This window comes from Pueribacillus theae, assembly GCF_003097615.1.
GTDB lineage: Bacteria > Bacillota > Bacilli > Bacillales > UBA6769 > Pueribacillus > Pueribacillus theae.
This window is the reverse complement of record NZ_QCZG01000004.1, coordinates 1-115,343: the sequence shown is the minus strand read 5'-3', so window position 1 is coordinate 115,343 and position 115,343 is coordinate 1. Positions and strand designations below refer to the sequence as shown.

Annotated in this window: 113 protein-coding genes, 2 pseudogenes and 2 other annotated features (1 of these 117 running past the window's edge); of the genes and pseudogenes, 97 read left to right on the top strand and 18 right to left on the bottom strand. The window is 40.8% G+C overall.

Going from position 1 to position 115,343, the window contains the following annotated elements; translation table 11 throughout:
* The 62 genes from gltX to rpsI form a co-directional block, all read left to right on the top strand.
* Window positions 1-1,344, top strand: partial view of a glutamate--tRNA ligase gene (gene gltX, locus DCC39_RS03660; RefSeq protein ID WP_116553529.1) — the 3' portion only. 120 nt of this gene lie to the left of the window's left edge; 1,344 of the gene's 1,464 nt are visible here — the last part of the coding sequence; the start codon falls outside the window, past its left edge; it ends in the stop codon at window positions 1,342-1,344.
* Window positions 1,345-1,406: 62 nt separating this feature from the next.
* Window positions 1,407-1,714: a binding site (T-box leader), on the top strand.
* 72 nt (window positions 1,715-1,786) lie between these two features.
* A complete protein-coding gene (gene cysE / locus DCC39_RS03655; protein WP_116553528.1) occupies window positions 1,787-2,470 on the top strand; it encodes a serine O-acetyltransferase in 684 nt (227 codons plus the stop codon).
* The gene (gene cysS / locus DCC39_RS03650) at window positions 2,412-3,815 is read left to right on the top strand and encodes a cysteine--tRNA ligase (protein WP_116553527.1); all 1,404 of its coding nucleotides are present in this window, start codon (window positions 2,412-2,414) and stop codon (window positions 3,813-3,815) included. The genes cysE and cysS overlap by 59 nt, the downstream gene beginning before the upstream one ends.
* A 2-nt stretch (window positions 3,816-3,817) precedes the next feature.
* Entirely contained in the window at window positions 3,818-4,237 is a 420-nt protein-coding gene (locus DCC39_RS03645) for a Mini-ribonuclease 3 (protein ID WP_116553526.1), read from the top strand.
* A complete protein-coding gene (gene rlmB / locus DCC39_RS03640; protein ID WP_116553525.1) occupies window positions 4,227-4,973 on the top strand; it encodes a 23S rRNA (guanosine(2251)-2'-O)-methyltransferase RlmB in 747 nt (248 codons plus the stop codon). The genes DCC39_RS03645 and rlmB overlap by 11 nt, the downstream gene beginning before the upstream one ends.
* Before the next feature lie 4 nt (window positions 4,974-4,977).
* On the top strand, window positions 4,978-5,487 hold the full coding sequence (locus DCC39_RS03635) for an NYN domain-containing protein (RefSeq protein WP_116553524.1): 510 nt from the start codon (window positions 4,978-4,980) through the stop codon (window positions 5,485-5,487).
* A 110-nt stretch (window positions 5,488-5,597) separates the two neighbouring features.
* The gene (gene sigH, locus DCC39_RS03630) at window positions 5,598-6,239 is read left to right on the top strand and encodes an RNA polymerase sporulation sigma factor SigH (RefSeq protein WP_116553547.1); all 642 of its coding nucleotides are present in this window, start codon (window positions 5,598-5,600) and stop codon (window positions 6,237-6,239) included.
* A 217-nt stretch (window positions 6,240-6,456) separates the two neighbouring features.
* Window positions 6,457-6,606: a 50S ribosomal protein L33 gene (gene rpmG / locus DCC39_RS03625; RefSeq protein ID WP_116553523.1), complete on the top strand. Its 150-nt coding sequence runs from the start codon at window positions 6,457-6,459 to the stop codon at window positions 6,604-6,606.
* A gap of 73 nt (window positions 6,607-6,679) precedes the next feature.
* Window positions 6,680-6,865 carry a preprotein translocase subunit SecE gene (gene secE / locus DCC39_RS03620; RefSeq protein ID WP_116553522.1) on the top strand — a complete coding sequence of 62 codons (186 nt, stop codon included), beginning with the start codon at window positions 6,680-6,682 and terminating at the stop codon, window positions 6,863-6,865.
* Between the two features lie 79 nt (window positions 6,866-6,944).
* Window positions 6,945-7,478, top strand: coding sequence for a transcription termination/antitermination protein NusG (gene nusG / locus DCC39_RS03615; RefSeq protein WP_116553521.1), 534 nt, complete (start codon window positions 6,945-6,947; stop codon window positions 7,476-7,478).
* 175 nt (window positions 7,479-7,653) lie between these two features.
* Window positions 7,654-8,079: a 50S ribosomal protein L11 gene (rplK, locus tag DCC39_RS03610; RefSeq protein WP_165820767.1), complete on the top strand. Its 426-nt coding sequence runs from the start codon at window positions 7,654-7,656 to the stop codon at window positions 8,077-8,079.
* Window positions 8,080-8,229: 150 nt separating this feature from the next.
* Window positions 8,230-8,922, top strand: coding sequence for a 50S ribosomal protein L1 (gene rplA, locus DCC39_RS03605; RefSeq protein WP_116553520.1), 693 nt, complete (start codon window positions 8,230-8,232; stop codon window positions 8,920-8,922).
* Between the two features lie 91 nt (window positions 8,923-9,013).
* Window positions 9,014-9,154 (top strand) — a sequence feature (ribosomal protein L10 leader region).
* A 212-nt stretch (window positions 9,155-9,366) separates the two neighbouring features.
* A complete protein-coding gene (gene rplJ / locus DCC39_RS03600) occupies window positions 9,367-9,870 on the top strand; it encodes a 50S ribosomal protein L10 (protein ID WP_116553519.1) in 504 nt (167 codons plus the stop codon).
* A gap of 51 nt (window positions 9,871-9,921) precedes the next feature.
* Complete coding sequence (gene rplL, locus DCC39_RS03595) at window positions 9,922-10,287, top strand: 50S ribosomal protein L7/L12 (protein WP_116553518.1); 366 nt, start codon at window positions 9,922-9,924, stop codon at window positions 10,285-10,287.
* Window positions 10,288-10,533: 246 nt separating this feature from the next.
* Window positions 10,534-11,148, top strand: coding sequence for a class I SAM-dependent methyltransferase (locus DCC39_RS03590; protein WP_116553545.1), 615 nt, complete (start codon window positions 10,534-10,536; stop codon window positions 11,146-11,148).
* Between the two features lie 426 nt (window positions 11,149-11,574).
* Window positions 11,575-15,117: a DNA-directed RNA polymerase subunit beta gene (gene rpoB, locus DCC39_RS03585; protein WP_116553517.1), complete on the top strand. Its 3,543-nt coding sequence runs from the start codon at window positions 11,575-11,577 to the stop codon at window positions 15,115-15,117.
* Window positions 15,118-15,403: 286 nt separating this feature from the next.
* Window positions 15,404-19,027, top strand: coding sequence for a DNA-directed RNA polymerase subunit beta' (gene rpoC, locus DCC39_RS03580; RefSeq protein WP_116553516.1), 3,624 nt, complete (start codon window positions 15,404-15,406; stop codon window positions 19,025-19,027).
* Window positions 19,028-19,106: 79 nt separating this feature from the next.
* Window positions 19,107-19,355, top strand: a complete 249-nt coding sequence (locus DCC39_RS03575) for a 50S ribosomal protein L7ae-like protein (protein ID WP_116553515.1) — start codon at window positions 19,107-19,109, stop codon at window positions 19,353-19,355.
* 131 nt (window positions 19,356-19,486) lie between these two features.
* Window positions 19,487-19,906 (top strand): 30S ribosomal protein S12, encoded by a 420-nt coding sequence (gene rpsL, locus DCC39_RS03570; RefSeq protein WP_116553514.1) that lies wholly within the window; start codon window positions 19,487-19,489, stop codon window positions 19,904-19,906.
* 108 nt (window positions 19,907-20,014) lie between these two features.
* The gene (gene rpsG / locus DCC39_RS03565; RefSeq protein WP_116553513.1) at window positions 20,015-20,485 is read left to right on the top strand and encodes a 30S ribosomal protein S7; all 471 of its coding nucleotides are present in this window, start codon (window positions 20,015-20,017) and stop codon (window positions 20,483-20,485) included.
* A 99-nt stretch (window positions 20,486-20,584) separates the two neighbouring features.
* Window positions 20,585-22,663: an elongation factor G gene (gene fusA / locus DCC39_RS03560; protein WP_116553512.1), complete on the top strand. Its 2,079-nt coding sequence runs from the start codon at window positions 20,585-20,587 to the stop codon at window positions 22,661-22,663.
* A 119-nt stretch (window positions 22,664-22,782) separates the two neighbouring features.
* Entirely contained in the window at window positions 22,783-23,973 is a 1,191-nt protein-coding gene (tuf, locus tag DCC39_RS03555; RefSeq protein ID WP_116553511.1) for an elongation factor Tu, read from the top strand.
* Between the two features lie 408 nt (window positions 23,974-24,381).
* Window positions 24,382-24,690, top strand: a complete 309-nt coding sequence (rpsJ, locus tag DCC39_RS03545; protein ID WP_116553510.1) for a 30S ribosomal protein S10 — start codon at window positions 24,382-24,384, stop codon at window positions 24,688-24,690.
* A 28-nt stretch (window positions 24,691-24,718) separates the two neighbouring features.
* Window positions 24,719-25,357, top strand: coding sequence for a 50S ribosomal protein L3 (rplC, locus tag DCC39_RS03540; protein ID WP_116553509.1), 639 nt, complete (start codon window positions 24,719-24,721; stop codon window positions 25,355-25,357).
* A 17-nt stretch (window positions 25,358-25,374) separates the two neighbouring features.
* The gene (gene rplD / locus DCC39_RS03535) at window positions 25,375-25,998 is read left to right on the top strand and encodes a 50S ribosomal protein L4 (RefSeq protein ID WP_116553508.1); all 624 of its coding nucleotides are present in this window, start codon (window positions 25,375-25,377) and stop codon (window positions 25,996-25,998) included.
* On the top strand, window positions 25,998-26,285 hold the full coding sequence (gene rplW, locus DCC39_RS03530) for a 50S ribosomal protein L23 (protein WP_116553507.1): 288 nt from the start codon (window positions 25,998-26,000) through the stop codon (window positions 26,283-26,285). Before rplD ends, rplW begins: the two co-directional genes overlap by 1 nt.
* 26 nt (window positions 26,286-26,311) lie before the next feature.
* Window positions 26,312-27,142: a 50S ribosomal protein L2 gene (gene rplB / locus DCC39_RS03525; protein WP_116553506.1), complete on the top strand. Its 831-nt coding sequence runs from the start codon at window positions 26,312-26,314 to the stop codon at window positions 27,140-27,142.
* A gap of 57 nt (window positions 27,143-27,199) precedes the next feature.
* A complete protein-coding gene (gene rpsS, locus DCC39_RS03520) occupies window positions 27,200-27,478 on the top strand; it encodes a 30S ribosomal protein S19 (RefSeq protein WP_116553505.1) in 279 nt (92 codons plus the stop codon).
* A 20-nt stretch (window positions 27,479-27,498) separates the two neighbouring features.
* The gene (rplV, locus tag DCC39_RS03515) at window positions 27,499-27,840 is read left to right on the top strand and encodes a 50S ribosomal protein L22 (protein WP_116553504.1); all 342 of its coding nucleotides are present in this window, start codon (window positions 27,499-27,501) and stop codon (window positions 27,838-27,840) included.
* Window positions 27,841-27,843: 3 nt separating this feature from the next.
* Window positions 27,844-28,503: a 30S ribosomal protein S3 gene (gene rpsC, locus DCC39_RS03510; protein ID WP_116553503.1), complete on the top strand. Its 660-nt coding sequence runs from the start codon at window positions 27,844-27,846 to the stop codon at window positions 28,501-28,503.
* 2 nt (window positions 28,504-28,505) lie between these two features.
* The gene (gene rplP / locus DCC39_RS03505; protein ID WP_116553502.1) at window positions 28,506-28,940 is read left to right on the top strand and encodes a 50S ribosomal protein L16; all 435 of its coding nucleotides are present in this window, start codon (window positions 28,506-28,508) and stop codon (window positions 28,938-28,940) included.
* On the top strand, window positions 28,930-29,133 hold the full coding sequence (gene rpmC / locus DCC39_RS03500) for a 50S ribosomal protein L29 (protein ID WP_116553501.1): 204 nt from the start codon (window positions 28,930-28,932) through the stop codon (window positions 29,131-29,133). The genes rplP and rpmC overlap by 11 nt, the downstream gene beginning before the upstream one ends.
* Window positions 29,134-29,154: 21 nt before the next feature.
* Complete coding sequence (gene rpsQ, locus DCC39_RS03495) at window positions 29,155-29,418, top strand: 30S ribosomal protein S17 (RefSeq protein ID WP_116553500.1); 264 nt, start codon at window positions 29,155-29,157, stop codon at window positions 29,416-29,418.
* A 32-nt stretch (window positions 29,419-29,450) separates the two neighbouring features.
* The gene (gene rplN, locus DCC39_RS03490) at window positions 29,451-29,819 is read left to right on the top strand and encodes a 50S ribosomal protein L14 (RefSeq protein WP_116553499.1); all 369 of its coding nucleotides are present in this window, start codon (window positions 29,451-29,453) and stop codon (window positions 29,817-29,819) included.
* A 50-nt stretch (window positions 29,820-29,869) separates the two neighbouring features.
* Window positions 29,870-30,244 carry a 50S ribosomal protein L24 gene (gene rplX, locus DCC39_RS03485; RefSeq protein WP_116553498.1) on the top strand — a complete coding sequence of 125 codons (375 nt, stop codon included), beginning with the start codon at window positions 29,870-29,872 and terminating at the stop codon, window positions 30,242-30,244.
* A 27-nt stretch (window positions 30,245-30,271) separates the two neighbouring features.
* Window positions 30,272-30,811: a 50S ribosomal protein L5 gene (gene rplE, locus DCC39_RS03480; RefSeq protein WP_116553497.1), complete on the top strand. Its 540-nt coding sequence runs from the start codon at window positions 30,272-30,274 to the stop codon at window positions 30,809-30,811.
* A 23-nt stretch (window positions 30,812-30,834) separates the two neighbouring features.
* Window positions 30,835-31,020, top strand: coding sequence for a type Z 30S ribosomal protein S14 (locus tag DCC39_RS03475; RefSeq protein WP_116553496.1), 186 nt, complete (start codon window positions 30,835-30,837; stop codon window positions 31,018-31,020).
* 30 nt (window positions 31,021-31,050) lie between these two features.
* Window positions 31,051-31,449, top strand: coding sequence for a 30S ribosomal protein S8 (gene rpsH, locus DCC39_RS03470; RefSeq protein ID WP_116553495.1), 399 nt, complete (start codon window positions 31,051-31,053; stop codon window positions 31,447-31,449).
* A 28-nt stretch (window positions 31,450-31,477) separates the two neighbouring features.
* The gene (rplF, locus tag DCC39_RS03465; protein ID WP_116553494.1) at window positions 31,478-32,014 is read left to right on the top strand and encodes a 50S ribosomal protein L6; all 537 of its coding nucleotides are present in this window, start codon (window positions 31,478-31,480) and stop codon (window positions 32,012-32,014) included.
* A 28-nt stretch (window positions 32,015-32,042) separates the two neighbouring features.
* Window positions 32,043-32,405, top strand: coding sequence for a 50S ribosomal protein L18 (rplR, locus tag DCC39_RS03460; protein WP_116553493.1), 363 nt, complete (start codon window positions 32,043-32,045; stop codon window positions 32,403-32,405).
* A 20-nt stretch (window positions 32,406-32,425) separates the two neighbouring features.
* Window positions 32,426-32,926 (top strand): 30S ribosomal protein S5, encoded by a 501-nt coding sequence (gene rpsE, locus DCC39_RS03455; RefSeq protein ID WP_116553492.1) that lies wholly within the window; start codon window positions 32,426-32,428, stop codon window positions 32,924-32,926.
* Between the two features lie 13 nt (window positions 32,927-32,939).
* Window positions 32,940-33,128: a 50S ribosomal protein L30 gene (gene rpmD, locus DCC39_RS03450; RefSeq protein WP_116553491.1), complete on the top strand. Its 189-nt coding sequence runs from the start codon at window positions 32,940-32,942 to the stop codon at window positions 33,126-33,128.
* Window positions 33,129-33,167: 39 nt separating this feature from the next.
* Window positions 33,168-33,608 (top strand): 50S ribosomal protein L15, encoded by a 441-nt coding sequence (rplO, locus tag DCC39_RS03445; RefSeq protein WP_116553490.1) that lies wholly within the window; start codon window positions 33,168-33,170, stop codon window positions 33,606-33,608.
* Window positions 33,608-34,894, top strand: a complete 1,287-nt coding sequence (secY, locus tag DCC39_RS03440) for a preprotein translocase subunit SecY (protein ID WP_116553489.1) — start codon at window positions 33,608-33,610, stop codon at window positions 34,892-34,894. Before rplO ends, secY begins: the two co-directional genes overlap by 1 nt.
* 27 nt (window positions 34,895-34,921) lie before the next feature.
* Window positions 34,922-35,575, top strand: coding sequence for an adenylate kinase (locus DCC39_RS03435; protein WP_116553488.1), 654 nt, complete (start codon window positions 34,922-34,924; stop codon window positions 35,573-35,575).
* The gene (map, locus tag DCC39_RS03430; RefSeq protein WP_116553487.1) at window positions 35,572-36,318 is read left to right on the top strand and encodes a type I methionyl aminopeptidase; all 747 of its coding nucleotides are present in this window, start codon (window positions 35,572-35,574) and stop codon (window positions 36,316-36,318) included. The genes DCC39_RS03435 and map overlap by 4 nt, the downstream gene beginning before the upstream one ends.
* A gap of 15 nt (window positions 36,319-36,333) precedes the next feature.
* Entirely contained in the window at window positions 36,334-36,654 is a 321-nt protein-coding gene (locus DCC39_RS03425) for a KOW domain-containing RNA-binding protein (RefSeq protein WP_116553486.1), read from the top strand.
* The gene (gene infA / locus DCC39_RS03420) at window positions 36,647-36,865 is read left to right on the top strand and encodes a translation initiation factor IF-1 (protein ID WP_116553485.1); all 219 of its coding nucleotides are present in this window, start codon (window positions 36,647-36,649) and stop codon (window positions 36,863-36,865) included. Before DCC39_RS03425 ends, infA begins: the two co-directional genes overlap by 8 nt.
* 61 nt (window positions 36,866-36,926) lie before the next feature.
* Window positions 36,927-37,040, top strand: a complete 114-nt coding sequence (gene rpmJ / locus DCC39_RS03415) for a 50S ribosomal protein L36 (RefSeq protein WP_116553484.1) — start codon at window positions 36,927-36,929, stop codon at window positions 37,038-37,040.
* Between the two features lie 19 nt (window positions 37,041-37,059).
* Window positions 37,060-37,425: a 30S ribosomal protein S13 gene (gene rpsM, locus DCC39_RS03410; protein ID WP_116553483.1), complete on the top strand. Its 366-nt coding sequence runs from the start codon at window positions 37,060-37,062 to the stop codon at window positions 37,423-37,425.
* Between the two features lie 16 nt (window positions 37,426-37,441).
* Window positions 37,442-37,837, top strand: coding sequence for a 30S ribosomal protein S11 (rpsK, locus tag DCC39_RS03405; protein WP_116553482.1), 396 nt, complete (start codon window positions 37,442-37,444; stop codon window positions 37,835-37,837).
* A gap of 337 nt (window positions 37,838-38,174) precedes the next feature.
* Window positions 38,175-39,119 (top strand): DNA-directed RNA polymerase subunit alpha, encoded by a 945-nt coding sequence (locus tag DCC39_RS03400; RefSeq protein WP_116553481.1) that lies wholly within the window; start codon window positions 38,175-38,177, stop codon window positions 39,117-39,119.
* Between the two features lie 111 nt (window positions 39,120-39,230).
* Window positions 39,231-39,596, top strand: a complete 366-nt coding sequence (gene rplQ, locus DCC39_RS03395; RefSeq protein WP_116553480.1) for a 50S ribosomal protein L17 — start codon at window positions 39,231-39,233, stop codon at window positions 39,594-39,596.
* Between the two features lie 137 nt (window positions 39,597-39,733).
* Window positions 39,734-40,576 carry an energy-coupling factor ABC transporter ATP-binding protein gene (locus DCC39_RS03390; RefSeq protein WP_116553479.1) on the top strand — a complete coding sequence of 281 codons (843 nt, stop codon included), beginning with the start codon at window positions 39,734-39,736 and terminating at the stop codon, window positions 40,574-40,576.
* Window positions 40,552-41,421: an energy-coupling factor ABC transporter ATP-binding protein gene (locus DCC39_RS03385; RefSeq protein WP_116553478.1), complete on the top strand. Its 870-nt coding sequence runs from the start codon at window positions 40,552-40,554 to the stop codon at window positions 41,419-41,421. The genes DCC39_RS03390 and DCC39_RS03385 overlap by 25 nt, the downstream gene beginning before the upstream one ends.
* Window positions 41,418-42,221 (top strand): energy-coupling factor transporter transmembrane component T family protein, encoded by an 804-nt coding sequence (locus DCC39_RS03380; protein ID WP_116553477.1) that lies wholly within the window; start codon window positions 41,418-41,420, stop codon window positions 42,219-42,221. The genes DCC39_RS03385 and DCC39_RS03380 overlap by 4 nt, the downstream gene beginning before the upstream one ends.
* Window positions 42,222-42,443: 222 nt before the next feature.
* Window positions 42,444-43,580, top strand: a complete 1,137-nt coding sequence (locus tag DCC39_RS03375) for a DUF418 domain-containing protein (RefSeq protein ID WP_116553476.1) — start codon at window positions 42,444-42,446, stop codon at window positions 43,578-43,580.
* Between the two features lie 40 nt (window positions 43,581-43,620).
* A complete protein-coding gene (locus DCC39_RS03370; protein ID WP_338066531.1) occupies window positions 43,621-44,745 on the top strand; it encodes a sensor histidine kinase in 1,125 nt (374 codons plus the stop codon).
* On the top strand, window positions 44,742-45,347 hold the full coding sequence (locus DCC39_RS03365) for a response regulator transcription factor (protein ID WP_116553475.1): 606 nt from the start codon (window positions 44,742-44,744) through the stop codon (window positions 45,345-45,347). The genes DCC39_RS03370 and DCC39_RS03365 overlap by 4 nt, the downstream gene beginning before the upstream one ends.
* A 35-nt stretch (window positions 45,348-45,382) precedes the next feature.
* Complete coding sequence (gene truA, locus DCC39_RS03360) at window positions 45,383-46,120, top strand: tRNA pseudouridine(38-40) synthase TruA (RefSeq protein ID WP_116553474.1); 738 nt, start codon at window positions 45,383-45,385, stop codon at window positions 46,118-46,120.
* Window positions 46,121-46,281: 161 nt separating this feature from the next.
* Complete coding sequence (gene rplM, locus DCC39_RS03355; protein WP_116553473.1) at window positions 46,282-46,719, top strand: 50S ribosomal protein L13; 438 nt, start codon at window positions 46,282-46,284, stop codon at window positions 46,717-46,719.
* Between the two features lie 19 nt (window positions 46,720-46,738).
* Entirely contained in the window at window positions 46,739-47,131 is a 393-nt protein-coding gene (gene rpsI / locus DCC39_RS03350) for a 30S ribosomal protein S9 (protein WP_116553472.1), read from the top strand.
* 101 nt (window positions 47,132-47,232) lie between these two features.
* Here rpsI and DCC39_RS03345 read toward each other — a convergent pair.
* Window positions 47,233-47,361 (bottom strand): annotated as a pseudogene (locus DCC39_RS03345) (tyrosine-type recombinase/integrase); the annotation flags it as partial.
* 538 nt (window positions 47,362-47,899) lie between these two features.
* On the opposite strand from DCC39_RS03345, the gene DCC39_RS03340 reads away from it, so the two are divergent.
* Both DCC39_RS03340 and ilvD read left to right on the top strand, forming a co-directional pair.
* Window positions 47,900-49,405: an S-layer homology domain-containing protein gene (locus tag DCC39_RS03340; RefSeq protein WP_116553471.1), complete on the top strand. Its 1,506-nt coding sequence runs from the start codon at window positions 47,900-47,902 to the stop codon at window positions 49,403-49,405.
* 593 nt (window positions 49,406-49,998) lie between these two features.
* Window positions 49,999-51,669 (top strand): dihydroxy-acid dehydratase, encoded by a 1,671-nt coding sequence (ilvD, locus tag DCC39_RS03330; protein WP_116553469.1) that lies wholly within the window; start codon window positions 49,999-50,001, stop codon window positions 51,667-51,669.
* A 252-nt stretch (window positions 51,670-51,921) separates the two neighbouring features.
* On the opposite strand, the gene DCC39_RS03325 is transcribed toward ilvD, so the two are convergent.
* The gene (locus tag DCC39_RS03325) at window positions 51,922-53,013 is read right to left on the bottom strand and encodes a hypothetical protein (RefSeq protein WP_116553468.1); all 1,092 of its coding nucleotides are present in this window, start codon (window positions 53,011-53,013) and stop codon (window positions 51,922-51,924) included.
* 764 nt (window positions 53,014-53,777) lie between these two features.
* Between DCC39_RS03325 and speD the strand changes: the two genes are divergently transcribed.
* The 6 genes from speD (at window position 53,778) to nspC (ending at window position 60,368) form a co-directional block, all read left to right on the top strand.
* On the top strand, window positions 53,778-54,539 hold the full coding sequence (speD, locus tag DCC39_RS03320; protein ID WP_116553467.1) for an adenosylmethionine decarboxylase: 762 nt from the start codon (window positions 53,778-53,780) through the stop codon (window positions 54,537-54,539).
* Window positions 54,539-56,020, top strand: coding sequence for an aminotransferase class I/II-fold pyridoxal phosphate-dependent enzyme (locus DCC39_RS03315; protein WP_116553466.1), 1,482 nt, complete (start codon window positions 54,539-54,541; stop codon window positions 56,018-56,020). Before speD ends, DCC39_RS03315 begins: the two co-directional genes overlap by 1 nt.
* Before the next feature lie 247 nt (window positions 56,021-56,267).
* Window positions 56,268-57,119, top strand: a complete 852-nt coding sequence (speE, locus tag DCC39_RS03310) for a polyamine aminopropyltransferase (protein ID WP_116553465.1) — start codon at window positions 56,268-56,270, stop codon at window positions 57,117-57,119.
* Complete coding sequence (speB, locus tag DCC39_RS03305) at window positions 57,109-57,960, top strand: agmatinase (protein WP_116553464.1); 852 nt, start codon at window positions 57,109-57,111, stop codon at window positions 57,958-57,960. The genes speE and speB overlap by 11 nt, the downstream gene beginning before the upstream one ends.
* Window positions 57,961-58,039: 79 nt before the next feature.
* A complete protein-coding gene (locus DCC39_RS03300; protein ID WP_116553463.1) occupies window positions 58,040-59,239 on the top strand; it encodes a saccharopine dehydrogenase family protein in 1,200 nt (399 codons plus the stop codon).
* A 1-nt stretch (window position 59,240) separates the two neighbouring features.
* Window positions 59,241-60,368 (top strand): carboxynorspermidine decarboxylase, encoded by a 1,128-nt coding sequence (gene nspC, locus DCC39_RS03295; protein WP_116553542.1) that lies wholly within the window; start codon window positions 59,241-59,243, stop codon window positions 60,366-60,368.
* Window positions 60,369-60,581: 213 nt separating this feature from the next.
* On the opposite strand, the gene DCC39_RS03290 is transcribed toward nspC, so the two are convergent.
* The gene (locus tag DCC39_RS03290; RefSeq protein ID WP_116553462.1) at window positions 60,582-61,718 is read right to left on the bottom strand and encodes a hypothetical protein; all 1,137 of its coding nucleotides are present in this window, start codon (window positions 61,716-61,718) and stop codon (window positions 60,582-60,584) included.
* A gap of 412 nt (window positions 61,719-62,130) precedes the next feature.
* Here DCC39_RS03290 and DCC39_RS03285 point away from each other — a divergent pair.
* Together DCC39_RS03285 and DCC39_RS03280 are read left to right on the top strand one after the other, a co-directional pair.
* Window positions 62,131-62,388, top strand: a pseudogene (locus DCC39_RS03285) (sortase); the annotation flags it as partial.
* Between the two features lie 194 nt (window positions 62,389-62,582).
* On the top strand, window positions 62,583-63,953 hold the full coding sequence (locus DCC39_RS03280) for an OmpA family protein (protein WP_116553460.1): 1,371 nt from the start codon (window positions 62,583-62,585) through the stop codon (window positions 63,951-63,953).
* Between the two features lie 175 nt (window positions 63,954-64,128).
* On the opposite strand, the gene DCC39_RS03275 is transcribed toward DCC39_RS03280, so the two are convergent.
* Together DCC39_RS03275 and DCC39_RS03270 are read right to left on the bottom strand one after the other, a co-directional pair.
* Window positions 64,129-65,601 carry a protein adenylyltransferase SelO gene (locus tag DCC39_RS03275; RefSeq protein WP_116553459.1) on the bottom strand — a complete coding sequence of 491 codons (1,473 nt, stop codon included), beginning with the start codon at window positions 65,599-65,601 and terminating at the stop codon, window positions 64,129-64,131.
* 309 nt (window positions 65,602-65,910) lie between these two features.
* The gene (locus DCC39_RS03270; protein WP_240613519.1) at window positions 65,911-66,879 is read right to left on the bottom strand and encodes an iron-hydroxamate ABC transporter substrate-binding protein; all 969 of its coding nucleotides are present in this window, start codon (window positions 66,877-66,879) and stop codon (window positions 65,911-65,913) included.
* A gap of 310 nt (window positions 66,880-67,189) precedes the next feature.
* Here DCC39_RS03270 and DCC39_RS03265 point away from each other — a divergent pair, with 310 nt between their 5' ends.
* The 10 genes from DCC39_RS03265 (at window position 67,190) to qoxD (ending at window position 78,340) form a co-directional block, all read left to right on the top strand.
* The gene (locus DCC39_RS03265) at window positions 67,190-68,905 is read left to right on the top strand and encodes an ABC transporter ATP-binding protein (protein WP_116553457.1); all 1,716 of its coding nucleotides are present in this window, start codon (window positions 67,190-67,192) and stop codon (window positions 68,903-68,905) included.
* A 137-nt stretch (window positions 68,906-69,042) separates the two neighbouring features.
* Window positions 69,043-69,897, top strand: a complete 855-nt coding sequence (locus DCC39_RS03260; RefSeq protein ID WP_116553456.1) for an AraC family transcriptional regulator — start codon at window positions 69,043-69,045, stop codon at window positions 69,895-69,897.
* 103 nt (window positions 69,898-70,000) lie between these two features.
* Window positions 70,001-71,005 (top strand): ABC transporter substrate-binding protein, encoded by a 1,005-nt coding sequence (locus tag DCC39_RS03255; protein ID WP_240613518.1) that lies wholly within the window; start codon window positions 70,001-70,003, stop codon window positions 71,003-71,005.
* A 157-nt stretch (window positions 71,006-71,162) separates the two neighbouring features.
* A complete protein-coding gene (locus DCC39_RS03250; protein ID WP_116553454.1) occupies window positions 71,163-71,975 on the top strand; it encodes an ABC transporter ATP-binding protein in 813 nt (270 codons plus the stop codon).
* Between the two features lie 51 nt (window positions 71,976-72,026).
* Window positions 72,027-73,043, top strand: a complete 1,017-nt coding sequence (locus DCC39_RS03245) for a FecCD family ABC transporter permease (RefSeq protein ID WP_240613520.1) — start codon at window positions 72,027-72,029, stop codon at window positions 73,041-73,043.
* Window positions 73,040-74,077, top strand: a complete 1,038-nt coding sequence (locus DCC39_RS03240; RefSeq protein WP_407071830.1) for a FecCD family ABC transporter permease — start codon at window positions 73,040-73,042, stop codon at window positions 74,075-74,077. The genes DCC39_RS03245 and DCC39_RS03240 overlap by 4 nt, the downstream gene beginning before the upstream one ends.
* A 485-nt stretch (window positions 74,078-74,562) precedes the next feature.
* Window positions 74,563-75,468 (top strand): cytochrome aa3 quinol oxidase subunit II, encoded by a 906-nt coding sequence (gene qoxA / locus DCC39_RS03235; RefSeq protein WP_116553452.1) that lies wholly within the window; start codon window positions 74,563-74,565, stop codon window positions 75,466-75,468.
* A 45-nt stretch (window positions 75,469-75,513) separates the two neighbouring features.
* A complete protein-coding gene (gene qoxB / locus DCC39_RS03230; protein ID WP_116553451.1) occupies window positions 75,514-77,460 on the top strand; it encodes a cytochrome aa3 quinol oxidase subunit I in 1,947 nt (648 codons plus the stop codon).
* A complete protein-coding gene (gene qoxC, locus DCC39_RS03225) occupies window positions 77,460-78,062 on the top strand; it encodes a cytochrome aa3 quinol oxidase subunit III (protein ID WP_116553450.1) in 603 nt (200 codons plus the stop codon). Before qoxB ends, qoxC begins: the two co-directional genes overlap by 1 nt.
* On the top strand, window positions 78,059-78,340 hold the full coding sequence (qoxD, locus tag DCC39_RS03220; RefSeq protein ID WP_116553449.1) for a cytochrome aa3 quinol oxidase subunit IV: 282 nt from the start codon (window positions 78,059-78,061) through the stop codon (window positions 78,338-78,340). The genes qoxC and qoxD overlap by 4 nt, the downstream gene beginning before the upstream one ends.
* Here the strand turns inward: qoxD and DCC39_RS03215 are convergent.
* Both DCC39_RS03215 and DCC39_RS03210 read right to left on the bottom strand, forming a co-directional pair.
* A complete protein-coding gene (locus DCC39_RS03215) occupies window positions 78,297-78,602 on the bottom strand; it encodes a hypothetical protein (protein ID WP_116553448.1) in 306 nt (101 codons plus the stop codon). The genes qoxD and DCC39_RS03215 overlap by 44 nt on opposite strands.
* Before the next feature lie 187 nt (window positions 78,603-78,789).
* A complete protein-coding gene (locus tag DCC39_RS03210) occupies window positions 78,790-79,809 on the bottom strand; it encodes an AI-2E family transporter (RefSeq protein WP_116553447.1) in 1,020 nt (339 codons plus the stop codon).
* 205 nt (window positions 79,810-80,014) lie between these two features.
* Between DCC39_RS03210 and DCC39_RS03205 the strand changes: the two genes are divergently transcribed.
* From DCC39_RS03205 to DCC39_RS03195, 3 genes are all read left to right on the top strand, one after another.
* The gene (locus DCC39_RS03205) at window positions 80,015-80,632 is read left to right on the top strand and encodes a DUF47 domain-containing protein (protein WP_116553446.1); all 618 of its coding nucleotides are present in this window, start codon (window positions 80,015-80,017) and stop codon (window positions 80,630-80,632) included.
* Between the two features lie 15 nt (window positions 80,633-80,647).
* Entirely contained in the window at window positions 80,648-81,646 is a 999-nt protein-coding gene (locus DCC39_RS03200) for an inorganic phosphate transporter (RefSeq protein WP_116553445.1), read from the top strand.
* A 126-nt stretch (window positions 81,647-81,772) separates the two neighbouring features.
* Entirely contained in the window at window positions 81,773-82,300 is a 528-nt protein-coding gene (locus DCC39_RS03195) for a YceI family protein (RefSeq protein WP_116553444.1), read from the top strand.
* A 117-nt stretch (window positions 82,301-82,417) separates the two neighbouring features.
* On the opposite strand, the gene DCC39_RS03190 is transcribed toward DCC39_RS03195, so the two are convergent.
* From DCC39_RS03190 to DCC39_RS19570, 4 genes are all read right to left on the bottom strand, one after another.
* Window positions 82,418-83,257: a glycerophosphodiester phosphodiesterase gene (locus DCC39_RS03190; RefSeq protein WP_116553443.1), complete on the bottom strand. Its 840-nt coding sequence runs from the start codon at window positions 83,255-83,257 to the stop codon at window positions 82,418-82,420.
* A gap of 24 nt (window positions 83,258-83,281) precedes the next feature.
* Window positions 83,282-84,082 (bottom strand): teichoic acids export ABC transporter ATP-binding subunit TagH, encoded by an 801-nt coding sequence (tagH, locus tag DCC39_RS03185; RefSeq protein WP_116553442.1) that lies wholly within the window; start codon window positions 84,080-84,082, stop codon window positions 83,282-83,284.
* Window positions 84,083-84,093: 11 nt separating this feature from the next.
* The gene (locus tag DCC39_RS03180; RefSeq protein ID WP_116553441.1) at window positions 84,094-84,912 is read right to left on the bottom strand and encodes an ABC transporter permease; all 819 of its coding nucleotides are present in this window, start codon (window positions 84,910-84,912) and stop codon (window positions 84,094-84,096) included.
* A 142-nt stretch (window positions 84,913-85,054) separates the two neighbouring features.
* Window positions 85,055-87,130 carry a CDP-glycerol glycerophosphotransferase family protein gene (locus tag DCC39_RS19570; protein ID WP_116553440.1) on the bottom strand — a complete coding sequence of 692 codons (2,076 nt, stop codon included), beginning with the start codon at window positions 87,128-87,130 and terminating at the stop codon, window positions 85,055-85,057.
* 205 nt (window positions 87,131-87,335) lie between these two features.
* On the opposite strand from DCC39_RS19570, the gene DCC39_RS03170 reads away from it, so the two are divergent.
* Window positions 87,336-88,877 carry a glycosyltransferase family 2 protein gene (locus DCC39_RS03170; RefSeq protein ID WP_116553439.1) on the top strand — a complete coding sequence of 514 codons (1,542 nt, stop codon included), beginning with the start codon at window positions 87,336-87,338 and terminating at the stop codon, window positions 88,875-88,877.
* 43 nt (window positions 88,878-88,920) lie between these two features.
* On the opposite strand, the gene DCC39_RS03165 is transcribed toward DCC39_RS03170, so the two are convergent.
* Window positions 88,921-90,882 (bottom strand): CDP-glycerol glycerophosphotransferase family protein, encoded by a 1,962-nt coding sequence (locus DCC39_RS03165; RefSeq protein WP_240613517.1) that lies wholly within the window; start codon window positions 90,880-90,882, stop codon window positions 88,921-88,923.
* 412 nt (window positions 90,883-91,294) lie between these two features.
* Here DCC39_RS03165 and DCC39_RS03160 point away from each other — a divergent pair, with 412 nt between their 5' ends.
* Complete coding sequence (locus tag DCC39_RS03160; protein ID WP_116553437.1) at window positions 91,295-92,836, top strand: glycosyltransferase family 2 protein; 1,542 nt, start codon at window positions 91,295-91,297, stop codon at window positions 92,834-92,836.
* A gap of 88 nt (window positions 92,837-92,924) precedes the next feature.
* Here the strand turns inward: DCC39_RS03160 and DCC39_RS03155 are convergent, their stop codons facing one another.
* Window positions 92,925-95,000: an N-acetylmuramoyl-L-alanine amidase family protein gene (locus DCC39_RS03155; protein WP_116553436.1), complete on the bottom strand. Its 2,076-nt coding sequence runs from the start codon at window positions 94,998-95,000 to the stop codon at window positions 92,925-92,927.
* A 341-nt stretch (window positions 95,001-95,341) separates the two neighbouring features.
* Between DCC39_RS03155 and DCC39_RS03150 the strand changes: the two genes are divergently transcribed.
* Window positions 95,342-96,880, top strand: coding sequence for a glycosyltransferase family 2 protein (locus DCC39_RS03150; protein WP_240613516.1), 1,539 nt, complete (start codon window positions 95,342-95,344; stop codon window positions 96,878-96,880).
* Window positions 96,881-96,928: 48 nt separating this feature from the next.
* Here the strand turns inward: DCC39_RS03150 and DCC39_RS03145 are convergent, their stop codons facing one another.
* Together DCC39_RS03145 and DCC39_RS03140 are read right to left on the bottom strand one after the other, a co-directional pair.
* Entirely contained in the window at window positions 96,929-100,237 is a 3,309-nt protein-coding gene (locus tag DCC39_RS03145) for a CDP-glycerol glycerophosphotransferase family protein (RefSeq protein ID WP_165820766.1), read from the bottom strand.
* A gap of 250 nt (window positions 100,238-100,487) precedes the next feature.
* Window positions 100,488-103,202, bottom strand: coding sequence for a CDP-glycerol glycerophosphotransferase family protein (locus tag DCC39_RS03140; protein ID WP_116553433.1), 2,715 nt, complete (start codon window positions 103,200-103,202; stop codon window positions 100,488-100,490).
* Between the two features lie 395 nt (window positions 103,203-103,597).
* Between DCC39_RS03140 and DCC39_RS03135 the strand changes: the two genes are divergently transcribed.
* The 4 genes from DCC39_RS03135 to DCC39_RS03120 all read left to right on the top strand — a co-directional run bounded on the left by DCC39_RS03135 (window position 103,598) and on the right by DCC39_RS03120 (window position 109,165).
* The gene (locus DCC39_RS03135) at window positions 103,598-106,018 is read left to right on the top strand and encodes an SH3 domain-containing protein (RefSeq protein WP_165820765.1); all 2,421 of its coding nucleotides are present in this window, start codon (window positions 103,598-103,600) and stop codon (window positions 106,016-106,018) included.
* 392 nt (window positions 106,019-106,410) lie between these two features.
* On the top strand, window positions 106,411-106,809 hold the full coding sequence (gene tagD / locus DCC39_RS03130) for a glycerol-3-phosphate cytidylyltransferase (RefSeq protein ID WP_116553431.1): 399 nt from the start codon (window positions 106,411-106,413) through the stop codon (window positions 106,807-106,809).
* Window positions 106,802-107,977, top strand: a complete 1,176-nt coding sequence (locus DCC39_RS03125; protein ID WP_116553430.1) for a CDP-glycerol glycerophosphotransferase family protein — start codon at window positions 106,802-106,804, stop codon at window positions 107,975-107,977. The genes tagD and DCC39_RS03125 overlap by 8 nt, the downstream gene beginning before the upstream one ends.
* A gap of 162 nt (window positions 107,978-108,139) precedes the next feature.
* Window positions 108,140-109,165 carry an LCP family protein gene (locus DCC39_RS03120; protein ID WP_116553429.1) on the top strand — a complete coding sequence of 342 codons (1,026 nt, stop codon included), beginning with the start codon at window positions 108,140-108,142 and terminating at the stop codon, window positions 109,163-109,165.
* A 30-nt stretch (window positions 109,166-109,195) separates the two neighbouring features.
* Here the strand turns inward: DCC39_RS03120 and DCC39_RS03115 are convergent, their stop codons facing one another.
* Entirely contained in the window at window positions 109,196-109,933 is a 738-nt protein-coding gene (locus tag DCC39_RS03115) for a WecB/TagA/CpsF family glycosyltransferase (RefSeq protein ID WP_116553428.1), read from the bottom strand.
* A gap of 178 nt (window positions 109,934-110,111) precedes the next feature.
* On the opposite strand from DCC39_RS03115, the gene DCC39_RS03110 reads away from it, so the two are divergent.
* The 3 genes from DCC39_RS03110 to DCC39_RS03100 all read left to right on the top strand — a co-directional run bounded on the left by DCC39_RS03110 (window position 110,112) and on the right by DCC39_RS03100 (window position 112,463).
* Window positions 110,112-110,546, top strand: coding sequence for a DUF2521 family protein (locus DCC39_RS03110; RefSeq protein ID WP_116553427.1), 435 nt, complete (start codon window positions 110,112-110,114; stop codon window positions 110,544-110,546).
* A gap of 78 nt (window positions 110,547-110,624) precedes the next feature.
* Window positions 110,625-111,335 carry an N-acetylmuramoyl-L-alanine amidase CwlD gene (gene cwlD / locus DCC39_RS03105; protein ID WP_116553426.1) on the top strand — a complete coding sequence of 237 codons (711 nt, stop codon included), beginning with the start codon at window positions 110,625-110,627 and terminating at the stop codon, window positions 111,333-111,335.
* A gap of 78 nt (window positions 111,336-111,413) precedes the next feature.
* Window positions 111,414-112,463, top strand: coding sequence for an Mrp/NBP35 family ATP-binding protein (locus DCC39_RS03100; RefSeq protein WP_116553425.1), 1,050 nt, complete (start codon window positions 111,414-111,416; stop codon window positions 112,461-112,463).
* 40 nt (window positions 112,464-112,503) lie between these two features.
* Here the strand turns inward: DCC39_RS03100 and gerD are convergent, their stop codons facing one another.
* Entirely contained in the window at window positions 112,504-113,091 is a 588-nt protein-coding gene (gerD, locus tag DCC39_RS03095) for a spore germination lipoprotein GerD (protein ID WP_116553424.1), read from the bottom strand.
* A 156-nt stretch (window positions 113,092-113,247) separates the two neighbouring features.
* Here gerD and DCC39_RS03090 point away from each other — a divergent pair, with 156 nt between their 5' ends.
* Window positions 113,248-113,847 (top strand): KinB-signaling pathway activation protein, encoded by a 600-nt coding sequence (locus DCC39_RS03090; protein WP_116553423.1) that lies wholly within the window; start codon window positions 113,248-113,250, stop codon window positions 113,845-113,847.
* Between the two features lie 134 nt (window positions 113,848-113,981).
* On the opposite strand, the gene pdaB is transcribed toward DCC39_RS03090, so the two are convergent.
* The gene (pdaB, locus tag DCC39_RS03085) at window positions 113,982-114,743 is read right to left on the bottom strand and encodes a polysaccharide deacetylase family sporulation protein PdaB (RefSeq protein WP_116553422.1); all 762 of its coding nucleotides are present in this window, start codon (window positions 114,741-114,743) and stop codon (window positions 113,982-113,984) included.
* A gap of 165 nt (window positions 114,744-114,908) precedes the next feature.
* On the opposite strand from pdaB, the gene DCC39_RS03080 reads away from it, so the two are divergent.
* Window positions 114,909-115,133 (top strand): hypothetical protein, encoded by a 225-nt coding sequence (locus DCC39_RS03080; RefSeq protein ID WP_116553421.1) that lies wholly within the window; start codon window positions 114,909-114,911, stop codon window positions 115,131-115,133.
* Window positions 115,134-115,343: the final 210 nt, after the last annotated feature.

Below are 115,343 nucleotides of genomic sequence, written 5' to 3'. Positions count from 1 at the left end.
ATCAGGGTGGAAGATACGGATGTCAAACGCAACGTGGAAGGCGGCGAACGCAATCAGCTCCGCTACTTAACATGGCTTGGCATAGACTGGGATGAAAGCATTGATAAAGGCGGGGATTACGGACCGTACAGGCAGACTGAACGGCTTCATCTGTATGAAGAGCATGCCAATGATTTGCTTGAGCGGGGGCTTGCGTTTAAATGCTATTGCACGGAAGAAGAATTAGAAGCAGAACGCGAAGCCCAGCGGGCAAGGCATGAGATGCCCCGTTACTCTGGAAAATGCAGGAATTTGACAGATGAGGAGCGAGCCCAATTTGAAGCGGAAGGGCGTAAACCAAGTATCCGTTTCAAAGTGCCGGAAAACCGAGTATACGCATTTGACGATCTAGTTAAGGGTGAAGTGACATTTGACTCAAACGGGATTGGCGACTTCGTGATTGTGAAAAAGGACGGCATTGCAACCTATAACTTTGCGGTAGCCATCGACGATCACTTTATGAAAATTTCCCACGTTCTTCGTGGAGACGATCATATTTCCAATACGCCTAAACAAATGATGATTTATGAAGCCTTTGGTTGGGAACCGCCTGTGTTTGGCCACATGACGCTTATCGTCAACGAAGAGCGCAAAAAACTGAGCAAGCGTGATGAATCGATTATTCAATTCATTGAGCAATACAAAGAACTCGGCTATTTGCCGGAGGCGTTATTTAATTTTATTTCATTGCTTGGCTGGTCGCCTGTCGGGGAGGAAGAGATTTTTTCGAAAGAACAATTTATTGAAATGTTTGATGTGAAACGTTTATCGAAATCACCGGCAGTTTTTGATACACAAAAGCTTGCTTGGATGAATAACCAATATATAAAAAACAGCGACTTGGATCGAATCATTGAGTTAACATTGCCTTTTCTCATTCAAGCGGGCCGCCTGCCAGAAAATTTATCAGCTAAGGAGCGGGAATGGGCTGAAAAATTAATTGCCATTTACCAAGATCAGTTAACGTATGGCGCAGAAATCGTCGAGTTGACAGACTTGTTTTTCCGTAAGACGATTTCGTATAATGAAGAGGCAAAGAATGTATTAAACGAAGAGCAAGTACCGGAAGTACTTCAGGCTCTTCTTGAAGAGATTGAGCCGTTGGAAGGTTTCAGCCCTGAAGAAGTGAAAGCTGCCATAAAAAGAGTTCAGAAAGCAACAGGGCAAAAAGGCAAGCGCCTTTTTATGCCGATCCGTGTAGCGACAACAGGGCAGACGCATGGCCCTGAGCTTCCAGCTGCCATTTCACTTTTGGGAAAAGAAGTAGTAGAAGCGCGTCTTAAAAAAGCTGTTCAAAAAGGGTGAAAAACCGCATCGGTTAACAGAATCAACAGAAGATGTATACTATAATAGCTAAAACTGAAATTTTACTTACAATGACAAGGACGAGTAGGAATTGATTGTTTCATATGTCAGAGAATACCACCTTAGGCTGAAAGTGGTTTATGAAACACAATTTTGAAATGCACCTTCGAGTTCTTTTGTTGAAATGAAACGAGTAAACAAAAGCGGACGTCTCCCGTTACCAGGCATAGAGCGCATTGTCTTTTAAGTATGTGTTCAAAAAGGAGGGCTTGCCTCCTGTAAGCCTCCGGACTTTTTGAACAACCCTTTAATTAAAACTTTTTAAGCAATGCATAAGCAGAGTGGAACCACGTCAATCGGCGTCTCTGTGTCTTCGGGCACAGGGGCGCTTTTTGTTTGAACTCGGATCAAGGAATGAAAATAAGATGGGAGGGAGTCTACGATGTTTAAAAGGCTTCGTGAGGATATAGAAGCCGTATTTGAAAATGACCCTGCGGCTAGAAGCGTTTTAGAAGTCATCTTAACTTATTCAGGGCTGCATGCCATTTGGTCACATCATATCGCTCACTGGTTTTGGAGAAAGCGTTTATTTTTCCTTGCTCGTCTCACATCACAAGTTAGCCGGTTTTTTACTGGGATTGAAATCCATCCCGGCGCTAAAATTGGACGCCGTTTGTTCATTGACCACGGAATGGGAATTGTGATTGGCGAGACTTGCGACATTGGAGACGACGTCATTATTTTTCAAGGGGTCACTTTAGGCGGAACAGGCAAAGAAAAAGGGAAACGGCATCCCACGGTTAAAAATAACGTGATGATTTCGACAGGTGCAAAAGTCATTGGTTCGATTACGTTAGGAGAAAATTCAAAAATCGGCGCGGGTTCGGTTGTTTTAAAAGATGTCCCCCCAAATTCGACTGTCGTCGGCATACCGGGAAAGGTTGTCATTCAGGATGGAGTAAGGGTCCAACACCCTGACAACGTTGCAGATAAAATAAGTGAGATGGAAAAAAGAATTGCGATGCTTGAAGAACAGTTAAAACTGATGGATAAAAGGAGCGGGGAAAGTGTCGATAAAGCTATACAATACGTTAACCCGAAAGAAAGAAACATTCATTCCAATTGAGGATAAGAAAGTAAAAATGTATGTGTGCGGGCCAACGGTCTACAATTACATCCATATCGGAAATGCAAGGCCTCCTATCGTTTTCGATACGGTTCGTCGCTATTTTCAATATAGGGGCTATGATGTGTATTACGTATCAAATTTCACAGACGTTGACGATAAAATTATTAAAGCAGCGAAAGAAATTGGCGAAGAAGTTCCCAAATTAGCGGAGCGTTTTATCAAAGCATACCACGAAGATACAGAGGCTCTCGGCGTGCGAAAAGCGGATGTCCATCCACGTGTGATGGAGAACATGGATGAAATTATCGATTTTGTAGAAGCGTTAATTGAAAAGGGCTACGCCTATGAGGCAGACGGCGATGTTTATTTTAAAACGCGTGAATTTGAGGGCTACGGTAAATTATCCCATCAATCGATTGATGATCTTCGTCTTGGCGCCCGAATTGAAGTAGGGGAAAAAAAGCAAGACCCTCTTGATTTTACAATTTGGAAAGCGGCAAAGGAAGGGGAAATTGCGTGGGATAGCCCATGGGGGAAAGGTCGGCCAGGCTGGCATATTGAATGCTCGGCGATGGCAAAGAAATATTTAGGCGAAACGATTGATATCCATGCTGGGGGCCGAGATTTGGCTTTTCCGCATCATGAAAATGAAATCGCCCAAACGGAAGCATTAACAGGAAAGCCATTTGCCAACTATTGGATGCATAACGGCTATATTAAAATCAATGATGAGAAAATGTCTAAATCGTTAGGAAATGTTGTGTTAGTCCACGAATTAATTCAAAATCAAGATCCGAACGTTGTCAGGTTTTTCATGTTGTCTGTCCATTACCGCAATCCTATAAATTTTAATGATGAACTTCTTGAAAGTGCACGAAGTGGACTCGAAAGACTGAAAGAAACCGTAAGGAATTTAGAATACCGTATGGCGCATTCTGCCAATCTTGATAAAAACATTGAATCTTCTTTGGATGCAATTCAACGGTTAAAAAAACAGTTCATTGAAGAAATGGACGATGATTTTAATACTGCAAATGCCATCGCTGTTCTTTTTGAACTCGCAAAGGAAGCGAACCGTTATTTAGCGAATAAAAATTCTTCAAAAGCAGTGCTTTCAGCTTATTTGACCCTCTTTGAAGAGATTTCAACTGTACTTGGCATCCCGTTAAAGCAAGAAGAGGCTTTGCTTGATGAAGAAATTGAAAAGCTTATTGAAGAAAGGAACCAAGCAAGAAAAGAACGCCAATTTGCTAGAGCCGATGAAATCCGCGATCAACTCCTTGCACAACATATTATTTTAGAAGATACTCCCCAAGGCGTTCGCTGGAAAAGGAAAGAGTAGATATGGCCCAAAGCAATGTTGATGCCAAACAATTAAATGCCCTTGCACTTGCGTACATGGGTGATGCTGTCTTGGAAGTATTTGTGCGCGAACATTTGCTTAAAAGCGGGCAAGTTCGCCCGCAGCGATTGCACCGCCTTGCGACAAACTATGTATCGGCAAAGGCACAAGCAAAAGTTCTTCACAAATTAAGAGAAGCCAATTTTTTTACTGAAGAGGAAGAGGCTGTATTAAGAAGGGGAAGAAATGCAAAGTCACCAACGATTCCTAAAAATACTGACGTCCAAACGTACCGTTACAGTACAGCCCTTGAGGCATTAATTGGCTATCATTACTTACAGAAAAATGATGAACGAATCGATAGCATCATCTCGGCTATGATTTCGTTCATTGAAGAAAGAAGTGTTCAAAATGGAAAGTGAACTCATCATGGGAAGAAATCCAGTCCTTGAGGCTCTCCGTTCAAATCGGGAAATTAATAAATTATGGGTGAACGAAGGTTCACGCGGTGGGCAAATGAACGAACTCATCGAACTTGCGAAAAAAAACGGTGTGCTCATCCAATTTGTCCCGAAGCAAAAGCTTGATCGATTAGTCAATCAAGGGAATCATCAAGGTGTCGTCGCTTCGATTGCAGCCTACAACTATGCCGGAATGGACGAGCTTTTCCAAAGAGCGGAGGCGTTGAATGAAGCTCCTTTTTTCCTTTTGCTTGATGAAATCGAAGACCCCCATAACTTAGGTTCCATTTTGCGGACGGCAGAATGTGTAGGGGTTCATGGCATCATCATTCCAAAACGCCGATCAGTCGGATTGACAGCAGCGGTCGCAAAAGCATCGACAGGAGCGATTGAACATGTTCCCGTCGTCCGCGTCGGAAACTTGGCACAAACGATGGATGAATTAAAAGAAAGAGGGCTATGGTTTGTAGGAGCGGACGCCAAAGGAAAGCAAGACTTCCGTGAAGCGGATTACGATATGCCGGTTGGGCTTGTCATTGGCAGTGAAGGAAAAGGCATCGGTCGGTTAATTAAGCAAAAATGTGATTTCCTCGTGCGCCTTCCAATGAAAGGGAAAGTGACGTCGCTTAATGCATCGGTTGCGGCAGGCGTTTTAATGTATGAAGTTTTGCGGAAGCGAAGCCCAATCGGGGGTTAGTGCAATGGATATTCTGATTGTGGACGGCTATAACATCATTGGAGCCTGGCCGGAATTAAAAGAGATGAAAGATACCGATCTCGAAGGTGCGCGTGATTTGTTGATCGATAAAATGGCCGAGTATCAGGCATACACAGGTTATCAAGTGATCATTGTATTTGATGCGTACCTCGTTCCAGGCATCCAAAAAGTGTTCAACCGCCATGATGTGACTGTCATTTTTACGAGTGAAGGCGAGACGGCGGATGAAAAAATTGAGCAATTAACCGTCGAGTTAAAGGGGGTACTTACACAAATCCATGTGGCGACATCGGATTACGCGGAACAAAAAGCGATCTTTGGCCAGGGGGCATTGCGAAAGTCAGCTCGTGAACTTTTAAATGAAGTGAAAAGAATTGAAAAAGGGATTGAAGAAAAAATTGAGGAAATCGACCGTTCAGTACGCAAATCAAAGATTTGGCTTTCCCCGGAAGTACAGGCAGCTTTTGAAAAATGGCGAAGGGGAAAGTCTTGAATGGTTGACGCATTATTGATCTATGTTTATAATGGGGTTATATGCCATTTTTTTAAAATAGGTAATTTTTTGACTCTTTCACAACATGGTCGGGGGGATGCAGGTTGAACATGCCAGGCCTTGCAGAACACATCGAATTCGAAACGATTCAAGATGAAGAACTTGTTCGTATTATCCATGAAGGGAATACGATAGCGCTTGAATATTTAATTAACAAATACAAGAACTTTGTAAGGGCAAAAGCACGTTCTTATTTTTTAATCGGCGCCGACCGGGAAGATATTATCCAAGAGGGCATGATTGGCCTATATAAAGCAATCCGTGATTTTAAAGAAGACAAGCTGTCTTCTTTTAAGGCATTTGCGGAATTATGCATTACAAGGCAAATGATTACAGCAATCAAAACAGCCACGAGGCAGAAGCATATCCCGCTTAATTCTTACGTTTCATTAGACAAGCCTATATTTGATGAAGAATCTGACAGAACGCTTATGGATGTTTTAACAGGCACACGGAAGACAGATCCTGAAATGCTGCTCATTAATCGGGAAGAATTTAACGATATTGAACATAAAATGTTGGAAGTATTAAGCGATCTTGAGCGCCAGGTGCTCATGCATTATTTAGACGGCCGATCTTACCAAGAAATCTCAGAAGATCTTAATCGCCACGTGAAATCGATTGATAACGCTCTTCAGCGTGTGAAAAGGAAGCTGGAACGGTATTTGGAACTAAAAGAAATAACCTTATAAGTGCGTTCAAAAAGGAGGGCATATCGGATTTTGAACAACCTTATATCGGACGAGCAAAAACAGGGATTCCCTGTTTTTTGCATTAGTAGACGTCGTAAACTGGCAGATGAAGGGGCGTCATTATTTTTCCAAACGATTCAGCTCTCGTTGACATGCTGATTTTAGCTGTGATAAAGTTGATTCAGTATGAGATGCAGTAGAATAAGAGGGTGTGGGAATGCAAAGCAAATTGATTTTAGCCTGTTCGGTTTGTGGAAGCAGAAATTATTCGACGCATAAAAATAAGCAAAACCACATGGCAAGAATGCAAATAAAAAAGTTTTGTAAGCGATGCAATGCCCATACTATTCACCATGAAACGAAGTAATCTGAAGTGAGAGCTTCCGTTAAAGCGGAATGGATCCAATTCCGTTTATGCCGGGAAGGGGAATAGCAAATTCATGTTTAAGAAGGCAGGCAAGTTTCTTAAAAACGTTGTCAACGAAATGAAACAAGTTCGCTGGCCAACAAAAAAGGAATTAGTGAAATATACAATTACCGTTATCGCAACAGTTGCTTTTGTCACTGTTTTCTTTGTCATTGTTGACTTTGGCATTTCTTCATTGATTCAGTTCATTTTGGAATAAACATGACGGCTCTTGGCAATACAGGGTAACGTGGTAAGTAAATGCATTGGGGAGGGAAGGACGAGAAGTCCTATTTGTTATGGAAAAAAGATGGTATGTTGTTCATACGTATTCCGGGTATGAAAACAAGGTAAAAACCAATCTTGAAAAACGGGTTGAATCAATGGGGATGACTGATAAAATTTTTCGAGTATTGGTTCCTGTGGAAGAAGAAACCGAAATTAAAAATGGTAAAAAGAAAACAACAATGCGAAAAGTATTTCCTGGTTATGTTCTAACAGAAATGATCATGACTGATGATTCGTGGTATGTCGTCCGAAATACTCCAGGCGTAACCGGTTTTGTTGGTTCGAGCGGCGCCGGTTCCAAGCCAACTCCCCTGCTGCCTGAAGAAGTTGAATCAATCTTAAGAAGCATGGGCTATGAAACTCCGAAGCCTGAGGTAGATTTCGAATTGAACGAAAGCGTCAAAGTGAAAGAAGGCCCGTTCGCCAATTTTGTCGGCAAGATTGATGAGATCGATATAGACAAACAAAAAGTGAAAGTCCATGTAAACATGTTTGGACGTGAAACGCCTGTTGAACTCGATTTCACACAAATTGAAAGAATTTAAGAGGCTCTGTTGACTTTCTAAACATCTCTTATTGCTTTTATGATGATTAAGTGGTAGACTTTTAATGTTTAAAAAGTCAATTAGAGACTTTAGCATTATACAACATATGTTGTGTGTCATGGGTGGGAGGGTTCAAACCCAAATACCACATCACGGACTTAAGGAGGTGTGTCACGTGGCTAAAAAAGTGATCAAAGTTGTAAAACTTCAAATACCTGCTGGCAAAGCAAATCCAGCACCACCGGTTGGACCAGCTCTTGGACAAGCGGGAGTAAATATTATGGGATTTTGTAAAGAATTCAATGCTCGTACACAAGACCAAGCAGGTTTAATTATTCCTGTTGAAATTTCGGTTTTTGAAGATCGTTCATTCACATTTATTACAAAAACACCGCCTGCGGCTGTCCTTTTGAAAAAAGAAGCCGGCATCGATTCAGGATCAGGTGAGCCAAACAAGAAAAAAGTTGCAACAGTGAAACGCGCAAAAGTTCGCGAAATTGCTGAACTAAAAATGCCTGACTTGAATGCGGCAAGCGTTGAAGCGGCTATGCAAATGATTGAAGGAACAGCGCGCAGCATGGGAATTACGATCGAAGACTAAAAGCTAGTTGCGGACCCATCGTCCGTAGCCTTTTCGTTTTTATAGTTGTAGTTTTCGAGCAAGCTCGAAAAAAATCCGGACACGATTACGCCGAGGCGTAATTGATACATGTGGGAGGATATTCCGTTAAACCACTTAGGAGGAAAGAACATGAAGAAAAAAGGTAAGAAATATCAAGATTCAGCCAAATTAGTTGACCGCTCAAAACAATATGGCTTAAATGAAGCGATTGAACTTGTGAAACAAACTGCAAAAGCTAACTTCGATGAAACGGTTGAAATGGCGGTTCGCCTTGGCGTTGATCCCCGCAAGAACGACCAACAAGTACGCGGCGCGGTTGTATTGCCGAACGGTACAGGAAAAACACAACGCGTTCTCGTATTTGCAAAAGGTGAAAAAGTAAAAGAAGCTGAAGCTGCAGGCGCGGATTTCGTTGGCGATCAAGAGTACATTAATAAAATCAACCAAGGCTGGTTTGACTTTGATGTCATCGTTGCTACACCGGATATGATGGCAGAGGTCGGAAAGCTCGGCCGTGTGTTGGGGCCAAAAGGCTTAATGCCAAATCCAAAAACAGGCACGGTTACATTTGAAGTGGAAAAAGCGGTAAAAGAAATTAAAGCGGGCAAAGTTGAATACCGAGTGGACAAAGCCGGTAACGTCCATGCGCCAATCGGTAAAGTTTCATTTGAGAGCGAAAAGTTGGCTGAAAACTTTGAAGCTGTTGTAGATGCGCTTGTGAAAGCAAAACCATCAGCCGCAAAAGGGACTTATATGAAGAATATTTCCATCTCTTCCACAATGGGTCCTGGAGTAAGGGTTAACCCAACAGCATTCGCTTAATGGGCCGTTTGCAAAAAAAGCCCGGAGATTATTAGAAACTTTCATTTGACATTGTATATCGCCGCCTATTATACTAGAGCATGTTAATTAAAAATAAATCTGATTCATACCGTAGACAGCAGGGGTGCGCCATGCACTTAATCTTCCTGCCGAGGTTGTTTAAGGACGAAACAGGAGTTTCTGTCAATTTACACCTTCATGTCGATCGGCATGAAGGTGTTTTTAAATAGTGTGTGTTCAAAAAAGGAGGACAACGAGAGGCAAGAAGGTCGAGGAAGAGCAAGCTGACGAAGAGATTCGCAGCCTATTAAGGAAGTTCGACTAAAAGCATCACGTCCTGTGATAACGTCGAACTGACTTACCTCCTGTAAGCCTCCGGATTTTTTGAACATCCTCTATTAGCACAGGTATGGATGAATGTTGACTTACTGGGAGGTGTCACGAATGAGCAGCCAGATTGAGAGCAAGAAGAAAGTTGTAAGTGAAATTGCTGACAAGCTGAAAGCGAGCAAAGCTACAATCTTAGTTGATTACCGAGGCCTTAACGTCGCTGAAGTAACGGAATTGCGCAAACAGCTTCGTGAAGCTGGAATTGACTTCAAAGTGTACAAAAACTCAATGACTCGCCGTGCGACTGCAGAGGCGGAGCTTACGGCATTAGATGACCAGCTTGTCGGTCCTACTGCGATTGCATTCAGCAATGAAGACGTTGTTGGTCCTGCGAAAATCCTTAGCAATTTTGCAAAAGACCACGAAGCATTAGAAATCAAAACAGGTGTGATTGAAGGCCAAGTTGTTACTGTCAATGAAATTAAAGAAATTGCTGATTTGCCATCCCGCGAAGGGCTTCTTTCGATGTTGCTTAGCGTATTGCAAGCACCAATGCGCAACTTTGCATTGGCGGCGAAAGCAGTTGCCGATCAAAAAGAAGAAGGCGAAGGCGCGTAAAACAAGCGTTTATGTTTCTTAAAAAACAAATAACAAGGAGGATCTTACAAAATGAGTAAAGAGCAAATTATTGATGCGATAAAAGAAATGACAGTTTTAGAATTAAATGATCTAGTAAAAGCCATTGAAGAAGAATTTGGCGTTACTGCTGCTGCACCAGTTGCAGTTGCGGGCGGTGCTGCTGCAGGCGGTGCTGCTGAAGAAAAATCTGAATTTGATGTTGTTCTTGAAAGTGCTGGAAGCAGCAAAATTAAAGTGATTAAAGTCGTTCGTGAAATCACTGGTCTTGGGCTGAAAGAAGCGAAAGAACTTGTTGACAATGCTCCAAAACCAATTAAAGAAGGCGTCGCAAAAGAAGAAGCTGAAGAACTTAAAGCAAAACTCGAAGAAGTTGGCGCTGGCGTAGAATTAAAATAATTAAAATGGTGTCTCAAAAAGGAGGACAAAAAGGGCGGAGAAGTTCAAGGAAGCGCAGCTTTGAGTACCAGAGCGTATGAGGACAATACGTGAGGAACGGAAAAGCAAGCTGACGCAGAAATTCGACAGCCATTTTTCCTGGACTTTTTGAACAACCTCTTAAGCAAAGCAGGGTGTACCTTGATTGGGTATACCCTGCTGTTTTATACTTGCGTAAAGGAAACGAGTGAAAAGAGCGTGATTCTTTTGGCGGAACACTACTATTCGGAAAAGCCATCTTCAAAAAGCAACCCAACAACGCTGGAAACAACGTTAAGAGGGAATCGAATGATCTTCACAACAGACGATGGTGTTTTCTCTAAGAGTGAAATTGATTTTGGAACGAAGCTATTAATTGAATCATTTATTTTTCCTGAGGAAGAAGGAACCATTTTAGATGTAGGTTGCGGGTACGGTCCAATCGGCCTTTCTCTCGCTAAAGACAACGAAAGACGCAATGTAATGTTGGTTGACATCAATGAGCGTGCCTTATCATTAGCAGAGAAGAACAGATATGCCAACAAGATTGAGAACGCAACCATTTTAAAAAGCAATTTATTCCAACAAGTCCCGACAGACCAATATGCCGCTATTCTTTCAAATCCTCCGATCCGAGCCGGGAAAAAAGTTGTATATCAATTATTCCGCGATGCATTCGATTTTTTGAAAGAAAACGGAGAATTATGGATTGTTATTCAAAAAAAGCAAGGGGCGCCTTCAGCGAAAAAAGAATTAGAATCTCTCTTTGGTTTTGTAGAGATTGTTGACAAGGCGAAAGGTTATATGATTTTTCGTTCAAAAAAAGTTGACCCGTCTGTTTGATTGTGGTAAAGTTATATAATGCTAACACTAAAGATTGTGCATTCTATGGACAAATAAGAAGGATTTATTACCGTTCCTTAGGCAAATCGCCTCTAACCATATTTTTAAACGATTATGCCGAAGGTTCTTTTTGTTATGTACAAGTGAAGATGGAATGAAAAATGTTGGTTTATAAGCTTTTGGACTAACAATCTTTATCGAGTAATACTCTCCAATCGTATAATTTGAGAGTGAAACGGCAAGACTAACATAATCAAGTCAAGAGAAAGGGAGAATATTGTGTGAATATGCTCTTTTTTCTTTTTTTAAATAAATCTATGATCTAAAGAAAACGCTGAGGTTAGAGGTTGGATTTGATTCAATTGGCGAACTGCCAATGTAAACTTTCTTTTTTTTAAAAAACGCATGTTCTAAGGAGTGAATCAGTTGACAGGTCAACTCGTTCAGTTCGGACGCCACCGACAAAGAAGAACTTACGCTAGAATCAATGAAGTGTTAGAACTTCCGAATCTCATTGAGATTCAAACGGCTTCCTATCAATGGTTTCTTGATGAGGGTTTGCGCGAGATGTTTCAAGATATCTCTCCAATAGAAGATTTCACCGGAAATCTCGTGTTGGAGTTTGTCGACTACAGTCTTGGTGAACCGAAATACCCAGTTGAAGAATCGAAAGAGCGTGATGTTACGTATTCTGCGCCGTTGCGCGTGAAAGTCCGGCTTATTAATAAAGAAACCGGAGAAGTAAAAGAACAGGAAGTATTTATGGGAGATTTCCCATTAATGACTGAAAACGGGACTTTCATTATTAATGGTGCTGAACGTGTCATCGTTTCTCAGCTTGTCCGTTCACCAAGTGTCTATTATAGTGAAAAAATAGATAAAAACGGGAAAAAAGGCTTTTCTGCTACCGTCATTCCAAACCGCGGGGCATGGCTTGAATTTGAAACAGATGCGAAGGATATTGTTTATGTAAGAATCGATCGCACGAGAAAGATTCCAATCACTGTTTTGCTTAGAGCATTGGGGTTTGGCTCTGATCAAGAAATCATCGATCTTCTTGGAGAAGATGAGTTTTTAAGAAATACGCTAGAAAAAGACACAACAGACAATCCAGAGAAAGCGTTGCTTGAGATTTACGAGCGATTGCGCCCTGGAGAGCCTCCAACGGTCGATAATGCGAAAAGTCTAATTGAATCACGCTTTTTTGATCCGAAGCGTTACGACTTGGCTAACGTTGGCCGCTACAAGATTAATAAAAAACTCCACATCAAAAATCGGCTGTTTAACCAACGCTTAGCAGAACAGCTAATAGACTCTGAAACAGGAGAAGTGCTTGCTGACGTTGGAGATGTGCTAGATCGAAGATTACTTGACAAAATTTTACCTGTGCTGGAAAAGAATGTAGGCTTCCGGACAATGCGTCCTTACGGCGGCGTTGTGGATAATGAAGATGTAAATATACAATCAATCCGCATTTTTTCACCTGATGATGCGGATGGCGAGCGTGTCATTCGAGTCATCGGAAATGGCGGTATTGAGGAAACGGTAAAAAACATTACAGCGGAAGACATTATTGCATCCATTAATTACTTCTTTAATTTGCTTCACGGCGTTGGAAATACAGATGATATCGATCATTTAGGCAACCGCCGCCTCCGCTCTGTTGGGGAATTATTGCAAAACCAATTTAGAATTGGTTTATCGCGGATGGAGCGTGTCGTCCGTGAACGGATGTCTATCCAAGATACAAATGTCATCACTCCTCAGGCGTTAATTAATATTCGTCCGGTGATTGCATCCATTAAAGAATTTTTTGGAAGCTCCCAGCTTTCGCAGTTTATGGATCAGACGAATCCGCTAGCTGAGCTGACGCATAAACGCCGTTTGTCGGCGCTTGGGCCTGGCGGTCTTACACGCGAGCGTGCAGGAATGGAAGTTCGTGACGTTCATTACTCTCACTACGGCCGCATGTGCCCGATTGAAACACCGGAAGGCCCGAATATCGGCTTGATTAATTCGCTTTCAACTTATGCGAAAGTAAATAAATACGGATTCATTGAAACGCCGTACCGGCGCGTCGATCCGGAAACGGGCAAAGTCACACAGCAAATTGACTATTTGACGGCTGATGAAGAAGACAATTACGTCGTTGCGCAAGCAAACGAACCTTTGAATGATGACGGCACGTTCAAAGACGAAAGTGTTTACGCGCGTTTTCGGGGAGACAATGCGGGCTTCAGGCGCGATCAAATCGACTATATGGACGTATCGCCAAAACAAGTTGTTTCCGCCGCGACCGCATGTATTCCATTCTTAGAGAATGACGACTCTAACCGCGCCCTAATGGGTGCGAACATGCAACGCCAAGCGGTTCCTTTGCTTGTGCCTGAGTCCCCGATTGTCGGAACAGGAATGGAGCATGTTTCAGCAAAAGACTCGGGTGCTGCGGTCATCTGCAAGCATGCTGGAGTAGTTGAACGTGTTGAAGCCTCCGAAATTTGGGTAAGGCGAACCAATGTTGTTGACGGAAAAGAAGTGCATGGTGAGCTTGATAAATACCATTTGCTGAAATTTGTCCGTTCGAATCAGGGAACATGCTACAACCAACGCCCGATTGTATCGAAAGGCGACCGTGTGGAAAAAGGTGAAATTCTTGCTGATGGCCCTTCAATGGAAAAAGGGGAGTTGGCACTCGGAAGAAATGTTCTTGTTGGCTTTATGACATGGGAAGGCTTTAACTATGAGGATGCCGTCATCATGAGTGAAAGGCTTGTGAAAGACGATGTATATACATCGATTCATATTGAAGAATATGAATCGGAAGCTCGCGACACAAAGCTCGGCCCGGAAGAAATTACAAGAGACATCCCGAACGTCGGTGAAGACGCGCTCAGAAACCTGGATGAAAAAGGGATCATCCGCGTCGGAGCGGAAGTACGAGACGGAGATATTCTTGTAGGAAAAGTAACGCCAAAAGGAGTAACGGAATTAACGGCGGAAGAACGCCTTTTGCACGCCATTTTCGGCGAGAAGGCAAGAGAAGTTCGCGATACTTCGCTTCGCGTTCCACATGGCGGAGACGGAATTGTCCTTGATGTAAAAGTGTTTAACCGAGAAGACGGAGATGAACTCCCTCCTGGCGTCAACCAGCTTGTCCGTGTTTATATCGTTCAAAAGAGGAAAATCCATGAAGGCGACAAAATGGCCGGACGCCACGGAAACAAAGGGGTAATCTCGAAAATTTTGCCTGAAGAAGATATGCCTTACTTGCCTGACGGAACACCGATTGACGTTATGCTCAATCCACTCGGTGTACCATCCCGTATGAACATCGGGCAAGTGCTTGAGCTTCATCTGGGAATGGCGGCTAGGCAGTTGAACATGCATGTTGCCACGCCTGTCTTTGACGGTGCGAATGAAATGGACGTATGGGAAACGCTTGAAGAAGCGGGACTGCCGAGGGATGGAAAAACCATTCTGTACGATGGCCGAACAGGAGAGCCGTTTGATAATCGTATCTCGGTTGGCGTCATGTACATGATCAAGCTTGCCCATATGGTTGATGATAAACTTCATGCGCGTTCTACAGGCCCTTATTCACTTGTGACACAACAGCCTCTTGGAGGAAAAGCACAATTCGGAGGGCAGCGCTTTGGTGAGATGGAAGTATGGGCGCTTGAAGCTTACGGTGCTGCTTATACCCTTCAAGAGATCCTTACTGTTAAATCTGATGACGTCGTTGGGCGTGTGAAGACATATGAGGCAATTGTCAAAGGTGAGAATGTACCTGAACCGGGCGTTCCGGAATCGTTCAAGGTTTTGATCAAGGAACTTCAGAGCCTCAGTATGGATGTAAAAATTCTATCCGGCGATGATGAAGAGATCGAAATGAAAGAACTTGACGATGAAGATGATCCTTCGAGTGAAAAGTTAAACTTGGAAATGGAACCGGTGGAAACCACCGAGTAAATAGAAGGGCCTCTAAATAGGCAAGTTCTGAGTTGCTTTCATTTTAAGCGTTTGTTCAAAAGGAGGACAACGAGAGGGTATTTCAACGAAATAACGTTGAAATGTCGCCATCCCGGCTCCGTCGAGCAAGCTGACGAAGATTCCCGCCTCTTAAGGAAGTCCGAAGTCCGACTAAAGGCATCACATCCTGTGATAACGTCGTTCTGACTTACTTCCTGTAAGTCTTCGGACTTTTTGAACAGCCTCGATTAAGTATAGTAACCGTAACAGAAAGGGAGGTAGCCCCTTGATAGATGTCAATAATTTTGAGGTTATGAAAATAGGCCTTGCTTCACCGAATAAAATCCGTTCCTGGTCTCGCGGAGAAGTGAAAAAACCGGAGACGATTAATTACCGTACGTTAAAGCCGGAAAAAGACGGCCTGTTTTGCGAAAGAATTTTTGGGCCGACAAAAGATTGGGAATGCCATTGCGGAAAATATAAGCGCGTCAGATACAAAGGCGTTGTCTGTGACCGATGCGGGGTTGAAGTGACACGCGCAAAAGTAAGAAGGGAAAGAATGGGGCACATTGAACTGGCTGCCCCAGTATCCCATATTTGGTACTTTAAAGGCATCCCTAGCAGAATGGGTTTGCTGCTTGATATGTCGCCTAGGGCGCTTGAGGAGATTATTTATTTTGCATCCTATGTCGTGACAGATGCCGGCGATACACCGCTTGAAAGAAAACAATTGCTTTCAGAAAAAGAATACAGAGTGTACCGTGAGAAATACGGACAGGCGTTTACAGCCCAAATGGGTGCAGAAGCAATTAAAAAACTTCTTACTGATGTTGACCTCGTGAAAGAGGTTGATGAGCTGAAAGAAGAGCTAAAAACAGCCCAAGGCCAAAGGCGTACACGTGCCATTAAGCGTCTTGAAGTTTTGGAGGCTTTTCGGAATTCCGGAAATATGCCTGAATGGATGGTTCTTGACGTCCTTCCGGTTATCCCTCCAGAGCTGCGCCCGATGGTTCAGCTTGATGGCGGCCGTTTTGCGACATCAGACTTAAATGATTTATACCGGAGGGTCATTAACCGCAACAATCGTTTAAAACGCCTCCTTGATTTAGGCGCGCCAAACATTATCGTCCAAAACGAAAAAAGAATGCTTCAAGAAGCGGTAGATGCATTAATCGACAACGGCCGCCGCGGCCGCCCTGTAACAGGCCCGGGAAACCGCCCGTTAAAATCCCTTTCACATATGTTGAAAGGAAAGCAAGGCAGATTTAGACAAAACTTGTTAGGGAAACGCGTCGACTATTCAGGACGTTCTGTAATTGTTGTCGGACCGAACTTGAAAATGTATCAATGCGGCTTGCCAAAAGAGATGGCGCTCGAACTATTTAAACCTTTCGTCATGAAAGAGCTCGTTTCTAAAGGCCATGCGCACAACATAAAAAGCGCGAAACGCAAAATTGAAAAATTACACTCAGAGGTTTGGGACGTTCTGGAAGAAGTCATTAAAGAACACCCGGTCCTGTTGAACCGCGCCCCGACGCTTCATCGATTAGGGATTCAAGCGTTTGAGCCAATGCTTGTGGAAGGACGCGCGATTCGGCTTCACCCGCTCGTTTGTACGGCTTACAATGCTGACTTTGACGGCGACCAAATGGCTGTCCACGTTCCGCTTTCTGCCGAGGCACAAGCTGAAGCCAGGCTATTGATGCTTGCAGCTCAAAATATTTTAAATCCGAAGGACGGAAAACCTGTCGTAACACCGTCACAGGACATGGTGCTCGGAAACTATTATTTGACAATCGAGAAAAAAGGTGCGATTGGAGAAGGCTTTGTTTTTAAAGATACAGATGAAGCGCTTATTGCCTACCAAAACGGACATGTTCATTTACACACAAGAGTTGCCGTTCGTGCCAGCTCGCTTGGAAAGTCTTCTTTTACAGAAGAACAAAAGAAAAAACTTTTACTCACAACTGTTGGGAAACTTATTTTTAACGAAATCATGCCTGAATCGTTCCCTTATATTAACGAGCCGACAATGGAAAATCTTCAAAATGCAACACCAGAACGTTATTTTGTTGACCCAGGAGTTAATATTAAGGAAGAACTTGAGCAACGGGAAGAAATCGCTCCATTTAAAAAAGGCATTCTTGGAAATATTATTGCCGAAGTCTTTAAACGGTTTAAAATTACAGAAACGTCCAAAATGCTTGACCGTATGAAAGACCTTGGGTTTAAATATTCGACACGGGCAGGGATTACTGTAGGTGTGGCAGACGTTGTCGTCCTCCCTGAAAAACAAGAAATTTTAGATGAAGCGGAAAATAAAGTAGAAAAAGTATTAAAACAGTTCCGCCGCGGGTTAATTACTGAAGAGGAACGCTATGAACGCGTCATTTCCATTTGGAGCAACGCGAAAGATACAATTCAAGATCGCCTAATGGAATCATTGGGTAAGTCTAATCCAATTTACATGATGAGTGATTCTGGTGCGAGGGGTAACGCCTCAAACTTTACTCAGCTTGCGGGTATGCGTGGATTAATGGCTAACCCGTCGGGACGGATTATTGAACTTCCAATCAAGTCCAGCTTCCGGGAAGGCCTGACCGTATTGGAGTATTTTATTTCGACGCATGGAGCCAGGAAAGGTCTTGCGGACACTGCGCTTAAAACGGCTGACTCAGGCTATTTAACGAGACGCCTTGTAGACGTGGCGCAAGATGTCATCGTTCGGGAAACGGATTGCGGAACAGATCGCGGCCTGCCGATTACCGCAATAAAAGAAGGCAATGAAGTGATTGAGAACTTATACGATCGCCTTGTTGGACGTACAGCGTTTCGAACAGTGAAACACCCAGAGACCGGAGAAGTATTTGTTAAGAAAGACGAATTGATCACAGAAGATATTGCGACTGCAATCGTAAATGCCGGCATCGAAAAAGTTTACATCCGTTCAGTATTTACTTGTGAATCGAGACACGGTGTATGTAAGAAATGCTACGGCCGGAACTTGGCAACAGGATCGGATGTTGAAGTCGGAGAAGCTGTCGGAATCATAGCGGCGCAATCAATCGGAGAGCCTGGAACCCAGTTAACAATGAGGACATTCCATACAGGCGGCGTGGCCGGAGATGATATTACGCAAGGTTTGCCAAGGATCCAAGAGCTCTTTGAAGCGAGAAATCCGAAAGGCCAAGCGGTCATTAGTGAAATTGATGGGAAAGTTATCGATTTCAATGAAGTGAAAGATAAGCGTGAGATTGTCGTTCAAGGCGAAATTGAAACGCGCAATTACGCAATTCCTTATGGTGCGCGTCTAAAAGTCACCGTGGGGGATGAAGTTACTGCAGGGCAAGAACTAACTGAAGGTTCTGTTGACCCGAAAGAACTGATTCGCGTAACAGGCGTTGAAGGTGTTCAATCGTATTTGCTCCGTGAAGTTCAAAAAGTTTACCGCATGCAAGGTGTAGAAATCGGAGACAAACACGTAGAAGTGATGGTCCGCCAAATGATGCGCAAAGTCCACATCATCGATGCAGGAGATACAGATGTGTTGCCGGGCGCATTGCTAGACGTCCATTCATTTAAAGATGTGAACAGAGATGTCCTTTTAGCCGGCGGCCGCCCGGCAACAGCAAGGCCTGTTTTGCTCGGAATAACAAAAGCTTCGCTTGAAACGGAATCGTTCTTGTCTGCGGCGTCATTCCAAGAAACGACTAGAGTATTGACTGACGCAGCGATTAAAGGCAAACGCGATGAACTGCTCGGATTGAAAGAAAACGTCATTATAGGAAAACTTGTCCCAGCGGGAACAGGAATGACAAGATATCGGAGCATCAAAGTAAAGAGCGAGGCAGAAAATAATCAGCTTTCTGATGTTCAAGAACAGGAAGAAGCCTTAATAAATCAAGAGTAACTTGCATATTGACAAACGAACTTGCAAGGTGATATTATTACGAAGTGTGTTCAAAACCTGTGCTTTGGAGGATGAAACAGTGTCTTATGAAAAAGTAACACAGGCAAAAAGCATCATTGTTGGTACAAAGCAAGCTATGAAAGCTCTTCAAGACAATGAAGTGAGCGAATTGATTATAGCGGATGATGCAGAGGTTCGAGTGGTTGGGAAACTGAAATCACTTGCGGCCGAGATGCAAGTCCCAATTACAATTGTCGATTCGATGAAAAAGCTTGGAAAGGCATGCAAAATCGAAGTTGGAGCTGCTGCTGTTGCGATAAAGAAATAACCGTTTGCACATCGGCCTAAGGCCGATGCTGCAATCTTTATTTTTCGCCAACAATGAACCACCTGGATGTGTGGGTTTGAGATCACGTGCGAATGAAAGTTTATAACAACATAAAGAAAGGAGGAAAAAAGATGCCTACAATTAACCAATTAATCCGTAAAGGCCGCACTTCAAAATCCAAGAAGTCTGACTCTCCGGCACTAAACAAAAACTATAATAGTTTTAAGAAAACGATGACTGAAGTGAATTCTCCGCAAAAGCGCGGCGTTTGTACTCGTGTAGGTACAATGACACCGAAGAAGCCGAACTCTGCCCTTCGGAAATATGCTCGTGTCCGCCTTACGAATGGAATTGAAGTGACTGCTTATATTCCAGGAATCGGTCACAACTTGCAAGAGCACAGCGTTGTTTTGATTCGCGGCGGCCGTGTGAAAGACTTGCCGGGTGTACGTTACCATATCGTCCGTGGTGCCCTTGATACAGCGGGTGTAAACAACCGTATGCAAGGACGCTCCAAATACGGTACGAAAAAGCCAAAAGAATCGAAGTAATCGTTTATATAAATAAAAGTTTAAAAAAGGAGAACTGATTCACATCCTGTGAACCTCCGGACTTTTTAAACACACCTAAAAATATGTTGCATGAAAGGAGGAACATATATGCCTCGTAAAGGTCCCGTTGAACGCCGTGACGTATTGCCAGACCCAATATACAATTCAAAGCTCGTAACTCGTTTAATCAATCGCATTATGATTGACGGGAAGCGTGGAATTGCACAAAAGATTCTCTATAATTCTTTTGAAATTGTTAAAGAGCGTTCGAACCAAGACCCGATGGAAGTGTTTGAACAAGCAATCAAGAACATCATGCCAGTTCTTGAAGTGAAAGCCCGCCGTGTAGGTGGTGCGAACTATCAAGTGCCAGTTGAAGTTCGTCCTGAACGTAGAACTGCACTAGGCCTTCGTTGGCTTGTAAACTACGCTCGTCTCCGTAATGAAAAAACAATGGAAGAAAGACTTGCGAACGAAATCATGGATGCAGCGAACAACACAGGTGCTGCAGTGAAAAAGCGTGAAGACACTCATAAAATGGCAGAAGCAAACAAAGCATTTGCTCACTACCGCTGGTAATTAGTGCATGTTCAAATAGAAAGGGAGTTTTCGGCTATTTGAACAGCCTCAATATACTAAACAACTTACTTATCTCACATGAGAAAGGAGAAAAAAAGTATGTCTAGAGAATTCTCCTTAAATAATACACGAAATATCGGAATCATGGCTCACATTGATGCCGGTAAAACAACGACAACAGAACGTATTCTGTTCTACACTGGCCGTATTCACAAAATTGGTGAAACCCATGAGGGTGCCGCCCAAATGGACTGGATGGAGCAGGAGCAGGAACGCGGTATTACCATCACTTCTGCAGCGACAACCGCCCAATGGAAAGGCCACCGCATCAACATTATTGATACGCCTGGACACGTAGACTTTACGGTGGAAGTTGAACGTTCTCTTCGTGTATTGGATGGAGCAGTAGCCGTACTTGATGCCCAATCAGGTGTTGAGCCTCAAACAGAAACAGTTTGGCGGCAAGCGACTACTTATGGTGTACCGAGAATTGTTTTTGTTAACAAAATGGATAAAATCGGTGCAGATTTCTTAAATGCTGTACAAACGCTTCATGATCGTCTTGAAGCAAATGCCCATCCGATTCAGCTTCCAATCGGAGCTGAAGATCAATTTGAAGGCATGATTGATCTTATTGAGATGAAAGCTTACTTTTATGAAGATGATCTTGGAACCCGTACAGATGCACGCGAAATTCCTGATGATATGAAGGAATTAGCTGAAGAACACCGCGGAAAGCTCATTGAAGCGGTAGCTGAATTAGACGAAGATTTAATGATGAAATATCTTGAAGGCGAAGAAATTACGAATGAAGAACTTAAAGCAGCGATTCGCCAAGCGACCCTGAATGTTGAATTTTATCCAGTATTATGCGGCTCAGCGTTTAAAAATAAAGGGATTCAGCTTGTACTCGATGCTGTTCTCGACTATTTGCCAGCTCCAACGGACATTCCAGCTATCAAAGGAACTGTGCCTAATACTGAGGAAGAAGTAGAGAGAGAGTCAAGTGATGACGCACCTTTCTCCGCTTTAGCGTTTAAAGTAATGACCGATCCATTCGTTGGTAAGCTAACATTCTTCCGTGTCTATTCCGGAACGGTAAATTCAGGATCGTATGTCTTGAACTCAACAAAAGGAAAACGTGAACGAATAGGCCGCATTTTACAAATGCACGCAAATTCCCGCGAGGAAATTTCTACCGTTTACGCAGGGGATATTGCTGCTGGGGTTGGCTTAAAAGATACGGGAACCGGTGACACGCTTTGTGATGACAAACACCCTGTCATCCTTGAATCAATGGAATTCCCTGAGCCAGTTATCTCTGTCGCAATCGAACCAAAAACGAAAAACGACCAAGATAAAATGGGGATTGCTCTTGCAAAACTTGCTGAAGAAGATCCAACGTTCAAAACGGAAACAAATGAGGAAACGGGACAAACGGTTATCTCTGGAATGGGTGAGCTTCATCTCGATGTTATCGTTGACCGATTAAAACGCGAGTTTAAAGTTGAAGCAAACGTCGGAGCTCCTCAAGTTGCCTATCGTGAAACCATTCGTAAAGCCGGGCAATGTGAAGGTAAATTCATTCGCCAATCTGGCGGGCGTGGCCAATACGGACACGTATGGATTGAATTTGAACCGCTTGAAGAAGGCGCAGGGTTTGAATTTGAGAACGCCATTGTCGGTGGGGTTGTTCCCCGGGAATATGTGCCGGCTGTTGAAGCGGGCCTCAAAGATGCGCTTGAGAATGGCCTATTGGCAGGCTACCCAGTGATTGACATTAAGGCGAAGCTTTATGATGGCTCTTACCACGACGTTGACTCAAGTGAAATGGCGTTTAAGATTGCCGCCTCAATGGCGCTCCGGAAAGCAAAAGAAATTTGTAATCCAGTCCTTCTTGAGCCAATCGTAAAAGTTGAAGTCGTTGTGCCTGAAGAGTACATGGGTGACATTATGGGCGACATCACAAGCCGGAGAGGACGAGTCGAAGGCATGACTGCCCGGGGGAACGCACAGGTGATCAATGCATTCGTGCCGCTCTCGGAAATGTTTGGCTATGCAACATCGCTTCGTTCTAATACACAAGGCCGTGGAGTATACTCTATGCACTTTGACCATTATGAAGAAGTTCCGAAATCGATTGCTGAAGACATTATTAAAAAAGCGACAGGTGAATGATCAACTTGTCACTATTGTTTAAAGTTTCCATTTGCTATAATCGAGGATAGACGCCTGTCGTCTATTCGATTAACTTACTTAAAAAATTATTTTTCTTAATTAAGGAGGAAAAAATAGAAATGGCTAAAGAAAAATTTGACCGTTCTAAACCACACGTAAACATTGGTACGATTGGACACGTTGACCATGGTAAAACAACGTTGACTGCTGCGATCACAACTGTTCTTCACAGCAAATACGGCAGTGGTACAGCAATGGCTTACGATCAAATCGACGGTGCACCTGAAGAACGTGAGCGCGGAATTACAATCGCGACTTCCCACGTTGAATACGAAACTGAAAACCGCCACTATGCTCACGTGGACTGCCCAGGACACGCTGACTATGTAAAAAACATGATCACAGGTGCAGCGCAAATGGATGGAGCCATCCTTGTTGTATCTGCAGCTGACGGCCCAATGCCTCAAACTCGTGAACACATTCTGCTTTCTCGTAATGTAGGTGTTCCTTATATTGTCGTTTTCTTGAACAAATGTGATATGGTAGACGACGAAGAGCTGCTAGAACTCGTTGAAATGGAAGTTCGTGATCTTTTAAGCGAATACGAATTCCCTGGTGATGACGTACCAGTCATTAAAGGTTCCGCTTTAAAAGCGCTTGAAGGCGAAGGTGACTGGCCTGAAAGAATCTTTGAATTAATGGATGCAGTTGACGAGTATATTCCAACTCCTGAGCGTGACGTAGATAAACCGTTCATGATGCCTGTTGAGGACGTGTTCTCAATTACTGGACGTGGTACAGTTGCGACTGGCCGTGTGGAACGCGGACAAGTAAAAGTTGGAGATGAAGTTGAAATTCTTGGTTTGGTTGAAGAACCTAAGAAAACAACAGTTACAGGTGTTGAGATGTTCCGTAAACTTCTCGACTACGCTGAAGCTGGGGACAACATTGGTGCTCTTCTTCGTGGTGTTTCCCGTGAAGAAGTTCAACGTGGCCAAGTGTTAATTAAGCCTGGTACAGTGAAGGCTCATACTAAATTTAAAGCTGAAGTTTACGTTCTTTCGAAAGAAGAAGGCGGAAGACATACACCTTTCTTTTCAAACTACCGCCCCCAATTTTACTTCCGTACGACTGACGTAACTGGAACAATTTCACTTCCAGAAGGCGTTGAAATGGTAATGCCTGGCGATAACGTTGAAATGACTGTAGAATTAATTGCTCCAATCGCAATTGAAGACGGAACAAGATTCTCTGTCCGTGAAGGTGGACGTACTGTCGGTTCTGGAGTAGTAACAGAAGTTATCGAATAAGAAGTTAAATCTATGAGCTCTCTTTATATGGGGGGCTCAGTTTTTTTTTTTTTGCGCATTTCTCACAAACACTTAAAAAATCTTGCAATCAACTGTTGGAGTCTCTATAATAGGTAAAGTGTGGCCAAAAACAAGAAAAACGTTGGCGCCACTTGCATTCGCCGCATTATTTCTATATAATGTTGAATGTTAGTCATTGATTGCAGCGATGAAGTGAAAGGTTGCTGACACACCCGGCCCCTTTGCCATGGCCCGTGTGCAGGAAATTTTCGCGGAGAACTGTCTATTATGCGCTGATGGAAAAGCCGCAAAAGCTAGTGAACGTTAAGCTGTACTCATCAATAACTAACTTCTGTAAGGCTTTTTGAACAAGCGCTAAAAAAAATGGGCGATGAAGGAGGGAAAATAATGGCAAAGCAAAAAATTCGCATTCGGTTAAAAGCGTACGACCACAGAATTTTGGATCAATCAGCTGAAAAAATTGTTGAAACTGCGAAACGTTCAGGTGCGAAGGTTTCGGGTCCAATCCCGTTGCCAACTGAAAAATCGGTTTATACAATTTTGCGCGCAGTACACAAATACAAAGATTCACGTGAACAATTTGAAATGCGTACTCATAAACGTTTGATTGACATTATCGAACCAACACCACAAACGGTTGATTCGCTTATGCGTTTAGACTTGCCTTCTGGCGTTGATATCGAGATCAAATTGTAAGGACGGAACATTAGGAGGTGGAAAAACAATGAGTAAAGGAATCTTAGGAAGAAAAATTGGCATGACGCAAGTTTTTAAGGAAAACGGCGACGTTGTTCCTGTAACAGTGATTGAAGCATTGCCAAACGTTGTCCTTCAAAAGAAGACAGCCGAAACGGACGGCTATGAAGCAATTCAAATCGGTGTCGAAGACAAAAAAGAACAACGTGCGTCAAAACCAGAAAAAGGCCATGCTGCTAAAGCAAATACAGCACCTAAGCGCTTCGTAAAAGAAATTCGTGGGGTAGACACTTCCGAATATGAAGTTGGCCAAGAAGTGAAAGTAGATATTTTTAGCGAAGGTGAACAAGTAGACGTAACTGGAACTTCCAAAGGGAAAGGTTTCCAAGGTGTGATTAAACGGCACAACCAATCACGCGGACCAATGAGCCATGGTTCACGCTATCATAGAGGCCCGGGCTCAATGGGAGCAGTTGATCCGGCCCGTGTTTTTAAAGGAAAAGCACTGCCAGGACGAATGGGCGGTGAAAGGACGACGTTGCAAAACTTAGAAATCGTCAAAGTGGATGCTGAACGCAACTTACTTTTAATCAAAGGCAACGTGCCAGGCCCTAAAAAAAGCTATGTGACAATTCAAGCTGCACTTAAAGCAGCAAAAGCCAAGTAAGAAAGGAGGATTATCCGATGCCTAAAGTAGAACTTTTAAATCAAGAGGGCTCAAAAGTAGGTGATCTCGAGCTTTCTGATCACATTTTTGGAATTGAGCCAAACAATCATGTTCTTTTTGATGTCATCGTTATGCAGCAGGCAGCACAACGACAAGGTACGCATGCAACGAAGAACCGCTCTGCTGTTCGAGGAGGAGGCCGCAAGCCTTGGCGGCAAAAAGGAACTGGCCGTGCACGCCAAGGTTCCATTCGCTCGCCGCAATGGGTAGGTGGAGGCGTTGTATTTGGTCCAACACCGAGAAGCTACAGCTACAAAATTCCTAAAAAGGTTCGTAGATTAGCGTTGAAATCAGCTTTCTCAACAAAAGTGAAAGAAGAAAACTTTATCGTTGTTGATCAGCTTTCTATGGAAGCGCCAAAAACAAAAGATTTGGCAGCGATTCTATCGAACTTAAAAGCTAACGAAAAGGCGTTAATCGTGACAAATGATCACAACGAAACCGTTGAATTATCTGCACGCAATATTCCTGGAGTGAGTGTAACAACAGCAGCGGATGTAAGAGTGCTTGACATCGTCAACCATGACAAACTCATTATGACGAAGGACGCAGCTGAAAAGGTAGAGGAGGTGCTAGCGTAATGGACGCACGTGATGTTATTAAGCGCCCCGTTATTACAGAACGTTCCACTGAAACCTTGGGCGACAAAAAATATACATTTGAAGTTGACCCGCGCGCAAACAAAACGGAAATCAAAAGCGCCATTGAAACGATTTTTGGTGTGAAAGTTCAAAAGGTAAACACAATGAATTACAAAGGGAAATTTAGACGCTTTGGACGCCACTCGGGATATAAGCCAAACCGCAAAAAAGCGATTGTACAATTGACACCTGAAAGCAAAGAGCTAGACTTCTTTGAAGGTGTTTAATAGAACGACGTGAAGGAGGGAAAAAAATGGCGATCAAAAAATATAAACCAACAACAAATGCACGCCGCGGAATGACTGGTTCAGACTTCAGTGAAATTACAACAGACAAACCTGAAAAGTCACTTCTAGCACCATTAAATAGAAAATCTGGCCGAAACAATCAAGGCCGTATTACAGTGCGCCATCAAGGTGGCGGCCATAAGAAGAAATACCGCATTATCGATTTCAAACGAAACAAAGATGGAATACCAGGGCGCGTTGCTACGATCGAATATGATCCAAACCGCACTGCAAACATCGCACTTATTCATTATGCTGATGGAGAAAAACGTTACATCCTTGCTCCAAAAGGATTGCAGGTTGGAATGGAGATTATGTCAGGCCCTGAAGCAGACATCAAACTTGGCAACGCATTGCCACTCCAAAATATTCCTGTCGGCCAAACCATCCACAACATTGAGTTAAAACCTGGCCGAGGCGGCCAATTAGTCCGTTCTGCAGGTGCAGAGGCCCAGCTTCTCGGAAAAGAAGGAAAATACGTGCTTGTAAGACTTTCTTCCGGTGAAACGAGAATGGTATTAGCCACTTGCCGCGCAACAATTGGCCAAGTTGGCAACGTTGAACATGAGCTTATTAATGTCGGGAAAGCAGGACGTTCCCGCTGGCTTGGAAAACGCCCGACAGTTCGTGGTTCTGTTATGAACCCTGTTGATCACCCGCATGGTGGCGGTGAAGGAAGAGCGCCAATCGGACGCAAATCTCCTGTTAGCCCATGGGGTAAACCAACACTTGGCTACAAAACACGTAAGAAAAACAAACCATCTGATCAATACATTGTGCGCCGCCGTAAAAAATAAAAGGGTTGACCTACGGTTCAAAGGGACCGTAGCGCAATCGCGAAGGGAGGAACAAATGTGGGTCGCAGTTTGAAAAAAGGACCATTCGTAGACGATCATTTAATGAAAAAAGTTGAAGCTCTTAATGAAAAGAACGAGAAAAAAGTGATCAAAACTTGGTCACGCCGTTCAACGATTTTTCCTGAATTCATCGGACATACACTCGCTGTATATGACGGGAGAAAACATGTACCTATTTACATTTCCGAGGACATGGTTGGCCACAAATTAGGCGAATTTGCACCAACTCGTACGTACAGAGGCCATGCTGCCGATGACAAAAAAACAAGACGTTAAGTTGAGAGGAGGTTTCATCAATGCAAGCGAAAGCGACTGCAAAACAAGTACGCATTGCTCCTCGCAAAGCCCGCCTCGTAATCGATTTAATTCGCGGGAAAGAGGTCGGTGAAGCAATTGCGATTTTACGACACACACCGAAAGCGGCTTCTCCAATCGTAGAGAAACTATTGAATTCAGCGATTGCAAATGCTGAGCATAACTATGAAATGGAAGCAAACAACCTTTATATAAGCGAAGCTTACGTTGACGAAGGCGTTACGCTAAAACGTTTCCGTCCAAGGGCACAAGGCCGCGCAAGCCGTATCAATAAAAGAACGAGCCACATTACGGTCGTAGTTTCAGAAAAGAAGGAGGGATAATGCGTGGGTCAAAAAGTTAACCCAGTAGGGCTCAGAATTGGTGTCATCCGTGACTGGGATTCAAAATGGTATGCGGATAAAGATTATGCAAAGCTTCTTCATGAAGACATCAAAATTCGTGAATACATTGAAAAGCGCTTAAAAGATGCAGCAGTTGCGGGCATCGAAATTGAACGGGCTGCAAACCGTGTAAATATTACGATTAAAACGGCAAAGCCTGGCATGGTCATCGGTAAAGGTGGTTCTGAAGTCGAATCACTTCGAAAAGCTTTAAACGAACTGACAGGCAAAAAGGTTCACGTGAACATTTTTGAAGTCAAAACGCCTGATATCAATGCGAAACTAGTCGCTGAAAATATCGCGACTCAATTGGAAAACCGTGTTGCATTTCGCCGTGCAATGAAACAAGCAATCCAACGTGCAGTACGTGCGGGAGCAAAAGGAATCAAAACAGAAGTTTCCGGCCGTTTAAACGGAGCAGATATCGCTCGCTCGGAATCGTATAGCGAAGGAACAGTGCCACTTCACACATTGCGTGCAGATATTGACTATGGCACGGCTGAAGCGGATACGACTTACGGTAAACTAGGAGTGAAAATCTGGATTTATCGTGGCGAAGTCCTTCCGACAAAGGATGCGAAACAAGAGGAAGGAGGAAAATAATTATGTTAATGCCAAAACGTGTAAAACACCGTAAAGAGCATCGCGGAAAAATGAAAGGCAATGCAAAAGGTGGGACAGAAATAAGTTTTGGAGAATACGGATTGCAGGCAACAGAATCAGCCTGGATTACAAACCGCCAAATTGAAGCAGCAAGGATTGCCATGACACGTTACATGAAACGTGGCGGTAAAGTATGGATCAAAATTTTCCCATCAAAACCATACACAGCGAAGCCTTTAGAAGTTCGGATGGGTTCAGGTAAAGGTGCGCCGGAAGGCTGGGTAGCGGTTGTAAAGCCAGGGAAAATCATGTTTGAAATTGCAGGTGTTTCCGAAGAAGTCGCTCGTGAAGCATTGCGTCTAGCCTCTCATAAACTTCCGATCAAAACGAAATTTGTAAAACGAGAAGAAATGGGTGGTGACTCAAATGAAAACTAAAGAAATTCGTGAATTGACGACTGCTGAAATTGAACAGCAAATTAAAACGTTGAAAGAAGAATTGTTTAACTTGCGTTTTCAACTAGCAACTGGTCAATTAGAGAATCCAGCCCGCATTCGTGACGTTCGCAAATCCATTGCGCGGACAAAAACCGTTTTACGTGAAAGAGAACTTGGCATCAATAACGGATAATCGTGAGAGGAGGTCAAAACAATGAGTGAACGCAATAACCGAAAAACCTACACTGGGCGCGTAACATCTGACAAAATGGATAAAACGATCACTGTTATCGTTGAAACGTACAAGAAAGATAAGCTTTACGGGAAACGCGTCAAGTATTCAAAAAAATATAAAGTCCATGACGAAAACAATAGTGCAAAAATCGGTGACGTAGTAAGAATCGCAGAAACTCGTCCCCTTTCGAAAGACAAACGTTTTCGTCTCGTAGAAATTGTTGAAGAATCAATCATCGTATAACAAGAAGCAAAGTCCGGAAGGAGGTTTATCAAGTGATTCAACAAGAAACTCGTCTAAAAGTCGCAGATAACTCCGGTGCACGTGAAGTGTTATGTATAAAAGTGCTCGGCGGTTCTGGGCGTAAAACTGCCAATATTGGAGATGTTATTGTCTGTACGGTAAAACAAGCAACACCCGGAGGCGTTGTCAAAAAAGGCGATGTTGTTCGGGCAGTCGTCGTTCGTTCAAAAAGCGGTGTGCGCAGAAACGATGGTTCATACATCCGCTTTGATGAAAATGCTGCAGTCATTATTCGTGATGACAAAAGCCCTCGCGGAACGCGTATCTTTGGTCCGGTTGCCCGTGAACTTCGCGACCATCAATATATGAAAATTATTTCATTGGCTCCAGAAGTACTTTAATCAATCGAACGAGGATGTAATGTTGCAATCTAAGGAGGTGCACGATCGCTATGCACGTAAAAAAAGGAGATAAAGTTCAAGTCATCTCAGGCAAAGATAAAGGAAAGCAAGGGGTTATCCTTGCGGCTTATCCTAAAAAGGAACGTGTCATCGTAGAAGGCGTTAATGTTGTGAAAAAACATTCCAAACCTTCACAAATGAACCCGCAAGGCGGCATTGTTGAAATGGAAGCGCCGATTCACGTTTCAAACGTCATGCCGCTCGATCCGAAATCAAATGAACCGACACGCGTAGGATACAAAAAAGTAGCAGGCTACAAAAAAGTCAACGGTGAGAAAGTACAGGTTGTAAAAAATGTACGCATCGCAAAAAAATCTGGCGAATTTCTTGATACGTTTGAGAATTTCACTATTGAAGATAAATAACTTACAGCCGGAGGGAGGTTACACGGCATGAATCGCTTTAAAGAAAAATACAAAGAAGAAATCACACCATCTTTAATGAGCAAGTTCAATTATTCTTCCATCATGGAAGTGCCTAAAATTGAAAAAATCGTCATTAACATGGGCGTAGGAGATGCGGTCCAAAACCCGAAAGTTCTAGACAGCGCAGTTGAAGAATTAGCAGCAATTGCAGGACAAAAACCGTTAATTACGAAAGCTAAAAAATCAATTGCCGGCTTCAAGCTACGTGAAGGAATGCCAATCGGAGTGAAAGTAACACTGCGCGGAGAACGCATGTATGACTTTTTAGACAAATTAATTACGGTATCACTTCCACGTGTGCGCGATTTCCGCGGCGTTTCCAAAAAAGCATTCGACGGAAGAGGCAACTATACACTTGGCATTAAAGAACAATTGATTTTTCCGGAAATTGATTATGATAAAGTGAACAAAGTTCGTGGCATGGACATTGTGATTGTAACAACTGCAAAAACGGACGAAGAAGCTCGGGAATTACTTTTACAATTTGGTATGCCGTTTCAAAAATAACGAATAGTTAAGGAGGTTACAGCGTGGCAAAAAAATCAATGATCGCTAAACAAAGGCGCCCACAAAAATATCAAGTGCGCGAATACACCCGCTGTGAACGCTGCGGACGTCCTCATTCAGTCATTCGCAAGTTCAAACTGTGCCGTATTTGTTTCCGTGAACTCGCATATAAAGGTCAAATTCCTGGCGTAAAAAAAGCCAGTTGGTAATCCCGTTTCGGGGAAGGAGGTAAATAGGAAATGGTCATGACAGATCCAGTTGCAGATATGCTTACCAGAATTCGCAACGCGAATACTGTACGTCTTGATAAATTAGAAGTTCCAGCTTCAAAAATGAAAAAAGAAATTGCTGAAATTTTGAAGCGAGAAGGGTTTATTCGTGACGTTGAATATATCGAAGATAATAAGCAAGGTATCATTCGGATCTTTTTGAAATACGGAAAAGATAACGAACGCGTCATCACTGGGCTAAAACGCATCAGCAAGCCAGGTTTGCGTGTTTATGCAAAAGCGAACGAAGTGCCTCGTGTACTTGGCGGATTAGGAATTGCAATTGTTTCAACTTCAAAAGGCGTTTTAACAGATAGAGAAGCACGCGGCCAGCAAATCGGCGGCGAAGTATTAGCATACGTTTGGTAAAAAAGAGTCAACGAATGGAGGTGTACGTATGTCTCGTATAGGATTAAAGCCGATTGAAATCCCAAACGGAGTAACAGTTACAAAAAACGGCAGCACCGTCACAGTGAAAGGCCCGAAAGGGGAATTAACACGGACATTCAATGCCGATATGATTATCGATATCCAAGAGAAAGAAATCACTGTCTCTCGTCCAAGCGATCAAAAAGATCACCGTTCACTGCATGGTACGACGCGCAGCTTGATTAATAATATGGTTCAAGGTGTAACGAACGGATTTGAACGCAACCTTGAATTAGTCGGTGTCGGATACAGAGCGAGCAAGCAGGGCCAGAAGCTTGTTTTAAACGTTGGTTATTCACACCCGGTTGAATTTGTTCCTGAAAAAGACATCGAAATCGATGTGCCTTCGAACACAAAAGTTATCGTAAAAGGCATCGACAAAGAGCGTGTCGGTGAATTGGCAGCAAATATTCGCGCAGTTAGGCCGCCTGAACCATACAAAGGCAAAGGCATTCGCTATGAAGGCGAGTATGTACGCCGTAAGGAAGGCAAAACTGGTAAGTAATCTTTGAAACAGAAAGGAGTGGCTCTCAGTGATTACAAAGATCGATCGAAATAAAAACAGAAAAAAACGCCATCTTCGTGTTCGTCGGAATCTTAAAGGGACTGCAGAATGCCCTCGCCTCAATGTGTTTCGTTCAACGAAACATATGTATGCTCAATTAATTGATGACGAAAAAGGCGTAACACTCGCTTCAGCTTCCACGCTCGATAAAGAAATCGACGTCCAAAATGGCGGAAATATTGAAGCGGCACAAAAAGTAGGCGAACTCATCGCAAAGCGCGCAACAGAAAAAGGTTTCACAAACGTCGTATTTGATCGCGGCGGCAACATCTATCATGGACGTGTAAAAGCTTTGGCAGATGCAGCTAGAGAAGCCGGCTTGCAATTTTAATCGAAAAAGGAGGGAATAGAATGGCTGCTATTGATGCTAGCAAACTCGAACTCGAAGAACGTGTAGTAACGGTAAACCGTGTAGCAAAAGTAGTGAAAGGTGGACGCCGTTTTCGTTTTGCTGCGATTGTTGTCGTGGGAGATAAAAATGGCCATGTCGGTTTTGGAACTGGAAAAGCACAAGAAGTTCCAGAAGCGATCCGTAAAGCGGTCGAGGATGCGAAGAAAAACTTAATTTCCGTGCCACGTGTAAACACAACGATTCCTCATGAAGTGATCGGCCGTTTCGGCGCAGGCAAAGTTCTCTTAAAGCCAGCTTCAGAAGGTACTGGAGTTATCGCTGGAGGCCCTGTTCGTGCCGTGCTTGAACTTGGCGGGATCGGAGACATTCTTTCAAAATCACACGGCTCAAGCAACCCGATCAACATGGTGCGTGCAACGATTGAAGGAATCAAAAACTTAAAGCGCGCAGAAGATGTTGCTAAATTGCGCGGCAAGTCTGTAGAAGAATTGTTAGGATAAGGAGGGAAATCCGATGGCTAAGCAATTAGAAATCACCCTCACTCGTAGTCCGATTGGACGCCCTAAGGATCAACGCGTGACGGTTACAACTCTTGGGCTTAAGAAACTCAATCATACCGTCGTTCACAATGACAACCCAGCGATTCGCGGCATGGTTGCAAAAGTCTCTCATCTTGTGACAGTAAAAGAAATCGAAGCGTAAATTGACAGATTCAGCAGATAGGAATAAGGAGGTGCCAAGATGAAACTTCATGAATTAAAGCCATCAGAAGGTTCACGTCACTCAAGAAAGCGTGTTGGACGCGGAATCGGATCAGGAAACGGAAAAACAGCCGGCAAAGGCCATAAAGGACAAAATGCCCGTTCTGGCGGAGGTGTGCGCCCTGGTTTTGAAGGTGGGCAAATGCCGCTATTCCAGCGTCTGCCTAAGCGTGGTTTTACAAACATTAACCGTAAAGAATATGCAGTCGTTAATCTCGAGAAACTAAACCGTTTTGATGAGGGAACGGAAGTTACGCCAGAATTGCTGCTTGAAACTCGCGTCATCAGCAAGCTGAAAGACGGTGTCAAAATTTTAGGTAATGGAGCTCTCGAGAAAAAGCTTACGGTAAAAGCCCATAAGTTTTCTTCATCTGCTAAAGAAGCAATCGAAACAGCAGGCGGAAACGTCGAGGTGATTTAATGTTCGGGACAATTTCCAACATGTTCCGGGTCAGTGATTTAAGGAATAAAATCCTATTTACGCTCCTTATGCTTATTGTATTTCGAATTGGAGCCTTCATTCCTGTCCCAGGAGTGAATAAAGATGTGCTCCAATTTGGCGGAGATGCCGGCTTGTTCGGTGTTCTCAACACATTTGGCGGAGGCGCATTACAGAGGTTTTCTATCTTTGCAATGGGAGTTATGCCCTATATCACTGCCTCTATTATTGTTCAGTTGTTACAAATGGATGTTGTTCCGAAATTTGCAGAATGGGCGAAACAAGGTGAAGTTGGCAGGCGTAAGCTTGCTCAATTTACCCGGTACGGAACGATTGTTCTAGGATTCATTCAGGCGTTGGCATTGTCGTTCGGGTTTAACAACTTGTTCCCCGGGTTAGTGCCAAACCCAAGCGTGTCCACTTACTTGTTAATCGCACTAGTTCTTACCGCTGGAACAGCATTTTTAATGTGGCTGGGTGAACAAATTACGGCAAAGGGAATTGGGAACGGAATTTCGATCATTATCTTTGCTGGGATTGTTGCTGCAATACCGACAAGCATCCAACAAATTTATTTGCAGCAATTTCAAAACCCAGATCAATTATTTTTAAGCATCGTGAAGGCCATTGGCTTGATCATCGCTATTTTGCTTATCGTTGTTGCGATTATTTTTGTTCAACAAGGATTGCGCAAAATCCCAATCCAATATGCAAAACGGGCAGTAGGACGCCAAACTGTTGGCGGGCAATCGACACATCTGCCAATCAAAGTGAACGCAGCGGGTGTTATCCCTGTTATTTTTGCAGTTGCCATATTCTATACACCGCGTACGGTTGCCGGGTTTTTCGGCGACAGCAAGATTGCGAATTGGCTTGTGCAGACAGTTGATTATACACACCCAATTGGCGGGACGATTTATGCACTGTTGATCATTGGTTTTACTTATTTCTATACGTTTGTTCAAGTGAATCCGGAGCAAATGGCGGATAATCTTAAAAAGCAAGGCGGCTATATTCCAGGGATACGCCCCGGAAAAAACACACAAACATACATTACGCGTATTTTGTACCGTCTTACGTTTGTTGGATCTCTTTTTCTTGCGATTGTCGCGATCATCCCCGTATTTTTTACGACGTTGGCAAATCTTCCTCCGAGCGTACAAATTGGAGGAACGAGCATACTTATCGTCGTTGGTGTTGCTCTCGATACAATGAAGCAAATAGAAAGCCAACTCATTAAACGCCATTATAAAGGATTCATAAAATAAAAGAATGCTTTATTATGGAGGGATAAGATGGATCTCGTATTAATGGGTCTGCCTGGTGCAGGCAAGGGTACTCAAGCAGAAATGATTGTAGAGAAGTATGGCATCCCTCACATTTCAACCGGAGATATGTTCCGTGCAGCAATGAAAGAAGGGACCCCACTTGGAAAGCAAGCGAAAGCTTATATGGATGCAGGCGACTTAGTCCCAGACGAAGTAACAAACGGGATTGTTCGCGAACGTTTATCAAAACAAGATTGCGAGAACGGGTTCCTGCTTGACGGATTTCCAAGAACGGTACCGCAAGCTGAGGCGCTTGATGCGATGTTGGAAGAGATGAACCGTGGGATTGACTATGTGCTTCACATTGACGTTGACCGTGAAAAACTAATGGAGCGCCTAACTGGCAGAAGAATATGCCGCAACTGCGGCGCGACATACCATATGATCTTTAACCCGCCGGCCCGTCCGGGAGTCTGCGACAAATGCAGCGGCGAACTTTACCAACGTGAAGATGATAACGAAGCAACAGTGGGCAATCGCTTGGAAGTAAACATCGCACAACAAGAGCCGCTGCTTACCTATTATAAGAATAAAGATATTTTGAAAACAATTGACGGCAACAGAAAAATCGAAGAAGTCTTTCGAAATGTTGATGAACTTATCGGGAGCCTTTCTGAATGATCATTTCCAAAACACCGCGTGAAATTGCGATTATGCGTGAAGCTGGAAAAATTGTTGCACTGACGCACCAAGAATTACAGAAGCATATTCATGCTGGCGTCACGACGAAACAGCTTGACGAAGTGGCAGATAAATTCATACGGTCTTTAGGTGCAATCCCTTCTTTTAAAGGCTATAATGGATTTACTGGAAGCATTTGTACGTCAGTAAATGAAGAGTTAGTGCACGGCATCCCAGGAAAACGCGTTTTGCTTGAAGGGGATATCATTAGCATCGACATTGGTGCTTACTATAACGGATACCATGGTGATTCTGCTTGGACCTATCCGGTAGGAGAAATCAGTGCTGATAGTATGCGTTTATTGGAAGTGACGGAAGAATCTCTCTATCGGGGTTTAAAAGAAGCAAAGCCTGGCGAACGTCTTTCAAATATCTCTCATGCAATTCAAACGTATGCTGAAGCTGAGGGATTTTCAATTGTTCGTGAGTACGTTGGCCACGGAATAGGGCAAGATTTGCATGAAGATCCGCAAATTCCCCACTATGGCCCGCCGGGAAAGGGACCGCGATTAAAGCCGGGAATGGTCCTTGCCATCGAGCCAATGGTTAATGCTGGTTCGCGTAATGTGAAGACCCTTGCGGACAATTGGACAGTCGTAACAACAGATGGTAAAAGATGCGCCCATTTTGAGCACACAGTGGCTATTACAGATGATGGGCATGAGATTTTAACAAAAGCCTAAGTGAAGGTGATGTTTGTGAGCGAATCGGAATCGATTCCCCAGATAGGGCAAGTTGTCCGGGTGTTGCGTGGGAGAGAAGCCGATAGTTACTGTGTTGTTATCGAACAATTGAATGAACGCTATGTTCGAATTGCGGACGGAGAAAAACGAAAGTACGATCGAGCCAAAAAGAAAAACATTAACCATCTCGAGCTCGTTGATTACGTATCTCCGGAAGTCAGAGAAAGCATTGAAACAACGGGTCGCGTTACAAATGGGAAGCTGCGCTTCGCACTTTCTAAATTTCTAAATGACCAAGTCCTTGATCTGAAGAAGGGAGAGCAAATCGATGGCTAAAGAAGATGTTATCGAAATGGAAGGCACCGTAATTGAGCCTTTGCCAAACGCCATGTTTCGAGTCGAGCTTGAAAATGGCCATAAAATCTTAGCCCACGTATCTGGCAAAATTCGCATGCACTACATTCGAATTCTGCCTGGGGATAAAGTGACCGTTGAATTATCTCCATACGATTTAACGCGTGGCCGGATTACGTATCGTTTTAAATAAACATATTTAATTTAAAATGTTCCATTTAAATTAACTCCGAATCTACAAGGAGGGTTAAACAATGAAAGTTAGACCATCGGTGAAACCGATCTGTGAAAAATGTAAAATCATCCGCCGTAAAGGCCACGTGATGGTGATTTGTGAAAATCCAAAGCATAAGCAAAGACAAGGATAACCAATAAGGAGGTGCAAATATGGCACGTATTGCTGGTGTTGACATCCCTCGTGAGAAGCGAGTCGTTATATCGTTAACATATATTTACGGAATTGGTGTTCAAAGAGCAAAAGAAATTCTTGCAAAAGCGAACGTTTCTGAAGATACAAGAGTTCGCGATCTTACTGACGATGAACTGAACCGCATCCGTGATGTCGTTGACACATACAAAATTGAAGGTGACCTTCGCCGTGAAGTTTCACTAAACATCAAACGTCTTATTGAAATCGGTTCATACCGTGGAATCCGCCACCGACGCGGTTTGCCTGTTCGTGGCCAAAATACGAAAAACAACTCCCGTACTAGAAAAGGGCCTCGCCGTACGGTAGCAAATAAGAAAAAGTAAAGGAGGTAATGATTAAATGGCAGCTCAACGCAAAACGAATACTCGTAAACGCCGTGTGAAAAAGAATATCGAAAGTGGAGTCGCACACATTAAATCGACATTCAACAACACAATTGTCACAATTACTGATACGCACGGAAACGCCGTTTCATGGGCAAGTGCAGGAAACCTTGGCTTCAAAGGTTCTCGTAAATCTACCCCATTTGCAGCTCAAATGGCAGCAGAAACCGCAGGGAAAACTGCAATGGAAAACGGCATGAAAACAATCGAAGTTTCTGTAAAAGGGCCTGGCTCAGGCCGTGAAGCAGCAATTCGTGCTTTGCAAGCAGTAGGCCTTGAAGTAACAGCGATTCGCGATGTGACTCCTGTGCCCCACAATGGATGCCGCCCGCCAAAACGTCGTCGCGTATAAGCGGTGTTCAAAAAGGTGGGCAAAAAGAACTCGATTTCAACTACAACTAGGCCACGTCCTGTAGCCAGTGTTGAAATGTCGCCATCGGGAAGCAAAGGCTGAACTTATACTGGACGTATTGAGGCTAAACTACGTCCTGTGAGCCTCCTGACTTTTTGAACTACCTTTAAAGCACACGCTTTAATTAGGTATGGATTGTATAGTTTTTTGAAGTATGTCTATACTGAATATGTATAAAATCCTTAAAATAGGGCATTTGCTCGGGAACCGCCTAAAGGAGGAATTTCGGTCATTAAGCAAAGAACCGAAGTCGACGTTTTGAAGGAGGGTTTATTGGATGATAGAGATTGAAAAGCCGAAAATTGAAACGGTTGAAATGAATGAAGAAGAAGGATATGGGAAATTCGTTGTCGAGCCGCTCGAACGAGGGTATGGAACAACGTTGGGGAATTCTTTACGCAGAATCTTACTATCTTCCCTCCCAGGCGCCGCAGTTACGACAGTCCAGATTGATCGTGTGCTTCATGAATTCTCGACAATTCAAGGCGTTGTAGAAGACGTAACAACGATCATTCTGAACTTAAAAAAGCTTGCTTTGAAAATTTACTCCGAAGATGAAAAGTCAATGGAGATCGATGTTCAAGGTGAAGGCGTCGTAACGGCAGCAGATATTCTTCATGATAGCGATGTCGAAATTCTGAATCCTGACCTTCCGATTGCAACACTTGGTGAAGATGGAGCACTTCGAATGAAACTTACCGCCAAACGTGGAAGAGGCTATGTACCTGCTGAAGGGAACAAGTCTGAAGAATTGGCGATTGGCGTCATTCCGATTGACTCCATTTATACACCGGTTTCACGTGTAAACTATCAAGTTGAAAATACAAGAGTCGGACAAGTAACCAACTACGATAAGCTAACCCTCGAAGTTTGGACGAACAAAAGCATCGGGCCTGAAGAAGCTGTCTCGCTTGGGGCAAAAATTTTAACCGAGCATTTAAATATTTTTGTTGGCTTGACCGACCAGGCGCAGCAAGCTGAAATCATGGTTGAGAAGGAAGAGGATCAAAAAGAAAAAGTGCTTGAAATGACAATTGAAGAGCTCGATCTTTCCGTAAGATCCTACAATTGTCTAAAACGGGCTGGAATCAATACCGTCCAAGAACTTACTCAAAAAACGGAAGAAGACATGATGAAAGTCCGAAATCTTGGACGCAAATCACTCGAAGAGGTTCAAGAGAAACTTTCAGAGCTTGGATTAGCCTTACGTTCGGAAGAGTGATCCGAATGATAGATAACGTTCTAACAAGAGGGCAAAAAAACCAGCGGGACGCCTCCGGTTTTTTTGAACATCCTCATCTGTGAAAAACAGCGTAAAGGAGGGACATCTAAGATGGCTTATAAAAAACTTGGTCGCAACTCAGCTCAACGTAAAGCGATGTTTCGTGATCTAGTCACAGACTTAATCATAAACGAGCGAATCGAAACGACAGAAGCAAAAGCGAAAGAACTTCGCCCATTCGTCGAAAAAATGATCACACTTGGCAAGCGCGGCGATTTGCATGCCAGACGCCAAGCTGCAGCTTTCGTTCGCAAAGAAGCCGCAGATACGGAAGAAACAGAGCAAGATGCACTGCAAAAATTATTTAATGATATTGCTGGACGCTATGAGGAACGTCAAGGCGGCTATACGAGAATTCGTAAAATCGGTCCTCGCCGCGGTGACAACGCTCCAATGGTCATCATTGAATTCGTTTAACTTCTTAAAATTGAACAATAGAAAAAGGTGGGACAGGATCACATTACGGCTAAACAGTATTGATTCTGTGCCCTTTTTTTTAGACTTGACGTAAGACAAGCTTGTGCTGCATCTTGCAAAAAGCGGGGAGGAAGAATGTGAAGGAACTTATTAACGTGAAAGATGTTTTTTTTCGCTATAATGAAGAAAGCAGCGATGCTGTAAAAGGTGTCAGCTTTTCCGTTCACGAAGGGGAGTGGCTTGCGATCGTTGGACATAACGGTTCAGGAAAATCAACGCTCGCGAAACTTTTAAACGCTCTTTTGCTTCCGTATAAAGGCGAGATAATAATTGATGGCTATAGCAGCCTTGATGAAGACAACAAATGGGAGATCCGCAGGCGCGTCGGTGTTGTGTTCCAAAATCCGGATAACCAATTTGTTGGAACATCCGTTCTTGATGATGTGGCGTTTGGCCTTGAGAATAACGGGTTCCCAAGGGATGAGATGCTTGTACGCATACAAGACAGCATAGAAAAAGTGAACATGTCATCATTCCTTGAACATGAACCCTATCGGCTGTCAGGCGGCCAGAAACAAAGAGTTGCGATCGCGGGTGTCATTGCGTTACGGCCGCGAATTATTATTCTTGATGAAGCAACGTCCATGCTTGACCCAAGAGGGCGAAAAGAAGTCATTGAAGTTGTAAAAGAATTAAATAAGACGGAGAAGATTACCGTTATTTCCATTACACATGACCTTGAAGAGGCAATCTTGGCAGACCGGATGATCGCCATGAATCAGGGAGAAGCCGTCTTAGAAGGCAAACCCGTGGACATTTTTGAGAAATACGGAGAACAGTTAAAGTCATACAGCCTTGACCTCCCCTTTTCGATCCAATTAAAGAAAAAACTTGCCGAAAAAGGATTTAATCTAAGCGGCAACTACCTTACTCACGAAGAATTGGTGGATGAATTATGGAGATTAAAGTTACAGACCTAGAACACCGTTATATGCCAGGCTCCCCTTTTGAAAGATTAGCGCTCACTGATGTCAATCTAACAATTCCAAGCGGAAAATTTATCGCCGTCATTGGCCATACTGGTTCGGGTAAATCGACATTGATCCAGCATTTAAACGGACTGTTAAAGCCGACGAAAGGCGAAATTACAATTGGTGACCGGACAATCCGCGCAAATGAAAAAGTGAAACATTTAAAGCCGCTGCGCAAAAAGGTCGGCATCGTCTTCCAATACCCAGAGCATCAGCTTTTTGAAGAAACCGTTGAAAAGGACATTTGCTTTGGGCCGATGAATTTCGGAATGAGCGAAGAAGCAGCAAAGCAAAAAGCAAAAGAACTGCTGCCGCTCGTCGGATTAAATGAATCTGCGCTTCATAAGTCGCCTTTCGACTTAAGCGGCGGGCAAATGCGCCGGGCAGCGATTGCAGGGGTTCTTGCGATGGAACCGGAAGTTTTAATTTTGGACGAGCCAACGGCAGGACTTGACCCAAGGGGACGGACGGAAATAATGAAAATGTTTTACAACTTGCATAAAGAAAAACAGCTAACAACCATTTTAGTGACACACAGCATGGAGGATGCCGCAATCTATTCCGACGAAATTATCGTCATGGATGGCGGAAAAGTGTTCATGAAGGGAACGCCGGAAGAAATTTTCTCCAAACCAGACGAAATCCGCAGCGTAGGGCTTGACGTACCTGAAACCATCGAATTTTTGATAAAACTTGAAGAGAAATTTAACGTCAAACTTTCACGCAATGCGTATACGATTGATGCGCTTGCTAATGAAATTGCCGCATTGCTTTCAAAGGAGGTTATCAAATAATGCCTCCCATTATTATCGGCCAATATGTGCCAGTAAATTCAATCATTCATCGCTTAGATCCCCGTGCCAAGTTAATTTCTGTTTTTTTATTCGTCCTTATTATCTTTCTAGCAAATAACTTTATCAGCTACGCTGTCGTTAGCATTTTTATCGCGTTGGCCGTCATCTTAAGCCGTGTGCCTCTTTCATTTATTTTCCGGGGGCTCAAGCCGATTTTCTTCATCGTCATTCTTACTTTTCTTCTGCATCTTTTTTTAACAAAAGAGGGAGAAATCGTTTATCAAATCGGGGTCTTTTCCATCTATAAGGAAGGGATCGTACAGGGCGTCTATATTTCGCTTCGCCTGCTTTTTCTCGTTGTTTTTACATCGCTTTTAACCTTGACAACAACGCCGATTGAAATTACTGATGGACTGGAATCATTGTTGCATCCGTTCAAACGCTTTAAGCTTCCGGTCCATGAATTCGCACTCATGATGTCGATTTCATTGCGTTTCATTCCAACCCTTCTGGAAGAAACAGAAAAAATTATGAAAGCCCAGTCGGCAAGGGGCGTTGAATTTACGAGCGGGCCGATGAAACAGCGGTTGAAAGCAATTGTTCCGTTGCTTATTCCTCTTTTCGTAAGTTCCTTTAAACGTGCAGAAGACTTGGCGATAGCCATGGAAGCGCGAGGATATAAAGGGGGAGAAGGGAGAACGAAGCTTAGGCTGTTAACGTGGGGATTGCGCGATAACATGCTGCTTCTCATGATGGCGCTTCTAACCGCCGTGCTTATATGGCTACGCTTTTTCTACTAATGAGCTTACTTACCACAGTCTTTGATTTGTGGTATTTTTTTGTTTAAAAAAGGCAAATTTCCTCTTTCGTTCATTTAAACAAATACGGCCTCGGGAAGGTAGACACAATAGCGTTTTTTTGATGACACGTGTCATAAAACATTCCTGATAAGTGTGAATACCGCTGCTTTCCTTTCGCATCTAAAATAAAAGTATCTTATGAAGAAAGGGAATGACAGGCATATGTCAGGAAAAAGAATTCGCTTACTTGATATATTAAGAGGGTTTGCTGTCCTTGGTACACTCGGAACAAACATTTGGATTTTTGCTCACTTAGGGGATGTGTCATATATTTTTACATTTGATCATTATGCTTGGTGGGCATCCTTTCAAGATTTTGTAAGAATTTTTGTGTTATTTTTAGTGAATGGAAAAATGCTCGGTTTGTTGACGATTATGTTTGGAGTAGGGCTTGAGCTAAAATATCAGCAGTCATTAAGGAATGGCACAGCTTGGCCTGGCGTGTATATTTGGACTTCATTTATCTTATTGATGGAGGGCTTCATCCATTTTACACTAGTCATGGAATACGATATTTTAATGAGTTATGGCGTTACGGCAATGATTGTCGCATGGATTGTAAAAGGCGGGGATCGGGCAATTTCGAGGGCGATGAAGATCATTGGCGGTTTTCACGGAGCAATCATGCTATTTCTATTAATTGTCGGAGTCTATTTAGGGTTTTCATCTGCGAATCTATCATTAGGCGGTATGAGCGACATCGTTTCGTTATATAAAGATGGAAGCTGGTTTGAGCAGATACAATATCGTTTCGTGAATTTTGTTTTGCTTAGAATCGAGGTCATATTTGTGATCCCGATGAATATTTTTCTTTTCTTATTAGGTGTACGGCTGATGAGATCAGGTTTCTTTGCGCCAGATGAACATGGGAAGAAGAAACGGCAGAAATTATTTAAACTCGGTTTGTATGTAGGAGTGCCATTGAATTTACTAACTTTTGTTCCCGGCGGAGTTTTCGATTTGCCTATTCGTTATTTATTCGCTCCTATTTTATCTTTAGGATATTTGGCATTCATTTCGAAAATCGTTGAAAAAACGCCACAGTTTTGGTTGTGGAATAAACTCGAAAAGGTTGGGAGAATGTCATTGAGCTGTTATGTGATGCAAAATCTCATTTCTACCGTCCTCTTTTATGGATGGGGATTTGGATTAGGAAACAAAGTTGACTCAGTGACCATTGTCCTTATATGGCTCCTTATCACGTCCTTTCAAATTGGCTTTGCTTCCTTTTGGTTACAAAAATTTAAACTGGGCCCCATGGAGACAGTGCGGAAACATACATCAAGTTTTATGAACTGAAAAGCCATAAAATCCCCGGAAGAGAGGAGAGGTGTTGCGCATGATTTTTAAAAAGATATACCCTCTTGATCAAGTCGAAAAATATCTTCTTATTGACGTAATCGCGATTGTTTTCTTAATCTATAACGTTATGAAAACAGAAAGCAGCCTCGGTCTTTCGGGAAAGCTTTTACTAGTCGTATTGTTAATAATGTCTCACTACGTTTGTTTATGGTATAAAGATTGGCGTCTGCTTGTTGCCTGTTTATCTGGGTTTGGCACTCTTGTGATTTTAGGAGTTTTCCTTCAACAGTGGCTGTTTTTATACGGGTTTATTTTTGCTGATCTTTTAGGAAGGGCGAATCGAAAGGTTTATATCGGTGTTGGGATGTTTGGGATTGTCATGATGTATAGTTTATTTAGTTGGCTTACTAATGGACATCCCCTCCTTTTCGCAAAAACGGCGTTACTTCCTTTCATGATTGTCCAACTATTTATTCCAATTGTCGTGTATACAAAGGAAAAGGCAAAAGCTCTCCAAGGAAAGCTAGATACAGCAAATGCTCGGCTAGCACGTTATATACAAGAAGAGGAAAGGCACCGTATTGCCAGAGATCTTCATGATATACTTGGGCAAACATTAACAATGATTAAGCTAAAAAGCGAACTGACGATAAAATTAGTGGAGAAGGATTCAAAACAAGCGAAGCAAGAGCTGAAAGATATTCTAAACACTTCTCGTTTCGCGCTAAAACAAGTAAGAGAACTAGTGGCAGATATGAAATTCGTTTCGCTGGAGAAGGAAATCGAGGAATCAAAAAAGATTTTACAAACAGCTGGAATCGAATTAACGATGGTCGAGAAAGGTAAGCTTCCTTTATTATCAAGTGTTACGGAAACGATGCTGGCGCTTTCTTTGCGAGAAACGATTACAAATATTATAAAACATAGCCAAGCAAAGCATTGTACCATCACGAAATATTACCAAGATAACGTGTATTGCCTTCAAATAATTGATGATGGAAACGGTGATCTAAAAGCAGGAAAAGGAAATGGCATCCGGTCGATACAAGAACGGATGGAAAAGCTGCAAGGTACTGCTGAAATGAATGCTTCTTTGCATAAAGGTGTTTCGGTCACATTAAAGGTTCCAGTTCGTACAAATGAAGGAGAGAATGCCATATGATAAGAGTTATCATTGCAGAAGATCAGAAAATGCTTCGTGGTGCACTCACTTCTTTATTAAAATTGGAAGATGATATTGAAGTCGTAGCGGAAGTGTCAGATGGGCAAGCAGCATGGGAGGCGATTCAGAAATATAAACCAGACGTCTGTTTGCTCGATATTGAGATCCCATCTTTAACTGGGCTTGAATTAGCGGATAAGCTTAGAGATACTGGAAACACAGCGAAAATTATCATCGTAACAACATTCGCCCGTCCAGGCTATTTACAGAAGGCGATGGATGCGAAAGTAGAAGGCTATTTGTTAAAAGATGAACCGATTGATGATTTAATCGAAGCCATTCGGAAAGTAATGAATGGAGAGCGTGTCATCAGTACAGACTTAGCCGCGACTCTTTTTTTAAAACAAGAAAACCCTTTAACCGATCGTGAAATTGAAGTATTAAGAATGGCCAAGGAAGGAATGGCGACCCGTGACATCGGGAAAGCATTATTCCTAACAAATGGAACCGTTAGAAACTATTTATCCTCCGCCATTCAAAAGCTTGAAGTCGAATCAAGGCAGCAAGCCATTGAAAAAGCGCGTGAAAAAGGGTGGATTTAATCGTTGTCATGAATAACAGGTAGGGAGTGATGACAATGCCAAGAATCAAAGCGGTGCTTGCTTACGACGGAACAGCCTTTGCCGGCTATCAAGTTCAGCCAAATGCCCGGACCGTCCAAGGGGAAATCGAAGCCGCATTGAAGAAAATGCACAAAGAAACAGCGATCCGAATTTATGCTTCGGGCAGGACAGATGCAGGCGTACATGCCGCTGGACAAGTGATCCATTTTGATACAACACTCAACATCAAAGAACAAAATTGGCTGAAAGCTTTTCAAGCATTGCTTCCAGACGACATTGTCGTACATCACATTGAATACGTTCAGGACGATTTTCACGCACGCTTTCACGCAAAGAAAAAAGAATACCGTTACCGCTTGTTCACAAAGCCGTTCCCAGATGTCTTCCGCCGCAACTATACACTTCATGTGCCATACACTCTCGACATCAATGCAATGAAAGAAGCAATGGCATTCATTGTTGGAACGCACGACTTTACTTCTTTTTGCGCGTCAAAAACAAATGTAGAAGAAAAAACAAGGACGATTTTCGAAGCAGACATTTTAGAAGAGGATGGCGAACTCATTTTTCGCTTCGTTGGTAACGGCTTTCTATACAATATGGTGAGGATTCTTGTTGGCACATTGCTGGAAATCGGAAAGAAGGAACGCAGCCCTCTGGACATGGCAGAAATCCTTGAAGCAAAATCTCGGGAAAAAGCAGGAGCTACAGCACCAGCACACGGGTTAGTCCTCTGGTCTGTACATTACTAAAAAGTATAGACACCCGCTTGACAATGTATTTTTTGTGTTATAATATATTCTTTGGTATTTCTATCTCCACTAGCCCCGGAAATAGAGAAAACTAACGTCTTTGAATGTAAAATAATTGATAAATGGATTCGAAATAGAAGAATTGATGAGGAGGTTGCCCCATGAGTACAACTTATATGGCAAAAGCCAGTGAAGTTGAACGTAAATGGTTTGTCGTAGACGCCGCTGGACAAACACTTGGCCGTTTGGCAAGTGAGGTTGCTACGATCTTGCGTGGTAAACATAAACCAACATTTACACCACATGTCGATACAGGCGACAATGTGATTATTATCAATGCTGAAAAAATTGAACTGACAGGAAAAAAATTAACAGATAAAATTTATTATCACCACACAGGACACCCCGGAGGCATTAAACAAAGAACAGCTCTTGAAATGCGTACGAAGCGTCCTGAAAAAATGCTTGAACTTGCAATAAAAGGAATGCTTCCAAAAAACAAACTTGGACGTCAAATGTTTAAGAAGCTTCACGTATACAGCGGAAACGAACACCCACATCAAGCACAACAACCTGAAGTATACGAATTACGCGGATAAAGAAAAGGAGGAAATCATTTTGGCTCAAGTACAATATTACGGCACAGGACGCCGTAAGAAGTCTGTTGCACGAGTACGCCTCGTTCCAGGCAACGGACGCATCGTCGTAAACGGAAATGAATTAGACGAATATTTCGGTCTTGAAACGTTAAAGCTTATCGTTAAGCAGCCGCTTGTTGCGACTGAAACAGAAGGAACGTATGACGTTCTTGTAAGCGTCAATGGAGGCGGCTATACAGGACAGGCTGGCGCAATCCGCCACGGAATCGCACGCGCGCTACTCCAAGCCGATCCAGAATATCGTGCAACATTGAAATCAGCGGGTTACCTAACTCGTGACGCCCGCATGAAAGAACGTAAGAAATACGGCCTTAAAGGCGCTCGTCGTGCACCGCAGTTCTCAAAACGTTAATATCTTTGTCCTATCAACGTTTACAGCCTCTTTCCGAAAGAATCGGGAAGGGGTTTTTAAATGCCGAGAATTGGACTGACTACTCCTTGACTCCCCCTTTGTTAAAAGTCGAGAAAATGTCTGCTGCATTTTCTTAAGACATCCGAAACGTGCGTATAGATATTCATCGTCGTTTGGATATTTTTATGTCCTAATCGTGCCTGGACAGCTTTTATAGATACTCCAGCTTCACTATAGATGAAGTTAATTTTTATGTTGAATTAGATGATAAGGTTTATCTTCAAAAATAAAGAAGAATTAGTTTGCGAATACTCTGTTTATCTTCAGGAAAGAGTAGATTTGCAAGTGAATTCATAAGAAAACGCTTTTTAACAAAAGTATTTTAGTAATTGATTATTTGAAGAGACTTCATGAAGAAATAGAATATGTAAATAATTCAATATACATTCCCATCAATCAAGACTTTAATTTTAATATTTATAAAGCTTTAAAAAATGATATAGGGGTTAGCTCGGTTCATTTAGTCAGCTAGTAAAAATGGCTATTGCCCGAGAAGCCCCACTTCAAAAATCCGTTAGGATTTAAGTGGCGTGTAGTCACATATGTGTTGCACTATTGCATGTTGTAGTTGAATTTTAAAATGTTGATAGGTAAAGTAAAGTTAATAGATAAGAAGAAAGGAGTGGGTCATTCGAATCAAAGTGAGCGGCTGTTTATTAGGACTAATCTGAATTTCTAAAAAAATTATATTATTGGGGGTTTTTAACAATGAAATTCAAAAAAACAATTCTATCTTTGATGGCGGCAGGAATGATGATTTCACCAACATTGGCAGGTGCGAAAGAAAACGGGAAAAACATTAGTTTCTCTGACTTGCCTAAAACGGAAAGTCACTATAAGGAAGTAATGTACTTTGCGAATAAAGGCACAATCACAGGATATGGAAATGGTATTTTCAAACCTTATCAAGATATTTCCAGACAACATGTGGCAGTAATTCTTGCTAGGGAACTGAATTTACCTGTTCCTAAGGATATTAAAAAGGTTTTATCAATTTATAGCGATGTTAGTACGAAACATGACTATGCCAAAGAAATTGCAGCTGTAACTCAAGCTGGGATTTACAAAGGGAACAATGGTAAGTTCAACCCTAATACAAATATTACTCGTGAACAATTAGCAACGGTTTTCAATCGTGGTTTCGATTTGGCCCAACGTGATGCCAAAAAAGTGAAAATTAATCTAAAAAACGTAGATCCTTCACATAAGGATAGTGTACAAGTCTTTGCTAACCTTGGTTTAACTGTCAAATTGAATGATTTTGAACCAAGAAACAACCTTAAACGAGCGCAATTCGCTTCATTTTTATATAGAACGTTAGAAGTTTTAGGTGAATTTGATAATGAGGGAAATACCGGAGGCACTGGTAACGATGGAGGTGGAGATAAAGGCACTGACGATAAAGGTACAGACGATAAAGATAAAGGCACGGACATTGATCGAGTTTATTTCCCATCAATGTATTTAGACTTATCGTTAGTTGAAGGAGATACACAAAAAGTTGATTTATTAGCAGATCTAAAAAACAATGGCGGAACGCACATTATAAATGACAAAGCCACATTTAATATGTCGAACAGTTCAGTCGCCGCATATAAAGATGGAGTTATCACTGCAAAGAAAGCAGGGGAAACAACACTTACCGCAACTTATCAAGGGCAAAAGGCAGAAATCAGAATTAGAGTGTTAGATAAACAGGGCATGAAACTTAATTGGTATGGGTTTAAACAACATATGTATGTAGGTGATTCACAAAGCTTTACTCTTTCAATACGAGATTTAAATGACAATAAGGTTAGGCCAATAGAAGATGGTGAGTTAAATTCAGTAACATTTGAAATTGCAGACCCTTCTATTATTTCAATCGCTAACGGAAAAATTACAGCTCTTAAAGAAGGACAAACAAAGGTTACTGTGAAGTATCAGGGGGTTGAAACATCAGAAGTTATTCAAGTTAGGAATGACTTGGAGGAATTGAAGGGATTTCGAATAGAGGCAGCATTGAATTATGAACTCTTCAAAAATAGCCCGACTAAACATTTGGTATTAGATGCTTGGATAGACGCTGGTATAGGCATGACTGAGAATGAAATTGAGCAAGCGTTAGAAGAAGCCTACAATTCAGATAAACCTGTTGTACGGGAAAATGCGGCTTTTTACTATGAAAAAGAGAAAGGTATTATGCAGGTTCGTTATTTAAGACAAGAAAAATAAAATATAAACAATGATAAACAAAAAGGAGTTGTGAAAGTTCAACTCCTTATTTTTATTGCAAAAGCAGCTGGAAAGAGGTGAAGTTAAGAGATAAGAAGAAAGGAGTGGTTCATTAGAATCAATTTAAAGAGTGGCTGTTTATTGGGACAAATCGATAATGATGCAATGTATGGGCCGAAAAATATCATAAATGATATTGCTTTTGACTGTTTCATAATAATCTTGGTAATTTGCTATCTGTATGTTAATCTATTAATACAGATGGTTTTTGGATTTAACAAGATTCATAGCGCTGTTGCTGGCAGTTGTTTTGGTAAATTTTTCATAATGTATTAAATAAAAGCGTAATCATGCTATCATAAAAGATGTGGATCGTATGTTTGAGAAATAATGAACGCCCAAACATTTGGAAGAAAATCCATCGTACAGTTGAGCCTTGTATGTTACACTAACAAGTTTTGCACCAACTAATAATTTGTTTTATCACTCATGAAAAGGACTGAAGTGACTTTCCGTCCTCAGTCCTTTTCTAAAACAGGGATTGCCTCTTTTAAATAAATAAAATAACTTAAAAATAAAAGGTGTGTGTTCAGATGAGAAGTGACATGATTAAAGTCGGAGTTGATCGTGCTCCTCACCGTAGTCTTTTATATGCAACGGGGAAAGTAAAAACAAAAGACTTAGGAAAACCATTTATCGGTGTATGTAACTCTTATATCGATATTATTCCTGGACACGTTCACTTACGTGAGTTTGCGGACGTTGTAAAAGAAGCAATTATTGAAGCTGGTGGTATTCCATTTGAATTCAATACAATTGGTGTTGATGATGGAATTGCAATGGGGCACATTGGTATGCGCTACTCATTGCCAAGCCGTGAACTTATTGCTGACTCTGCTGAGACAGTTATTAATGCCCATTGGTTTGATGGGGTATTTTATATACCAAACTGTGACAAAATCACACCAGGTATGTTAATGGCTGCCGTTCGTACAAACGTTCCTTCAATCTTTGTTTCAGGTGGGCCAATGGAAGCTGGCAAAAGTTCAACTGGTAAACAACTTTCATTAACCTCTGTATTTGAAGGTGTAGGAGCACATAAATCAGGTCAAATGTCTGCAGAAGAATTATTAGATATTGAAAATAACGCATGTCCAACTTGCGGATCTTGTTCAGGTATGTTCACTGCAAACTCCATGAACTGTTTAATGGAAATGTTAGGTTTAGCACTTCCAGGCAACGGGACAATTGTTGCAACAAGTGAACAACGCCATGAACTCATTCGCGAAGCTGCCAAACATTTAGTTCGTATGATTAAAGAAGATATTAAACCACGCGACATTGTTACAAAAGAAGCAATCGACGATGCATTTGCACTTGATATGGCGATGGGTGGTTCAACAAATACTGTTTTACACACTTTAGCGATTGCAAATGAAGCGGGAATCGAGTATAACCTAGAAGATATTAATAAAGTTGCTGCAAGAGTCCCATACATTGCGAAAATTATGCCAGCATCTGATATTTCAATGGATGATGTAAATCGTGCAGGTGGAGTAAGTGCTATTATTAATGAACTTACTAAAATCCCTGGAGCTATTCATCCAGACCGAATGACAGTGGCCGGAAAAACAATGGGTGAACTTGTTAGAGACCACGAAATTACAAATGATCAAGTCATCCGTACAAAAGACAATCCGTACAGCCCTGTTGGTGGATTATCTATATTATATGGAAACCTTGCTCCAGAAGGTTCGGTTATTAAAGTGGGTGCTGTTGACCCATCGATTAAAACATTTGCTGGTGAAGCGATTGTCTTTGATTCACAAGACGAAGCGCAAGCAGCGATTGATAACGGTACAGTAAAAGAAGGGCATGTCGTTGTGATTCGCTATGAAGGGCCAAAAGGTGGGCCAGGCATGCCAGAGATGCTCGCTCCAACTTCTGCCATTATGGGGCGTGGTTTAGGAACGAAAGTAGCGTTGATCACTGATGGACGGTTTAGTGGAGCATCACGAGGTATTTCCATTGGACATATTTCACCGGAAGCTGCTGAAGGTGGGCCGATTGCATTAATCGAAAATGGAGATATAATTGAAATTGATTTACCAAACCGAACAATTAATGTAAAAGTATCGGACGAAATTTTAGAAGAACGCCGTAAATCTTTAAAACCATTTGAACCCAAAATCAAAACGGGATGGTTGGCAAGATATTCAAAACTTGTGACAAACGCTTCAAAAGGCGGTATTATGAGCATATAATTATTAATCATCCCGGGTTCTGATGAAGAAGCTGAAAAAGGAAAGCAGAATCCTAATAAAAACATTGATATATCAACATTTACAGGCTATTTCATTTATGATGAAATAGCCTGTTTTTGCATATGGAATAGGTAGTGAATGTGACATTTGGCTGCCTTTTGTTTAATGAACATATTCAAAAGGCCATGAGTGAATAGTCCGATCAGCTTGGTTCGTTGCAAAACAGCTGATAGCTTTTTCAAAAATACAGTTTCATTCATACCTGTCGATCTCGGACTCATCAATATCACTTGGAATCTCAACAAAGTACGGGACCATACGCCTGTATTCAATCGCTTGTTCCAAATATTCACGTTTATCGATTTCAAATTCTTGCTTTTCCTCTTCTAAATGCTCTGGCAACAACACTCGTTCAGGTTCTTGCCCAGTTGTTTGACAGTACCATTGCCCGTTCTCTTTGTACAAAATCATTTCTTTTGGTGGACTCCAATCCAAGCGATTAAAATAACGGACACCGTTCTCTACATATAAAAACTCTACATCTTCAAACGTCTTTGATCCCTTTTCCCGATAACTGCTTATTCCCTCTGCAATGTAATAGTCCAACTCTCCATACTCCAAATAACGTCCACTTGACAGCATTTCTTCTGATGCTTTTCTTTTCTTCGCCTCTTCGCGTGCTTTCTCTTCTGCCATCATTCGCGCCCGCTCTTCTTGGGTAACACCTAAGTCTATACCTCCGGCCATGGTCACGCGTGTCCAAAATCCAGAGAAAAAAAGGGCGATACCCGGCCATATGAGGGCTACCGCTACCTCTTTACCGAACAAAAATACATAAATACCCATGCCTTTTGTGGAAGCAAAAACCCCTAACAAATGAAATATAAAAAAAGCGCCAAGGATGATGGTTACGATACGGGCTACCATTTTTCGTGTACGAACTGGGATCCACTTGATCCATGCAAATAAAATGAACAACAATTGAATCCATAGAAGATTAATATAGAGCTTTTGGTAAAAAGGTTGATCCACCAGCGCCTGTATCCCATATAAATTGATCGCCACCATTGACCATAAACAAACCGTGAAAGCAAGCAGGTTTGTCTCGAGTCGCTGATAACTTGGGAAGCGGTAAACAATATATGCAGCACCTGCGCTCATCACAAAATAACTTAAACAGAGTAAAACCGCAAACAAACGCCATTTATCATCAATATACACAAAAAAGATATTCGGAATGCTATAAAGATAAACAAACACCCCACCCAAGAGATAATTGATTAAAATTGATCGGTAACTTTCCTTCTCCTCACTTTTATCAGAAAAAGAATCGATGTTTCTCACAGCCGCACCTCAATTCCACGATTTTATTACAAAATAAGAAACCTAGCAGTAAATATAGGGAAGGGGAGCTATCACCTACAATAACGAAACAGGCTAGTAAATTCTTTGCCCCTTCTTTCCCTACCTAATTATAAGGAACTTTTTTCGTTTTAGGACACTAAAATGACAATCAAGGGAAAGATTTCCTCAATAAAGATCTGCAATAACAATTGACAAATGAAATTTAAGCCCATGCAACGTCATTTCATAAAATTAGTGTCATACAATTATTAAAAAAATTTTTATTTCCTATTGAAAAATTCTCTTTTAGCTGATAAAATAACCGAGTTATTATTTTAAGGAAAGCAAATATTCATGAATAAGAGTCTTTCCGAGCAAATAACTTTGACCACTTTCCAAGGGAGAGTCAAGGCCATACGGACAGCCGGGTCAACTGCCGATTGGCAACTTTGTTGCCTTATTGATTGAGTTAAAAGCTCAACTTTTATAAGTTGGTTACTTTATAACCAAAGCGTGCAAACGCTCATCAACTTGTGAAACGGTCAATAAGAGTGGTAAAAGTAAATTATTTGCTATATAGACTCTAAGAAACCTATTCGGGTATATTTGAATATTAAAAAGCTTTCTGCCATAATACCCTTTGGAACTTTATGGCAATGATCTGATTGAATATGCTTTTTTATATTACAAATATATCGATAAGCAAGGGATGCGCGATCAAGCGGCATGCACTTGCTTTTTTATTTTTTGAGGGGGTATGTGATGTGGAGAATAAACTTAAACTTTACGGCTTCAACAATTTAACAAAATCTTTAAGTTTCAATATTTACGATGTCTGTTATGCCAAAACCCCCCGTGAGCAACAGGATTACATCGAATACGTTGATGAACAATACAATTCAGAGCGATTGACTAGTATATTGACTCGGGTTACAGAGATGATCGGTGCACAAGTGTTGAATATCTCCAAGCAGGATTACGATCCACAAGGTGCGAGCGTGACGTGCTTAATTGCCGAAGGCCAATCGCCATCTGCCGACCGTGATACGATTGTGGCACATTTGGACAAAAGCCATGTGACCGTTCATACTTATCCTGAATATCATCCCGACAACAGCCTTGCAACATTTCGGGTAGACATTGATGTTGCAACATGCGGAGAGATTACACCTCTTTATACGCTCGATTATCTTATCCGAAGCTTTGACTCGGATATTATTACAATGGATTATCGAGTACGCGGCTTCACCCGTAATGTCGAAGGAAAAAAACTGTATATGGATCATAAAATGATATCAATTCAGGATTATATTGAACCAAAGATATTGCAACGCTACGATGCGGTCGATCTAAATGTATACCAGGCAAATCTGTTTCATACAAAAATGCTTATTAAGGAAATCGATTTGCAAAATTATTTGTTCAACACTGATGTGTATGAGATATCCCCGGAAAAGAGGCTTGAGATCATGACAAGTCTCCGGCGTGAAATGGTCGAGATATTCAGTGGGGTGGAGGTCTACTGATGAATAAAAAAGAGAAAACGCACTCGCTTTCTCAGGAACGGGCGCCAATCTACGAAGCGTTGGAACAATTCAAGAAAAAACGGATCGTTCCTTTCGATGTGCCAGGCCATAAACGGGGAAGAGGCAATCCAGAACTGACGGCTTTTTTGGGAGAGCAATGTGTCAGCTTAGATGTCAACTCGATGAAGCCGCTGGATAATTTATGCCATCCAACATCTGTCATTAAGGAAGCAGAAAGCTTAGCGGCACAGGCTTTTGGTGCGGCACAAGCTTTCTTTATGGTGAACGGTACAACATCGGCTGTGCAAGGTATGGTACTGACTGCTTGTAAGAAAGGAGACAAAATCATCCTTCCCCGTAATGTTCACCGCAGTGTCATCAATGCGCTTGTACTATGCGGAGCGGAGCCAGTTTATGTGAATCCCGAGATTGACAAAAGACTTGGGATTTCACTCGGGATGTCCATTAAACAAGTCGAAAAAGCCATACTGGAAAACCCGGACGCAAAAGCGATATTAGTGAATAATCCAACGTATTATGGCATTTGTTCGGATTTGCGCAGCATCGTTAAATTGGCGCACAAACATCATATGCTCGTATTGGTTGATGAAGCGCACGGCACACATTTGTCTTTTGAGAAAAGCCTCCCTGTTTCAGCTATGGAAGCAGGCGCAGATATGTCTTCTGTAAGCATGCATAAGTCAGGAGGCAGTTTGACGCAGAGCTCATTTCTTTTAATGGGGCCTTCGGTAAATGCAGGTTATGCAAGGCAAATTATTAATTTGAGCCAAACGACAAGCGGGTCTTATCTTCTGCTTTCCAGCCTTGATCTTTCCCGCCGAAACCTTGCTTTACATGGTGAGCAAATTTTCAGGAAGGTCATCGAATTAGCAGAATACGTGCGCAGTGAAATCAATAAAATTGGTGATTATTATGCTTTTTCAAAAGAACTGGTCAACGGCGACAGTATTTTTGATTTTGATGTAACGAAACTGTCGGTCCATACGCTTGATATCGGTCTCGCCGGGATTGAGGTATATGACCTGTTGCGTGATGAATATGATATCCAAATCGAATTCGGGGATATCGGCAACATTCTTGCTTATGTTTCCGTCGGAGACCGAAAACGGGATGTGGAGCGGTTAATCAGTGCGCTTGCTGAAATCCGCCGCCGCTATCGAAGGGATAAATCTGGCCTTATCACACAAGAATATATCGATCCGGAGGTGCTCACGACGCCGCAATATGCGTTTTATGCAGAAAAGGAATCATTGCCATTACGAGAGGCCGCTGGACGGGTGTGCAGCGAGTTTGTAATGTGCTACCCGCCTGGGATTCCCATTCTTGCGCCGGGAGAACGCATCACGGAGGAAATCATCGATTATATCGAATATGCAAAAGAAAAAGGCTGCTCCATGACAGGGCCTGAAGACCATAACATCGAACGGCTGAATGTTATAATCAATTACGCCTTGGAGTAATTGCGTCCAGATTTTTTTCGAGCTTAGGGCTACAGGATGTAGGTCAGTTCGACGTTGCAACATGACGTTGCGTTTTTAGTCGAACTTCAATTGCTTCAATTAAAAAATCTGTGACATCCGCCGGAGGCTTTAATTTTATTCAGCCAGGATTTGAACCCCGCTGAATTGTAAAAATATTTATCGTCCATCCCGCCACTTATCGAAGCGGAGGACTTCAGCTGAATAAAATTAAAAGGAGAATGTAAACATGGAATTGTGGTTTAGTGAACGCCATACACCTCATGTAAAGCTTTCAATCAGAGTGGAAAAGCAACTATACAGCGCCCAAAGTGAATACCAACGCATCGATGTATTTGAATCGAAAGAATTTGGGCGCTTCCTGACGCTTGACGGCTACCTGATGCTTACCGAAAAGGATGAATTCATCTACCACGAAATGATTACCCATGTCCCGATGGCTGTGCACCCGAATCCGCAAAATATTCTCGTTATCGGTGCAGGAGACGGAGGCGCCGTCCGTGAACTGGTACGTTACCAGCAAGTAGAGCATATTGACTTGGTGGAAATTGATGGGCTGGTGATTGATGTGTGCAAAACATATTTGCCGCAGATCGCTTCAGGCTTTGATGAGCCCCGGGTGCACATCCATTTAGAGGACGGCGTCAAATTCGTTCGCTCTTGTGAAAATAAGTATGATCTTATCATTGTTGATTCAACCGATCCGTTCGGCCCGGGAGAAGGCTTATTTACAAAGGAATTTTACGGGAGCTGCTATAAAGCGCTTCGTGAAGACGGCATTATGGTGAACCAGCATGAAAGTCCTTTTTATGTTGGGGATGCAACGGCGATGCAGCGGGCGCACAAACGAATTGTAGACTCTTTTCCAATCAGCTATGTTTACCAAGCGCATATTCCAACCTATCCGTCAGGACATTGGCTGTTTGGATTTGCATCGAAAGCGTATCATCCAATCTCCGATTTAAACATGGAAGCATGGAATGAGCTCGGAATCAAAACGCGTTATTATAACACGAAGCTGCATGCAGGCGCTTTTTCCTTGCCTACTTATGTAGAGGAGTTGCTGAAAGATGCTGAATAAAAACATCCAAACATTCATTGGCTGTGAAGCGGAATATGAGGAAGCAAAGATTGTCTTGTTTGGAGCTCCTTTTGATGGGACGACCTCTTTTCGTCCAGGTACACGCTTTGGTCCTTCGGCGATTCGTTCGGAATCATTTGGGCTCGAAACGTACAGCCCTTACCAAAATAAAGATTTGATGGATCTTTCGGTTTTTGACAGTGGCGATCTTGAGCTGTGCTTTGGTAACGCGGTGCGGGTACTGAATGAAATTCAAAAGCGGACAAACAAGATTTTAGAAGATGGAAAGCTGCCTTTTATGATCGGTGGTGAGCATCTCGTTACGCTTGGAGCGGTCCGGGCTGTCGCCGAAAAGCATCCGGATTTGCACATCATCCAATTCGATGCTCATACCGATTTGCGTGAAGATTATCTCGGTGAAACACTGTCCCATGCATCTGTGATCCGCCGTTGCCATGACATTCTTGGGGACGGGCGCATCTTTCAGTTTGGCATCCGTTCAGGCGATCGCTCTGAATTCGAATGGAGTGCAGAAGGCCATGTCTTCACGAATAAATTCAATTTTGAAGGACTGCAAAACATCGTAAACGAAATTGGGGACAAACCGGTATATCTTACTGTGGACCTTGATGTACTTGATCCATCAGTATTTCCTGGAACAGGTACACCTGAAGCAGGCGGCGTCACATTTATACAGCTGCTTGATGCAATTTTAACAGTATGCAATGGCTTAAATATCGCAGGGTGTGACATCAATGAACTTTCACCTGCATATGATCCTAGCGGCATTTCGACTGCGACTGCCTGTAAGGTAATTAGAGAATTACTTTTAGCTTTATAGTTTATAAATTGAACAGAGTGGGGACTTCTGCTGAATGAAGTTACAATCTTTTGTTCCCTATGGGAGAGGAGAGAGGAAAATGGGAAAAGCACTTATTATTGGTTGTGGTGGTGTGGCTTCAGTAGCCATTCATAAATGTGTACAAAACAGTGAGGTATTTGAAGAAATCTGTATCGCAAGCCGGACAAAATCAAAATGCGATGACTTGAAAGCAAAACTTGACGGTGGAAAAACAATAATCACAACAGCGCAAGTGGATGCAAATCATGTAGACGAACTGATTGCTCTAATTAATGAAGTACAGCCTGACATCGTCATGAACCTTGCGTTGCCCTATCAGGATCTTCCAATTATGGATGCTTGTCTTGCGACAAAGACAAACTATTTGGACACAGCGAACTACGAGCCAGAGGATACGGCAAAATTTGAATACAAATGGCAATGGGCTTACCGCGAACGTTTTGAAGAAGCAGGCATTACAGCGCTTCTGGGGAGCGGTTTCGATCCTGGCGTTACAGGTGTATTTTCCGCTTATGCGCTGAAGCACCATTTTGATGAAATCGAATATATCGATATCCTTGATTGCAACGCAGGGGATCACGGCTATCCTTTCGCAACGAATTTTAACCCTGAAATTAATATCCGCGAGGTTTCAGCAAACGGCAGGTACTGGAAGGAAGGGGAATGGATCGAAACAAAACCGATGGAAATTAAACGCGTCTACCATTTCCCTGAAATCGGTGAAAGAGATATGTATTTGCTCTACCATGAAGAACTTGAATCACTAGCTGTAAATATTCCCGGCTTAAAGCAAATTCGCTTTTTCATGACATTTGGAGAAAGCTATTTAACCCACCTAAAATGTCTCGAAAACGTTGGCATGACATCCATTGAACCGATTATGTTTGAAGGAAAAGAAATTATCCCCCTTCAATTTCTAAAAGCGGTCTTGCCTGATCCTGCTTCTCTTGGGCCGCGTACAAAAGGGAAAACGAATATCGGGTGCATCTTTCGCGGCAAAAAAGACGGAAAAGAAAAAACGTATTATCTGTACAACGTGTGCGACCATGAAGAGTGCTACAAAGAAGTAGGCTCACAGGCCGTTTCCTATACGACAGGTGTTCCTGCGATGATTGGTGCCGTGATGTTGATGACAGGAAAATGGAATAAGCCCGGCGTTTATAATATTGAGGAGTTTGACCCAGATCCGTTCATGGAAGCATTGAACAAATGGGGGCTTCCTTGGAAAGAAAGCTTTCATCCGGAGCTTGTTGACTGATATGCGGTTTGAAGAGTTGCCAACACCTTGCTATGTCATCGATGAAGCTCTTCTTGAGAGGAACCTTAAAATCCTGAACGGTGTCATGGAACGTACAGGCTGCAGAATTCTTCTCGCACAAAAGGCCTTTTCCATGTATGCGATGTACCCCATGATCGGAAAGTATTTGAGCGGGACAGCAGCCAGCGGGTTATATGAAGCTAAGCTAGGCTATGAGGAGATGGGGAAAGAAAACCATGTCTATTCTCCTGCTTACCGTAAGGATGAAATCGACGAAATACTCTCGATTTGTGATCATATCATTTTCAACTCCTTTTCACAGCTTGAGAGATTCAAAGATAACATACGGAAAGCAGGTAAAAACATAGGGCTTCGCATCAATCCAGAATGTTCCACGCAAGAAGGGAACGGCATGTATGACCCGTGTGTTGCCGGCTCAAGGTTCGGCGTCACGTTAAAAAACTTTCGCCCCGACTTGCTTGAAGGTGTCTCAGGCCTGCATTTTCATACACTATGCGAGCAGAATGCCGACGCATTGGAAAAAACGCTTGATGCCGTGGAAGAAAAGTTTGGACAGTGGCTCCCGCAGTTTGAATGGATCAACTTCGGCGGAGGACATCATATTACGAAAGAAGGATATGATCTCGGATTGCTGGAAAAATGCATCAAGCGTATGCAGCAAAAATACGGTTTGCTGGTTTATCTTGAGCCGGGGGAAGCTGTCGCTTTAAATGCGGGCTTTCTCGTTACAACGGTGCTTGAAACGATGGAAAATGAAATAGACATTGCGATTTTGGATACGTCTGCTACATGCCATATGCCTGATGTGTTGGAGGTGCCTTATCGGCCGCCGCTCTTTGGTTCAGGTGAAGCAGGTGAAAAAACACATACGTATCGGCTAGGTGGCCCGACATGCCTCACGGGCGATATTATCGGCGATTATTCATTTGATCAGCCATTGGAGAGCGGCGACCGATTAGTCTTCGGTGATATGGCCATCTACTCAATGGTGAAAAACAACACCTTTAACGGCATGGCATTGCCATCGATTGCGATTAGAGATAAGCATGGCGAATGCCGTATTTTGCATAAATTCGGCTATCAGGATTTTAAGGATCGATTGTCATAGGGCAGTAAGAGAACGCGTACAATTGAATGCGGAACGAATGCAGAAAGCCCATCATCACGGTACTGCACCCCCAAAATTAGAGTAAAAAATCTAACTTTTAGGGGTTACTACCTTAGAGGGCTTTCTTTTTTATTAACAATAATAACTTCATTCCTTCATACATCACACAATTCTTCTGCGGTTTTTGGGACTTTCGGGACAGCTTCTATTCATCTAGTTTTTATCTTCTAGTTTTTCTATTAATTTATTTAACTCTTTTTCATTTTCCGTAAATGCCGGCTTTTCATTTATTGCATCAAAAACAGTTTTCGTTGCAAACGCTCGATCGTCGCTCATTGCTGAATCGATGATTGTGTAGATATCTTCAGTAGCAATCGTTTTATCGTTGGATGCGGTTACTACAAGTTCATAATAATACTCGCCATCTGACCAATAGAAATAACGATCGTCCTCCCCGTTGTCTGAATACTCAATGACGCTATATCCACCAGGTGTTTTTTCCTCACCTACCTCTTCATACAGGTCATCATTCACCCATAAACTTTCCTTATCTTGGATTGAGTATGAAATCTGATCTCTGTCGCCAGTTAGATAGGTAATGCCAATATGGGAACCTATACTTCCCTCCTCAACTCCTATGCCGGCAGCATAGATATCTGAACGCTTTTTATTTATTTTTGGAAATTTAAGTTTGTCTATATCCAGTGAAAACATATGATAAAAAGGATCGTAAGCACCTTCTTCTTCTGTTTTCATTGATTTGCCCATAAGCTTCATCATCTCATTTGTATATCCTTGATTCGAATCTTCGGCAGTAACGATATAACTTGCACCGTTTTTATCTTCACCGGTAATGTAGTAAGTATCTCCGCCGCTTGTAGACTCATTAGCGCCATACAATGCATCCAAAGAGTTGTGATCAAGTTTTTCTCCGTTAGAGGTATCGATATGCCCATTATCGGATGTTAGATTAGTAGTTCCACCTTCAAAGAAAATGGAAGAAATGAGATGAGGGTACATGTAGCTTGCTGCATATGAGAATTCATCGTCCAAAGGATAATAACCCACATTTACTCGACTACTTCGATAATCATCTGTAATGAAGCTTAATTTTAACACGTCTCTTTGCCGATTCATTGCTTCTTCCAGCATTGCTCGTTCATCTAATGGATTATTTTCATCGACAAGCGGTGCAGAGTTATCTTTTTCTTTAGTTTCTTTTCCTTCTTTTTCGCTGTTTTCTGCTTGTGCTGATGATTCTTTGGATGTAGTTGATTCCTTCGACTCATTACTACATCCAATAACTAGCAATGCAGGGATAAGCAAGATTACTAACCATAACTTTTTCATATGTTGTATCGCTCCAATTTGAGTTTTTCTTGCCATGAAATAGCTGTAGACTTGAATAAGTTGTTATTATATATGCAATAAATGATTCGTACAAGGGGATTAAGGACTTGTTATTGGTTCTGTAATTTGTACAAAATTAGAAAACATCATTTCAAAAAATGAATAGTTAGACTTACACATTTTTAATTTTCATCTCTTTTTTTAAAAAAATGGGGATATAGTATGAAAAAAATATTCAAATAACACTTATTTTTGTAACAAATGTCTTAAATTCAGCTGATGGAAAATCAAGATTAGGATTTTGGGGATAGAGGAGCTGTGGCAAACTTCTTTTTGCACGTTTGACCTAAGATTAAACATAGTATTTACTAAATAATGGTGCTTCACACTACAGTTTTAGCTGGTTTTTTAAGGTGTCGGCATGTATGTGAGCCAATTGGCGGACACTCCGAATCCTGAAGGTGGCCATACGGTTTTAAGTGGCCATCGCGATACTGTTTTCAGAAAGCTTGGAGAACTAGAAAATGGTGATGCTTTCACAGTTCAGTATGACGATAAAGAGTACCGTTATTCAATCAAAAAAATAGGGATTGCCGATCCTGAAGATCGGACAGTAACCGTAGAGAAAGATAAGCCGACGTTGACATTAACAACATGCTATCCGTTTTAATATGCCGGTCCCGTATCGGAAAGATATGGAGTCCAAGCTGAGTATGAATCGTCTTATTAAAAATTGAACGTGATAATGAAGTGCAGTTCGTATTCCTCAATTCAGAAAAAAACTACACTATTTTCCGATTGCCCAAAAATTTTTTACCAAAAAAAGAACCCCTACTATGTTTTTTGCCCTAAGGAGGATGAAAAATGCGGAATGATTTGGGAGTTACTTTTATTTTCCTGATAGGCTGTGCACTTGTACTGACGGGATGCTTGGCTGTCAAGGATGAACCCGGTTCAGAAGATGCCGCTGCCTCGGGTCAGGAATTAGAAAATGAGTTATCTGAAGAAGCGAGTGGTAAAGACAGCGGCAGCTCAGGATCTGATCTGGGCAACTTAGAAGTGTGGATTGGGGGCGAGGTAACGGTTACAGAAGATAAGATTACCATTAAAGGCGAAAGCAATCTATTGCCCGGTACGTCCATAGATTCAAGCGGTGTTAACGATGTCGGATTTGCCTCGACTAATTTTATAGACAGCACGACCGTTAAAGATGATGGCTCGTTTTATTTTGAATTCCCGGGGCGTGAGTCTAGCATTGCGGTTGATCTGAAACTGTCCAACAGAAACGAAGAAACTAAAGAGCATTACGGGGAAAATCTAGAGAAAGTGACTGGTCCCCAAGTGTACAGGACGAAAGAACATGGGAAGTATGAGGTGAAAGCGGATTTTATCATTGACACTGACAAAGAAATGCCTTACACATTTTCCATTGAAACACCGGAGTGGGGCGAGGTGCCTGACGATTATGGCGATCCTCACGTATGGATGGAAGCGGATGTAACGAGCGATCACAATTATTTGTATTTTCACGGGAAAAGCAATCTCCTTGAAGGGTCACAAATCGGTGGAAACTTAAGGCAAGCGTCGGGTGGTATTGTGCCATTCTCTTATGATTTCACTCAAGTTAATCCAGATGGTTCTTTTGAACTGCGTGTTCGTTACACTAATTTGAGGGATGGCATGTATATGCCGATTACATATGAGCCTGACAGTAACTCTTGGGAAGATGTAGTCGCTGCATACGGGGAAGAGGGAGAGAAATTAGAGGGTGACCTTGTGCATAAGAACGATGATGGAAAGCAATATGCGGAACTTCAAGTGATGTTGGATGCACCGGATTTGAATCCTCCAGAAGAAGTGGGCATGACTGTGGAAGAAGAAGAAATCAAGATGCAAGTGCCGGATGATTTGCTGTTCGATTTTGATGAGAGTGCTTTGAAAAAAGAAGCGAAAGACACTCTAGATGATATTCTAAAAGATCTAGCGGATTTAGAGAAGGGTACGGTCATCCACATTAATGGGCACACGGACAATGTTGGTGATCCTGAATATAATAAGAAACTGTCTGAAAAGCGTGCCAGGGCAGTATGGGATTATATGAAAAAGGATGGCGAGATAGACGGATTGGATGTTCATATTCAAGGGTATGGCGACACGAAACCGATAGCATCGAATGAAAAAGAGGAAGGCAGGAGTAAAAATCGGCGCGTGGAAATTGTGATCAACCCGCAGTAAAATGTTTATAAGTCAATACCACCCAACATGGAAGTGAACCTAAAAAGCTAGACAAATAATTTAGGCAACTATTGAGGATTGAACTCTGTATTGGACAGGGTTCAATCCTTGAAATTACTTGGATTAACGGAACTAAATAAGGGCAGACAAAGCAAAACCTGCCGATTCCCATTACTCATGTGCCGCAATAAGTGCGGTACGGATAGGAGGAAGGTTTAGGCGGTGCAGCATATTCCTCTTGCTCAAGCGAGTATGCGTAAGGGTTCGCGAGAGCTTTAAGAAGCCGTTCCATCACACCGTAATCGTCCTGTTCCACTGCAGCTTCCAACGCTTCCTCTACCCGGTGGTTCCGAGGGATGACAGCCGGGTTGCTTTTTTTCATTAATTCTTGGGCATCGGCCTTTGTTTTCTGCTGCCTGTCAAGTCTTTCCTGCCATTTCTTATACCAGCCTTGAAATGCTGCGCTTGAGAATAGGGAAGCATTTGCATCAAGTTTTTCAAGCGCCAGCGCCCGGAATGTATTTGTAAAATCAGCTTTATGCTTCTCCATTAAACCGAGCAGCTCTTTAATGAATGCTTCATCCTGTTCCTCTTCGCCAAACAGCCCCAGCTTTTTCTTGAAGCCTGCTTGCATATGGTTGTCGAATTTGTCTGCATAATCGGAAAGGGCCTCCTGCGCCAGCTTGATTGCCTCGTCTTGCTCGTCATGCAATAAAGGCAATAACGTTTCCGCAAACCGTGCGAGGTTCCACTGGCCAATTCCGGGCTGATTGCCATAAGCATAGCGGCCTTGGACATCAATGGAGCTGAATACCGTTGCCGGGTCGTACGTGTCCATAAAGGCGCATGGCCCGTAATCGATCGTTTCACCACTAATCGCCATGTTATCTGTATTCATCACGCCGTGAATAAAACCGACCAATTGCCATTTGGAAATTAACTCAGCTTGGCGTTCAATGACACGATAAAGCAGCAAAAGGTATTTGTCTTCTGCTGTTTCAATGTCTGGAAAATGGCGATTGATCGCATAATCAGCTAATTTTTGAAGTTCATCTTCTTTGCCCCATTGAGCTGCGTATTCAAAAGTCCCGACGCGCAGATGGCTTGCTGCTACGCGAGTTAAAATAGCACCAGGCAGTTTCGTTTCTCGGATGATCTCTTCCCCTGTCGTTACGACTGCCAGGCTTCGGGTCGTAGGAATTCCAAGCGCATGCATAGCCTCGCTAATAATATACTCCCTTAGCATCGGGCCCAGTGCTGCCCGTCCATCGCCTCCCCGCGAAAACGGCGTTTTTCCGGCTCCCTTTAGCTGAATATCAAATCGTTCGCCAGAAGGAGTAATCTGTTCGCCTAATAATATCGCCCGTCCGTCTCCTAACATTGTGAAATTTCCAAATTGATGCCCCGCATAAGCTTGTGCAAGAGGGGAAGAACCGTCCGGAATCTCGTTCCCGGCAAACACCGCTGCACCATCTGCCCTTTCAAGCGCTTGAACGTTTAATCCCAATGATTTTGCCAAAGGTTTATTTAGGACTTTTAACTTTGGCGAAGTCACTGGGTTCGGCCTTTGGCTGACAAAAAAAGTTTTAGGTAGCCTGATATAACTGTTATCAAAATTCCAGCCTGCTTCCGACATGTTCTTATTCATAGCATCTCCTTCTTCCTTTTTTAATTATTCTCTTTGCTTTTATGTTAACCCGCCGTTAGTGTCTTCCTTAAGGGGCTTTTTTATTACTTTCATTATAGGGTATGTTTGGGCAAGGAGCATCTGAATCGGGAATATGGTTTTGGACGCGAGAAAAGCAACGAACCATCCCGGCCCTCTGAGAAATTTATTTGAACATTTCGGTGATTAGAATGAAATGGATGGTTTTTAACTGTTACATAGAATGGGAGAAGTACTTTCATACACAGAGGGCTAAGGAGCATTTCGAAAGCTATATTTTCTGCAAGTTTATTACTTTGTTATACACTTTACTACCTCATTTATAATTTGACTATTGGCGATGGCGCCTGTGTATAGCCAGCTAGTATTTTGATCGAATTCAAAAACATTTCCGTTTTTTACTGCAGGTATGTTTGCCCAAAGGGGATCCTTTAGCATTTCTGAACCATTCCCTTTATCGCTATTAATAAGAAATAGATAATCAGCATCAAGTTCTGCCAGCTTTTCCAGAGAAACGGATGACCAATCACTTGTTGCCGATTCCGAAACCTCTTTTACTAGGTTAGGGGCTTGTAGTCCGAGATCGCCATATAGTACAGAGCCACTAGATGCTGTTTCGCTTACCATAAAGATAGAACCATTCGTGATCCAAATTGCTGCGGCGGATTGTTTACCTACTGTACTTTTAATTTTCTCTTTCGCTTCTTTTACTTGTTGATCGTACTCTTTCAAGACTTCGTTTGCTTTATCCGTTTGGCCAAATATTTCTCCTATTTTTAGGAGTTTGTCTCGCCAGTTCTTTTCTTCATTGCCTAAAACATATGTCGGTGCAATTTTGTTGTATTGCTCGTATTTGCCCCCTTCAACAGTTTCGGGTGAACCGATAAGAATAAGGTCGGGGTTAAAGCTAGTGACTGCTTCGAATGGAAGATCGAATGGGATCGTCGGGATGTCCTTCAATGAATCTTGTAAGTATGTTTGGATGGATGCCCCATCGTTTACTGACCATTGTGCAACAGGTGTGATTCCTAATGCGACAAGATGATCTTCTAAATAGGGTGCGATGACGCGCTCAGGCTTTTCGGGAATGGTTACTTCATTCCCCAGTGAATCAATTAATACACGTTCTTCAGCGATTTCTTTTGGTTCAGACTTATTAACATTTGAGGTGCTTTGTTGTTCATTTCCACATGCAACCAAAAATATAGAAATAAATAGCATACTATAAAAAATAAAATTATTTTTTATACATGTTATCAATGGATCTTCCTCCCGCAATGTGATTTTGCTGTTGTGTGATAGCAACATGATTTATTTCATTATGCTAGTTTATTATACTGAAAATGAAATTCATTATCAATTACAGATTTGAAAATAGCAAGATTTTTTATTTCCCATTGATAAAGGAAGCGTTGTGTACTAAAATGATAATGATTATCATTATCTTTTGCTATAAAATAAGATAGTATAAATTGGCAATTCGCTAATTTAAACCAATCTCACCTCCAAGAAAGAGGCGTCAGCGTTTTTCTTATAAAATATGTAGTGTTTAACAGGAGTGCGATGTTCTTTGATAAAGCAATTTTTATCTTATTACCGTCCTTATAAAGCTCTCTTTTTCTTAGATTTTTCTTGTGCCATCATCGCTGCCCTCTTGGAGCTTGTTTTTCCGTTGGCAGTGAATCGAGTAGTGGATGACTTGCTGCCGTCCGGCAATTGGACATATATTTTATGGGCTTGTCTCGGGCTGTTTGCAATTTACATTATCAGTTCGATTCTTCACTATGTTGTGACCTACTGGGGGCATAAGTTGGGGATAAATATTGAAACAGATATGCGCAGAAAGCTTTTTGTCCATATTCAAAAGCAACCCTTTCGTTTTTTTGATAATAACAAAACAGGTCATTTAGTATCTCGTATGACGAATGATTTAATGGATATTGGAGAAGTTGCACACCATGGTCCGGAGGATTTGTTCATCGCACTTATGACATTAACGGGTGCATTTGGTTTAATGCTCACGATTAACGTTAAATTAGCCATCCTCACGTTTATTATTGTGCCATTTATTATCTTTCTCGCTCTCTATTTCAGCCGGAAAATGTCTCGGGCATTTGACCGGATGTTTGCTGAAATTGCGGACTTCAATGCGCGTGTCGAAAATAACGTCAGCGGTATGCGCGTTGTTCAAGCTTTTGCAAATGAAAAGCATGAAATTGATCAATTTATCGAAAATAACGCACGTTTTCGTCGTGCAAAGTTAAAGGCATATCGTTTCATGGCTTGGAATTTATCGATTAGCCATATTCTTATGAAAGCCGTATCCATTTTCGTTTTATTATGTGGAACGTGGTTTGTTATTCAAAACCATATGACATATGGAGAGTTTATCGCTTTTGTTCTTCTTTCGAATGTTTTTCTCGGTCCGATTCAGAAGATCAATGCAGTGATCGAAATGTATCCGAAAGGAATTGCTGGCTTTAGGCGTTATTTAGATTTGCTTGAAACCGAGCCGGAAATCGCAGATGCTCCAGATGCGGCAGAGATGCAGCATTTGGAGGGAAATATCGAATACCGCAATGTATCTTTCGGTTATGAGGGGAAGGAGAAGGTGTTGGAGAAGATTAATTTATCGATTCGTGCCGGTGAAACAGTGGCTCTCGTTGGCCCTTCAGGTGCGGGAAAAACGACAATTTGCAGCTTATTGCCTCGATTTTATGAGATCGATAAAGGAGAGATCATGATCGATGGAATCGACATAAGGAGCATGACATTGGAATCTCTTCGTTCACATATTGGGCTTGTCCAGCAGGATGTTTTCCTATTTGATGGGACGGTTCGTGAAAATATTGCCTATGGCAAGTTGGATGCGACAGAAGCAGAAATTTGGGAAGCGGCAAGAAAAGCACAGCTTGAAGACATTATCCTCTCCTTGCCAGAGGGCCTCGATACAATGATTGGAGAAAGAGGAGTCAAGTTATCAGGAGGACAAAAGCAGCGTCTATCGATTGCGCGTATGTTTCTGAAAAACCCATCCATTCTCATTTTGGATGAAGCGACATCCGCACTTGATACGGAAACAGAGGCTGCGATTCAACAATCCTTATCAGATTTATCACAGGGACGTACAACACTTGTGATTGCCCATCGTCTAGCGACGATTAAACATGCCGATCGTATTCTCGTTGTCACAGAAGAAGGAATTGTAGAACAAGGAAATCATAAAGAATTACTGATGATGAGAGGTGCTTATAGCAGACTTCACGAGGCGCAATTCGGTTTCTGACAACGTTGAGCCAAAATTGCAATGGAAATCTTAGGCTAAATGCAGCAAAAAGTTCCGGGCAAAGGATATTAAGGAGAAAGAGGGGTAGATGGTCTATCAGTTATTGAATACCTCATATCGTGAAGGGGTCCGATCGAATGAAGAGAAGAAATGACGAGGTTTCTTCCTGCGAAGCATTGGCGTCCGCGTTTGCAAGAGTGCCGTTACATATTTATGGTGCTTATCGTACAAAGTTGGAAGCCAATCATTTATATTGTGGTCACGTCGATCAACCGACGACCAAATGTGGCATTGTGTGTGGCTTAAAAGGGCAAGCCGAATTTATATTTGATGCAAGGGAGCGGTATCAGCTAGAACCTGGCAAGATACTTCTAGGCGGATTGCATAAGCAGTTAGAAGTTTGTACAGGAGGCAATGGTTTTGAATATTATCTTGTTCACTATTTGCCCGTCTCCTCTGAATTGGAGGAGGTGCGGCGTTTGACAAAGGTGTCGATTCTCCATATTGCCCTTGATCCAGAATTGCTGCAGTTGCACGAGGATTTACTTCGGGCGTCTTCTTCACCAGGAAGCTTGGAATTGCTGAAGAAGAAGATGTTGTTCTACCGGCTGCTGAACAAGCTTATTCAGTCCGCACGCCATCAGCAAAACAAGGAGACTGATACTCTCATTGATGAGACAATTCAGTACATTCAGACACACTATGCGGAGCCGTTAACATTGAATATGCTGGCAGAGCGTTACCAGGTGAAAGCGAAATACTTCTCCTATCTGTTTCATAAATATGTAGGAATCGGTCCGATTGATTTTTTGATCCAGTACCGAATGAATAAGGCGTACGAACTGCTAATCACAGGACAATTCCCGGTGTCCTCCGTTGCCAAAAGCGTCGGTTATTCAGATGCCTATTACTTCAGCCGATTGTTTAAAAAGCATAAAGGTTTGCCGCCGAGCAAGGTTGGCTTGTATCGAAAGCGAAATAATCCATCTTAAGTTCGGGAATATCTCTATTTTCATCAAATTGATAGGATGATAAAGTTTTATATGATAATGAGAATCGTTATCATATAAAAGGGTTTGAGAAAGGATGTATAACATGAGTAAACGCATAAAGTCCATGGTTTTACTAACCATGTGCTTATGTTTCGCTCTGCTGGTTAGCGCGTGTGCTAATGCAGAAAATAAAGGTTCGACTGGGGGACAAAAGGAAGCAAACGAAAGTAATAAAAATGCTCAGAACGGACAATTTCCACGGACAATCAATGCGGCTAATGGGGAAATTACAATCGAGGAGGAGCCAAAGAAAATTGCGGTCGTTCATTGGGGGTATACCGATTCTCTCCTGTTATTTGATCTAAAATCCGTCGCAGTGGCTCTCCCGTTTACCGAGAAGCAATCTGTGTTAGGTACAGAAAGCTATAAACCATACGTAGACAAGCTAGATGAATTGGTGGTCGTAGGAGAGAATTCAACAGTAAATTTAGAGGCGCTTCTTGCCTATGAGCCTGATTTAATCATTGCTGGCAATAGCATCAATGAGGACATCGAAGAGGATCTGTCGCGAATCGCTACGACAATTGTCATTGATGAGGAAGAAACGAACGTTTGGGAAGATTGGCAGCCGCTCGTGATCAAATTTGGCGAGATTCTGGGGCAAGAGGACGTAGCGGAGAGCTATATTTCCGAATACCGCAGCCGCGTGAAGGATGCCAAGGAGAAACTGGCTCACTTGGAAGGTACGGTAGCATTCGTGCAAGTGAGGGAAAAGGAGGTATGGTTGCAAGGCACGGACTATTTGAAACAATACTATGATGGTCTTGGGCTCAAGGCACCGGATGCGGCCACGATGAAAGAGGGAGAGCAGATTAGTTTAGAGGGTTTAACTACACTGGATCCTGATCATCTGTTTTTGGGCTATTTCAATTATAGTGATAAGTCCATCCCTGCCTTAACAGACGAATGGGAGGACAGCGAGGTTTGGCGCAGGTTGAAAGCCGTTCAGAATGATCACGTTTATCCGATTAACGGGGAGCTTGCTCTCGGCTATGGGCCGATTGGCAATTCGTACGGCATACAGGCAATTCTTGAAGCTTTGGAATAAAACTCCTGCAGCAGTGAAATTATAGAGCGCCAATCACTTTGAAGCTCATATGCTTCATCTCTTTCTTGTTAAAAACGCAATCCTACTTTATACTATCTATATATGATAATGATTATCATTATCACGATAAATGGTGAAGAAAGGGTGATTTGCATTTATGTCAATTCTCACTGTCGACCGGGTAGCCGTTGGGTACTCCAACACCATCATCATAAATGAGTTAAGTGTAACCATTCCCGACAAGAAAATAACAACGATTATCGGTCCGAACGGGTGTGGGAAGTCAACATTGCTTAAAGCGCTTGCCCGGATCTTGAAGACACAAAAAGGGGCTGTATTTTTAGATGGACGTGCAATCCATCAACTGCCGACAAAAGAAATTGCTAAGAAGATGGCCATTTTGCCGCAAAGCTCTGAAGCGCCTCCAGGGCTTACGGTTTTTGAATTGGTTTCATACGGAAGATATCCTCATCAACGAGGCTTTGGCACGTTGAAACAAGAAGATTTAAAGCATATCCATTGGGCAATCGAAGTGACAGGGTTAAGTGAATTAAGGGATCGTCCTGTAGAAGCATTATCCGGTGGGCAAAGGCAGCGCGTATGGATTGCAATGGCACTTGCGCAAGATACTGAAATTCTTGTGTTAGACGAACCGACAACATATTTGGATTTGGCACATCAGCTGGACATTCTCATCATGCTCAAAAGGTTAAATGAGGAAGAAGGAAAAACGATTGTCATGGTTCTTCACGATTTAAATCATGCCTCGCGCTTTTCGCAGTATATGATTGCAATGAAAGACGGTAAGATTATGACAGAAGGATCGCCTGAAGAAGTCATGACGCACGATCATTTAGAAACGGTTTTTGACATTCAAGCGATTTTAACGGCGTGTCCATTTAGCCAGAATCCTATTTGTCTATCTTATCAATTGAATAAAGAAGCGGAATACTTATTGCAAACCAACTGAACATTCGTAAGGAGAAAGTGGATGCCAGCTTCAGTAAAAGAGTCAGTAGCTATGAAGAAAGTGTATAAGGGATCACGCCCAATCATGGCAACCTTTGTATTAATTGGCGGGATGATTGGGCTTTTATTTGCAATCGGTCTATCGGTATCGTTTGGCGCGGCAGATATTGACTTTGCAACGGTTTGGTCTGCTGTTTTTCAATACAGCCCTGAATTGACCTCTCACCAAATTATTCAAGAAATAAGATTGCCAAGGGTTCTAGGCGCGGCTTTGGTTGGTGCTTGCTTTGCTGTTTCGGGAACGATTATGCAAGGGATGACGCGGAATCCATTGGCTGATTCAGGTCTGTTGGGATTGAATGCAGGGGCAGCTTTCATGCTTGCTGTTTGCTTTGCGTTTTTTCCAAATTTACCGTATATGTACATTATTCACTTTGCATTTTTGGGTGCGGCATTGGGCGCGGGTCTTGTGTATGGGGTAGGTTCATTGGCCAAGGGCGGGCTAACTCCGATGCGGCTTGTATTGGCGGGAGCGGCAGTCAGTGCGTTGCTTACTGCCCTGAGTGAAGGGATTGCGATTTATTATCGCATTGGCCAAGATTTAGCGTTTTGGTATGCAGGCGGTGTTTCAGGGACGAAATGGGAACATCTTCAAATTATGACACCGTGGATCGTGGCTGCAATTATCGGTGCGATCATGCTTTCTAAGTCGATTACATTACTTAGCCTTGGAGATGAAGTGGCGATTGGTCTTGGGCAACGCACAGGAACGATAAAATTTTTCGGAGCCATTGTTGTATTAGTGTTAGCCGGAGCGGCAGTTTCGGTAGTGGGGGCCGTCGGATTTGTCGGACTGATCGTTCCCCATCTTACCCGCTTTCTTGTCGGAAATGATTATCGCTGGATTGTTCCGTGTTCTGCCATCTTAGGCAGTTTATTAGTTGTGCTTGCAGATTTTGCCGCGAGAATGGTGAACCCGCCTTATGAAACACCGATTGGCGCCTTAATTGCGTTAATTGGTGTACCATTCTTCCTTTACTTGGCACGTAAAGGAGGAAAGGAAATATGATTGAAAAAAAATATGTTTCTGCATACCAACAGAAGAGACACCGTAAAAATACGCTTCTTATTTCCACGCTTATTCTCCTTATTCTAGCGATGATGATAATAAGCATGAACACCGGCTTTATACGACTGACTCCTTGGGAAACGATTCGAACATTGTTTGGAATGGGAACAGAAAAGCAAAATTTAATTTTGTTTGAATTCCGACTGCCGAGAATTGTGATCGCCGTTTTAGTGGGCATGGCATTGGCCGTATCAGGAGGTATCTTACAAGGTGTTTCACGGAATGCGCTGGCTGATCCTGGAATTTTAGGTATTAATGCGGGCGCTGGTTTAGCTGTAATGTTGTTTATTTCCTTCTTTCCGTCCACAAAGGCAACTCCGGTCTTTTTTTTGCCGCTTTTAGCGTTTATAGGAGCCGGACTAACCGCAGCTCTCATCTATATCCTGTCATATAAACGTGGAGAAGGCATTTCGCCTATACGCCTATTGTTAACAGGTGTTGCGGTAGCAGCCGGTATTAGTGCGGCGATGATCGTTTTGACATTGAGATTATCGCCTGAAGACTACCAATTCGTTGCTGTTTGGCTGGCGGGCAGCATTTGGGGATCGAACTGGAAATTTGTCATCGCATTATTGCCATGGGTTCTTCTTCTATTACCATTCGCCTATGTGAAGGCACGTGTTTTAAATACACTTCATTTAGGAGAGATACCAGCTACGGGCCTTGGACTAGCTATCCAGAGGGAACGATTGATTTTACTCGCGGTTGCGGTTGGCTTGGCGGGCGCAAGTGTGTCCGTTAGCGGCGGAATTGGCTTTGTCGGTTTAATCGCCCCACATTTAGCTCGTCAATTAGTTGGTGCGAAACATCAGTACCTTATCCCAACCGCCGCTTTGATCGGCGCTCTTCTGATAATTACTGCCGACACGATCGGCAGATGGATAATCGAACCGTCTGAAATCCCGGCGGGGATTGTTGTTGCTGTCATTGGAGCACCGTATTTTTTATATTTGCTTGCAAAATCCAAAGCATAGAACAAGAGGGTAATGTTGTATCAAAAAGGCGTTGTTTGGTTGCTTCAAAATAGACGATACAATTACGTGTAAAGAGACACTCATTTTGTTTTTGTTATATGAAGGGTGTAGCTGGCAAGGTTCGTATCCGTGGTTTGACGCCCCTTCGAAAATGAAGGGAAGGAGGCTCTCATGATTCACTTTTGCAGAAAGAAGGCTTTTATTCCCCAGCCAATACAAAAAGCTTTCGCATAAAGCGAAAAAAGGATATCGCACTTTTCTTTTTTTAAAGAAAAGTGCGATATCCTTTTTTACTTTTTGAACAATTTGTTACTACTAATGATTGTTACTAATATCTTCAAAGTTTGAAGAAGATTTTGTGACATAACTCCTATCTTATTGTTTTTAATCTATTAGGATAATAAAATAATTTGTAAATTGAACACAGATTCCAATGGTTGCATGTTTCTGCCAGTTTTTTAGATCAAAGGAAAGGGGTTCCCTCAATGAAAATAAAGTGGGCTTTTTTATGTTTGGCTCTCACTATTCTTCCAGTGTTAACGGGCTGTGAGTCATTAATGGTCTTGGATCCTAAAGGGCCTCAAGCTGAAACGCAAGCGAATGTCATTTGGATATCGATTGCCACGATGGCGATCATAGTGGTAGCTGTTTTTGTCCTTTTGGTTATTATGCTAGTAAAATATCGCGCTTCAAAACAGGCGGATGATTATGAACCGCCGCATATCGAAGGAAATCCGATTGTCGAGGCAATTTTTATCGGGATTCCAGTTATCATCATTGTGTTCCTTTCGGTTGTTACGGTAAAAACGACGTACCAAGTGGAAGCGACGCCAGAGCATCTTTCGAAAGAAGAACCTCTCGTTGTGTATGCTTCGTCTTCCAACTGGAAATGGCATTTTAGCTATCCGGAGGAAGGAATTGAAACGGTGAACTATTTATATATCCCGACAGATCGGCCGCTGGAATTTAAGCTGTACTCCTATGGGCCGATAACAAGCTTCTGGATTCCGCAGCTTGGCGGTCAAAAGTACGCGATGGCCGACATGGTCACAACGCTGCACTTAGCTGCTGATGACCCTGGTGAATACATGGGAAGAAACGCGAACTTCAGCGGAAAAGGCTTTGCTGAAAATACGTTCCAAGTGAAAGCAATGCCGGAAAGTGAGTTTGATGAATGGGTTGACGATGTGAAAAAGACGGCTGAACCATTGACGGAAGAGAAATTTGATGAGCTGCTGGAGCCTGGCCATCTTGGGCAACTAACGTTTTCTGGCACGCATCTTGAATTTCGCCCAGCGCCGGAAGGCGAATATAGCAGCCACCAGCATGGAGCGGATCGCGCTCATGAAACATCACATGGCGATCATACTGAACACAGTCATCATAAGTAATTTCGTTTGAATGCATGATATTTTTCCTGGAAGGAGTATAAAAGGATGAGTTATTTTGATAGATTTGCCATTCCGCATCCCAGCCCTGCCATTTATGCATCAATGGTAGCCATCGGCCTTACGGTGCTCGCGATTATCGTCGGCTTAACTTATTTTAAAAAATGGGGTTATTTATGGCGTGAATGGTTGACAACTGTCGATCATAAGCGAATTGGGATTATGTATTTGATTTCTGCACTATTAATGCTGTTCCGGGGCGGTGTTGATGCCCTTATGATGCGGGCACAAACAGCAGTACCCGAGAATGCTCTCTTAGATGCACAGCATTACAATGAAGTGTTTACAACCCACGGGGTCGTTATGATTATCTTTATGGCCATGCCATTTATTTATGCTTTGATGAACTTCGTTGTTCCGTTGCAAATCGGCGCCCGTGACGTTGCGTTTCCGCGTTTGAATGCGTTAAGTTTCTGGTTGTTCTTCATGGGTGCGATGCTGTTCAATATATCTTTCGTTATCGGCGGATCGCCTGATTCTGGCTGGACTTCTTACTTCCCGCTCGCCGGGAATGATTTTAGCCAATCGGTCGGAACGAATTATTATATGCTTTCGATTCAAATTGCCGGAATCGGTACATTAATATCAGGGATTAACTTTATTACGACAATCTTAAAAATGAGAGCGCCAGGCATGACGTTGATGAAGATGCCAATGTTCACTTGGACGGCTTTCATTACAAACGTTATTGTTGTTTTCGCGTTTCCTGTTTTGACAGTCGCGCTTCTTTTAGGAACAATGGACCGGCTGTTTGGGGCAAACTTCTTTACTTCGACAAATGGCGGCATGGATATGCTTTGGGCAAACCTTTTCTGGGTTTGGGGCCATCCGGAAGTGTACATTCTCATTTTGCCGGCGTTTGGAATTTACAGTGAGGTTATTTCGACATTTGCAAGAAGGAACCTCTACGGCTATAAATCTATGGTTGCATCCATCGTGATTATCTCGTTCTTCTCATTTTTAGTTTGGACACACCATTTCTTTACAATGGGGCAAGGTCCTTTGACAAACAGTATTTTCTCAATTACAACGATGGCGATTGCGATTCCGACCGGAATTAAAATCTTTAACTGGATTTTCACGATGTGGAAAGGGAAAATTGAATTTACGGTTCCGATGCTTTATGCGGTAGGTTTTATTCCAATCTTTACGGTTGGTGGGGTTACCGGGGTTATGCTTGGTATGGCAAGTGCCGACTATCAATACCATAACACAATGTTCCTAGTCGCCCACTTCCACTATACAATTATCCCTGGTGTTGTCTTTGCAATGATTGCAGGCCTTACGTATTGGTGGCCAAAAATGTTCGGCTTTATGCTCAATGAACGAATTGGGAAATGGGCGTTCTGGTTTATCGCAATCAGCTTTAACGTGACGTTTTTCCCGATGTTCTTTGCTGGGTTGGATGGACAGGCGCGCCGGATGTACACGTATTCTGAAGCATCTGGATTCGGCCCGCTTAACTTGATTTCTTTCATCGGAGCGCTTGGGCTCGCTGCTGGGTTTGCCTTGCTTGTATATAACATTTATTACAGTACGCGTTATGCATCAAGAAATATCAGCTCTGATCCATGGAATGCCCGTACGCTCGAATGGGCAACGCACAGCCCTGTGCCGGCCTATAATTTTGCGACGGTTCCTGAAGTTCATTCCATTGAAGCGTTTTGGGACCAGAAAAAGAAAGGGCAGGAGCTGTTCAAAGGCAAGATCGAAAAAATCCATATGCCAAATCATACTGGCGCCCCGTTTATCATGAGTTGTATTTTCTTTGTATGGGGATTCTCATTCGTCTTCAGTATGTGGATTCCAGCCATCATTACAACGATTGGGATCTTCGCTTGTATGGCCTACCGTTCATTTGAGAAAGATGATGGATATTATATTTCTGTAGAGGAAGTCGAGAACACAGAAAAGAAATTGCGAGGTGCAAGCTAATGAAAATCGATCATTCGCTGCCACTTGAATACAGTACCGATCAAAACCAGCTCAATATATTAGGTTTCTGGATTTTTCTCGGAGCGGAAATTATGCTCTTTGCAACGCTTTTCGCAACATATTTTACGCTTGAGCATCGGACAGGGAGCGGTCCTGCCGGTGCGGAGATTTTTGAAATTACGCCCGTGCTTATTGAAACATTTGTCCTTTTAACGAGCAGCTTTACGATTGGGCTCGGCGTCCATGCGATGCGGATTGGCCGGAAGAAAGCAATGATGGCTTTCTTCGCGGTCACACTGCTTCTCGGCCTTACATTCTTAGGGGTTGAAATCTATGAGTTCGTCCATTATGTCCATATTGGTGCGGGACTGCAAACGAGCGCATTCACTGCTTCCTTATTAACAACATTGGGAACACACGGCGCCCATGTTACACTTGGCCTATTCTGGGGATTGTTTATCATCCTGCAAGTGAAAAAACGTGGACTCACGCCGGGAACAGCCAATAAAGCGTTTATCTTTTCCCTTTATTGGCACTTCTTGGATGTCGTCTGGATCTTTATCTTCAGCTTCATCTATTTGAAAGGAATGATGATTGCATGAGTGAATTGTTTCCACGAAAACAGGTCATCGGCTTTGTCTTTTCATTAGTTCTCACAGCCGTTGCACTTGCCGTCTATTTCTTTGATTTGTCGTTCACAGCTGGGATGACTATCCTTTTAACGACAGCATTCGTGCAAGCCGCAGTCCAGCTCGTTGTCTTTATGCACGCCGGTGAAACGAAAGATAAAGGTTCAATTTATACGAACATCTATTACGCTGCTGCCATCGCTTTAGTTACGATTTTCGGCACGCTATTAATTTTAGTTTGGGATATGTGAGGGGAGTGTCTTGTGACGCTCCTTTATTTGTGGAAAATTTGATCCCTTTATCTGTGTTTTTGTCCATCTCTTCCGTTGCTGCAAAAAAGACGCCGATTAGAAAAATAAAGACGGCTCCCATCATGGTTCCTATTCCGACACCTATTATTGCACTGTAATCGCTTACAACAAAGAGCCCGTATAGAAAAATGGCAATTCCGATTGAAAGGATCGTATAGCCTGCAAATTTAGCAGCAAGCAACACTTTCTCTGTCGATTCCATTTCGTTCCCCCCCTTCATAATTCCTTCCTAAATCACAGATCATATTCTCTCTCTATTATTCAACTTGTTCACAAAATTGTCAAATGTAATTTTCTGAACCTTTTACTGCTTTCCTGCAGAATAAAATAAGCCCTCTCTTAGAGAAAGGGCTTATTTTCGCAGTCCCAAGCTGGCTATTTCACTCGTTCTATCTGATGGCAGATGCCGCCTCTGGTTCGGTTACACCCAATACATCGAGCAGGAAAACAAACACTGGAATTCCAACGATCAATCCCCAGACGCCAAAGAAATTTTGAGAAAGGATCAATACGATGAACGTATAAAAGACAGGCAAATCGGTTTTGGAAGACATAAGCTTTGGGTTCAAAATATAAGCTTCGATTGCATGGATAATCATAACCGCAATAATTAAGTAAATGACTTTCAAAAATCCTCCAATTGTAAAAGCGATAAGCGTTAAAGGAATAAGGGAAATGATAACGCCTGCGACAGGGATAAGCCCTAAAAAGAAAATCATAATGGACAATCCGAAGATTTGCGGAAATCCAAGAATCACTAGTACAATCACCGATAAACACGTATTAATGATTGCAATCATAAATTGAGCTTCAATAACTTTCCCAAATGTACGCGAGAATTTTTTGCCAAAGAATTCGATTTCATGATAGAATGGGGCAATTTTGCTATGTTTAAATTTTTCCGTGAATTCGAGCAAGCGCGGTTTTTCAAGAAGGAAAAATAGGCTTAATAATAAAGCTATCAACACTTGGACACTTGTTTTACTAATATCTGTAAAAGATTTCATAAGAAATGACAAACCATTTTCGATATAGGATGTAATGTGATTGTCAGCGATAAAAGATTCAATAAATTGAACAATAGGGTTGTCATGCGACTGTGCAGAGAAGTTTGTAATTTGCCTGATCAGTTGGCTGATTTCCATTGTAATCAGCGGTAAATATTTCACAATTCCAACTGTTAACAGGCTAATAATTGATGTATATAGCAATAATACAAGTAGGGTACGATTTAAACTTATATGTCTAATTGTAAACTCAACAAGCCGGTTCATTAAAAATGAAAAAATGAAGGTCAGCAGAATGAGATTCATCATACTTCTCACACTGAAAAGAATCAAGACGATTAATCCAAAAATCAATGCCCGTTTTACACTTTTTTTTCGAAAAAAATTTACTATGGCTTCCAAAGTCAAGGGCTCCTTATATGAAGAGGTCTATATATAGTATCCCCTTGATAAAAGAAAATTTCAAGCGCGGTATGTGACGAAATTTACGATAATATGAACTGAATTGTAAAGATTATGTAAATGTTCGCATCAACCAGTATACTATTTCGACAAATTACGATATTATAGTAGGGCTTGAATTAAATGTATGAGGTGGGAATAGATAATGTTTTTCCAAAAAGAAGATCAGTTTTCCATTCATTTAAGCAATATCTGTTCAAATTTAATGGAAGGCACTAACTTTTTTACGGATTACAAATTAAAAAATCTTGATGATTTAAAGATTTTTTCCAAAAAAATGAAGGAATATGAAACAAAAGGAGATACATTAGTTCATACAGTGATTCAGGATTTAAACAATGCTTTCATCACGCCAATTGAACGCGAGGACATTTTATCTTTGGCTATGAATATGGATGACGTGTTGGACGGGTTAGAACATACTGCTGCGTTATTTGACATGTATTCCGTCACAACCGTTGACGACTATATGATTCAGTTTGTTGATGCCATCCGCCAATGCGTCATTGAAATTGAGAAAGCCATTGCATTGCTATCGAAAAAGAAATTAATTCAAATTAGAGAACATGCCATAAAAATTAAAGACCATGAATCAAAATGTGATGATGTGCTTAGGGTATCCATTAAGCACTTGTTCCAGGTTGAAAAAGATCCGATCCGCATTATTCAATATAAAGAAATTTACGAAGAACTAGAGGAAGTGGCCGATTGCTGTCAGAATGTGGCAAACACATTTGAAGCGATTATCATGAAAAACGCTTAAGGAGCATATTGAATAATGGATTCATTACTACTCATAACCGTGTTAATCGTCGTTTTTGCTATCGCTTTTGACTTTATTAATGGATTTCACGATACAGCGAATGCCATTGCAACATCAGTCTCAACGAAGGCACTAAAACCAAGACATGCTATTATACTTGCTTCGGTCATGAATTTTGTCGGGGCAATGACGTTTACAGGGGTTGCGAAAACGATAACGAAAGACATCGTTGACCCGTTCACGCTTGAAAATGGGACAACCGTTATTCTTGCTGCATTAATTGCGGCCATTTCATGGAACTTAATTACATGGTATTACGGAATTCCGAGCAGTTCTTCGCATGCGCTTATCGGATCGATTGCAGGTGCTGCTATTGCCGCTGCAGGATTCCATGCCCTGCACTACGGTGGGTTTATAAAAATTATTGAAGCGCTGATCCTTTCGCCACTTCTCGCCTTTGTCATCGGATATATTGTGTACAGCATTTTCAAAATTATATTCAAAAATAACAATTTGCCGAAGACAAACAGAAGGTTTAGAACTATACAAATTATGACAGCTGCTTTGCAAGCTTATTCCCATGGCACGAACGATGCTCAAAAAACAATGGGGATTATAACGATGGCCTTAATTGTAAACAATTATCAAACGTCCAGCGATGTCCAAACTTGGGTACAATTTATTTGTGCTCTGGCGATGGCTCTGGGTACCGCGATGGGCGGGTGGAAAATCATTAAAACAGTCGGCGGAAAAATCATGAAAATTCGCCCTATAAATGGGGTTGCTGCCGATTTGACTGGTGCTGCGGTCATTTTTGGTGCGACTTTTATCCATTTGCCTGTAAGTACGACTCACGTCATTTCCTCCTCTATCCTTGGGGTAGGAGCGTCACACCGGCTAAGAGGCGTCAAATGGGGCACAGCTAGAACAATGCTCATTACATGGGTCATTACATTGCCGATTTCCGCTACGCTTGCTGCCATTTGCTATTTTATTCTTAATGTTTTTCTTTAATTAAAAAATAACTCTTCCTTGTTATGAAGGAAGATATTTTTAAGTTATATATCTTGACATCAAGACATTTGTTACCTATAGTAAGTTTATTACTTAAATTATTAATATAAAGGAGAGGTTCAACAAATGGCAATTTGGAATATTGATGCCGCCCATACAAATGTCGGATTTTCTGTAAAGCATATGATGGTTTCTAAAGTCCGGGGAAATTTCACGAATTTTGAAGGGACAATCGAAGGAGATCCTGAAGATTTAACTTCGGCAAAGGTTCAATTTAAAATTAAAGTGGAATCCATCAACACTTCAAATGAAGATCGCGATAATCACCTTCGTTCAGCCGACTTTTTTGATGCAGAAACGTATCCCGATATCACTTTCACTTCTACAATTATTGAAAAAAAGGATGATAATGAATATGATGTGACCGGTGACTTGACGATAAAAGGAGTCACAAAGCCTGTCACGCTTGAGGCGGAATTCGAGGGAAAAGGAGTCAATCCTTGGGGGCAGGAAGTTGCCGGTTTCACGGTTGAAGGGAAGTTGAGCCGTAAAGAATTTGGCCTAACATGGAACCAAGCACTGGAAACAGGCGGTGTCCTTGTCGGAGATGAAATTAAACTTATCATTGAACTTGAGGCAAATCCTGCACAATAACAGCAAATAAGGTCGAAGCGGCTAACGATAAAGCGGGAGACTTCCATCAGTGGGGTTTTACGGACGGTTGCTGGCATGATAAAGCCCTTTTCCGAATGCGGAAAAGGGCTGCTTTCGTTAACTCCTCCCAAGATTAACGATATCTGTAAAAACACCATTCACGCCCCACTCTTTAAGTCGGTCAAAGTCATCGCGATCATTGACTGTATACGTATGGATGAACAGGTTTTTAGCTTTTATTTTTTTAATTAAATGTTTGTTTAACTCGTTATAGTTTATGCCGATTCCAACTGAATAGCTTTTCATCTCTTCCAATTTTTCATCGGAAAGTGTCGAAACTTCGTCAGGATGAACGAGCTGCACTAATGGCAAGTTTGGATGCGTTTCATGGATTTTTAACAAGCTCTGTTTGCTGAAGGATTGAATCACGACATTTCCTCTTGATCCGATGAGGTTATATTTATTAAGTAAATGCAATAACTTGTCTTCCATGCCGCTGTTATCTTGCGCTTTCGTCTCGATATAATAATTGACGCGATTTCCAAACCGCTGGAAGATTTCCTCTAACGTGGGCACTTTCGCTCCAACATAACTGTCGCTCGCTTCTTTTGGGTATTTCTTGTTAAACCAGCTCCCGGCATCAAGCTCTTTCAGTTCATCCAGTGTGTAGGAACTGACAAGCCCTTTCCCATTTGTCGTTCGATCCACTTTATCGTCATGCATTGCAACGAGAACGCCATCACGCGTCATTTGCAGGTCAATCTCGATGAAATCGGCGGCTAATGTTTCCGCTAATTGATAAGCTTCCATCGTATGCTCAGGTGCATGGAAGCTGGCACCCCGGTGGGCGATCAAAATGAAGTGATCGAGACTAAAAGAAGGGTTGGCTTGTCCAGGAATGAGCAGCCCGAAAGAACCCATTACAGTAAATAAAAGTAAGATTCGTTTTTTTAACACAATCACTCACCATGCGAAAATTTGTCATACATTTAGCAGTTTCATTTGCTGTTTTAGCGCATTTTCCTTATATTGCTCTTTTTCTTCTTTTGACATTTTTTTGAACATTTTCAGAAACTCTTCATATTTCGGAATTACTTCTTCAACGGTTCCAAAGTCTTTCACCATGCCGTATTCCAGCCATAAAATTTTTTCGCAGAACTGTTTCATCTGCCCGATGGAGTGGCTGACGAAAATCATCGTTTTCTTTTTTTGTTTAAATTCTCTCATTTTATCTAGGCTTTTCTCCCCGAACGCTTTGTCTCCAACCGATAACGCCTCATCAATAATAAGAATATCCGGATCAATGTTGACAGAAATGGCAAAGCCCAGTCGTGATCTCATCCCGCTGGAATACGATTTTACCGGTTGATCTATAAACTTCCCTAATTCCGAGAATTCAATGATCTCCGGTTCTAATTTTTTGATTTCTTCTTTGCTGAAGCCAAGCATGAGGCATTTTAACTCGATATTGTCCCTGCCGGTTAAATCACTTTTCAAACCAGAAGCAACGGCAATCAAAGCGGCTTCTCCATTCACTTCAATCGATCCTGACGTCTCCGGCACAATTCCCGCAATAATATTTGCCAAGGTCGATTTTCCGGAACCGTTAATACCGATAAAACCAAGCGAGTCGCCTTTTTCAACCTCAAAGCTCACGTCAGCTAACGCATAAAAGTCTTCTCCATAGCTTTTCGGCAAAATCAAATCCAAAATCCGCTCTTTATTTCCATTGTAGAGCTTATATTTTTTTGTCACATGTTTAGCGATAATCGCTTTTTCCATAGTATCACCATTTATAAATAATCAATGAAATGTCTTCTGAACTTCACATGAAGCATTGAACCAAATAAAAATAATACAATCACAACTGCCCAAAAATACAAGGAATACTTCCAATGCTCAATAAAATACCATCCTGTGCCGAACAGCGCTGTCCGGTATCCTTCAATTAAATAGTACAACGGGTTGAGCTTCAAAATGGTTGCAATCGGTTCATCCAAAATGGTCATTTGCCAAAGGACAGGCGATAAATAGAGCAGCATCCTGAGTGTCGCATTTAAAAACATGTGAACGTCCCGAATAATCGTTGAGAGCGTCGATGTAATTAGTGAAACCGCAAGCACTAAACAAAACGTTCCAAATATAAAATAAAGAATTTGCACAAAATAGATGCTGACATAATATCCGCCAAATTGGAAGATAAGAAACGTGATCCCAAGCATAATCAGGTGAATATAAAATTGGGAAAAAATGACGATATTTGGAATCACACTCATCGGAAAATTCATTTTTGACAACATCCGAAGCCTCGTGTAGATCGATTTCGACCCTTGGATTGTCGCTTGGTAGAAGAACGTCCACAAAATAAAGCCGCCCAAAAGCCAAAATATAAAGGGAACGCTGTATCCCGGCACCACTTCAATATCCGCCCGCTGGCGAATGCTTCCAAAAACAAACCAATAAATAAGAATTTGGATGACGGGGTTAATGACCTCCCACGCCATCCCTAAGTAATTGCTTTTATTTTTACTCTTCAATTCATAGACAGAAAGCCTACGGATTAAATAGAAGTTCTCGAATTGCTCTTTAATAACTGTAATCGCAGATTTCATAAGTATGTCCTTTCAGAACGATCTTAAAACTAATTTTCCTTATGATTGTACGCCATTAAAATTATACAAGTAGCCCGAATAAAAGACAAATATAAAAAAGACTCAAACCCAGGTTAGGTGTAAGTCTTTTACAATATCGTGACTATTTAAATACCTCGTCCACAACCCGCTCACTTGCCTTTCCATCCTCTAAATAGCAAAATTTTTGATAAAACTCCTCAATCTTTTCAGAAGGGGTAAAACCATTTTCATCAATATTTTTAATTTCTGCAAGAAGCTCATCTGTTGTTTTTACTAACGGACCGGGTGCGTTATTTTCAAAGTCGAAATAAAAGCCCCGAAGGTTATCACGGTAGTCTTCAATATCATAGACAAAGAAAAACATCGGCCGCTTCAAATTCGCATAGTCGAAAAAGACAGAGGAGTAGTCGGTAATGAGCAGATCCGAGATAAGATAAAGCTCCCGGATGTCTTCATGCTTTGACAAATCATAGACAAAATCTTCATAGCCGGAAAGATTTAAATTTTCTGCGACAAGGTAGTGAAGCCTTAAAAGGATAACATATTCGTCGCCTAATTCTTTCTTCATTTTGTCAAAATCCAGTTGCAGATCGAATTTATATTTCCCTTTTTCATAAAACTGATTGTCCCGCCACGTTGGGGCGTATAAAATCATTTTTTTATCTAACGGAAGGTGGCATTTTTCTTTGATTTCCTGTATCGTTTCAGGATTGTTTTGATTGATAAGAAAGTCATTTCTCGGATATCCTGCTTCGATCACCGTTTTTTCAAAGCCGAACGCGCGTCTGAAGATCTCAGTCGAATACGCATTAGGGGAAATGAGGTAGTCCCATTTGCTTGATTCTTTCAGGAAGTTTTCTTTGTATTTATCCGTGTTCGTGCCGGGCATGTGGACTTCTTCAATATCAACGCCGAGTTTCTTAAGCGGTGTGCCGTGCCAAGTCTGTAAATAGACGGTTCCATTTGGCTTTGGCAGCCATAAAGGGAGCCGGGCATTCGTTACCCAAACGCGTGCTCTTGCCATGAGCAGCAGCCATTTTAAAGAAAAGCGGCGGACAGGTGTGACATCGAAGTTTGCGAAGAACTTCATCTGGCTTCGATCGACACTCCAATACATTTCGTAATTTAAATTGCTTTTCTTCATTTGTTCGTAGATGGCTCTTGGGCTGCAGCTGAACTGTTTTCCGTGAAAGCTTTCGAACATGACGACATTTTTTTTAGGCAGCTTTCCCAAGATGATAAAAGTATTTCGATAGATTTCTTGGACAAGGTTGCTTCGCCGAAATTGGATCCATTTTGATCTCGCCCCGTTTATTACTTCTTTTTTAAAAAGATAGTTGGAAACTTGAAACGACAAATAGCTGGACTTTTTTGTCGGAAATGCATGAAGCAGGGCTTTTCCGGCTTTGCTGCGCATCACTTTCTTTTTATGTTTACGCTTCTCTTGTATCCACCTCATACGAGGGCTTTGTATTGTCTTTATGACACCATTGTTTTCGTAAGTCATTTCAAAATAGAATTTATAGGAAGTTTTTAACGTATAATCTATATCTTTCCCGATTTTAAAAACTCCTTCAAATTCTGTATGTTTCATCCTCTCGTTATGTCTTTCTATTTGGGTGAGCGGGATTTTCACGATCTCATCGTTCCGTGAATTTGTCACGATAAGATTCGATGAAAGTAACTTGATCGCTTTGTTGCCAAGCATCGGAGGATAATAAAAATAGCCCTCAAAAGCAAAACCGTCCTCAACCATGGCAATCCGCTTAAAATTGGCAAATAACCGATAATCACATACGACAAATGACAAGTTGGATTTGATCGTTGTGTAAGGGTAAAACAGCTTTTTTTCTTCAGGGAGCAGTACCGTTAATAAGGAATAATCATCGTGCCGGCTTTTCACTCTTGTTTTCCGCTCGTTGTCTACCAGGTACAAATCCCAAATCTCCTCCCCAAACTCTGAATCAAGACAGGAAGGGGGAGGGACGAGCAATTCACAAATCAAAAAATCTCTTTTTTTCATTTTGATGGAGGACTGTAATTTGACTTCTTGTTTTCCTTTTCGTTGTTTCAAAAGAAAGTAGAAGTCCTCGGCATGAGTTAGTAGAGATTTTTTTAAAGGTAAGTCAATATGAAAAATTTTATCATTTCTTTCTAGCTTTGTCATTTCAATGTTTTTTCGCTTCTTTATCGACATTGGACAAAATTGCCCCTCTCTGTAACCGTTACTAGAAATTTATTTCCAAAACAGCAAGTAAATATAAATCATTCTTATTGAATTCGTTTAATAAATTAAAATATGGAAAAAATGTATAAAGCGAGACTTCCATTAGTGGGGGTCTTCCGGACGTTGTACCCGGATAAAAAATAGAAATACAATAAAGTTAAATGGAGGATGACATATGAGCTTTTTCATCCGGCTTTTTTCGCCAACTGCCAAAAAAATTAATGTTCTCTTTGATTCGGCTGAATACAACGAGGAAGGTTACTACATTTACTCTCCAAGCAAAAAAGAGAATTATAAAGTGACCGTCATTATGCCTGTGTACAATGCTGAAAAAACACTCAGAAAAGCCATTGAATCTGTCATTAACCAGTCGATTGGCTTTGAAAATGTGGAATTTATCATCATTGATGACAAATCGAGCGACGGTTCCCGATCGATCATTTTGGAATATGCGAAGACTTATCCAAACATTGTTCCCATTTTCTTCAAGAAAAATAACGGTTCGCCAGCCATTCCCAGAAACATAGGAATGAAGCTGGCGAAGGGAGAATATATCAAATTTATCGATTCCGATGATTGGCTCGCCCCAAACGGCATAGAAACGCTTTACAATCTCTTAGTTAAAACAGGCGATCATTACGCAATCGGAAGGACAATTAAAGCGGAGGACGGCAAATATGCCATTACGGGGGAATACAATAGCTGCGAGAACCGTGATTCCATCCATCCTTGTTCGATTCCCCATGTTTTTCAGCATTTGGGGCCGACGGCAAGAATGATGAGGACGCAATTTCTGAGAGAATACAACTGCAAATTTCCCAACATGAAATATGCGGAGGATAAACAGTTTTTCATTGATGTTTTGACAAACTGCCCAACCATCTCGACTTCAAAAGAAGTTATTTACTATGTGAACCGGAATCAGGAAAATAAAAGCTTGGTTTCAAGAACGTCCATTTTCGAAAAAACGGACACAAACATCGCTGTGATTAAACATGTCATAAAGAAGAACCTGCCGGAAAATGTAGAGCGAATGGTTTTAAATCGATTATATGAATTTGACTGCATCACGAGATTGTTTAACAGACACCATTTTCTACGATCAATTCGAAAGGATAGGTATTTTAAGAAGTTTGCAGAGGTATTAGATACGACGAAGGGCTTAAGGTACGACTTTACAGAAAACTTTTTCGAGCCGTGGCACAAAGTGCTCGTGCAGCTGTTTAAAGAGGAGCGGTTTGAGGACATTGTGACTCTCATTCAATGGAGCTTGAAAGAGAAGATAAAGGAAACGGTAGTAAAAGACGGACTGCCTTATTACAAGCTTCCATTTGAAGAACCTTACCAACTGGCAAGGATGGATTTGCTTGCAGTTTATCATTCCTCAATCAAAGAAAGCGATCAAATGAAACTTTACATTACGATTTATGGCGACCTTGGGCATACAATAGACTCGCTTGTCATTCGTGAACGCCATAACCAATTGAACGAAATCGAATTTCCAATTAAGCACGTAAGCGAACATTTATATGAAGTGGCATTGCCTTATGGCCAGTTGACGAATTTAACATCTTCAAGTTACCAAGTCTACGTAAAGTACGATCAATACAGAAAGCTATTAATCAAAATGAACACGAGGAATATTATTTCGCATGGTAAAAGGGAACTCGATTTTTATACCACAATAGGGGATAATTATGGGTTGAATATAAAATAAGGGTGTCTCAAACGTTCTTTTGGGACACCCTTCATCGGTTATATCAATGATTTGGTTGTTGAAAAACTTCTTTCACGACACGCTCACTTGCCCGTCCATCTTCCAAATAGCAAAACTTTTTATAAAATGCTTCGATTGTCTCTGATGGAGTAAATCCATTTCTATCGATGTTTTTGATCTCATTGATAAGCTCTTCTGTCGTTTTCACTAATGGGCCGGGCGCTTGTTTTTCGAAATCAAAATAAAATCCTCGCAAGTTATCTCGATAATCTTCTATATCATAAACGAAGAAAAACATCGGGCGCTTTAAATTGGCGTAATCAAAAAAGACAGATGAGTAATCGGTAATTAACATATCAGCAATAAGATACAACTCCCGAATATCCTCATGGTGTGAAAGATCAAAGACAAAGTTTTCATATCCTGTCAAGTCAAGGTTTTCCGCAACAAGATAATGAAGCCTTAGGACAATGATATATTCTTCACCTAGTTCTTCTTTTAATTTTTCCAAATCAAGCTGTAAATCAAATTTATATTTTCCCTTCTTATAAAACTGATTATCTCGCCAAGTTGGCGCATATAAGATTACTTTTTTATCTGTCGGAAGATGACAAGCTTCCTTTAATTGTACGATTGTTTTTTTATCGTTATGATTAATTAAAAAGTCATTCCTAGGATAACCTGATTCAATCATTGTTTTCTCAAAACAAAATGCCCGTCTAAAAATTTCCGAAGAGTAGGCATTCGGAGACACCAAATAATCCCATTTACTTGCTTCTTTTAAAAAGTTGTTTTTATACCTTTCTGTATTTGTGCCAGGCATATGAACTTCATCCATGTCAGCTGCCAATCGTTTGAGAGGCGTGCCGTGCCATGTTTGAAGATAGATCGTGTCCTTCGGTTTTGGAAGCCATAAAGGAAGCCTGCTATTCGAAACCAAATATTTCGCTCTGCTCATTAAAATTAGCCATTTAAGTGAAAAGCGACGGGCATATTTCACATCAATGTTTTTAAAATAGTTTACATGTCTCCGATCTGCACTCCAATACATCTCATAATCTAGTTGATGCTCCTTCAAATATTCATAGATTGCCCTTGGACTGTCACTAAATTGCTTTCCAAGAAAACTTTCAAATACGATCAAATTGTTCTTTGCCGGAAGCTTTCCGAAAACTTGAAACAAATGTTTGTAAACGTTCCGGGCTAATTTCCCCCTTCTAAATTTTACCCAGCTTGTTTTTAAGTTCTCGACAAATTCTTTTTTAAATTCATAATCGGACACTTGTAATGATAGGAATTTGGACTTTTTTGTAGGTTTCACTTTGACTTTTATTTTTCCGCTTTTTGTACGTATAATTCTTCTTTTGGATTCAGATTTATCTTGGATCCAACGCATTCTGCTGCTGCGGATAGTCTTGGTAACTCCATTTTCCTCATATGTTAATTCCAAATAGAATTTATAATATTTTTTTTGTTCATATGTTCCATTTATATCTATTTTAAGTACACCTTTAAAACCAGATTGCTTTAACAATTCGTTTCCTTTATATTTTTGATAAAGATCGAGTCTTTCCACTTTTTCAACCGGCAGTTCTATTAGACTATCATCTAAATTGTTCGTTATGACAACTTTCGTATTTAAAATTTGATAGCCGTCTTCATGAAACATTGGAGGGTAATTAAAATGACCTGTAAAAGTCACCTCTTCACCGCTAATATTGACTTCTTCAAAATTAGCGAATAAGCTGTAGTCATTACAGTTAAATGACAATTTTTCGTTTTTTGTCGAGAAAGGATAAAACATTTTTCTTTCGTTAGGAAGGACAATGGATAAAAAACGCAGATAGAGATTGCTGGTTTTTATCCTTGCCCTTTTGGTTACGTCATTTCCGTTTCGTATTACATACGCATCCCAAATTTTTTTCCTTCCAGAAATAAGCTCTTTATGCTCAGAAAGGGGAAGGGTTATAAGAAAAATAAAAAACTCACCTTTATTCTCTTTCATTGAGGATGATAACCTTATTTCATTCTCAGAATCTCGATGTTTTAGGGTAAAATAATATTCATCAAATTCCTCTAAATAGGTTTTTTTTATGGATAATTCGATATAATAGATATCATCTCGTAATAATAGATCAGTTACTTCATTATTCCTTAAATGGTCCGTATTCATGGTTGAGTATGGAACTCCTCTCATAAAGAAAACTAAAGCCAACATTAATATAATAAAGAGGCTCCCCTAGTAATGTATGCAGGACATAGTTTACGATGTTTAAAAGTTAGCACAATAGGGGATCATTTACAATTGAATTAAATAGTAGATGAACTATCTCAATATTAATAGTACTATTTACAAATAGGTAGATTTCCTAATTTAAGAACTATTGTTACATAGAATATTTAAAAGGTGGTCAAATATGGGCTCAATAATGAACCGCATTTATTCAGCTTTTTTAAGTGATAAAAAGTTTTTGGAAAAGATTTCATATAATAATGAAGGTTACTATGTGCATTCTCCAAGAATAGATAAACAATATCAAGTTACAGTTATAATGCCTGTTTATAATGCTGAAAAGACATTAAAAAAGACGATTGATTCCGTCATCAATCAAACCATTGGTTTTAAAAATATAGAATTGCTCATTGTAGACGATAAATCTAACGATAGTTCCCGTGCTATTATATTAGAATACGCTAAAAAACATTCCAATATCGTGCCCGTTTTTTTAAAAGAAAATACTGGCTCGCCTGCAAAGCCAAGAAACCTAGGAATGGATTTAGCTACAGGAAAGTACTTAATGTTTATCGATGCGGATGACTGGTTAGATAACAACGGGATTAAAATACTTCATGACACCCTTGAAAGAACAGGGGATAACTATGCAATTGGAAGGACAATACAAGTAACGGATAAAAAAATGGAGATTACCGGGGAATACAATAGCTGTGAAACTCGAGATTCAATCGTCCCTTATACTATTCCTCATCTCTTTCAACATTTAGGGCCTACAGCGAGAATGATGAGAACAACATTTCTCAAAGAGCATCATTTCAGATTTCCGAATATGAAGTTCGCTGAGGATAAGCAATTTTTTATTGATGTATTAACCAATTGCCCGACCATATCCACAACAAAAGAAGTAGTTTATTATGTAAACCGTTATAAAGAGAATAAAAGCTTAGTTTCTACTACAACAATATTCGAAAAAACGGACACAAATATTGCTGTAATTAAATATGTGATTCAGAAGAAGCTCCCTGAAAAAATAGAAAGAATGATCCTAAACAGATTATACGAATTCGATTGCATTACGAGGTTATTTAATCGAGAACATTTTTTAAAGTCTAAACAAAAGGAGAAATACTATGAAAAGTTTAGGGAAGTATTAAGCACGACAAAAGAATTGCGGTATGACTTCACCGAAAACTTTTTTGAGCCATGGCACAAGGTGTTAGTGAATTTATTTAGGGAAGAAAGATACGATGATATTGTTACGTTAATACAATGGAGTTTAAGAGATACAACGAAAGAAACGGTTATTAAAGACGGCTTGCCATATTACCGGCTTCCTTTTGATGGCAAATATCAATTTACGAGAATAACCAATTTGGCATACCATGAAGGTTTATTTAGGGAAGAGAATGAATTATTGTTACATTTCAAAGTATACGGTGACCATCTAAGCGAATTACATTCTTTTGTGATACGCCAAAGGCATAATGAATTAAATCAAATCGAGTTGCCGATTCAACATGTGAAAGATAATTTATATGAGGTGAGACTTCCTTATCATCAATTGTCTGAGCTTTCTTCAAATAGTTACGCCATGTTTATAAAGTACTGCAACTATAGAAAATTATATATAAAAATGAATACAAGAATGATCTTAAACGATGGAAGAAAGAAAATGGATTTTTATACTACAATTGGCGACAATTTTGGCTTAAGTATCAAATGATTGTTTAAAAATGAATATTTACGAGTAGCGTGCGAGGTTGAAAATAAAAAGAGGATCCCAATTGATGAAAGGGATCCTCTTTTAGATGTTATTTGAAGTAATCAATGATACCGAGTAGAATGCCTTCGGCAATTCGCTGGCGGAAGCTGGACTTTTTAAGGTTTGCAGCATCGGCTGGATGGTCGAGAAAACCAGTTTCTATTAAAGCGCTCGGAATTTTCGTTTCACGAATGACGTGGAAATTTCCTTCAGCGACTCTTCGGTAGTAGCTGTTTGTTTTTTCAACGACACGATTTTGCAAGTTGTGTGCAAGCCTTATGCTGTTTTGCTTTTCGTAGGTTCCGTACCAAAATGTTTCAACGCCTTTTGCAGATCCATTGAAGCTATTCCCATGAATACTAACAAAAATATCTGCCCCGGAGCTGTTGGCAATTCGTGACCGATCTCTCAATTCGATAAAAACATCGCTTGATCGAGTCATAATCACTTTGAAGCCTCTTTGTTCCAACAGGCTTTTCGTCCGGAGGGCTATGTCTAAATTAAGTTCCTTTTCGACCAATCCGTTTCCCTGTGTGCCGGGGTCATGTCCCCCATGGCCGGGATCCAATACAACTATCTTTACGGGCGCTGCCCCAACGTCGTTTACGGGCGCTGTTCCAACGTCATTTTTATGGATATACCCGATTTTTGGTTTTCCGTCAATATAAACCGTCGCTTCGTACCAATTGTCCGTATATGTACGGTATTTCAATATACTTCCTTGGCTGTAGCTTTTTAATATTTCTGATGAGGTTGAAAGGGAAGAGTATACCCTCGTTGGACTTTTTAATCCAATGCCTTTCTCACTTTGTTGAGAACTAACGATGTCATTTTTATGAATAAAGCCCGAATGAGCCTGTCCATTTAAGTAAATGGTGGCTGAATACCAAGTATTGTTATACGGCCGAAAAATAAGTGTTTGCCCTTCTTGGTATGTTTTTAAAGCCTGTGAGCGGCTTGTATCAGCGTAGACTACCGTAGGATTTCTTTTTGCAATCCCTTTAAGCTGAGGCAACTGGCTGCCGACGTCTGAAGTATGAATATAGCCGGTTTTTGCTACTCCATTTACATAGACAGTCGCTTTATGCCAATTCGCTGTCAATGACTCATATTTCAGCAAATGCCCTATGTCATAGCTTTTATGGACAGCAGAGTTTCGATCCGGCCCTGAATAGACATGTACAGGCTGTTTAAGTGCGTATCCTTGCAGTCCTTCTTGCTGTACGAGCAGTTCAACATCAGTTTTAAGGATATAACCGGAATGCGGTTTGCCGTTTAAGTAGACGGTTGCCGAATACCAAGTTGCATTATGGGGTGAGAACTTCAGAATATGCCCTTGCGCATAGGACTTTAATGGTTTGGAACTTGCTGATGCGCTCTCATAAACATGGGCTTTGTCTGATAAGGCGATGCCGGTTAATGTTGGGGCGGCTGCTTTAGAAAAAGAGGCAAGAGGCACTTTTTGTGTTGAAGATGAACGCCCGTTTTCTTGTTTTTGTTCTGTAATCTCTTCAACTGCTTTTTTCTCTTTCTTCAGTTCCTTTTCTTTCTTATTTGTTTCAGCATCTTCTTCAACAGTCGTTTTTCCTTGTTCAGCCTGCTTTTCCTGCTGAACTTCAGGCTCCCTATTATACTCCGGTTCTTTCTGCTCTGTGATTGCTTCTTCTGTTTCGTTTCCAACCTTTAGCGATTGTTCCTGATTTTTGGCTTCTTCTGTTTCACCCTTGATTTCTGCACTGTTTTTATCTTTAAATGCGTTCTCCCGATTCAAACGAAAATCATCTGCTTCGGACAGTGGAACGACAAATTTAGAAGGCACATAGCCTGTAACAGCAGATTCTTCGGCTTCTCCTCGCTGTATATACTCAACTAATGAAAAAGTTTCCTCCGCTTCCAGTAAGACAACTGTTGTATTATCTTCAATATGGGAGATGATAGTTTCTCCCGATTTTTCTTTATAAAGCGGGATTTTCTCATTGGGATTTCCTGCAAACAACACGACTTTTTCTTCGTTGTCGCCGTTTGAATCTTCTTTTGAAGATTCAGCCGACACTACATGAGGATAAACCATAATGATCATTGATAAAAACAGAAAGTAAGAAAGCAGTTTGATAGATTTTTCCATTGCTAGTTTTTAAAGGTACTAAAGATCAAGCCACTTTTCGTTTCGACAGATGTAGTACCTTCGACATCCCTCCTCCATAATATCATAACATATTTAACCAAAAAAAGGTGAATATGGGTACTTTTGTCATATTTTATTGAGTGGGTCATGTTTATTCGAGATGGCTAGAAAGAGGGCATCACTGATTCAATCGGATGGCCGAATGCTTGTTTTTTCCATTTTTGTATTTGGTAAAATAAATTTCAATAGTTATGGTTAATAGAATTGGGAAATGTTATTCTCTAAGAGAAGAATATATAAAAACAGATTGGCCTCTTTGGCTTCTGAAGGGTATGAAAAAGGTGGATAAAATTTTAAGCAGTCTTAATTTAGTATTTGCAAAGAATTTAAATAAGAAGATACGCTACAATAAAAAGGGTTATTACATACACCCCAATAGAAAAAAAAGAGAAATATTCAAAGTTACTGTTATTTTACCGACTTATAATGCTGAAAAAACCTTGGAAAAAACTTTGAACTCAATTGTTTTCCAGTCATTAGGTTTTGAACATATTGAAGTTTTACTTATTGATGATGGTTCTAGTGATCGTACACGTCATATTATTTTGGATTACGCAAAAAAATATATTAATATGATTCCTGTTTTTTTAAAGGAAAACAGCGGGACCCCTGCAAAGCCGAGAAATCTCGGCATTGAACTGGCTAGGGGGAAATACATAATCTTCATTGATGCCGATGATTGGTTTGATCAAAACGGAATTAAAGTATTATATGATTTATTAGAGAAAACAAAAGATAATTATGCAGTGGGCAAAACAATAATAATAAAAGATGAAAATATAACAATCGCTGGAGAATATGCGAGTTGGAAAAAACGGGAATCAATTAATCCTTTTTCTATACCCCGTTTATTTTACCATCTCGGCCCAACTGCTCGAATGATGAATGCAGAATTCCTAAAAAATAAAAATATTAAATTTCCAGAAATGAAATTTGCAGAAGATAAGCAGTTTTTTATTGATGTTTTAATAAATTGTGATTCTATATCAACAAGTGATGAAGTGATTTACTATGTAAATAGAAATAGTGAAAATGAAAGCCTTGTGTCAAAAACATCCCCTTTGGAAAAATTTGATGCAAATCTAAAAGTTGTCAACTATATAAAACAAAAAAAGCTTCCTGTACATATTGAGAAAATGGTTTTAAATCGATTTTACGAAATAGATGGAATTACACGTTTATTTGATAGACCGCATTTTTTGAAATCTAATGAGAAAGAAAAATACTATGAAAGATTCTCCCAATTGATACGGACGACTGAGGATTTGCGTTATGATTTTACTGAAAATTTCTTTCATGATTGGCATAGGGTTTTGGTTGCTTTTTTTAAAAATAATAGGTTTGAAGATATAGTTAAAATTATAGACTGGAGCAAGAACGAACACTTCAAAGATTATTGCATCATTGATGAAAAGCCCTTTTTTACACTTCCTTTTGCCTCTCCTCATCACATAGCTAAAATAAATGTTTTAGTTATTCATAAGGAGACAATAAAAAAGGACGAAGAAGTATTTATAAGATTTAATATTTATAGGAATCAAGAAATCGACAATATTAGTTTTGCTATTCGTCAACGAAATAATCATTTAAAAGAAATTGAATTTCCAATCCAACAGTTGAATAATAATTTATATGAAGCAGTTATACAATTAAATAAGTTAGAAAGCTTGGAAGATGTACCTCATGCCGTATTTGTTAAATATAATGGCTATGAGAGAGCGACGGTAAAAATGAACTCCCGAAAAATTATTCATAAAAATAGTAAAAAGTTTGATTTTTATGTAACGGTTTCTGACAACCTTGGTTTAAGTGTAAAATAAAACAATAGGCTGCTCAAAAAAATGAGCAGCCTTTGCCTATTCAAATTCTTATCTGAACAACCTATCAACAACCCTTTTACTCGCCAACCCATCATCTAAAGGACAGTATTTCTTTTGAAAATCCATATATTTTTGTTTGTAACGGGTTTGGGCCTCTTCTATAGCAAGCACGTTCTCAATAATTTGATCTGTATCATACACTAGAGGGCCAGGAGCTTCCTCCTCAAAATTCATATAAAAACCTCTTAAATTGTCACGGTAGTATTCTAAGTCATACGTAAAAAACAAAATGGGCTTGCCGGTATTTGCAAAATCAAACATAACGGAAGAGTAATCTGTGATTAGAATGTCCGCAATTAACAACAGTTCCTGCATATCAGGGTAATTCGAAACGTTATAAACAAAATCAAGCAAAGAATCCTCTATTGTGATTTTGTTGCTAACTACTACGTGCATTCTTAATAATAAAATATAGTCGTCTCCCATTTGCTCTTTCATTTTAAACAAATCCATCTTAAGATCGAACAAAAATTTATTTTTCTTTAATGTCTGATCATCTCTAAATGTAGGGGCATAGAGGATGATTTTTTTATTTTCATTAAGATTTAGTCTTCTCTTTATTTGTTCCTTCAGCTGCTCTTTTTCTTTTTTGTAAAATATATCATTTCTAGGATACCCAACCTCTAGAATTTCCTTGTTGTATCGAAAAGCGCTTTTAAAGGTTTTTGTTGCGTAAGGACTCTGAGATATAAGGTAGTCCCAGTTTTTAACTGCGTTTCCAACCCTTTCCACATAATCATCACTTCTTCCATGAACCTCTTTAATATCATAAAGCATTTTCTTTAAAGGGGTGCCATGCCAAGTTTGAAGATAGGTTGTTTGATTACGCTTTTTAATATAGGCGGGGAAGTTTTGGTTATTGATCCAATACCCTGCTTTCAACAAATAATAAAAGTAAGCGGGACTTAACCTTTGAACCCTTTTTGTAGTTGGATCTTTAAACCGGTATTGTTTATTGTAAATCCAGACCTTCTTATAGCTTAAGTTTTGCCGGAGAATTTCTTCATAGATATTTCTTGGGCTATCGCCATATTGTTTTCCTAAATTACTCTCAAAAAGGATAAGGTTTTTATCAACAGGGATGATTTTAGCCCCAACCCGATAAAACAATTTCATGCTCGGGAAGTAATACTTACTTTTTCTGAACCGATTGTATAATCCTTTTTTCAGTATGTCTATTTTTGGATCATCCACGATTTTTTTATTTACTTTGTTTTCGCTAATAACCTTATATATCCTTTCGCAAGCTGATTGGTCACGATATGTTATAAATTTATTCGCGCGGTTTTTATATTCAGCTTTCATTACAAAATTTTCGTTTGCATAATCGTTAACGAAAGAAATAATTTCCTCTTGCTCAAAGCAAATTTCCCCGGGTAAATCTTCATCCAAATTCAAATGGGAAGGTTTTTTCCCAATAAATCTCTGCCGATCAAATTGATAGTAAAGAACAGGTTTATATAAGAAACTGAAGTCAAAGCCAACACTTGAATAGTCTGTAATCATTAAAGCACTTTCTTTTATCAAATGTTGAACATTAACTTCTCCTTGATTAATCACTTTAACAGAAGGGTTTTCAAAATATTTGCTGAATCTTTGCATGTTTGGATGGAGGCAAAATACTATATCAAATGAATAATCCTTAGCCAATTGATGGAGCTCTTTACTATTAATTATTTGCTCGTAACGTTCGTAATACTCACTTTCAAAAAACGCCTCATCGGATATAATCCAGTCTCGCCAAGTAGGAATGATGAGGATTTGCTTTTTCTTTTCCACATCATCTTTAAATAACGTATCGAATCTGGAAAGGCCTGTTACAAACACCTGTTTTGGTGAATAGCCAAAATCGTTGATAATCATTTCTTTTTCAAAATCAGAACTTACCATAAATAAATCAGTATCAAATCCGTATGCATTTTTCCCGTAGTTGGCAACCATATTTTTTGTGCCCATTACCCCATGCTGCAAGAACACCTTATCTGCCTTTACTTTTCTTTTGAACCGGTTGGTTCTTAAAGGGTATAAGTAATCAGGATGATGCGATGAAATCACTTTTTTAGCGATAAGCGAGTAAAAAATGTGTTCTTTCGATTTGAAATAAAGCACGTTTCCATATTTCTCAACATTATGTTTTTCGGGTGAATCTTTATCGATTATATAAAATACCTTTTTTTCAGGATGCTGCGTCCTCATGTATTTGAAAAAGGCGTATCCTGTATCTTGGGCTTTGTAGATTCGTTCTCCAACAATCCAGACATTATTTCGCATATTAAAAAATTTAATTCCCCAGGACCATCGCATAAGCTTCTGGAGATAGTGAAAGGTTTCTAAAGGATAACGATACACCTCAAGCGATAAGTTGTTATATTTAAAAGTAAAATATGGATTAACTACAATCGCTTCTTTTTGGTTTTTCACATTAAAGTCTTTTAATAAAAGTCGGGCTCTAAACGTCGGTCTGCCGACTCGAATATATTTATCTTCAAATTTGTCATTCAATTCGAGGCGCAAAAATAAATCATATATATCCTCTTGTAACAATTCATCATTTTTAATGTTTGTCAAATTAAATTCAGCAACGTATTCATATCTGTTTAAACCGTATTTTTTTTCTGTTTCTTCTTTTAAAAAGTGAAACGCAACTTGTGAAGAACTTAATACTTGGTGTGTATCCCGTCCTCTAATAATTAACTCGCCATTGTTGATTTTTGAATTTCTTGTAAATAATTTACCTTCGATTCTTAATTTGTTTTTCTTTGATTTTAGTTTATCAATTTGAATTTTTGTTGGTGATTCCACATCTTTATGAAGCAATAAAGATAGATTTCCTTTTGTTGTTACATAGTTAATTAACGAATTCTCGTCCTCGAAATAAAAATTTAATTCCTCGATTTTTGTATGTTGAAATCTGCCTAATCGAATCAGATATTCAGCATAAAGCTGGTTATCTCTTTTATTTAATTCAATATCTTTTCTTTCTTTTTCAGCCTCGCTTAAATCGGAATAGGGCCTGCCTATTTTTAAGTACCAATCGAAGGTATCTTTCGTTTCGTTCTTAAGCAAGGTTAATAGCTCGTTTAATGGAACGCTAAATTCAAATTGTGAAGAAGGAGAGATACGGCGGATTTCTTTTTCTATTTCTTTATCCCTGGATTGAAGACATAACGCTATAACTTGGTAATTTTCTCTTTGCAGCATTCCAGATATGTTTAATGTATGATTTACTTGATTTACTCGTAATTCACTTTTCAAAGGCTTTTTTTTCTTTTTTTTAAAATGTGAAAGCAACTTCATATACATCCCTACTATCCAAAGTTAAATTTAATCTTTCTACATTATAATACAATCTTTTTTTATTATTGTTTTCTTAGGATGAAAAATTCGTTTCAATTTAGACATTTTAGACATTGTTTCTCCCGATACAAGTTTTTGTATTTTTACTAGTCTATTAAATCTATTGTAAAAGGTGAGGAAATATTTACCCCCGCTTTTTTAAAAAAAGAGGATGCTCACATTTGGAACAATCCTCTCGCTGTATATAATGTTAGACTGTTTCAGTTTGACCGTTTTTAGCTAGCGAAGCCTTTTCTAATCCATTGATTACGGCTTCATAAATTCTCTCGCAATTTCTCTTATCTTGGTATTTTATGACGCCGGAAATATCCACGGAATAGTTAGCTAAATTATTCTTTAACCGATCCTCAATGAGATCAATCATTTCTTCTTCAGTGTAGGCTATTCCGCCAATAAAGGTTTCATCGATCGGCCTTAATATTCCTTTTCTGAAAAACCGCCTTACATCAAAATGGTAGTAGATGACCGGCTTATCCATTTTTAGGAAGTCAAAGCTTACGGTACTATAATCCGTAATCAATAAGGCGTGGTCGATTAACAATTGTTGAACACGTTTAGAGCCTAAGGGAATGAAGTTTATCCGATTGTCCAACGAATCAACATGATTTTTAAAAAAGTCCTGTGCGCGGTAATGCGGATAAAAATTAAGATTCACATTGTATTTATTCAATAATTCGTGAAGGCGTTCATTTTGAATAAGCTGTAAGTAATTGTTAAAGTAATCACTTTCTAAAAATTGCTGGTCTGTATTTATCCAGTCACGCCAAGTAGGCATAAGTAAAATATCTTTTGGCGGCTTTTCTTGTATCAAATTATCGAATCTAGCCAAGCCTGTAACGGCGACTTCATCTTCTTCGTAACCCATTTTATTGACGACAATATCATATTTTTCCGCATCACTGCTTACAATAAATAAATCAAACGGATCGTCGTAATACTTTTTATGGTATTCGACATTTTTTCTACCAAGGACACCGTGTTGGAGAAATACTTTGTAAGTATTTTCATAATGGAAAAAACCTTTAGCAGTCTTAAACGGGAGTAAATTCTCAAGGTCATGTGTACCTAACAAGACACTGGCTTTAAAAGCAACTTCATAGTGCTTCGGTGATCCAAAGACGAGAACATTCGGGTCATCTTTGATTTCTTTATAGTCTTCGGCGTCTTCCTCAATCACATAATACGCTTCTATATCTGTATTTTCCTTAAGCCAACGATATAGGACAATTCCGTTGTCTTGGGCTGTGTTGTAACGTTCCCCAAGCAACCAAACTTTTTCATCTTTAATTGAGGTATCTTTAGGAATTACGATGTCTTTTGGAATCATAAAGGATTCTATTTTTAAATTGTCAAAAGGTGTTGTTGTAATGAGAAAATGATGTAGGTTTAAATCGCTGTCTCTTAATGCTTTGCGGCCATAATAGTTATCCTTTTTATAATTTGAACTTTGGTATTTTATTTTTTCTTTTCTAATGGAATTGTTTTCTTTATCAATGATTTCAACAAAGAGATCAATGATTGTCTTGTCTTTACTTTTAAGTTCTACGAAAGGCAAATGTTCTAATTCAATCGTAAATTCAGCTCCGCTCTGTACGGGGATTTGAATGGTTTCGAGCGAATTGCGTTCTTCAAAAGTAAGGTAAGCTTTGCAATCAATGAAAGCATCAAGAGAACCGATGCAGCCGGTAATTGTGAGCTTGTCAATGTCAGTAACTTTTTTTGGTAATACGGGCCTGAAGATTTTAAATCCTAGGGAGCGATCTTTTCTTGCATAAAATTGAAAAAGCATCTTTTGGGATTCGATAACTTCCGTAAAAGATAAACCAGAACCTGTAAGGTTCGATTTTTTCAACAAAAATTGAAATTTCTTCGGCTGATCATTTTCTTCAGCCAGGAAAAATCTTTTGTTTGAAAAGTTACTCCATAAATGGTCAACGGGAACATATCCGCGTAAACCGTATGCAGTTTGTTCAAGGTTATAGACGTGTTCTTCGTCGTGCTTCGTATCCTCTAGTATTAAACTATAGTTACTGCCTTGCGCGGCAGTGTTTGTCCGAATATGCATAGTTACATGTTCTTGATTTTCTCTAGCAATTGAAATCACCTCGCTAGAATAATAGTGGGGTTGGAGGCGAAATGAGAAATGCTCATTATGCTTCGGTGCGATTTCAATTTGATGATTATAAGAATCGAACTGGACTGCCTTTTGTTCGGTTAAACAAAGAGGATAAAGTTCACGATTGAAATGAAGGTAAAGCTTCCATAAACCAGTCGACATGGATGAGAGATCATTGATAGTAACTTTTTTGCTATCCGGCTGATAATCTGCATCCAATGTTTTTAATTTATGGTTTTGAAGCGCAAAGATTTCCAACTCCGTTTTTTCTCCGTGTTTTACTAAATGCTTCACTGATTCAGGTTCAAATGTAAATTGAACGTTATTATAATCATCAGTCAAGCCGGTGCACCACAATTTTTCGTTTTTAAAATGATATTCATCAAACCGATTGAGTAAGAAGATGCTTTTGTCTACCCTCGTAAAGAAATAGTGATTATCAATTAAAAAGCTTTGTTCGACTGTCTCTTCAAAGTGAAGATCTTTTTTAATCCACATTTTTTTGTTGTTAATTGTTAGCTCGATTTTTACACGTGGACCTGGATTAAGCAAATTTTTCGGAACCTTTATAAAAAGTTGCCTTTTTGAAAAATTAAAGGGCAAAGATTGGGTGCTATCCTCAAATTGAAAGGCAACCTCAATTTTTTTTCTTAAACTCCAGAAATTACTTAAATGCAGTTCATAAACCAATTCTTTGTCCTTATTTTGAATATTTGTAAGTGTTACTTTCTTAATGATTTTTTGTTTTATTTTTTTTATATACTTTTTAAGTTTTCCTCTAATGCCCATTTCAAAAACCCCTCAAAATGTGAATTTCAACTTTAAAATATGATTCCCAAAAACAAGTTTACTATAAGAAAGCCTAATTGTACTGCATTAAAACCCTATCATAATTTGAAACAAACCTTCAAGATTAGATATAATAGTATTTAAGGAAAATACTTCAATTTTGCGAAAAAGTGGTTTTTCATGGTTAAGGCTTAATATTTAATCCAACTCTCCGATAATTTTAGGGAAAGGGGGCTATAAAACTGAAAAAAATGAGGGCGTTAGTTTCAAAGTTTTTAAGAAAAAGGGGGAGATTTGTTTCTTTTTATAGTTTATTAACTTTAGTTCTTATCTTATCTACCTTTTCTTTTCATTCAAAGGAAGTTTTTGCCAGTGAAAGTCTTAGGGGAATAGCGTTGAAAGAACCTACGCATATTTTTGAATCAAAATCTGTTGAATCTAAAAGTTTAAAAAGCTACGCAAAAGGGGTAATTTTACAATATCAGCCTGAAGACGCAAATTGGTACAAAGCTGTTGTCTATTTAGATGGAAAGCCTAGAAAGGGTTATATTTATAAGAATGATGTGGAGACATCAATGAAAAATCAAGCCAATTTAAAAGGCGTTGCATTGAAAAAACCTACAAAAATCTATAAGAATGCATCAACTCAATCTACATATTGGAAGTCTTATCCAGAAGGCTCAATCTTGCATTACCGTACTTTTTCAAAAAATTGGTATGAAGCCACGGTTTATATAAGTGGAAAAGCCAGAACGGGCTATGTTCATAAATCACATGTCGAGGATGCTGTAAACAAACAAGAAAACTTAAGGGGGATAGGAAAGATAAATCCTACTAAAGTGTATAAGAATGCTTCTACGTCGTCAGGAGCTTGGAAGTCTTATGAAGAAGGTACCGTTTTACAGTATCGAACTTTCTCTAAAAATTGGTATGAAGCCACAGTTTATGTAAGTGGGAAGGCAAGAACTGGTTATATTTACAAAGGCGATATAGAAGAAGCATTAAGTGTCCAAACAAGTTTAAATGGACGTGCCTTAAAACAACCCACACTGGTGTACTCTAAAGCATCAAGAAATTCTATGCCTCTTAAAAGTTTTGGGAAACATGTCAATTTAAAGTTTAAATCATTTTCCGATAATTGGTATGAAGCGACTGTTATCATTAAAGGAAAGCCTAGGACGGGGTACATACATGTTGACGATGTAACAACTAAGGATATCGTAAAAGTTACAAACTACAACTATTCATTTGAGCATATGGTCAACACACAAATGAAAGGAAAACCAAAAAGTGACGGCGCTGGACTAATTCCGGCTACTCGCCAGGAAGTGGAATATTATGCGAATCCTTCAAATTTTCCTAAAGGAACTATTGGATATTATCAATTTTTAGTATTATCGGAGCCGGTTGGCTTAAATGCTAAAGAGGTAAATGAGAAAGTACTAAATCAGAATGGTAGTTTAAAAGGGCAAGCTCAAGCATTCATTGATGCGGGCCGGGAGTTTGGAATTAATGAAGCCTATTTAATTGCCCATGCCTTACACGAAACGGGAAATGGCAATTCCATTTTAGCAAATGGTGTCCCTGTTGATAAAAATGGAAAAGTTACGAGAGATGAAAACGGGAATATTGCGAAAACATCACGTACTTATAAAGTAGTCTATAATATGTATGGCTATGGCGCCTATGATTCATGTCCTATTGATTGCGGAGCAGAATACGCATTTAAACAAGGCTGGTTTTCAAAATCGGCTTCAATTATCGGTGGCGCTGGCAGCATATATAACTATATAAAGCGAGGCCAGGACACATTATATAAAATGAGGTGGAATCCGGAGAATCCGGGCTACCCGCAATACGCAACGCATGTTGCTTGGGCAGAACTTCAAACAAGTAAGATCGCTGCAATTTACAATACTTTAGACAATTATACGTTAGTTTTTGATGTTCCGAAGTTTATTGCTCAGCCAGGTCCGACAGAAAAGCCAATAAGAATAAACTTTACTCGTTCTCTCTTCTCAATGCCAAGTCTCGAGGGAGCACATGAGTTTGGTGATGAACCAATAGAACTTGCACCGGAAGAGCCTTCACATCCTAAGGAAGAAGTAACACCGGAAGAACCTTCACATCCAGAAGTAACACCGGAAGAGCCTTCGAATCCTGAGGAAGAAGTAACACCGGAAGAGCCTTCGAATCCTGAGGAAGAGGTAACACCAGAAGAGCCTTCGAATCCTGCGGGCGAGGTAACACCGGAAGAGCCTGCGAATCCTGAGGAAGAAGTAACACCGGAAGCGCCTTCGAATCCTGAGGAAGAGGTAACACCGGAAGAGCCTTCGAATCCTGAGGAAGAAGGAACACCAGAAGAGCCTTCAAATTCTGAAGAAGCTGAGGAGGATAGTAACACCTTCCCGATTGGGGTATATGGTGTTATTCATGAAAGCATAAACTTCAGAAGTTCGCCTTCTTCTAAAGATGACAATAACATTATTGGAAAAATTCCCGGTGAATCAAAACTTGAAATTATCGATATGAATGAAACTTGGTTTAAAATTCAATTTGATAAGAAAGAAGGATGGGTTCATCGTGAGGATGTTACACTGTTAAACTTAATTGAAGTTTTAAATGAAGGCCTTCATGTATATGCGGAACCTTATGGGGAAATCGTAGGTGAATTAAGCGATACTCTATTGGCAGCGGTGTTAGATGAAAACGACGATATTGTACGTAAGGATAACTGGTATCAAATATATTACAACGGTAAAGAAGCTTGGATATGCGGTGCCAAAGACGGACAACAATCTATCAAAGTGAAGTAATTTTTCATAATATGCAGTGATGCAAAATTTTAAGGTCCACAAATGTAAGCACAAAGACTCGGAAGCAGGAAATAGGATTCTGCTTTCGGGTTTTTAATTTTTTTTATGTTGTTATATAGTATATGGAGAATACTAATCATGTCAGCGTGTTTTTATGCTGGGATTTTGGTATATGAAAACTTTGAACTCACTTTTTTCCAAAATAATTATCCCATTGCGATGTTCCAATGGTTCATTATTACATACGGCATCAATTTTAAAATGGATTCATCCTCGAAAAATTGATGTAATTTTTTTGTAATAGGTATTTATCAAAAAAAACGGTATAATATACGTTGGTGGTCTCTTAGAAAGGTTTGCATACGATAAACTTCAATGTGGAGGTTTCCCAATTGAAAAAAGTAATCACATACGGCACATTCGATTTGCTTCACACAGGCCATATTAATATTTTGCGACGCGCAAAAGAATTAGGCGATTATTTAATTGTTGCCATTTCAACAGATGAATTTAACGCATTAAAAGGCAAAAAGGCATATTACACATTCGAACAGCGAAAAGCAATTCTAGAAGCTGTGCGTTATGTGGATGAGGTCATTCCTGAGCATACATGGGAACAAAAAGTCGAGGATGTGCAAAAACACAATGTCGATGTCTTTGTCATGGGTGACGATTGGGAAGGAGAATTTGATTTTCTCAAGGAATATTGTGAAGTGGTTTATTTGCCAAGGACGGTTGGTATTTCGACAACAAAGATTAAAAACGACTTAAACAAGGCGAACAATGGGTAGGGAAGCAGCCATTTTTGTTTACCTGCTTGTTTTTCGCTTGTTTTTCCATATTTTTAAATGGTATCCCCAAAAGAAGAAGTCAACGTTTGTTGCTTCATTTGGGGATAATATTTTGTTTACAGTTGAAGAATTGGAAAAACAGACAGACGAGCAGGTCGTGATTTTGAAAACGTCCCAATGCAAAGTTAATTTTGAAGAGCGCCCCAACCGAATCATTTTACATTTTGAATTGCGCCACTTCATGGATTGGGTTCGCTCGATTTACCATTTGGCAACGTCCCCGAAAATTTTTGTCGATAATTATTTTGGTTTTTTGGCGGCGGCGGATTTCAAACCGAATGTCACATGCATCCAGCTATGGCATGCAGCTGGGGCGATAAAGCAATTTGGGCTAAAGGATCCGTCGATTGAAAACCGTTCGCAGCGAGCGATGAAACGGTTTAAAAAAGTGTACGATCGGTTTCATTATGTTGTTGTAGGCAGTGAAAAGATGGCGTGCATTTTCAAACAAAGCTTCGGATTAAGTGACGAACGGATTGTGCGATCCGGCATTCCGAGAACGGATTTCTTTTTTGACTCGGAAGCGATGGGAAGGACGGCTGAATCGTTACGCTCGGCATATCCGTTAATCAATGAAAAAAAAGTGATCTTATATGCGCCGACATTCCGTGATGGAGAGCTTACTATTTCACAGCTTGCGTTAGATATTGACAACATGTACCAGGAATTAAAGGATGAGTATGCTTTATTTTTGCGTCTCCACCCTGCCGTTCGAGCTGATTTTACAAATCAATATCCGGATTTTATTTGCGATGTGTCGGATTGCCCCGATGTCAACCACTTATTGCTGATCACAGATATTTTAGTAACGGATTATTCGTCGATTCCGTTTGAATTTTCTCTATTGCATAAACCAATGATATTTTTCGCTTATGATTTAGAAGAATATGCCGAAACTCGCGGTTTCTGGGAGCCTTATGAAAAAATGGTACCGGGGCCAATAGTTGGTGATACGGATGAACTCATACAGGTGATAAATGATGGGGACATTAACATCGATGCTGTTCGAGACTTTGCAAATGAGTGGAATGAATATTCAACAGGCCGATCGAGTGAAAAACTAATTCAAATGGTTTATACGAATGAAAAAGCTCGATCACTGTATTAAACTATCACTTTTGGCAAAATTTTCCTTCCATGCAGCTTGCCAATCTGTAACCGAAATGAAGCATGACTGTTATAAATTTTTATTTTACGGATGGTGAAAAACATAGTATCATAAGCTTTAGGGGATTTTGGGATTTTTATATTTGAAAAAGGAGAAACCCATATGGGACGACATAAAGCGAAAATACAAAGAAAAAGAAGAAGGAGGAAGCGGATTTTTTGGTTTATCTTCTTTCCGTTGTTGATGGTTGCAGTTGTCAGCACAGCTTATGGTTTCCATTTGTATAAAAAAGCTGAATCGGCAATGGGGAATGCATTTTTCGATGACTGGAAAAAATCCAATCTTAGAGATAAAAAAGTAAACCCAAATATCGACAATGTCTCAGTTCTGTTTATAGGAATTGATGAAAGTAAAAAACGTGGCCTTAATACGAATTCTCGTTCAGACGCTCTTATGCTGGCAACACTTAATGAGAAGGAAAAATCTGTGAAATTACTTTCAATCCCTCGGGATTCATATGTGTATATTAAAGAAGTTGGCTACAGTACGAAAATCAACCATGCCCATGCGTATGGCGGACCGATTGCTACAATTGAGACGGTAGAGGACTTGCTTGACATTCCTGTCGATTATTATGTTCGCCTTGATTTTGAAGCATTCATGAAAGTTGTAGACGCACTTGGCGGCATCGAAGTTGATGTTCCTTACACATTCTCGGAACAGAATTCGAAAGACAAAGCGAACGCGATTACACTGGAAAAGGGTTTACAGACGCTTGATGGTGAAGAAGCATTGGCTTTTGCGAGAACGAGAAAAAAGGATAGCGATATTGAAAGAGGCAAACGCCAACAGGAAATTATGAAAGCCATTATGAAAAAAGCTGCTTCCGGTACAGCGATTCCGAAATATGGAAAAGTGATTGATGCCATTGGTGAAAATATGCGGACAAACATGACGTTTGATGAAATGAAAGCTTTTATTGATTATGCGGTATCAGGGAATTTGTCGATTGAAACGTATACGCTGGAAGGGGACGATTATTGGACCACTAACAGCAAGGGCCAAAGAGTTTATTACTTCCAGCTGAATGAAGAACGTTTAGCTCAGCTGAAGGGCGATCTCAAAAACCATTTAGAGATTTCCTCTAAGGAGCCAACGGAAATGGCGAGCGAACGTGTAGATAATTAGTGAAAAAAAGAGCGTGCGAATGGATGTTTGTTACCCATTGACACGCTCTTTTTTTGTTTGGAAAACTTTCAACATAAACAATGGCAGGAAAGCCATCCTTTTCCACCGAGATGGCTGTTTGATCAGCCGATAGAGCCATTCAAGATTCAGTTTTCTCCAGATGAGCGGAGCCCGCTTTACCTCACCCGCCAATACATCGAAGCTTCCTCCAACACCCATGAAAACTCCCTTATGAAATTGAGGGAAATGGATTTTGATCCATCTTTCCTGCTTTGGGAATCCTAACGCAACAAACACGAGATCAGGTTCCGCTTTTTTTACTATTTCCGCTACTTTTTCATCTTTTTCATCAAAATATCCGTGATGGTATCCGCAGACATGAAGATTGGGGTACTCTTGTTTGACATTTGTGACGGCCTTCCGAACGACATCTTCCTTCGCCCCAAGAAAGAAAACATTCAAGTATTCGCAATTTGCAACAGCGAGAAGGTCTTTCAGTAAATCAAACCCTGCTACGCGTTCCGGGAGTGGGCGTTTTAAAAGCTTCGCCCCCATAATAATGCCGGCGCCATCAGGGATAATATAGTCTGCCGCACGGAGCGTTGCCATATAATCGGAATCCCTTTGCGCGTACATCACGATCTCCGGGTTGGCAGTGACGATAAATGTTTTTTTATGATCTTTCAGGCGGCTGGCCAATAAATCAATGGTTTCTGCTTTTGTTTGTTTATCAAATTCGACATCTAATATATTCACTTTATTCGACATGATTTTCTCCAATGATTGAAAAATGTTTTTTCACGCTGACTAATTATATCAAATTTTGTAAAAGAAATGTTTTTCAATAACGCCGGCAGCTAATTGCCATCTTTTTCCAATTAGATTTTTGCATAGCAATCCATAAAAACAAAACACTAATACAAAAAAGAAAAAGAGGGGTTTCATCATGACGGTTATCACGAATTTTCTTGAGCGGAAACAAGAAAAGCAATTAAATTTTGAACGAAAGGCATTACGGGAGCTGGCGCTTCCTGACATTTCGAAAGATGTACGGAAAATGTTTTTCCCCTTTTTTAACCATTCCGTTCTTTTTCATAAGGAACTTGAAGAGACAAGTATCGACATGGCGATTGAAGCGTACTTAATCGGCGCCAACTACAGCAAGTTCAGTTTTTATGGGGAGACGGAGAAAGAGATCCGCTGGCGTTCGAGAAAAGAGATAAAACATTATACTGACACCCTTTTTGATTATTGGCTTTTTTGGTGTAATAGTGAACGTGTGAATGAAAGCCTTTATCGGACGTGCGGTGCGTTTATCGAGCGCTGGTGGCTTGAGGGGTTCCAAAAAGGAGAAAAAAGGCATCGCCTTCGTCTTCATTAATCTTTTGACTTCCTGTTATATTCTTGTCCCTCCGTTTATATATTGTAAAGAAGATGTTGTCCTAACGGAGGGAAGAAAGTGAAGAAATGGTTCATTGTTATTGCGCTGTTACATGTACTTATTTTTATCATTCTTTTTAATAAGCAAATTAATCTTGAGTCATCAGATAGCTGGGAGCTTCCTTTGTCGGGAAAGATCATTGTCCTTGATCCCGGACATGGCGGTCCCGATGGGGGAGCCGTCGGCAGAGGAAATGTCATTGAAAAAGATGTGACCCTTAATATTTCGCTAAAGCTTCGCGATTATTTGCAGGAGGCGGGAGCTTATGTCGTGATGACGAGGGAAACGGATCGCGATTTGGCTGATGAAAATATAAAAGGATACAGCAGGCGAAAGACTGACGATCTGTATAAGCGGTTGGCAATGATCAATGAACCGAACCGTGATTTATTTATAAGCGTGCACTTAAATGCGATCCCGTCGCCAAAGTGGAGAGGGGCGCAGACATTTTACAATCCGACAAATGATGAGAGCCGGAATGTGTCCATTTTTATACAGGATGAGCTTCGAAGGAACTTAGGAAATACAGACCGGAAGGCAAAGAGCTTAACAAGTGTTTTTATTTTAAAAGAAGCGAAAATTCCAGGTGCCATCGTGGAAGTAGGTTTTTTATCAAATCCGACAGAAGAAGAGCTTCTTAAACAATCAGAGTATCAAACGAAAGTGGCAGCTTCGATTTATCAAGGGATTCTTCGTTATTTTACAAATGAAGAACCACCTGAAGAATAGAAGCTTCTTTTTTTAGCTTAACCAATGATTATGCTATACTATTCCTTGAACGAAAAACGGATAGAGAAGGTGATTGTGTTGCTAACGGAACAACAAGTGAAAGATATTTTAAGCCAAGTGAAAGATCCCGATTTACATAAAAGCATTGCTGAAACAGGCGGTATTCGTGAAATTAAAATAAAAGAAGGCTACGTCAGTGTGAAGGTTGCTTTGCAGCGTACAGGAACAGCTGAACAAATGCAAATTCAACAGCAAATTGTAAACCTTTTAAAGCAGGCAGGAGCGGAATCAGTTGGCCTTCGTTTTGAAAATTTGGATGGAAGCAAAGCGAACCAAGTGGGCGGGCATCGCCCGAACCCTCAAATGCCGCCGCTTCTATCTCCTGACAACAAAACAATCTTCATTGCGATCGCAAGCGGAAAAGGCGGTGTCGGTAAATCAACCGTCACTGTCAATATTGCAACTGCGCTGTCAAGGCTTGGCAAGAAAGTCGGCATTATCGACGCGGATATTTATGGATTTAGTGTGCCGGACATGATGGGCATTGATTCAAGGCCGAAAGTTCTTGGCGACAAAATTTATCCGGCTGAACGATTTGGTGTAAAAGTGATGTCAATGGGCTTTTTCGTTGAAGACAATTCGCCGGTCATTTGGCGTGGCCCAATGCTTGGAAAAATGCTAAATAATTTCTTTGGTGAAGTGGAGTGGGGCGATCTTGACTATCTTTTGCTTGACTTGCCTCCTGGAACAGGGGATGTTGCGCTAGATGTTCACGATATGATTCCATCAAGCAAAGAAATTATTGTAACAACCCCGCATCCTACAGCAGCCTTCGTTGCGGCAAGGGCAGGGGCAATGGCGCTTCGGACAAACCATGAAGTCATCGGTGTGATTGAAAACATGAGTTATTTTGAAAGCAAGTCTGGCGACAAAGAATACATCTTTGGAAAAGGAGGCGGTGAAAAGCTTGCAAAAGATCTTTCAACCGACTTTCTTGGCCAAATTCCGTTAGGCCAGCCAAGAATGGAAGGAGAAGACTTCGCGCCTTCGATTTATGAAGAAGACCACCCAATTGGGGAAATTTATACACAAATTGCGAAGAGAGTCATTGAGAAATTAGAGAATTAAGAAAGGGCCAAGGGCTTTGTTGGACAAGCCTTTGGTCCTTTTATTCTCCTCCGCCTTTATCCTTTTCTCCGCCTTTTTGTTTGCGTTCTTCGTCTGAGATTTTTTTCAGCATGTCAAAGATTTCTGCTTTAAAAAGCGGATTTTCAAATTGTTCTTTCATTACATCTTGGAGATGGGCCCTAAATTCATTGCTTTTCATTAAATTGGTGTAATTTTTTTCCATTTCCGGATTTTGGAGGATTTCCATCATTTTCTTTTGATATTCGGGATCGTTCATTAAACCTTTCATCATTTCTTCATAGGGCTCTTTCGTGCTTTTTGCAAATGCTTCAGCGAACTTTTCGTCTTTCATTTGCTTTTGCCAAAATTCTTTTCCTTTATCGGACAGAAGCGTATTTTCGATCGCTTGTCTGATGGCTTCCTGGTCCATGACAAACTGCTGTTTGAATTGGTCATCCGCCAGAATGTCATTTAATGCTTTTTTTCCCTCATCTGTTTTTAAGATGTCAACAATCATTTTTTTCGTTTCTTCATAATTTGCGTCATTTCCTTGTGCTTCATTTGCTGCGCAAGACACAAGGAATGAGCTGAAGAAACAGAGCATCGTAATTTTTATTAGTTTGTTCATGGGTCTATACCCCTTTTCGCTATTCTTATATAATTAACTTTTCACAATTTCGACGTTGTTATGCTTGGAGGAATAAGGAAACCGCTAGCTTTTTCATAAGTGGATTGATACAATCATAAAGGGAAAACTGAAAGGTAAGATTTGGGGGCTTGCAACTTGAATTCACGAAATTGGGTCCGTTTGTTTGTTTCTACGCTTTTAATCGGTGCTGCAGCTGGGATGATTACTGGCTTAATTGTAGAAGCGAAGTTATATAAAAATTTTGTCGATTTCCTTGCGTTGGGGATATGGCTGTTCGGTGTATCTTGCATCTTTAGCTTGATAAGCCAAATGGGCTTTTTTGCGTACTTAACAATCCACAGATTTGGATTAGGAATGTTTCGTTCGGTCAAGCTTTGGAACGCCGTTCAAATTGTCCTTATCGCTTTTGTCTTGTTTGATTTAGTTTATTTGCGCTACACGGCGTTCGCTGAAAAAGGAGATGCCATCGCGCCTTATTTTATTCCGGCGGCGATTTTAACGGTGATTGGGCTCGCTGTCGCTTATTTGAAACAAAGGGAAACGAATCGCGAAGCGTTTATTCCTGCTTTATTCTTTATGGTTGTTGTGACAACAATCGAATGGTTCCCTGTTTTAAAGGCGAATGACTTCGAATGGGTGACAATCATGTTTGTCGCTTTAGTTGTATCCAATGCATGGCAAATTATGCTTTTGCATCGCCTAAATGCCAATAGCAAAAAAAGTCCTCAGCTTTAAAGAGCCGAGGATTATTTTATCTCAGCGTCGTTGCTAAGACTCCCGCTTCCATAAGTGGGAGTTAAGTGTTGACAAGCTTCGAAATAAGAGTGGCTAAGGTTCAGGTAAAGTTCAAACTCCATCTGAACCAAGTTCTATTTTATTTCTTCGCTTTTCGTTTCTGAATTTGCGATTAACTCTGAAACCGTAACAAAACGAAACCCTTCTTTTTGAAAATGTTCAATAATTTGCGGCAAGGCTTTTTCTGTTTGTTTCGCAGAGTCGGAAGCGTGGAAAAGGACAATATCCCCACCTTCTGTTTTTTTAACGACATTTTTTACAATTTGATCGGTTCCGGGATTTTTCCAGTCTTCTGAATTCACACTCCAATGAACAACGGTATAATTAAATTTTTCCGCCACCGTTAATACGCGCTCATCGAAGCTCCCGTTCGGGGGACGAAGCAATGTTGGTTTTTTATTCGTTAATTCCTTTAGCACAACATCACTTAGCTGTATGTCTTTACTGATTTGGTCTGTTTCCAAATTTGTATAATGCTCATATTGAAATCCAAGATTCCCAATTTCATGTCCGTCTTTCGCAATCCGTTCTACAATTTCCGGGTGGCGTTCAGCCCAGGAACCCGATAAAAAAAATGTCGTTTCATTGATCTTATATTTCTTTAACAGATTAAGAATGGGAATGGCCCGTTTTTCGCCCCAACTAATATCGAACGTGAGCGCTACTTTCTTTTCTTTCGTTTCTACAGAATCGATGGCTCTTGGCCCTTGATCAGTTGAAAATACGGCGAGCTGATCTTTTTCTACATATAAAAGGATGCTTGAAAACAGAGCGGCAACGAGAATAATGACATAATGTTTAAAACGATAACCTTTAAATGAATAAAAAAATTTCATGATAGCCTCCTGCTTTTTCTTAATCATTATTACAACTGTATGCTTGTCAGGCGTATTTCAGACTATAAGGAAACGTGCAGTAAATTTTTTGATAAAATTTCCGTTTTTGGGAAAAATGGTAAATACCCTTTATTGAGAGACGAGAGAAAAGGAGTGGGGTCCCCGATGCTAGGTTTACTAATTAATTTTAAAGAAGCACAAGAGCTCGAATACATGTTGAAAAGAGAAATGGAAGAGCTCTTACTCGATTTTGGCGATTCGAGAATCGACGGCGTCGTCAAAAGAGCAATGGAGGAAAGGTATCAAATTATTTTCAATCTGTTTCGCCGTATTGCCCCTCCTGAGGAATGTACGAAATATATTCGGCATAAAAGAGAACATTACCGATAATAAAATGATTTTGCATGAGCTCTTGAAATCTTAGACTATCCATGTTATACTGAGCGTCCTCGCTGGAAAGCGATGGGCGTTTTTCTCTAAAAAACTTTTTGAAAAAAGATGTTGACGAAGAGAGAGTAGCGTGTTATGATATTAAAGTCGCCATTAAGAGCGACGGAATAAAAAATCGTTCTTTGAAAACTAAACAAAACGCCAAGCGAA

What these genes read in the sequence shown, in the direction of transcription:
- cysE (WP_116553528.1), top strand. Translation starts at nt 1,787, where the DNA reads ATGTTTAAAAGGCTTCGTGAGGATATAGAAGCCGTATTTGAAAATGAC.
- DCC39_RS03645 (WP_116553526.1), top strand. Translation starts at nt 3,818, where the DNA reads ATGGCCCAAAGCAATGTTGATGCCAAACAATTAAATGCCCTTGCACTT.
- rlmB (WP_116553525.1), top strand. Translation starts at nt 4,227, where the DNA reads ATGGAAAGTGAACTCATCATGGGAAGAAATCCAGTCCTTGAGGCTCTC.
- DCC39_RS03635 (WP_116553524.1), top strand. Translation starts at nt 4,978, where the DNA reads ATGGATATTCTGATTGTGGACGGCTATAACATCATTGGAGCCTGGCCG.
- sigH (WP_116553547.1), top strand. Translation starts at nt 5,598, where the DNA reads ATGCCAGGCCTTGCAGAACACATCGAATTCGAAACGATTCAAGATGAA.
- rpmG (WP_116553523.1), top strand. Translation starts at nt 6,457, where the DNA reads ATGCAAAGCAAATTGATTTTAGCCTGTTCGGTTTGTGGAAGCAGAAAT.
- secE (WP_116553522.1), top strand. Translation starts at nt 6,680, where the DNA reads ATGTTTAAGAAGGCAGGCAAGTTTCTTAAAAACGTTGTCAACGAAATG.
- nusG (WP_116553521.1), top strand. Translation starts at nt 6,945, where the DNA reads ATGGAAAAAAGATGGTATGTTGTTCATACGTATTCCGGGTATGAAAAC.
- rplA (WP_116553520.1), top strand. Translation starts at nt 8,230, where the DNA reads ATGAAGAAAAAAGGTAAGAAATATCAAGATTCAGCCAAATTAGTTGAC.
- rplJ (WP_116553519.1), top strand. Translation starts at nt 9,367, where the DNA reads ATGAGCAGCCAGATTGAGAGCAAGAAGAAAGTTGTAAGTGAAATTGCT.
- rplL (WP_116553518.1), top strand. Translation starts at nt 9,922, where the DNA reads ATGAGTAAAGAGCAAATTATTGATGCGATAAAAGAAATGACAGTTTTA.
- rpsL (WP_116553514.1), top strand. Translation starts at nt 19,487, where the DNA reads ATGCCTACAATTAACCAATTAATCCGTAAAGGCCGCACTTCAAAATCC.
- rpsG (WP_116553513.1), top strand. Translation starts at nt 20,015, where the DNA reads ATGCCTCGTAAAGGTCCCGTTGAACGCCGTGACGTATTGCCAGACCCA.
- fusA (WP_116553512.1), top strand. Translation starts at nt 20,585, where the DNA reads ATGTCTAGAGAATTCTCCTTAAATAATACACGAAATATCGGAATCATG.
- tuf (WP_116553511.1), top strand. Translation starts at nt 22,783, where the DNA reads ATGGCTAAAGAAAAATTTGACCGTTCTAAACCACACGTAAACATTGGT.
- rpsJ (WP_116553510.1), top strand. Translation starts at nt 24,382, where the DNA reads ATGGCAAAGCAAAAAATTCGCATTCGGTTAAAAGCGTACGACCACAGA.
- rplC (WP_116553509.1), top strand. Translation starts at nt 24,719, where the DNA reads ATGAGTAAAGGAATCTTAGGAAGAAAAATTGGCATGACGCAAGTTTTT.
- rplD (WP_116553508.1), top strand. Translation starts at nt 25,375, where the DNA reads ATGCCTAAAGTAGAACTTTTAAATCAAGAGGGCTCAAAAGTAGGTGAT.
- rplW (WP_116553507.1), top strand. Translation starts at nt 25,998, where the DNA reads ATGGACGCACGTGATGTTATTAAGCGCCCCGTTATTACAGAACGTTCC.
- rplB (WP_116553506.1), top strand. Translation starts at nt 26,312, where the DNA reads ATGGCGATCAAAAAATATAAACCAACAACAAATGCACGCCGCGGAATG.
- rplV (WP_116553504.1), top strand. Translation starts at nt 27,499, where the DNA reads ATGCAAGCGAAAGCGACTGCAAAACAAGTACGCATTGCTCCTCGCAAA.
- rplP (WP_116553502.1), top strand. Translation starts at nt 28,506, where the DNA reads ATGTTAATGCCAAAACGTGTAAAACACCGTAAAGAGCATCGCGGAAAA.
- rpmC (WP_116553501.1), top strand. Translation starts at nt 28,930, where the DNA reads ATGAAAACTAAAGAAATTCGTGAATTGACGACTGCTGAAATTGAACAG.
- rpsQ (WP_116553500.1), top strand. Translation starts at nt 29,155, where the DNA reads ATGAGTGAACGCAATAACCGAAAAACCTACACTGGGCGCGTAACATCT.
- rplX (WP_116553498.1), top strand. Translation starts at nt 29,870, where the DNA reads ATGCACGTAAAAAAAGGAGATAAAGTTCAAGTCATCTCAGGCAAAGAT.
- rplE (WP_116553497.1), top strand. Translation starts at nt 30,272, where the DNA reads ATGAATCGCTTTAAAGAAAAATACAAAGAAGAAATCACACCATCTTTA.
- rpsH (WP_116553495.1), top strand. Translation starts at nt 31,051, where the DNA reads ATGGTCATGACAGATCCAGTTGCAGATATGCTTACCAGAATTCGCAAC.
- rplF (WP_116553494.1), top strand. Translation starts at nt 31,478, where the DNA reads ATGTCTCGTATAGGATTAAAGCCGATTGAAATCCCAAACGGAGTAACA.
- rpsE (WP_116553492.1), top strand. Translation starts at nt 32,426, where the DNA reads ATGGCTGCTATTGATGCTAGCAAACTCGAACTCGAAGAACGTGTAGTA.
- rpmD (WP_116553491.1), top strand. Translation starts at nt 32,940, where the DNA reads ATGGCTAAGCAATTAGAAATCACCCTCACTCGTAGTCCGATTGGACGC.
- rplO (WP_116553490.1), top strand. Translation starts at nt 33,168, where the DNA reads ATGAAACTTCATGAATTAAAGCCATCAGAAGGTTCACGTCACTCAAGA.
- secY (WP_116553489.1), top strand. Translation starts at nt 33,608, where the DNA reads ATGTTCGGGACAATTTCCAACATGTTCCGGGTCAGTGATTTAAGGAAT.
- DCC39_RS03435 (WP_116553488.1), top strand. Translation starts at nt 34,922, where the DNA reads ATGGATCTCGTATTAATGGGTCTGCCTGGTGCAGGCAAGGGTACTCAA.
- map (WP_116553487.1), top strand. Translation starts at nt 35,572, where the DNA reads ATGATCATTTCCAAAACACCGCGTGAAATTGCGATTATGCGTGAAGCT.
- infA (WP_116553485.1), top strand. Translation starts at nt 36,647, where the DNA reads ATGGCTAAAGAAGATGTTATCGAAATGGAAGGCACCGTAATTGAGCCT.
- rpmJ (WP_116553484.1), top strand. Translation starts at nt 36,927, where the DNA reads ATGAAAGTTAGACCATCGGTGAAACCGATCTGTGAAAAATGTAAAATC.
- rpsM (WP_116553483.1), top strand. Translation starts at nt 37,060, where the DNA reads ATGGCACGTATTGCTGGTGTTGACATCCCTCGTGAGAAGCGAGTCGTT.
- rpsK (WP_116553482.1), top strand. Translation starts at nt 37,442, where the DNA reads ATGGCAGCTCAACGCAAAACGAATACTCGTAAACGCCGTGTGAAAAAG.
- DCC39_RS03400 (WP_116553481.1), top strand. Translation starts at nt 38,175, where the DNA reads ATGATAGAGATTGAAAAGCCGAAAATTGAAACGGTTGAAATGAATGAA.
- rplQ (WP_116553480.1), top strand. Translation starts at nt 39,231, where the DNA reads ATGGCTTATAAAAAACTTGGTCGCAACTCAGCTCAACGTAAAGCGATG.
- DCC39_RS03385 (WP_116553478.1), top strand. Translation starts at nt 40,552, where the DNA reads ATGGAGATTAAAGTTACAGACCTAGAACACCGTTATATGCCAGGCTCC.
- DCC39_RS03375 (WP_116553476.1), top strand. Translation starts at nt 42,444, where the DNA reads ATGTCAGGAAAAAGAATTCGCTTACTTGATATATTAAGAGGGTTTGCT.
- DCC39_RS03370 (WP_338066531.1), top strand. Translation starts at nt 43,621, where the DNA reads ATGATTTTTAAAAAGATATACCCTCTTGATCAAGTCGAAAAATATCTT.
- DCC39_RS03365 (WP_116553475.1), top strand. Translation starts at nt 44,742, where the DNA reads ATGATAAGAGTTATCATTGCAGAAGATCAGAAAATGCTTCGTGGTGCA.
- truA (WP_116553474.1), top strand. Translation starts at nt 45,383, where the DNA reads ATGCCAAGAATCAAAGCGGTGCTTGCTTACGACGGAACAGCCTTTGCC.
- rplM (WP_116553473.1), top strand. Translation starts at nt 46,282, where the DNA reads ATGAGTACAACTTATATGGCAAAAGCCAGTGAAGTTGAACGTAAATGG.
- DCC39_RS03340 (WP_116553471.1), top strand. Translation starts at nt 47,900, where the DNA reads ATGAAATTCAAAAAAACAATTCTATCTTTGATGGCGGCAGGAATGATG.
- ilvD (WP_116553469.1), top strand. Translation starts at nt 49,999, where the DNA reads ATGAGAAGTGACATGATTAAAGTCGGAGTTGATCGTGCTCCTCACCGT.
- DCC39_RS03315 (WP_116553466.1), top strand. Translation starts at nt 54,539, where the DNA reads ATGAATAAAAAAGAGAAAACGCACTCGCTTTCTCAGGAACGGGCGCCA.
- speE (WP_116553465.1), top strand. Translation starts at nt 56,268, where the DNA reads ATGGAATTGTGGTTTAGTGAACGCCATACACCTCATGTAAAGCTTTCA.
- speB (WP_116553464.1), top strand. Translation starts at nt 57,109, where the DNA reads ATGCTGAATAAAAACATCCAAACATTCATTGGCTGTGAAGCGGAATAT.
- DCC39_RS03300 (WP_116553463.1), top strand. Translation starts at nt 58,040, where the DNA reads ATGGGAAAAGCACTTATTATTGGTTGTGGTGGTGTGGCTTCAGTAGCC.
- nspC (WP_116553542.1), top strand. Translation starts at nt 59,241, where the DNA reads ATGCGGTTTGAAGAGTTGCCAACACCTTGCTATGTCATCGATGAAGCT.
- DCC39_RS03290 (WP_116553462.1), bottom strand. Translation starts at nt 61,718, where the DNA reads ATGAAAAAGTTATGGTTAGTAATCTTGCTTATCCCTGCATTGCTAGTT.
- DCC39_RS03280 (WP_116553460.1), top strand. Translation starts at nt 62,583, where the DNA reads ATGCGGAATGATTTGGGAGTTACTTTTATTTTCCTGATAGGCTGTGCA.
- DCC39_RS03275 (WP_116553459.1), bottom strand. Translation starts at nt 65,601, where the DNA reads ATGAATAAGAACATGTCGGAAGCAGGCTGGAATTTTGATAACAGTTAT.
- DCC39_RS03260 (WP_116553456.1), top strand. Translation starts at nt 69,043, where the DNA reads ATGAAGAGAAGAAATGACGAGGTTTCTTCCTGCGAAGCATTGGCGTCC.
- DCC39_RS03255 (WP_240613518.1), top strand. Translation starts at nt 70,001, where the DNA reads ATGAGTAAACGCATAAAGTCCATGGTTTTACTAACCATGTGCTTATGT.
- DCC39_RS03250 (WP_116553454.1), top strand. Translation starts at nt 71,163, where the DNA reads ATGTCAATTCTCACTGTCGACCGGGTAGCCGTTGGGTACTCCAACACC.
- DCC39_RS03245 (WP_240613520.1), top strand. Translation starts at nt 72,027, where the DNA reads ATGAAGAAAGTGTATAAGGGATCACGCCCAATCATGGCAACCTTTGTA.
- DCC39_RS03240 (WP_407071830.1), top strand. Translation starts at nt 73,040, where the DNA reads ATGATTGAAAAAAAATATGTTTCTGCATACCAACAGAAGAGACACCGT.
- qoxA (WP_116553452.1), top strand. Translation starts at nt 74,563, where the DNA reads ATGAAAATAAAGTGGGCTTTTTTATGTTTGGCTCTCACTATTCTTCCA.
- qoxB (WP_116553451.1), top strand. Translation starts at nt 75,514, where the DNA reads ATGAGTTATTTTGATAGATTTGCCATTCCGCATCCCAGCCCTGCCATT.
- qoxC (WP_116553450.1), top strand. Translation starts at nt 77,460, where the DNA reads ATGAAAATCGATCATTCGCTGCCACTTGAATACAGTACCGATCAAAAC.
- qoxD (WP_116553449.1), top strand. Translation starts at nt 78,059, where the DNA reads ATGAGTGAATTGTTTCCACGAAAACAGGTCATCGGCTTTGTCTTTTCA.
- DCC39_RS03215 (WP_116553448.1), bottom strand. Translation starts at nt 78,602, where the DNA reads ATGGAATCGACAGAGAAAGTGTTGCTTGCTGCTAAATTTGCAGGCTAT.
- DCC39_RS03205 (WP_116553446.1), top strand. Translation starts at nt 80,015, where the DNA reads ATGTTTTTCCAAAAAGAAGATCAGTTTTCCATTCATTTAAGCAATATC.
- DCC39_RS03200 (WP_116553445.1), top strand. Translation starts at nt 80,648, where the DNA reads ATGGATTCATTACTACTCATAACCGTGTTAATCGTCGTTTTTGCTATC.
- DCC39_RS03195 (WP_116553444.1), top strand. Translation starts at nt 81,773, where the DNA reads ATGGCAATTTGGAATATTGATGCCGCCCATACAAATGTCGGATTTTCT.
- tagH (WP_116553442.1), bottom strand. Translation starts at nt 84,082, where the DNA reads ATGGAAAAAGCGATTATCGCTAAACATGTGACAAAAAAATATAAGCTC.
- DCC39_RS03180 (WP_116553441.1), bottom strand. Translation starts at nt 84,912, where the DNA reads ATGAAATCTGCGATTACAGTTATTAAAGAGCAATTCGAGAACTTCTAT.
- DCC39_RS19570 (WP_116553440.1), bottom strand. Translation starts at nt 87,130, where the DNA reads ATGTCGATAAAGAAGCGAAAAAACATTGAAATGACAAAGCTAGAAAGA.
- DCC39_RS03170 (WP_116553439.1), top strand. Translation starts at nt 87,336, where the DNA reads ATGAGCTTTTTCATCCGGCTTTTTTCGCCAACTGCCAAAAAAATTAAT.
- DCC39_RS03165 (WP_240613517.1), bottom strand. Translation starts at nt 90,882, where the DNA reads ATGAAAGAGAATAAAGGTGAGTTTTTTATTTTTCTTATAACCCTTCCC.
- DCC39_RS03160 (WP_116553437.1), top strand. Translation starts at nt 91,295, where the DNA reads ATGGGCTCAATAATGAACCGCATTTATTCAGCTTTTTTAAGTGATAAA.
- DCC39_RS03155 (WP_116553436.1), bottom strand. Translation starts at nt 95,000, where the DNA reads ATGGAAAAATCTATCAAACTGCTTTCTTACTTTCTGTTTTTATCAATG.
- DCC39_RS03145 (WP_165820766.1), bottom strand. Translation starts at nt 100,237, where the DNA reads ATGAAGTTGCTTTCACATTTTAAAAAAAAGAAAAAAAAGCCTTTGAAA.
- DCC39_RS03140 (WP_116553433.1), bottom strand. Translation starts at nt 103,202, where the DNA reads ATGGGCATTAGAGGAAAACTTAAAAAGTATATAAAAAAAATAAAACAA.
- DCC39_RS03125 (WP_116553430.1), top strand. Translation starts at nt 106,802, where the DNA reads ATGGGTAGGGAAGCAGCCATTTTTGTTTACCTGCTTGTTTTTCGCTTG.
- DCC39_RS03120 (WP_116553429.1), top strand. Translation starts at nt 108,140, where the DNA reads ATGGGACGACATAAAGCGAAAATACAAAGAAAAAGAAGAAGGAGGAAG.
- DCC39_RS03115 (WP_116553428.1), bottom strand. Translation starts at nt 109,933, where the DNA reads ATGTCGAATAAAGTGAATATATTAGATGTCGAATTTGATAAACAAACA.
- DCC39_RS03110 (WP_116553427.1), top strand. Translation starts at nt 110,112, where the DNA reads ATGACGGTTATCACGAATTTTCTTGAGCGGAAACAAGAAAAGCAATTA.
- gerD (WP_116553424.1), bottom strand. Translation starts at nt 113,091, where the DNA reads ATGAACAAACTAATAAAAATTACGATGCTCTGTTTCTTCAGCTCATTC.
- pdaB (WP_116553422.1), bottom strand. Translation starts at nt 114,743, where the DNA reads ATGAAATTTTTTTATTCATTTAAAGGTTATCGTTTTAAACATTATGTC.
- DCC39_RS03080 (WP_116553421.1), top strand. Translation starts at nt 114,909, where the DNA reads ATGCTAGGTTTACTAATTAATTTTAAAGAAGCACAAGAGCTCGAATAC.